This window comes from Streptomyces sp. NPDC006743 (genome assembly GCF_040703815.1).
GTDB lineage: Bacteria > Actinomycetota > Actinomycetes > Streptomycetales > Streptomycetaceae > Streptomyces.
In genome coordinates, this window is the sequence record NZ_JBEYJA010000012.1 from 1 (window position 1) to 115,343 (window position 115,343).

General features: G+C 71.6%; 93 protein-coding genes, 2 tRNA genes and 4 pseudogenes (1 of these 99 running past the window's edge). 56 read left to right on the forward strand and 43 right to left on the reverse strand.

Going from position 1 to position 115,343, the window contains the following annotated elements:
* Together ABZ719_RS12990 and gltX are read left to right on the forward strand one after the other, a co-directional pair.
* Positions 1 to 250, forward strand: a pseudogene (locus tag ABZ719_RS12990) (hypothetical protein); the annotation flags it as partial.
* A 107-nt stretch (positions 251 to 357) separates the two neighbouring features.
* Positions 358 to 1,731: a glutamate--tRNA ligase gene (gene gltX / locus ABZ719_RS12995; RefSeq protein ID WP_366725372.1), complete on the forward strand. Its 1,374-nt coding sequence runs from the start codon at positions 358 to 360 to the stop codon at positions 1,729 to 1,731.
* A 7-nt stretch (positions 1,732 to 1,738) separates the two neighbouring features.
* On the opposite strand, the gene ABZ719_RS13000 is transcribed toward gltX, so the two are convergent.
* The 9 genes from ABZ719_RS13000 to ABZ719_RS13040 are packed head-to-tail and all read right to left on the reverse strand — an operon-like array spanning position 1,739 to position 10,990.
* The gene (locus ABZ719_RS13000) at positions 1,739 to 2,725 is read right to left on the reverse strand and encodes a glycosyltransferase (RefSeq protein WP_366725258.1); all 987 of its coding nucleotides are present in this window, start codon (positions 2,723 to 2,725) and stop codon (positions 1,739 to 1,741) included.
* Positions 2,722 to 3,336, reverse strand: coding sequence for an HD domain-containing protein (locus ABZ719_RS13005; RefSeq protein ID WP_366725259.1), 615 nt, complete (start codon positions 3,334 to 3,336; stop codon positions 2,722 to 2,724). Before ABZ719_RS13005 ends, ABZ719_RS13000 begins: the two co-directional genes overlap by 4 nt.
* A 5-nt stretch (positions 3,337 to 3,341) precedes the next feature.
* Positions 3,342 to 5,057, reverse strand: coding sequence for a carbamoyltransferase C-terminal domain-containing protein (locus ABZ719_RS13010; RefSeq protein WP_366725260.1), 1,716 nt, complete (start codon positions 5,055 to 5,057; stop codon positions 3,342 to 3,344).
* Positions 5,058 to 5,074: 17 nt separating this feature from the next.
* Complete coding sequence (locus ABZ719_RS13015) at positions 5,075 to 5,866, reverse strand: radical SAM protein (protein WP_366725261.1); 792 nt, start codon at positions 5,864 to 5,866, stop codon at positions 5,075 to 5,077.
* Positions 5,867 to 5,883: 17 nt separating this feature from the next.
* Positions 5,884 to 7,002: a hypothetical protein gene (locus tag ABZ719_RS13020; protein WP_366725262.1), complete on the reverse strand. Its 1,119-nt coding sequence runs from the start codon at positions 7,000 to 7,002 to the stop codon at positions 5,884 to 5,886.
* Complete coding sequence (locus ABZ719_RS13025; protein ID WP_366725263.1) at positions 7,002 to 8,111, reverse strand: radical SAM protein; 1,110 nt, start codon at positions 8,109 to 8,111, stop codon at positions 7,002 to 7,004. The genes ABZ719_RS13020 and ABZ719_RS13025 overlap by 1 nt, the downstream gene beginning before the upstream one ends.
* A gap of 3 nt (positions 8,112 to 8,114) precedes the next feature.
* Positions 8,115 to 9,113 carry a D-2-hydroxyacid dehydrogenase gene (locus ABZ719_RS13030; protein ID WP_366725264.1) on the reverse strand — a complete coding sequence of 333 codons (999 nt, stop codon included), beginning with the start codon at positions 9,111 to 9,113 and terminating at the stop codon, positions 8,115 to 8,117.
* Positions 9,110 to 10,420 (reverse strand): glycosyltransferase family 4 protein, encoded by a 1,311-nt coding sequence (locus ABZ719_RS13035; RefSeq protein WP_366725265.1) that lies wholly within the window; start codon positions 10,418 to 10,420, stop codon positions 9,110 to 9,112. The genes ABZ719_RS13030 and ABZ719_RS13035 overlap by 4 nt, the downstream gene beginning before the upstream one ends.
* A 45-nt stretch (positions 10,421 to 10,465) precedes the next feature.
* The gene (locus ABZ719_RS13040) at positions 10,466 to 10,990 is read right to left on the reverse strand and encodes an ATP-binding protein (RefSeq protein WP_366725266.1); all 525 of its coding nucleotides are present in this window, start codon (positions 10,988 to 10,990) and stop codon (positions 10,466 to 10,468) included.
* Positions 10,991 to 11,193: 203 nt separating this feature from the next.
* Between ABZ719_RS13040 and ABZ719_RS13045 the strand changes: the two genes are divergently transcribed.
* On the forward strand, positions 11,194 to 12,639 hold the full coding sequence (locus ABZ719_RS13045) for a carph-isopro domain-containing protein (protein ID WP_366725267.1): 1,446 nt from the start codon (positions 11,194 to 11,196) through the stop codon (positions 12,637 to 12,639).
* A gap of 10 nt (positions 12,640 to 12,649) precedes the next feature.
* Positions 12,650 to 13,603 carry an FAD-dependent oxidoreductase gene (locus ABZ719_RS13050; RefSeq protein WP_366725268.1) on the forward strand — a complete coding sequence of 318 codons (954 nt, stop codon included), beginning with the start codon at positions 12,650 to 12,652 and terminating at the stop codon, positions 13,601 to 13,603.
* 48 nt (positions 13,604 to 13,651) lie between these two features.
* Here ABZ719_RS13050 and ABZ719_RS13055 read toward each other — a convergent pair whose 3' ends face one another.
* Complete coding sequence (locus tag ABZ719_RS13055; protein WP_366725269.1) at positions 13,652 to 14,356, reverse strand: nucleotidyltransferase domain-containing protein; 705 nt, start codon at positions 14,354 to 14,356, stop codon at positions 13,652 to 13,654.
* A gap of 167 nt (positions 14,357 to 14,523) precedes the next feature.
* Here ABZ719_RS13055 and ABZ719_RS13060 point away from each other — a divergent pair, with 167 nt between their 5' ends.
* The 4 genes from ABZ719_RS13060 to ABZ719_RS13075 all read left to right on the forward strand — a co-directional run bounded on the left by ABZ719_RS13060 (position 14,524) and on the right by ABZ719_RS13075 (position 21,544).
* Positions 14,524 to 19,104, forward strand: a complete 4,581-nt coding sequence (locus ABZ719_RS13060; RefSeq protein ID WP_366725270.1) for an NACHT and WD repeat domain-containing protein — start codon at positions 14,524 to 14,526, stop codon at positions 19,102 to 19,104.
* Entirely contained in the window at positions 19,101 to 19,967 is an 867-nt protein-coding gene (locus ABZ719_RS13065; protein WP_366725271.1) for a serine peptidase, read from the forward strand. The genes ABZ719_RS13060 and ABZ719_RS13065 overlap by 4 nt, the downstream gene beginning before the upstream one ends.
* Positions 19,968 to 20,199: 232 nt before the next feature.
* The gene (locus ABZ719_RS13070) at positions 20,200 to 20,550 is read left to right on the forward strand and encodes a DUF317 domain-containing protein (protein ID WP_366725272.1); all 351 of its coding nucleotides are present in this window, start codon (positions 20,200 to 20,202) and stop codon (positions 20,548 to 20,550) included.
* Between the two features lie 172 nt (positions 20,551 to 20,722).
* Positions 20,723 to 21,544 (forward strand): DUF317 domain-containing protein, encoded by an 822-nt coding sequence (locus ABZ719_RS13075; protein ID WP_366725373.1) that lies wholly within the window; start codon positions 20,723 to 20,725, stop codon positions 21,542 to 21,544.
* A gap of 226 nt (positions 21,545 to 21,770) precedes the next feature.
* Here ABZ719_RS13075 and ABZ719_RS13080 read toward each other — a convergent pair whose 3' ends face one another.
* The 6 genes from ABZ719_RS13080 to ABZ719_RS13105 all read right to left on the reverse strand — a co-directional run bounded on the left by ABZ719_RS13080 (position 21,771) and on the right by ABZ719_RS13105 (position 27,812).
* Positions 21,771 to 22,151, reverse strand: a complete 381-nt coding sequence (locus ABZ719_RS13080; protein WP_366725273.1) for a hypothetical protein — start codon at positions 22,149 to 22,151, stop codon at positions 21,771 to 21,773.
* Positions 22,152 to 22,255: 104 nt separating this feature from the next.
* On the reverse strand, positions 22,256 to 23,992 hold the full coding sequence (locus ABZ719_RS13085) for a relaxase/mobilization nuclease domain-containing protein (protein WP_366725274.1): 1,737 nt from the start codon (positions 23,990 to 23,992) through the stop codon (positions 22,256 to 22,258).
* Positions 23,989 to 24,480 (reverse strand): plasmid mobilization relaxosome protein MobC, encoded by a 492-nt coding sequence (gene mobC / locus ABZ719_RS13090; RefSeq protein ID WP_030606431.1) that lies wholly within the window; start codon positions 24,478 to 24,480, stop codon positions 23,989 to 23,991. The genes ABZ719_RS13085 and mobC overlap by 4 nt, the downstream gene beginning before the upstream one ends.
* A 183-nt stretch (positions 24,481 to 24,663) precedes the next feature.
* Positions 24,664 to 25,950 carry a hypothetical protein gene (locus tag ABZ719_RS13095; protein WP_366725275.1) on the reverse strand — a complete coding sequence of 429 codons (1,287 nt, stop codon included), beginning with the start codon at positions 25,948 to 25,950 and terminating at the stop codon, positions 24,664 to 24,666.
* Positions 25,951 to 26,181: 231 nt separating this feature from the next.
* Positions 26,182 to 26,883 carry an ATP-binding protein gene (locus ABZ719_RS13100; RefSeq protein ID WP_366725374.1) on the reverse strand — a complete coding sequence of 234 codons (702 nt, stop codon included), beginning with the start codon at positions 26,881 to 26,883 and terminating at the stop codon, positions 26,182 to 26,184.
* Complete coding sequence (locus ABZ719_RS13105; RefSeq protein WP_366725276.1) at positions 26,880 to 27,812, reverse strand: hypothetical protein; 933 nt, start codon at positions 27,810 to 27,812, stop codon at positions 26,880 to 26,882. The genes ABZ719_RS13100 and ABZ719_RS13105 overlap by 4 nt, the downstream gene beginning before the upstream one ends.
* Before the next feature lie 518 nt (positions 27,813 to 28,330).
* Between ABZ719_RS13105 and ABZ719_RS13110 the strand changes: the two genes are divergently transcribed.
* The 5 genes and pseudogenes from ABZ719_RS13110 (at position 28,331) to ABZ719_RS13130 (ending at position 32,143) form a co-directional block, all read left to right on the forward strand.
* The gene (locus ABZ719_RS13110; RefSeq protein WP_366725277.1) at positions 28,331 to 28,570 is read left to right on the forward strand and encodes a helix-turn-helix transcriptional regulator; all 240 of its coding nucleotides are present in this window, start codon (positions 28,331 to 28,333) and stop codon (positions 28,568 to 28,570) included.
* Between the two features lie 64 nt (positions 28,571 to 28,634).
* On the forward strand, positions 28,635 to 29,015 hold the full coding sequence (locus tag ABZ719_RS13115) for a helix-turn-helix domain-containing protein (protein ID WP_366725278.1): 381 nt from the start codon (positions 28,635 to 28,637) through the stop codon (positions 29,013 to 29,015).
* Positions 29,016 to 29,066: 51 nt separating this feature from the next.
* Positions 29,067 to 30,584 carry a LacI family DNA-binding transcriptional regulator gene (locus ABZ719_RS13120; protein ID WP_366725279.1) on the forward strand — a complete coding sequence of 506 codons (1,518 nt, stop codon included), beginning with the start codon at positions 29,067 to 29,069 and terminating at the stop codon, positions 30,582 to 30,584.
* A 638-nt stretch (positions 30,585 to 31,222) separates the two neighbouring features.
* Positions 31,223 to 31,471, forward strand: a pseudogene (locus ABZ719_RS13125) (helix-turn-helix domain-containing protein); the annotation flags it as partial.
* Positions 31,472 to 31,813: 342 nt separating this feature from the next.
* Entirely contained in the window at positions 31,814 to 32,143 is a 330-nt protein-coding gene (locus tag ABZ719_RS13130; protein ID WP_366725381.1) for a hypothetical protein, read from the forward strand.
* 135 nt (positions 32,144 to 32,278) lie between these two features.
* On the opposite strand, the gene ABZ719_RS13135 is transcribed toward ABZ719_RS13130, so the two are convergent.
* The 3 genes from ABZ719_RS13135 to ABZ719_RS13145 all read right to left on the reverse strand — a co-directional run bounded on the left by ABZ719_RS13135 (position 32,279) and on the right by ABZ719_RS13145 (position 34,744).
* Positions 32,279 to 32,352 (reverse strand) — tRNA-Pro (locus ABZ719_RS13135).
* Between the two features lie 33 nt (positions 32,353 to 32,385).
* Positions 32,386 to 33,198 carry a Pr6Pr family membrane protein gene (locus tag ABZ719_RS13140; RefSeq protein ID WP_366725280.1) on the reverse strand — a complete coding sequence of 271 codons (813 nt, stop codon included), beginning with the start codon at positions 33,196 to 33,198 and terminating at the stop codon, positions 32,386 to 32,388.
* A gap of 619 nt (positions 33,199 to 33,817) precedes the next feature.
* Positions 33,818 to 34,744 carry a metallophosphoesterase gene (locus tag ABZ719_RS13145; RefSeq protein ID WP_366725281.1) on the reverse strand — a complete coding sequence of 309 codons (927 nt, stop codon included), beginning with the start codon at positions 34,742 to 34,744 and terminating at the stop codon, positions 33,818 to 33,820.
* A 275-nt stretch (positions 34,745 to 35,019) separates the two neighbouring features.
* Between ABZ719_RS13145 and ABZ719_RS13150 the strand changes: the two genes are divergently transcribed.
* The gene (locus tag ABZ719_RS13150) at positions 35,020 to 35,484 is read left to right on the forward strand and encodes a GatB/YqeY domain-containing protein (protein ID WP_366725282.1); all 465 of its coding nucleotides are present in this window, start codon (positions 35,020 to 35,022) and stop codon (positions 35,482 to 35,484) included.
* A gap of 160 nt (positions 35,485 to 35,644) precedes the next feature.
* On the opposite strand, the gene ABZ719_RS13155 is transcribed toward ABZ719_RS13150, so the two are convergent.
* Positions 35,645 to 37,927 (reverse strand): transglycosylase domain-containing protein, encoded by a 2,283-nt coding sequence (locus ABZ719_RS13155; protein ID WP_366725283.1) that lies wholly within the window; start codon positions 37,925 to 37,927, stop codon positions 35,645 to 35,647.
* Positions 37,928 to 38,463: 536 nt separating this feature from the next.
* Here ABZ719_RS13155 and wblA point away from each other — a divergent pair.
* Positions 38,464 to 38,802, forward strand: coding sequence for a transcriptional regulator WblA (gene wblA / locus ABZ719_RS13160; RefSeq protein WP_366725284.1), 339 nt, complete (start codon positions 38,464 to 38,466; stop codon positions 38,800 to 38,802).
* Between the two features lie 109 nt (positions 38,803 to 38,911).
* On the opposite strand, the gene ABZ719_RS13165 is transcribed toward wblA, so the two are convergent.
* Together ABZ719_RS13165 and ABZ719_RS13170 are read right to left on the reverse strand one after the other, a co-directional pair.
* Positions 38,912 to 40,357, reverse strand: a complete 1,446-nt coding sequence (locus ABZ719_RS13165; RefSeq protein ID WP_366725285.1) for an ArsA family ATPase — start codon at positions 40,355 to 40,357, stop codon at positions 38,912 to 38,914.
* The gene (locus ABZ719_RS13170; RefSeq protein ID WP_366725286.1) at positions 40,354 to 41,340 is read right to left on the reverse strand and encodes an ArsA-related P-loop ATPase; all 987 of its coding nucleotides are present in this window, start codon (positions 41,338 to 41,340) and stop codon (positions 40,354 to 40,356) included. The genes ABZ719_RS13165 and ABZ719_RS13170 overlap by 4 nt, the downstream gene beginning before the upstream one ends.
* A gap of 266 nt (positions 41,341 to 41,606) precedes the next feature.
* Between ABZ719_RS13170 and ABZ719_RS13175 the strand changes: the two genes are divergently transcribed.
* The 4 genes from ABZ719_RS13175 (at position 41,607) to ABZ719_RS13190 (ending at position 44,179) form a co-directional block, all read left to right on the forward strand.
* A complete protein-coding gene (locus ABZ719_RS13175) occupies positions 41,607 to 41,765 on the forward strand; it encodes a DUF4177 domain-containing protein (RefSeq protein WP_086024262.1) in 159 nt (52 codons plus the stop codon).
* On the forward strand, positions 41,762 to 42,226 hold the full coding sequence (locus ABZ719_RS13180; RefSeq protein WP_366725287.1) for a RidA family protein: 465 nt from the start codon (positions 41,762 to 41,764) through the stop codon (positions 42,224 to 42,226). Before ABZ719_RS13175 ends, ABZ719_RS13180 begins: the two co-directional genes overlap by 4 nt.
* Positions 42,227 to 42,315: 89 nt before the next feature.
* Positions 42,316 to 43,188: an NUDIX hydrolase gene (locus ABZ719_RS13185; protein WP_366725288.1), complete on the forward strand. Its 873-nt coding sequence runs from the start codon at positions 42,316 to 42,318 to the stop codon at positions 43,186 to 43,188.
* A 160-nt stretch (positions 43,189 to 43,348) separates the two neighbouring features.
* Complete coding sequence (locus tag ABZ719_RS13190) at positions 43,349 to 44,179, forward strand: MBL fold metallo-hydrolase (protein WP_366725289.1); 831 nt, start codon at positions 43,349 to 43,351, stop codon at positions 44,177 to 44,179.
* Between the two features lie 185 nt (positions 44,180 to 44,364).
* On the opposite strand, the gene ABZ719_RS13195 is transcribed toward ABZ719_RS13190, so the two are convergent.
* Both ABZ719_RS13195 and ABZ719_RS13200 read right to left on the reverse strand, forming a co-directional pair.
* Positions 44,365 to 45,114, reverse strand: a complete 750-nt coding sequence (locus ABZ719_RS13195; protein ID WP_366725290.1) for a nucleotidyltransferase domain-containing protein — start codon at positions 45,112 to 45,114, stop codon at positions 44,365 to 44,367.
* An 80-nt stretch (positions 45,115 to 45,194) separates the two neighbouring features.
* A complete protein-coding gene (locus ABZ719_RS13200; protein WP_009189818.1) occupies positions 45,195 to 45,869 on the reverse strand; it encodes a Crp/Fnr family transcriptional regulator in 675 nt (224 codons plus the stop codon).
* 328 nt (positions 45,870 to 46,197) lie between these two features.
* On the opposite strand from ABZ719_RS13200, the gene nth reads away from it, so the two are divergent.
* From nth to ABZ719_RS13215, 3 genes are all read left to right on the forward strand, one after another.
* Complete coding sequence (gene nth / locus ABZ719_RS13205) at positions 46,198 to 47,259, forward strand: endonuclease III (protein ID WP_366725375.1); 1,062 nt, start codon at positions 46,198 to 46,200, stop codon at positions 47,257 to 47,259.
* A 158-nt stretch (positions 47,260 to 47,417) separates the two neighbouring features.
* A complete protein-coding gene (locus ABZ719_RS13210; RefSeq protein ID WP_366725291.1) occupies positions 47,418 to 48,140 on the forward strand; it encodes a CoA pyrophosphatase in 723 nt (240 codons plus the stop codon).
* Positions 48,141 to 48,277: 137 nt separating this feature from the next.
* Positions 48,278 to 49,477: a MarP family serine protease gene (locus tag ABZ719_RS13215; RefSeq protein WP_366725292.1), complete on the forward strand. Its 1,200-nt coding sequence runs from the start codon at positions 48,278 to 48,280 to the stop codon at positions 49,475 to 49,477.
* Positions 49,478 to 49,563: 86 nt separating this feature from the next.
* Here ABZ719_RS13215 and ABZ719_RS13220 read toward each other — a convergent pair whose 3' ends face one another.
* The 6 genes from ABZ719_RS13220 to ABZ719_RS13245 all read right to left on the reverse strand — a co-directional run bounded on the left by ABZ719_RS13220 (position 49,564) and on the right by ABZ719_RS13245 (position 57,675).
* Positions 49,564 to 49,743 (reverse strand): hypothetical protein, encoded by a 180-nt coding sequence (locus tag ABZ719_RS13220; protein ID WP_366725293.1) that lies wholly within the window; start codon positions 49,741 to 49,743, stop codon positions 49,564 to 49,566.
* A 158-nt stretch (positions 49,744 to 49,901) separates the two neighbouring features.
* Entirely contained in the window at positions 49,902 to 50,852 is a 951-nt protein-coding gene (locus ABZ719_RS13225; protein ID WP_366725294.1) for an alpha/beta hydrolase, read from the reverse strand.
* Positions 50,849 to 51,343, reverse strand: coding sequence for a phage holin family protein (locus ABZ719_RS13230; protein ID WP_366725295.1), 495 nt, complete (start codon positions 51,341 to 51,343; stop codon positions 50,849 to 50,851). The genes ABZ719_RS13225 and ABZ719_RS13230 overlap by 4 nt, the downstream gene beginning before the upstream one ends.
* A 68-nt stretch (positions 51,344 to 51,411) precedes the next feature.
* Complete coding sequence (gene nhaA / locus ABZ719_RS13235) at positions 51,412 to 52,851, reverse strand: Na+/H+ antiporter NhaA (RefSeq protein ID WP_366725296.1); 1,440 nt, start codon at positions 52,849 to 52,851, stop codon at positions 51,412 to 51,414.
* A gap of 261 nt (positions 52,852 to 53,112) precedes the next feature.
* Positions 53,113 to 55,068 (reverse strand): acetate--CoA ligase, encoded by a 1,956-nt coding sequence (acs, locus tag ABZ719_RS13240; protein WP_366725297.1) that lies wholly within the window; start codon positions 55,066 to 55,068, stop codon positions 53,113 to 53,115.
* Between the two features lie 216 nt (positions 55,069 to 55,284).
* Positions 55,285 to 57,675: a SulP family inorganic anion transporter gene (locus ABZ719_RS13245; protein ID WP_366725298.1), complete on the reverse strand. Its 2,391-nt coding sequence runs from the start codon at positions 57,673 to 57,675 to the stop codon at positions 55,285 to 55,287.
* A gap of 260 nt (positions 57,676 to 57,935) precedes the next feature.
* On the opposite strand from ABZ719_RS13245, the gene ABZ719_RS13250 reads away from it, so the two are divergent.
* Complete coding sequence (locus tag ABZ719_RS13250; protein WP_366725299.1) at positions 57,936 to 59,204, forward strand: hypothetical protein; 1,269 nt, start codon at positions 57,936 to 57,938, stop codon at positions 59,202 to 59,204.
* A gap of 6 nt (positions 59,205 to 59,210) precedes the next feature.
* Here ABZ719_RS13250 and ABZ719_RS13255 read toward each other — a convergent pair whose 3' ends face one another.
* Entirely contained in the window at positions 59,211 to 60,191 is a 981-nt protein-coding gene (locus tag ABZ719_RS13255) for an ATP-binding protein (protein WP_366725300.1), read from the reverse strand.
* A 100-nt stretch (positions 60,192 to 60,291) separates the two neighbouring features.
* On the opposite strand from ABZ719_RS13255, the gene ABZ719_RS13260 reads away from it, so the two are divergent.
* The gene (locus tag ABZ719_RS13260) at positions 60,292 to 61,155 is read left to right on the forward strand and encodes an oxidoreductase (protein WP_366725301.1); all 864 of its coding nucleotides are present in this window, start codon (positions 60,292 to 60,294) and stop codon (positions 61,153 to 61,155) included.
* A 483-nt stretch (positions 61,156 to 61,638) separates the two neighbouring features.
* Here ABZ719_RS13260 and ABZ719_RS13265 read toward each other — a convergent pair whose 3' ends face one another.
* The gene (locus ABZ719_RS13265; protein WP_037850574.1) at positions 61,639 to 62,472 is read right to left on the reverse strand and encodes an HAD family phosphatase; all 834 of its coding nucleotides are present in this window, start codon (positions 62,470 to 62,472) and stop codon (positions 61,639 to 61,641) included.
* 591 nt (positions 62,473 to 63,063) lie between these two features.
* Here ABZ719_RS13265 and ssd point away from each other — a divergent pair.
* The 7 genes and pseudogenes from ssd to ABZ719_RS13300 all read left to right on the forward strand — a co-directional run.
* A complete protein-coding gene (ssd, locus tag ABZ719_RS13270; RefSeq protein WP_366725302.1) occupies positions 63,064 to 64,167 on the forward strand; it encodes a septum site-determining protein Ssd in 1,104 nt (367 codons plus the stop codon).
* Positions 64,164 to 65,429 (forward strand): TadA family conjugal transfer-associated ATPase, encoded by a 1,266-nt coding sequence (locus ABZ719_RS13275; protein WP_366725303.1) that lies wholly within the window; start codon positions 64,164 to 64,166, stop codon positions 65,427 to 65,429. Before ssd ends, ABZ719_RS13275 begins: the two co-directional genes overlap by 4 nt.
* Before the next feature lie 5 nt (positions 65,430 to 65,434).
* Entirely contained in the window at positions 65,435 to 66,328 is an 894-nt protein-coding gene (locus ABZ719_RS13280; RefSeq protein WP_366725304.1) for a type II secretion system F family protein, read from the forward strand.
* The gene (locus ABZ719_RS13285) at positions 66,325 to 67,200 is read left to right on the forward strand and encodes a type II secretion system F family protein (RefSeq protein ID WP_366725305.1); all 876 of its coding nucleotides are present in this window, start codon (positions 66,325 to 66,327) and stop codon (positions 67,198 to 67,200) included. The genes ABZ719_RS13280 and ABZ719_RS13285 overlap by 4 nt, the downstream gene beginning before the upstream one ends.
* Positions 67,201 to 67,374: 174 nt before the next feature.
* Positions 67,375 to 67,575, forward strand: a complete 201-nt coding sequence (locus ABZ719_RS13290; RefSeq protein WP_037850569.1) for a DUF4244 domain-containing protein — start codon at positions 67,375 to 67,377, stop codon at positions 67,573 to 67,575.
* Positions 67,562 to 68,002 carry a TadE family type IV pilus minor pilin gene (locus tag ABZ719_RS13295; protein WP_366725306.1) on the forward strand — a complete coding sequence of 147 codons (441 nt, stop codon included), beginning with the start codon at positions 67,562 to 67,564 and terminating at the stop codon, positions 68,000 to 68,002. The genes ABZ719_RS13290 and ABZ719_RS13295 overlap by 14 nt, the downstream gene beginning before the upstream one ends.
* Positions 67,999 to 68,343: pseudogene (locus ABZ719_RS13300) on the forward strand (Rv3654c family TadE-like protein); the annotation flags it as partial. The gene ABZ719_RS13295 and the pseudogene ABZ719_RS13300, both read left to right, overlap by 4 nt.
* Positions 68,344 to 68,367: 24 nt before the next feature.
* Here ABZ719_RS13300 and ABZ719_RS13305 read toward each other — a convergent pair.
* A complete protein-coding gene (locus ABZ719_RS13305) occupies positions 68,368 to 70,854 on the reverse strand; it encodes a DEAD/DEAH box helicase (protein WP_366725307.1) in 2,487 nt (828 codons plus the stop codon).
* Positions 70,855 to 70,935: 81 nt separating this feature from the next.
* On the opposite strand from ABZ719_RS13305, the gene bldG reads away from it, so the two are divergent.
* The 11 genes from bldG to ABZ719_RS13360 all read left to right on the forward strand — a co-directional run bounded on the left by bldG (position 70,936) and on the right by ABZ719_RS13360 (position 88,819).
* On the forward strand, positions 70,936 to 71,277 hold the full coding sequence (bldG, locus tag ABZ719_RS13310) for an anti-sigma factor antagonist BldG (RefSeq protein WP_009189842.1): 342 nt from the start codon (positions 70,936 to 70,938) through the stop codon (positions 71,275 to 71,277).
* A gap of 106 nt (positions 71,278 to 71,383) precedes the next feature.
* Positions 71,384 to 71,809 (forward strand): ATP-binding protein, encoded by a 426-nt coding sequence (locus tag ABZ719_RS13315; RefSeq protein WP_366725308.1) that lies wholly within the window; start codon positions 71,384 to 71,386, stop codon positions 71,807 to 71,809.
* 792 nt (positions 71,810 to 72,601) lie between these two features.
* Positions 72,602 to 75,007, forward strand: a complete 2,406-nt coding sequence (locus ABZ719_RS13320) for a sodium-translocating pyrophosphatase (protein ID WP_366725309.1) — start codon at positions 72,602 to 72,604, stop codon at positions 75,005 to 75,007.
* Positions 75,008 to 75,389: 382 nt separating this feature from the next.
* Entirely contained in the window at positions 75,390 to 76,004 is a 615-nt protein-coding gene (locus ABZ719_RS13325; RefSeq protein WP_366725310.1) for a small secreted protein, read from the forward strand.
* A gap of 169 nt (positions 76,005 to 76,173) precedes the next feature.
* A complete protein-coding gene (locus ABZ719_RS13330; RefSeq protein WP_366725311.1) occupies positions 76,174 to 77,718 on the forward strand; it encodes a class I SAM-dependent methyltransferase in 1,545 nt (514 codons plus the stop codon).
* A gap of 310 nt (positions 77,719 to 78,028) precedes the next feature.
* Positions 78,029 to 78,226: a hypothetical protein gene (locus ABZ719_RS13335; RefSeq protein ID WP_366725312.1), complete on the forward strand. Its 198-nt coding sequence runs from the start codon at positions 78,029 to 78,031 to the stop codon at positions 78,224 to 78,226.
* Between the two features lie 267 nt (positions 78,227 to 78,493).
* Complete coding sequence (gene topA, locus ABZ719_RS13340) at positions 78,494 to 81,331, forward strand: type I DNA topoisomerase (protein WP_366725313.1); 2,838 nt, start codon at positions 78,494 to 78,496, stop codon at positions 81,329 to 81,331.
* A 181-nt stretch (positions 81,332 to 81,512) separates the two neighbouring features.
* Positions 81,513 to 84,920 (forward strand): dTMP kinase, encoded by a 3,408-nt coding sequence (gene tmk / locus ABZ719_RS13345; RefSeq protein WP_366725314.1) that lies wholly within the window; start codon positions 81,513 to 81,515, stop codon positions 84,918 to 84,920.
* A 499-nt stretch (positions 84,921 to 85,419) separates the two neighbouring features.
* Complete coding sequence (locus ABZ719_RS13350) at positions 85,420 to 86,625, forward strand: DNA polymerase III subunit delta' (RefSeq protein WP_366725315.1); 1,206 nt, start codon at positions 85,420 to 85,422, stop codon at positions 86,623 to 86,625.
* A 327-nt stretch (positions 86,626 to 86,952) separates the two neighbouring features.
* Entirely contained in the window at positions 86,953 to 88,638 is a 1,686-nt protein-coding gene (locus ABZ719_RS13355) for an alpha/beta hydrolase (RefSeq protein WP_366725316.1), read from the forward strand.
* Positions 88,639 to 88,745: 107 nt separating this feature from the next.
* Positions 88,746 to 88,819, forward strand: a tRNA-Thr gene (locus ABZ719_RS13360).
* Between the two features lie 119 nt (positions 88,820 to 88,938).
* Here the strand turns inward: ABZ719_RS13360 and ABZ719_RS13365 are convergent.
* The gene (locus tag ABZ719_RS13365) at positions 88,939 to 89,898 is read right to left on the reverse strand and encodes a D-2-hydroxyacid dehydrogenase family protein (protein WP_366725317.1); all 960 of its coding nucleotides are present in this window, start codon (positions 89,896 to 89,898) and stop codon (positions 88,939 to 88,941) included.
* 315 nt (positions 89,899 to 90,213) lie between these two features.
* Between ABZ719_RS13365 and ABZ719_RS13370 the strand changes: the two genes are divergently transcribed.
* Positions 90,214 to 91,113 (forward strand): glycosyltransferase, encoded by a 900-nt coding sequence (locus ABZ719_RS13370; protein WP_366725376.1) that lies wholly within the window; start codon positions 90,214 to 90,216, stop codon positions 91,111 to 91,113.
* A 122-nt stretch (positions 91,114 to 91,235) separates the two neighbouring features.
* Here the strand turns inward: ABZ719_RS13370 and ABZ719_RS13375 are convergent, their stop codons facing one another.
* The gene (locus tag ABZ719_RS13375; RefSeq protein WP_366725318.1) at positions 91,236 to 92,930 is read right to left on the reverse strand and encodes a bifunctional 3'-5' exonuclease/DNA polymerase; all 1,695 of its coding nucleotides are present in this window, start codon (positions 92,928 to 92,930) and stop codon (positions 91,236 to 91,238) included.
* Between the two features lie 55 nt (positions 92,931 to 92,985).
* Positions 92,986 to 93,759: a Clp protease N-terminal domain-containing protein gene (locus ABZ719_RS13380; protein WP_366725319.1), complete on the reverse strand. Its 774-nt coding sequence runs from the start codon at positions 93,757 to 93,759 to the stop codon at positions 92,986 to 92,988.
* Positions 93,760 to 93,914: 155 nt separating this feature from the next.
* Here ABZ719_RS13380 and ABZ719_RS13385 point away from each other — a divergent pair, with 155 nt between their 5' ends.
* Complete coding sequence (locus tag ABZ719_RS13385; protein ID WP_366725320.1) at positions 93,915 to 95,135, forward strand: DUF2786 domain-containing protein; 1,221 nt, start codon at positions 93,915 to 93,917, stop codon at positions 95,133 to 95,135.
* Positions 95,136 to 95,389: 254 nt separating this feature from the next.
* Here the strand turns inward: ABZ719_RS13385 and ABZ719_RS13390 are convergent, their stop codons facing one another.
* The 3 genes from ABZ719_RS13390 to ABZ719_RS13400 form a co-directional block, all read right to left on the reverse strand.
* Complete coding sequence (locus ABZ719_RS13390; protein ID WP_366725321.1) at positions 95,390 to 95,923, reverse strand: DUF4232 domain-containing protein; 534 nt, start codon at positions 95,921 to 95,923, stop codon at positions 95,390 to 95,392.
* Positions 95,924 to 96,025: 102 nt separating this feature from the next.
* The gene (locus ABZ719_RS13395) at positions 96,026 to 96,538 is read right to left on the reverse strand and encodes a hypothetical protein (RefSeq protein ID WP_366725322.1); all 513 of its coding nucleotides are present in this window, start codon (positions 96,536 to 96,538) and stop codon (positions 96,026 to 96,028) included.
* 139 nt (positions 96,539 to 96,677) lie between these two features.
* Positions 96,678 to 96,830, reverse strand: coding sequence for a hypothetical protein (locus ABZ719_RS13400; RefSeq protein ID WP_366725323.1), 153 nt, complete (start codon positions 96,828 to 96,830; stop codon positions 96,678 to 96,680).
* 80 nt (positions 96,831 to 96,910) lie between these two features.
* Here ABZ719_RS13400 and ABZ719_RS13405 point away from each other — a divergent pair, with 80 nt between their 5' ends.
* Positions 96,911 to 97,180: a DUF397 domain-containing protein gene (locus ABZ719_RS13405; RefSeq protein ID WP_037850527.1), complete on the forward strand. Its 270-nt coding sequence runs from the start codon at positions 96,911 to 96,913 to the stop codon at positions 97,178 to 97,180.
* Between the two features lie 251 nt (positions 97,181 to 97,431).
* Here the strand turns inward: ABZ719_RS13405 and ABZ719_RS13410 are convergent, their stop codons facing one another.
* Entirely contained in the window at positions 97,432 to 97,932 is a 501-nt protein-coding gene (locus tag ABZ719_RS13410) for an ATP-binding protein (RefSeq protein ID WP_366725324.1), read from the reverse strand.
* A 350-nt stretch (positions 97,933 to 98,282) separates the two neighbouring features.
* On the opposite strand from ABZ719_RS13410, the gene ABZ719_RS13415 reads away from it, so the two are divergent.
* From ABZ719_RS13415 to ABZ719_RS13425, 3 genes are all read left to right on the forward strand, one after another.
* Positions 98,283 to 99,107, forward strand: a complete 825-nt coding sequence (locus tag ABZ719_RS13415; protein WP_366725377.1) for a helix-turn-helix transcriptional regulator — start codon at positions 98,283 to 98,285, stop codon at positions 99,105 to 99,107.
* A gap of 153 nt (positions 99,108 to 99,260) precedes the next feature.
* Positions 99,261 to 100,721 carry an aldehyde dehydrogenase family protein gene (locus ABZ719_RS13420; protein ID WP_366725325.1) on the forward strand — a complete coding sequence of 487 codons (1,461 nt, stop codon included), beginning with the start codon at positions 99,261 to 99,263 and terminating at the stop codon, positions 100,719 to 100,721.
* 97 nt (positions 100,722 to 100,818) lie between these two features.
* Positions 100,819 to 101,460: a PadR family transcriptional regulator gene (locus ABZ719_RS13425; protein ID WP_366725326.1), complete on the forward strand. Its 642-nt coding sequence runs from the start codon at positions 100,819 to 100,821 to the stop codon at positions 101,458 to 101,460.
* A 96-nt stretch (positions 101,461 to 101,556) separates the two neighbouring features.
* Here ABZ719_RS13425 and ABZ719_RS13430 read toward each other — a convergent pair.
* A pseudogene (locus ABZ719_RS13430) lies at positions 101,557 to 102,838 on the reverse strand (ion channel protein).
* 131 nt (positions 102,839 to 102,969) lie between these two features.
* On the opposite strand from ABZ719_RS13430, the gene ABZ719_RS13435 reads away from it, so the two are divergent.
* The gene (locus ABZ719_RS13435; RefSeq protein WP_366725327.1) at positions 102,970 to 103,770 is read left to right on the forward strand and encodes a MerR family transcriptional regulator; all 801 of its coding nucleotides are present in this window, start codon (positions 102,970 to 102,972) and stop codon (positions 103,768 to 103,770) included.
* A 246-nt stretch (positions 103,771 to 104,016) separates the two neighbouring features.
* Positions 104,017 to 105,129 (forward strand): VTT domain-containing protein, encoded by a 1,113-nt coding sequence (locus ABZ719_RS13440; protein WP_366725328.1) that lies wholly within the window; start codon positions 104,017 to 104,019, stop codon positions 105,127 to 105,129.
* A 22-nt stretch (positions 105,130 to 105,151) separates the two neighbouring features.
* Here the strand turns inward: ABZ719_RS13440 and ABZ719_RS13445 are convergent, their stop codons facing one another.
* Together ABZ719_RS13445 and ABZ719_RS13450 are read right to left on the reverse strand one after the other, a co-directional pair.
* Entirely contained in the window at positions 105,152 to 106,948 is a 1,797-nt protein-coding gene (locus ABZ719_RS13445) for a threonine/serine exporter family protein (protein ID WP_366725329.1), read from the reverse strand.
* A 120-nt stretch (positions 106,949 to 107,068) separates the two neighbouring features.
* Complete coding sequence (locus tag ABZ719_RS13450; protein WP_018568890.1) at positions 107,069 to 107,560, reverse strand: inorganic diphosphatase; 492 nt, start codon at positions 107,558 to 107,560, stop codon at positions 107,069 to 107,071.
* 79 nt (positions 107,561 to 107,639) lie between these two features.
* Here ABZ719_RS13450 and dacB point away from each other — a divergent pair, with 79 nt between their 5' ends.
* The 6 genes from dacB to folE all read left to right on the forward strand — a co-directional run.
* Positions 107,640 to 109,265, forward strand: coding sequence for a D-alanyl-D-alanine carboxypeptidase/D-alanyl-D-alanine-endopeptidase (gene dacB, locus ABZ719_RS13455; protein WP_366725330.1), 1,626 nt, complete (start codon positions 107,640 to 107,642; stop codon positions 109,263 to 109,265).
* Positions 109,266 to 109,447: 182 nt separating this feature from the next.
* On the forward strand, positions 109,448 to 110,581 hold the full coding sequence (locus ABZ719_RS13460; protein WP_366725331.1) for a zinc-dependent metalloprotease: 1,134 nt from the start codon (positions 109,448 to 109,450) through the stop codon (positions 110,579 to 110,581).
* A gap of 193 nt (positions 110,582 to 110,774) precedes the next feature.
* A complete protein-coding gene (tilS, locus tag ABZ719_RS13465; protein ID WP_366725332.1) occupies positions 110,775 to 111,980 on the forward strand; it encodes a tRNA lysidine(34) synthetase TilS in 1,206 nt (401 codons plus the stop codon).
* Positions 111,981 to 112,100: 120 nt separating this feature from the next.
* A complete protein-coding gene (hpt, locus tag ABZ719_RS13470) occupies positions 112,101 to 112,661 on the forward strand; it encodes a hypoxanthine phosphoribosyltransferase (protein ID WP_360971411.1) in 561 nt (186 codons plus the stop codon).
* A gap of 196 nt (positions 112,662 to 112,857) precedes the next feature.
* Entirely contained in the window at positions 112,858 to 114,897 is a 2,040-nt protein-coding gene (gene ftsH / locus ABZ719_RS13475) for an ATP-dependent zinc metalloprotease FtsH (RefSeq protein ID WP_366725333.1), read from the forward strand.
* Between the two features lie 107 nt (positions 114,898 to 115,004).
* Positions 115,005 to 115,343, forward strand: the 5' portion of a protein-coding gene (folE, locus tag ABZ719_RS13480; protein WP_360971038.1) for a GTP cyclohydrolase I FolE. It continues 267 nt past the right edge of the window; the window shows 339 of its 606 coding nt (coding positions 1–339); it begins with the start codon at positions 115,005 to 115,007; its stop codon lies beyond the right edge, outside the window.

Sequence of the window (115,343 nt, forward strand, 5' to 3'; positions counted from 1 at the left end):
AGCCGGTGGCCGTTCGTCTATGCGGGCTTCATCTCGATGCCGGAGCAAACCCCCGGATCAGGTCGAACCCGTACACCACTTCCCTGGACGCAACCTCGATCTATTCGTGTACTTGGCATTGCCGATGGCCTGTGTGATCGCGTTCTGGAGTTCCCGAAGCGTCCATCCTTTGCTCCTGATCGTCTCCATCGTGCAGACGCTTGCCCTATTCGTGCTGGCCTGGCAGTTCCTGCACTACGCGGAGCGCTAAGCGCCGTACCGAACCAAAGTGGTCCGGGAAAGGTATTCGGCGTCGGTACCCTGGAGCGCATGTCTACTGCCCCGGTTCGCGTTCGTTTCGCCCCGTCCCCGACCGGCATGTTCCATGTCGGTGGTGCACGGTCCGCTCTCTACAACTGGGCGGTGGCGCGACAGTCCGGCGGCAGGTTCGTCCTGCGGATCGAGGACACCGACGCGGCCCGGAACAAGCCGGAGTGGACCGAAGGCATCATCAGCGCGCTGGCGGCGATCGGCATCCATGGTGAGGACCCAGCCTTCGAGGGGCCGTACTTCCAGTCGCACAACGCCGATCGGCACCGGGAAGCGGCTCAGCAGGTCTTCGCGGCCGGCCGGGCGTACTACTGCGACTGCACCCGGGAGCAGCTGAAGGAGCGCACGGGGTCGGAGCACCTCGGGTACGACGGGTTCTGCCGGGACCGGGGGCTGGCCTTCGAGGAGGGGCGGGCGCTGCGGTTCCGGACGCCGGACGAGGGTGAGACCGTCGTGGTCGACCTGGTCCGCGGGGAGCCGGCGTTCCCGAACAGCGCGATCGAGGACTTCGTGATCGCCCGCGGCGACGGGTCCCCGGTCTTTCTGATCGCCAACGTCGTGGACGACCTGGATGAGGGAATCACGCAGGTCATCCGTGGTGAGGAGCACCTGTCGAACACGCCGAAGCAGCAGCTGCTGTGGGAGGCGCTCGGTGCCAAGCCGCCTGTGTGGGCTCATCTGCCGGTGATCGTGAACGAGAAGCGACAGAAGCTGTCGAAGCGCCGGGACAAGGTGGCGCTGGAGGACTACCTCGCCGAGGGCTTCCTGCCCGAGGCGATGGTGAACTACCTCATGCTCCTCGGCTGGGGGCCGGGCGACGACCAGGAGATCCGGCCGTACGAGGAGCTGGAGCAGCTCTTCCGGATCGAGGACGTGAACACCGCGCCGGCCTTCTTCGACGTGAAGAAGCTGACGGCGTTCAACGGCGAGTACATCCGCGCCCTGTCGCCGGAGCAGTTCGCCGCCGCCTGCGCGCCGTGGCTCGTCGCCCCGTACGCGCCGTGGCGGCCGGAGGCGTTCGACAAGGACGTCTTCGAGGCGGCGGCTTCCCTGGCCCAGACCCGGCTGGCGCTGCTTTCCGAGATCACCAGCTATGTGGACTTCCTGTTCCTCGACGAGCCGGTCGAGGACGAGGCGTCGTGGAACAAGGCGATGAAGGCGGGCGCCGACGACATCCTGTCGGACGCCCGCGCCGAGCTGGCCGACGTCGCGGACTGGAAGGCGGACGACCTGAAGGCCGTCCTGCTCGCCGTCGGCGAGAAGCACGGGCTGAAGCTGGGCAAGGCCCAGGCACCCATCCGGGTCGCGGTCACCGGCCGGACGATCGGACTCCCGCTGTTCGAGTCCATGGAGCTGCTCGGCCGGGACCGCGTGCTGGCCCGTCTGGACGCCGCCAGCAAGAAGCTGGCCGCGCAGGCTTAGCCGCTGGTCAGGCGACCCCCGCCAGGAGGTGGCCCCAGGCGTCGCCGAAATAGGTCAGGTCGAACCGGGCCAGGGCCTCGTACGCCGCCTTGGCCTCGGTGTGGCGTGTCGCCGCGCGCTCCCGGACCTGTGCCGGGAGGCGGCGGAGGTCCGGGGTCGGCTGGCGAGCCAGCGCGGCGAGGTCGCCCAGGCCGGCCACCGGGCGGATGAGGCAGGGCAGGCCGAGAAGTAATGCCTCGGCGGCGCAGCGGCTCCAGCCCTCCCGCATCCGCGGGAGGAAGACACCGACGTCACAGGCGCGCAGCAGACGCAGGTACCGCTCCCGCTCGACGTCGTAGTGCGCGCTGTCGAGGCCGATGGTGTTGCTGCCGCTGGTGATCACCCGCAGTCCGGGAACGCCGGCCAGGGCTGCCGAGACCTCCTCGGTTCCCTTCCAGTGCACGGCCTTGCCCGCGTAGACGCCGATCACGTCGGGCGGCAGGCCGAACTCGGCGCGGCACTCGGCCCGGTCGTAACCGCGTGCCTGCTCTACTTCGGCCATGTCGAAGGCGTTGTAGATCACCCGTACGTTGCGGACGCCGCGGGCGCGGAGCTGGTCGGCCCAGTACGGGGCGACGCACACCACGGCGGCGCACTGCGGCAGAACGCGGAACAGCCTCTCCCAGAGCATGGCCTCGATGGGGGCGGAGTCGTGTTGGAGCGGTTCGTAGTGGTGCAGGAGGAACACCGTGCGGGCGCGCATCTCGGGTGTGAACAGCAGCAGGCTCAGGTCGTCCCACACGAAGGTGCCGGTGGTGCCGTGCAGCGCCCCTATGGAAGGGGCCAGGCGGGCGAGGTGGCGGAGCTTGCGCCAGCGGCGGACCCGGTAGGTCCGCTTGTGGTCCGGGACGGTGCGCCATTCCACGTCGTCGGCCGTCACCTCGTGGAGCATCCGTAGGTAGACCCGGCCGCCGGTCCGGCCGACCGGCTCCATCGAGTAGACGACCCGTTTCACGGACGTACCTCCTGTATGTGGTGGACGTACTCGGCGTGCAGTCGCGCGTGCATCGTCTCCAGATGGGGGCCGAGGTCGCGGGCGGCGTCGGCGAGGGGGAGGTGGAAATCGCCCAGGGTCTGGAGGAACCGTCGGCGTCGGTTGAGGTTCGGGGACGCGGCGAGGTCGCGCAGGTTGTGCAGGCGGTCGGCGAGCCGGACGAGAAGATCCTCGGGCGGGAGCGCGGCCTGCTTCGCGCGCCAGCGGGTCTCGTCGCCGACGGACTTCTTCCGCTGTTCGAGGCGGTGGTCGGCCGTCATGGCACGCAGGCGGGCGGTGAACGAGCCGCCGAGGTGGTGGACGAGCAGTGCCTCCGACTCAGGGGACACCTCCAAAGCGTCATGGAGAAGGGCGAGGAGCAGTGTCTCGGGGCGGCGGACGCCGATCTCCGTTCGCAGGAGCCTGACGACGGCCAGCGGGTGCTCCAGGTATGGCGTGCCCTGGTCGCGGGTGTGGCCGTCGTACACCGTGAGCGCGAGGCCGGCGGCCACGCGGGCGCGGGGCTGCTCGTCCGGGCTCCACGCGGCGGCACCGAGCACGGTCAGGACGTGGTCGAGGTCGATGGGGTCCATCCGCCTCACCTCGTACGAAGGGACGCGGCACGGGGATCGGGGACGTGATCGGCGAGCAGCAGGGTGTCCCCGACGGCGAGGGCGTCAAGGCGTAGGTCCACCGCCGCAGCCACGGCTTGCTCAGCGGTCCGCAGGATCGGGGCGCCTTTGCGGTTGAAGGATGTGTTCAGCAGCAGCGGCAGTCCGGTGAGGTCGCGGAAATGCTCAAGGAGATCGCGCAGGCCCTGGTGGTCGGCGGCGACGGACTGGACGCGGGCGGTGCCGTCGTGGTGGGTGACCGCTGCGACTCGGTCGGCTCGGCACCGTCGGACTGTGGCGACGCGGTTCATGAAGGGGTCGCCCGCCGACATAAACCATTCCGTGGCGTGCTCGGCGAGGACGGCCGGCGCGAACGGGCGGTACGCGGCTCGCTTTTTGATCGCGTTGAGTCGGTCCCTCGTGGCGGCGTGACCGGGGTGAGCGAGGACCGAGCGATGGCCGAGGGCACGCGGCCCGAATTCGAGCTGTCCCTGCACCCAGCCGACGATGCGGTGCTCGGCGAGCAGTGCCGCCACTGTGGGTGCCAGTTCGGGCCCGAGGTGGGGAAAGGCGTGATAGGCGGGCGGCACTGTTGTCATTGGCAGCGCGCCTGGGTTGGGTCCCCACGCCGCGTCGGTGGGAACCGGCAGGCGTTCCTGCCCGAGCTGGTAGTGCCAGCCGTAGAGCGCGGCGCCCACGGCTGTGCCGGCGTCGTGCGGGGCCGGTGCGACGAAGAGGGTGTCAAAGCCGCTGTCGGCGGCCAGCTGGCCGTTGAGGTGGGAGTTCAGGGCGCATCCGCCCGAGAACACCAACGCTGAGGCCCGAGTGAGTCGTTGCAGGTGGCGGGCGATGTGGACGACCGATTCGGCGAAGACCTCCTGGACGGCGGCGGCCAGGTCGGCACGCTTGTGTTCCGGCTGTTCCGCGACGTTGTCGGCGGTCCACGCCCGTCCATCCAGGAGCAGCGGTGTGCTGCTGTCCGCGGAACCCCACGGGTGGTCGATGCGGACCTCGCCCTCGTCGCCGAGCCGGACCAGTTCGCGGATGTGTGTTCCGTAGCGCTGGGGATCGCCGAAGGCCGCGAGCGCCATCATGCTGCCTTCGGGCTCGTCGCCGGGTGGGATCACCCGCCGGGCGAGGTTCCGGTAAAAGTGCCCGAGGGAGGAGTGGACCCGCCGGGGCCCGACCGGGCCCGGCACGATGGCGGGCATGCCCTGGTGGAGGCGGTCGATGCGATCGGGCCACAGGTCGTACCCGGTGATGCGCTCCCGGCCGGGGCCGAAGTCGGAGCCCAGGGAGGAGCCGCCGGCGTCGATGACGAGACCTGCGGCGTGCTCGTGCCCGGAGAGCAGGTAGCCGGAGAGCACGTGGGCCGTGTGGTGTGAGAGGAGGCGGAGGTGTTCGCCGAGCGGCGCGGGCAGGAGGGCGGCGAGTTCCTCCCGCTCCTCGGCCAGCCACCAGCCGGCCGCGGGGTTGGGACGCATGGAGGCGGCCCAGACGGCGTCCACGTCCTCCGGTTCGAGGCCGGCGGCCTCCAGGCACCACTGGAGCGCGCGGGTCGGGGCGGTGAGCGTGCCCTTGCGGGTGGGGTGGTTGTGCTTGACGCCGCTCCAACGCTCCTCCTCGGCGGCGTAGATGCGGCCGTCTACGACTAACGCGGCGGCCGTGTCGTGGTGAAAGTTCAGTCCGAGGACTGCGGGCATGGTGGTGTACCTCCCGGTCAGACGGTGAGGGCGGGGACGAGTGCGGCGCCGGAGTCGGTGTACTCGTGGCAGCGCAGGCAGAACCGGAAGTGGTGCGCGCGCGGCGCGAACACCTTGGCCGCGAAGTCCTCGTCCCAGATGCTGAACTCGCTGTCGTCCTTCGCCATGGCGTTGAAGCAGCGGTAGCAGGACCCGTCCATCTCGATCATCAGGTGCTGGTCGAGGTAGCGGTCGCAGAGGCCGCGCAGCTCGTTCGCCGGCTGGCCCACGTCGACGTGGTGCACGTGGTTGGTGACATGAATGGCGCCGTACTTCTCACACAGCACCCCGAGCTGCGTGAGCCGGGTGGAACTGATGCCTTCCAGGACGCTGTTGACGACCACGGTCTTGCCGGCTTCGCGGAGGCGGGGCACGACGGCGTGCACCTCGTCGTAGTTCCCGTGTTCGTCGTCGCAGCCGATGAGTATCTGGTCGTAGGAGCGGAGGGTCGCGTCCATGATCGGCTGGTTGCGGGCCAGGGTGATGGCGTTCGTGCCCAGGACCATGACCTTGTCCGGCAGCCGCGTGCGGGCGGCGTCGCTGAGCGCCGGGAAGTCCCGGTGCACGGTGGGTTCGCCGCCGTTGATGTGCAGCTGCTGGAAAGGGATGGTCTCCAGCCGGGTCAGGATGGTGGAGAACAGTTCCAGGGGCATGTTCTCGCCCTGGGCGCCGTCGGCGAAGATGCAGAAGTCGCAGTGCCGGTTGCACTTCGTGGTGATCTTGACCTTGGCCGTTTTGAGGGTGCGGGGCACCGGCGCACGCGCGGTCATTGGCGAGACTCCTTGGGTTAGAGGTGGACGTCGTCGGGCGTGAGGCTGAGGAAGTCCTGGAGGGTGGTCTTCTGCTGGTGCCAGCGCGCGAGCGTTGTGCGCAGGGTGTCGGCGGTGGTCGGTCCGGTGGGGATCAACGCCGCCATCCGGGCGGCCAGCCGCTGGGCGGCAGTCGCCTCGTCTGCCGCGAGCGCGGTCAGCGTTTGTGCGGCGGAGCGGAGTTCTTTCGCCTCCCGCCGGATCAGGTACTCGGTCGCCACGCCGGGCGGCGGATCGAGGTAGTACACCCAGCGAGCGACGCGTACGCGGAGCATCCCCGCGGTCATCACCCAGTCGTTACGAGCGTGCTCCTGCCCCTGGCCGTCGGGGCGGTCCCCATCAGGAACGCGGCGCATGGCCGCCTCCAGGGCTACATGGGCCGCGCGGAGCAGGTGGCGCGGGCTCCGCGGTCGGACATCGGAGCGGTTCTCTGAGTGCCGGAGGAACAGCTCGGCGTATCCGTCCAGTCCCTCCGGCCGCCACTGGGTGAGGGCCGCCGTCTTTCCGGGGCAGCGCGTCCGTGTCGCGAGTGCGGCGGCAGCGAACCAGCACGGGGCGAGGTAGTGCCACGCCACGCAGTGGCGCCGGTACGCGGCGATGTCCTCAACCACGTTGTCCGTGCTGTCCGCAGCCAGCTGGTATCGACCGCCCATCCGGGCCTGGAGGATTCCCCGGTAGAACCGCTCATCGACCTCGCACCAGGGCGCCATCTGGGCCCGGGACTTCCAGCGCTGGAAGTCCCGCGCGCTGCCGCTGATCAGTGACCAGGTCGCGAGTTCGGGCGCACAGACGAGTCGCCCGTCCGCTTCAGTCACGGTGAACGCGAAGCCGGGCGGGTGCTCCACGAGACGCCGATGGAAGACTTCCCGGTCGACTGCGGCGGCGTGTGCAGCGGCCAGGCGGTGGTTCCACTCTTCCCAGTCGGCGGGGGCCTGGGGAAGGAGGACGCGTACGTCGATGTCGGAGTGCGGTGCCAGGAGGTCGGCCGGCTGCCACTTGTGAGTGAGCATCACGGCCCCGACGCCGTGAGCATTCAGCTCGCGTTCGTACAGAGCGCCGAGTTCCTGGTAGAGAGGCGGCGCGTCGACCACAACCATCACCGCTCCCCGGTGGAGGCGCGGGCGCAGGCGGGGCCAGCCGCTCCCGTGGGGAGGACGGGGAGCAGGGGCAGGACCGGAGTGCCTTCGGGGCGCTCCATCCGGTCCCAGCGCAGGTCGTAGTCGACGTAGTGGAAGCCCTGCCAGGCGTCGTTGGTGTTGCGGTCGAGCATGGCCTGGAAGAGGTGGGCGAAGGCGTTGCCGAGTGTGCCGTCGGCGAGGTGGGGCTTCAGGGGGATGTCGCGGTTGTGCAGGATGCAGGGTCGCGCCACTCCGGTGGGCGTGATCTTGACTCGGTTGGCGTCGGAGCATGTGGCGCAGCTGGAGTTGGAGATGAAGCCGATCGACCCTGCCCAGCCGTCGGGACGAAGGTACTGCCCGGGGCTGCGGACGCCCAGCTGGTCCCGGGGGACTTCGCCGGCGTTGGCGAACCACTCGTGGAGGCGGTCGCGGATCTCTGCCTCGGTGATGAACTCGGTGTCGAACAGCGCCTGGGCGGGACCGATGTTCTGGAGTTCGATCAGGCGGACGGCGACGGGCAGGTCGCGGGCGAGTTCGGCCACGGCGAAGGCGTCGTCCAGGTAGGTGCGCTGAAGAACGCAGTTGATCTTCACTCGCAGGCCGAGGGAGAGTGCGGCGTCGAGGGTGCTCCGGGTGGTGCGCGGGTCGCCGCCGCCCATGATCGCGGCGGACCGCGCCGGGTCGAGGCTGTGGAGGCTGAGGTTGAGGTAGGTCAGGCCGGCGTGGTGGAGCTGTTCGACGCTCAGCCCACGGCGCAAGTTGCCGTGGCTGGTCATGCCGATCGCGGCGTCAGGCCCGAGGCCGTCGGCGAGGCCCGTGATGACGTCGAGGATGTCGGCTCGGAGGGTCGGTTCACCGCCGGAGCAGTGTGCCTTCCTGATCTTCCAGGTCCCGGCCTCGGTGGCGATGGCCGCGTAGTCGGAGGCAGTCAGGGGCCGGTCCTTGTGCCCGTAGTCCGGCATGCACCGGGGCTTGCAGAACACGCAGTCCAGGTTGCACAGCGAGTTCAGGGTGAAGGCTAGGTAGGGGTGGTTGCGGCCCGCGGCGGCGAAGGCGGCGGCCAGGTCGTCGTGGTCTGCGGTGGGCATTGGTCAGCCTCCTACGAGCGGAGAGCGGGTGGCGGGCGCCTCGGCCAGGCCGTTGAGGGGCTGGCCCGAGAGGTAGCGGTGCAGGTTGTCGGCGAAGAACGCCACCGCCTCGTCCATGTACGCGCGGCAGAACACCGAGCTTTTCGGGGTGAGTACGACCCGGGGGTGAAGCCGTAGCGGATGGCGTGCAGGCAGCGGTTTCGGATCGAACACGTCCAGGGCCGCACCGCGCAGGTGGCCGGTGTCGAGGGAGGCCAGGAGGGCCGACTGGTCGACGGTTGCCGCGCGGCCGAGGTTGAGGAAGAGAGAGCGGGGCTTGCACGCCGAGAAGAGGTCGTGGTCGAAGTAGCGGTGCGTGGCAGGGGTCGCGGGCAGCAGATTGACCACGACGTCGGCGACGGACACTGCCTGTTGCACCGCCGTCGTGTGCACCCACGTGATCTCGCCCTCGGAAGCCGCAGGTGGTGTCCGGCGCACTCCGATGACGTTCATGCCGAAGGCCCATGCGGCCTGGGCGAGGTGGCGCCCGACGCTGCCGCAGCCGACGATGGTCATCGTCGCCCCCGCCAGGTCGAAGAACTCCTCGGCCAGGTCGTCCTTCCACCAGGCGCGGTTCCGCTGGACGCGCTGGCTGATGAAAAGCCCGCGGGAGAAGCCCAGGACCAGGCCCATTGCGTGCTCGGCCATGGGCCTGCCGTGGAAGCCGTACGAGCGGGTCAGGGCTACCCCTACGGAGTGCGCCTCGGCGACGGGCAGATGGTCGGTGCCGGCGGCCGGGGAAGCGATCCACTTCAGATGTGGCGCGGCGAACAGCCACGAGGGCGCGAATCGCCACCCGAAGTAGATGTGTGCGTCGGCCAGCTGGTGCGGCACGGCCTCCTCGGTCGCCCTGCGGAACTCGATGCCGGGGAAGGAGGCGGACAGCACACGCTCATGCTCGGAGGACAGCCGCCAGAAGGAGTGCGGGGACTCCAGGCTGATCAGCACCACCGGCTGGTTCATCGCGCGCGGCCCTCCGCGGTGGCTGACCGCGCCAGCGCCCAAGGGGCGATGCGGTCCATGACGGAACCGACGCTGGCCTCGTAGTCGTGGCGGGAGCGCACCAGGGCCGCCCCGGCGCTCCGGAGCCGATCGCGTTCTCGAGGTAGGACGGTCAGGGCCCGGTGCAGGGCGGATGCCAGGGACCTGGGGTCCTGCGGTGCGGCCGTGAAGCCGGTCTCGCCGTCGATGACGGTCTGGGCCAGGCCGCCGGCCGTGGTCGCGACCACCGGGCCCGCACCGGCTGCGAACGCCTCCAGCGGTATCCGGCCGAAGGGCTCCTCGCGAGAGGGAACGATGACCGCGCGCAGGGCCGGGCTGTGCAGCCAGGCACGGATCGCGGGGGTGAAGCGAGTGATCAGAGTCGCGTCCAGATCGTGCGCGCGGATGTGTGCCGCCAGGTCCTGCTGGTACGAGGAGGGGTGCTTGTGTTCCTCCGAGGTCACGGCAGCCAGCAGCAGGTGAGGAACGGGGACACCGCGTTCCTTCAGCAGGCGCAACGCCTCCAGGAGATCTTCGAAGCCTTTCGTCGGGACTGCGCGGCCCATGGCGAGAAGGAATCCGGCGCGGGCCTTGAAAGGCAGCGGCAGAGCCGTGGTCGGCCTGACCATCTCCTCACGGATCAGTCCGTTTGGGATGCTCACGATGCTCGACCGAGGGACGGCGTAGTTGACGACGAGGTGGCCTCGCATGTGGGAGGAGATGGCCCCGACGCGCGCACCTCGGAGTGTCGCCGCCCGCAGGGCGTCCCGCTCCCAGCGGACGCGGGAGACGTCCTTGGGCCGCGTCAGCGCGGTCGTGGAGCGGGGCACGAGCAGCAGGTCCGTGGTCGGCGACGTGTAGGGCGCGAGCCCGAGGAACGGGATGTCGAGGCCGACGAGGAGGCACCGGCTCGCCCGCGCGGCGATGCGCATGGCCGCCTCGCCCGCCAGGTCGCACAGCTGAACCGAGCCGCGGACCGAGTCCGGCGGCGCGTTGACCTTCGGGATCGTGAAGACCTCGGCTGCGGCCTGTCGCAGCATCTGCCGCACCTCGCCGGCCCACCGCTGATCGTGCGCTCCCGCGGCCTCGGGCACGTGCGGGGTGATCACTGAGAGGCGGCCTGCCGGCAGGAGCCGGGCCAGTGCCGTGAGGAAGGCGCGGTTGCTGAAGCCGGTGCCCGACTCCGCGCCGTAGAAGCCCTCGTGGAGAGCGACGACGACCCTGGGCTGGCGAGCGGCCTCCGGCACAGCCGTGAGTGAGGGTGGGGAAGTCGCATGGTCGATGCGCACTGTGTGGTGCCTCCTTTGGAGGACGGGTTTGGGCAGGCGTGGACATCAGGCGCCGGCGGACGAAGAGCCCGGCCTGTGGGTGAGTCGGCACCAGGCACGAGAGCCGCTGGTGCCAGTCGTCAGCGACCAGGCATCGGCCAAGGCATCGACGAGGACCAGTCCCCGTCCTGATTCGGCCTGCTCGTCAGGAGCGGTAGGAGAAGCAGGCGCGGGTCGGGAACAGCCGCCGTCGGTGACGGTGATCTCGGCCTCCAGGCCGCCACTGGCCAGAGTCCTGCGGTCGACGCACAGAACCAACGGCGGACTGCCTGAGACGAAGGCGTTCGTCGCGAGCTCCGATCCGATCAGGCGGGCATCGGCAAGTACGTCCGTCTCCGTGCCGCGCAGCGCCAGCGTCACGGCGTCCCGGGCGACCTCGGCCGCTTCCGGTCCGTACGGCAGATCCGTGATCAGGGTGGTCGTGCCGTCGCCAGCGACAAGCCCGTGTCCGGGGGCGGAGGTTGGTCGTCCGGCGTCACGGGCCAGCACACCGCCCGGTCGGCCTGGGGAGGTGCTCGTGTGCTGTCTCAAGGCCCACCTCTTTCTCCGTCGGCTCGGAAGACGGGCGCCTCCGCCGGGATCCAAGAACACAGGAGAGGGACGGTCAGACAGGACCCGATCAGTGGGTCAACTCGGTCAACTTCCATGCGACGGTGGTGAATCGTCCGTCCAGGGGCATCACCATGGGGCCCGCGAAGTGATGGACGAACCACTGGAGCGAAGGGTGGTTGCACGTGGCACCGCAGACAGGCGAGCTCAATGTCGTACTGGCGGGGTGCCTCGACGAACTCGGGTGGAGCCCGAAGGCGCTCGCTCGCAAGCTCAACCGAGTGTTCGGCGCGGGGACGGTGGCCGAGTCGGCGCCGTACCACTGGCGGGACGCCGGCTCCCTGCCGCGCTCGCCGTTGCCGATGATGGCCGCCTACGTGCTCTCCCAGGAGCTGGGTAGGAATGTCTCGGTGGCCGAACTGTGGCAGGGCCGTGTGGGCGACTCGTCAGCGCTGGTCCCCGCGGACACGGATCTCGCGCGACCTTGGACCGCGCAGGGCATGGAGGCGATCGTGGAGGACTGGGTGATGGGAGGGCTTGTCGACCGTCGCCGGTTCCTCGCGATCTCGGGCGCGGGACTCCTCGCGATCGTCGCCCAGTACCTCGACGGCACCGCGGGACGCGGTCAGTACACGCCTCGAATGACGTCATCGCTCGGCACCGATCCGCTCGTGGACCAGGTCGAGCAGCACCTTCCCATGCTCCAGTTGCTCGACGACGAGCACGGAGGGGCACGTCATCTGCCCTACGTCGGAGCACAGTTCCGGGCTGTTGGGCTGCTGATTCGCGAAGGCGGCCACTCTCCGGCTGTCGCGAGCCGTCTGATCCGCGCGCTCGCGGAGATCGGCCAGCTGGCCGGCTGGATGGCCTTCGACGCGGCCGACCACGGACTGGCGCAGCGCTACTTCGTCACGGCGCTCCGGGCCGCGCATCAGGTAAACGATCTCCCCCTGTGCGCCCACATCCTGGGCGACCTCTCCTTCCAGGCGGCGAGTCGAGGACACCCCGCGGACGCCATCGCCCTCGGAGAGGCCGCCCGCCGTGCGAGTGACGCCGCCCCGCTGGCCGTCCGGGCGTCCGTCCTGTCCCGGCTCGCCTACGCGTACGCCGCCGCCGGTCGTGACAACGACTTCGCCCACACTCGTGGCGCTGCCCGCGAACTGATCGCAAGCCGGGACGGGTGCCAAGAAGAGCCCCGCTGGATGTACTTCCTCACCGACAACCACCTGGACTGTCAGGCCGGTTACGGCCTCATCCAGATGGGTCGTGCACAGCAGAAGGCGGAGAGCGGGAAGAAGAGCCGCCGCTTCCTCGCCCAGGGGACCGAGATGCTCAGGTCCGGGGCGTACGACGTCCCGCGCGGCGACCCAAGCCAGCGCCGAGCCATGTTCGAGGGAGCCTGGCTGGCCCTGGGCCACAGCGCGCACGGCGACCTGGAGGCAGCCTGCGAGATCGGCCGAATCGCCGCCGACCGCCTCGATGCCGTCCGCTCGCCTCGCAGCGCGGCGCTGCTCCACCAACTTGCCGCCGACCTGCGCCGCCGACAGCGCAACCCTCACGTGCGCGGCTTCCTGCCAGCCCTGGAGAACGCCCTCGCCCAACACGCCCCATCGACGCAACCCGGCCGTTAGGGTCAGGTTCATGACCGCAGGGGAGCGCGTTGTCGTTGTCGGGGCTGGGGTGGCTGGGCTCACCACGGCCGTCGTTCTCGCCGAGGCCGGGGCTTCGGTGCACGTGATCGCCGAGCAGGTGCCGGGGGGCACGTCGCTGGCGGCCGGGGCGATGTGGGGGCCTTACCTGGTCGAACCGAAGGACAAGGTCGACCAGTGGGGACAACGGTCCCTGGAGATCTTCCGGGAACTGGCCCAGGACCCGGCGACGGGCGTCCGGCTCACCAGTGGCATCGAAGCGTCCCGCACGGCCGAGGCCGCGCCGGACTGGGCCACCACTTTGCCTGGCTTCCGACCGTGCGAGCGGGCCGAACTACCGGCCGGGTTCACGGCGGGCTACCGGTTCACCGTGCCACTGATCGACATGCCCACCTACCTCGACTACCTCCTGCGCCGGCTCCGCGACGCCGGGGGTGTGGTCGAGCGGCGACGGCTGACCTCGTTCTCGGAGGCCGGTCCGGCTTCGGCGATCATCAACTGCGCGGGCCTTGGCGCACGCGACCTGGTTCCGGACCCTGACCTCCGGCCCATCCGCGGCCAGCATGTCGTCGTCACCAACCCCGGGCTGACCGAGTTCTTCTCCGAGGACACCGGCCTCTCCCCGGACCTCCTGTGCTTCTACCCCCACGGCGACACCGTCGTCCTGGGCGGCACAGCGATCGACGGCGAGGGCGATCTGGCCCCCGACGACAAGGCGGCTGCCGGCATCCTCGCCCGCTGTTCCGAGGTCGAGCCCCGCCTCGCCGAGGCCCGTGTCCTGGAGCACCGGGTCGGCGCTCGACCGACCCGCGCCACGGTCCGTGTGGAGGAAGAGGTGGGGGAGGACGGCACCGTGGTTGTGCACAACTATGGGCACGGAGGTGCTGGAGTCACGCTGTCGTGGGGGTGCGCCAAGGAGGCTCGGGCGTTGCTCTCCGTCAAGTGATCTGCACGTGGAAGGACAGACGTTGCGACGTCCGCAGCGCGGGATCGCTTAGGGAGTCCCGGCACGCTTGTAGCCGTCCCGCAACCGGCCGCCGGCCTGCCCGAGCACCTCGTCCACGACGGCCACGAGAGGCTCGACTCTCCCGCTCAGTACTTCCTGTAGGCCGTGGTGGAGGCGTGTGTTGAGTCCTGGCGCGGTCGTCTCAAGACGGCGTGCCAGCCACTTCCCACCGCCACCCCACGAACCGCCAACGGCCAGTGCCAGCTCACCGGTGCGTCGGACCAGTTCGGTCGCGATGAAGAGAAGCTCGCTCTGGTCGTGGCTTCTCGCGAGGTCGTCCAGGAGGTCGCTGATCGCGTAGCGGCGGTCGTCGATCTCTTCCGACGACACCGGGGGTGGTCCGGCGGCAGTCAGCTTCCGGGCCTGTGCGGCGAGGCGGGCTCCGAGTCCATCGGTGTCGAAGAGCAGCAGCCCGTCGGCACACATCCACAGCAGCGGTGACCGGCGCTTGCGCAGCTCCCGTTCGACATAGGCGTGCCACGTCGCCTCGGTGTGCACGAACATCTCCACTGGCCAGCCGGCGTACTGGAGGCTCGCCCGGTAGGGGGCTGGGGCTCCGTGGAGCAGGACCACGACGTCGAGGTCCGACGTGGCCGTTCGGCGGCCCGTCACGACGCTGCCGCCCAGGAACGCGGCGCGCGCATCGGGGTGCTGTTCGTCTACGACGGCGCGTGCGGCCTCGATCGCATCCATGCGGCAACTATCACCACTGCCCCCACCGGCCGCACGCCGTTTTCCATGGCTGGACCGCGAGGTCTTGCGCTCTGCGCCTCAGTTCGTGTCCTTCGTCATCCAATCGAGGCGTTTGACAGCAGACGCAGTCGTCTGGGCTTTCCTGACAGCCAATCTAGTCGTGAGGGGTGACCAGCCTCGATCCCGATAGCCTGGAGACCGAAGCGTATGGTCACGGGGGGATGATGGTTCGAGCACTTCTGCTCGGGGTTGGGACCTTTGAGAGCGTGATCGACGGCGAGTGGAGCCCCATGTCGGAGGGGTTGCGCCCGCTGCCATCGGTTGAACCGCAGGTGCGCGAACTCGCTGTGGTGCTTTCACGCTTCGACGGACTGAACGTCGGTGAACCGGTGATCGACGGGGACCGGGTCAGCATTGAGGAGAGCTGGCGGCAACTGCGGCACGATTCGGCGGGCGAGCCCCGTATCGTTCACTTTGCCGGTCACGGGGCCCTTCGTAGCCGCGTCTTGTACCTGCCCGTGCACGACAGCCGTCCGACCGACCTCCCGGAGTCGGCGATCGATGTAGGTCGATGGCTGAACGAGGTCGAACACAGCTCCAACCAGTCTCCCGTCCTGTTCCTGCTTGATGTTTGCGGTGCAGGGGCCGCGACGGACTACCAGCTGTTCCAGGACGTTCCCGAAGGCGATCGTAGGACCTGGGTAATTGCGGCCTGCACAGCGGACGAGAGCGCCTTTGACGCACGGTTCACCAAGGCAACGGCCCAAGCGCTGGATCGGCTCCGCTTGGGGCACTGGGACATTTCTCCGACTCTGTCCCACGTGCCGGTGGAGGCTGTCGCTGACGAGATCGCGCGGGAGCTGGTCCGCCTCGGCGAGGGGTATCCACAGACCGTGGTGCACTCGCCGCGCCGAGCCGCCTCGTTGCCGGTACCGGAGTTCTTCGCCAACCCGGCGTATAGCACTGACGGCTGGCAGCGGCTTCGGAGCCGACTGCGATTTGCAGTCCGGGAACTCGCGGCGGAGTTTGACCCCGGTCTGGACCCAGTCCACTTCCTCACCCGGGCGTCCGGCCGCCTGGACGACGCCGCTGCGATCACGGCCTGCCTCTTTACTGGGCGAACCCGTGAGCTGAGCCAGATTCGCTCCTGGTTGGCGAGCGACGACACCCTGTTGCTGGTCACCGGAAGCCCGGGGGCTGGAAAGTCGGCGCTTCTGGGGGTAACGGTCTTCCTGTCGCACAACCAGCTCGCCGAGCTGAGTGCCGGGCTGGTTGGCCGCATTCCTGCTCAGTACCGCCCGGAGCGTAGGTACCCGACTCTTGTCGCGGTCCATGCCCGGCACCGGAGTACGGACGAGGTGATCGCTTCGATCACGGCGCAACTTACTCCCGAGGACACGGCGCCGGCCGCCGCTAGCAGTGAGCCAGCTCTCGACCAGCTGAAACGCATCGCCCAGGACCTGTCAGAACCGGTAATACTCATCCTCGATGCCATTGACGAAGCCCTGGAGAGCGACCGCATCCTCCGCGATCTGCTACCCCAGCTCCTGCGCACGCTCCGCTCCGACGGCCGCCCCGCCTTCCGAGCGCTCGTTGGAATGCGCCCGCCGCAGACTGACGGCCACCGGTTCTGGGAAGCGCCCGGTGCCCGCCGGGTGGTGCTTGACCTGGACAGCTCTTCCAATGTCGAGGACCTTGCGAACGACCTCACGACCTACATCGCCGACATCCTGTACAGCGCACCCGGTTACAGCGACCAGGCCCTCCGCGAGTCCGTAGCCCATGCGGTTGCCACCGCGATCGCTCATAGCCGCAATCGCAGCACCTTCCTCGTCGCAGCACTCTTCGCCGACTTCCTGCGGGCCGGCGTGCCCCTGAAACCTGCCGAGGCGGTCGCCCGGCTACCGCAGAGTCTGCCGCACCTACTCGAACTGCATTTGCGGACCACAATGGACGGCGACCCGTGGATGCGGCACGTGATGGTGGGGCTGGCACAAGCGCGGGGCCAGGGTATGCCACTGGAGCTTGTGGCGGCAGCGGCCAGCGCTGCCGCCATGGCCGCAGGGCAGGGGCTTCGCCCGCTGACCCCGGGCGAAGCCCGCGAAAAGTTGGCCACCGCCCGCTTCTATCTACGGACGAACATCGACTCGGACGGACGTCAGCTCTACCGGTTCTTCCACGAGACGATCACCGAACACTTCCGGGACGCCGGGGCCGAACTCGACGGACTCACCGACAAGCTCTTCCACGAGCTATTGTCTGCCGTCCCCGGCCGGTGGGCCGCTGAGGGGCCTCGGTGGGACCTCGCTGCACCGTATCTGCTACGACACCTCATGGAGCATGCCGTCGCTGTGCCGGGCGGATCCGCAGTCGACCAGTTGTTCCTAGACCCGGAGTACCTAGTCCGCGCCGACCGCAACAGCATCTGGGAAGCCGTTCACAGGACGAAAACCCCCACGGCGCGGCGAGCCGGAGCCGCGTACCAGAAAGCATTCGGTCGTGGCAGCCGCTTCGGACAGGACGGATTGCTGGAGACACGGCGTGCGAGGCTTCATCAGAGCCTTGTGACCTACCGGGCGGCCGGACTGGCGCGCCATCTCGAAGACGAACATTCGGTGTTCCGCACACGCTGGAGTACGGGCTTGCCTGAGGAGGCTCTGCTTCACGTCATCACCAAGGACGAGTTGGGCACCACAGTGTCAGCCCTTGCCCTGGGAGCTGTCGATCGACGGCTCCTCGCTGTGTTCGGCGGCACCGACGGCTCCCTCCAAGCGTGGGACATCACACCGAGCCGAACCGGCGCAGTCCTCCGGTACTCCTCGACACTCCGGACAGACAGAGATGCCATCACTCACATGGTGATCGTGGATCTGGAGGAGCGGGTGGTCATTGCCTTGGTGACTGACCAGAACGTTCTGCGGCTGCACGATCTCGCCACTGGCGCGATCATTGCCGACGCGCACCTCGACGGCGCGGGGGTCTCGGCCCTGGCGGTCGCCGACACTGGGAATGAGGCCGTCCTTGTAGTTGGTCGGGGCAATGGTGACATCAGCCGGATCGGCCTGCTGGATGAGTCGTTCGGCACAACCCTCGACACCGTCAACGCCGGGGACATCACCATCTGCTCGCTACTCGCAGTGGAGTCTGCGGACGGTTCCCTCGCGATCCACTATGTTTGCGCCGAACCTCATGATGACGGACCGAGGGTGCTGCGCAAACTGGACGGGCGGCCCGTCTGCCTCACATCGGCCGGCGGGCTCCAAGCAGTGCGGATCCAGCGCACCGACGCGCTGGCCCCTCTGTTCTCCCTCGTCGCCTACACCCCCGGCATGTACGCGGTCCGGGCGAACGGTGACACCGTCCAGGTCGTCACACGCGCAGAGGACAGAAGGCTGGCGCTAGGAGATATCCGCCGCGTCGACCACTTTCAGCTCGCGCTGACCGCCCATCGCGACGGCAATGTGCGGGTGTGGGACCTCGACGTTTGCCCACGCTTCGGGCACGGCCAAAACCACTGGCACCCCGCCACAATGCTCGGCACCATCCGGCTGGGCGGCTCGGATCTCGCACTCAGCGCCGAACTCGTGTCCGGCACGATCAAGGCTTGGGACCTGAACACCGGCGCCGAGGATCGCGAATTGGCCGACCTGGGCAGGCTCAGCCATGCCACCACCGTAACGGCCAGCGACGCGTCCTACATCGTCACGGTGACCACGGAGAATGAGCTCGACACCTGGAATGTCCGTGAGGATGCCCTGGAGTCGACGGTCCGCCTCCCCTCCCCGGCCACCGCATTGGCCGCTGTGCCACACGGCGATTCGGTGTGGGCCGTGGTCGGCGGTGCCGACGGCGGTATCCATGTCTGGGACACGATCAAGGAGTCGCCTTCCCATCTCCTCGCCAGCGCGGAGGGGCCGGTCACAGAGCTGGTCGCAGGCGCCGTCGGCGGCGAGTCGCTCCTGATCAGCGTGCACAACGAGCACAGGGTCTGTCTCTGGTCCCTGGCTGACAGCACCCTGCGGCAAGCGCTCACGCTGGACCGGATCGGAGCGATCGCGATGCAGGGCGAGCGCCTGTTCGCTGCCGAGCAATCGTCGGACGACGATCAGGTGCGGATCTGGGACCTTGTGACGGCATCGCTCGTGGGTTCCGTCCCCGTGGCCGGCCCTCGGGTGATGACTGTCAGCCAAGTGAACGGCAGGCCAGTACTCGTGGCCGCTGCAAGCGAGACAGAGATCCAGGCATGGGATGCCGAATCCGGCGATCCACTCGGACCGCCGGCCCCAGTACCGGATCGAGTACACACGATCGCCCCCTACGAAAACGGCGTGCTGGTGGGCAGCAAGGCCGGCCATGTCACGGCGCTCAGGTGGGCCTGCTCCGAAACGGCGCCGGCGCTCCATCCGACGCGGCCGACCGTCCACGTCACCCACGTCCTAGCTTGGTTGCCGGGCGAACTGCTATGTGGCGATGCCCGCGCAGACGGGTGGGAGTTGTACACCGTCGACGAATGGGAGGGTGGACTGCCGCCTTCCTTCGGCCTGGTCTATGCCCGCCCCATCACTGCGACGACTGCCCAACTCCACGATGCTCTCGTCGACGTACTGACGCCCGAGGGATTTGAGGTCGTGCGGCTGGAGGCACACGTGTACGAGATCAGCAAGGTCGACGGCGTGACCACCGGCGGCCCGTGGCGGTTCCCGGCGTACTCCGTTCATTGTCACTTGGAGGAGGGACCAGAGCAGTGACGATCGTCGCAGTGCACGGCATCGGCAACCACCTGAGCGGCCGCTCGCCGGAACAGGCGGCCACCGAACTAGCAGGGCAGTGGCGGCTCAAACTTCAGCGTGGCTTCACGGCCGCCGGTCTGGGCGCCCACCGACTCCCTGCCCTACACGTCGCGTACTACGCTCACCACACCCACGCCGGGGAGCGGCAGGCCGTCGTGCCGGATGTACTTGCCATCGACGAACGAGAACAGTCCGTGGTCATCGCCTGGGCGCTGGCCCTGGGTTCACCCACCCTTCAGGAGCGGCAGGGACTGATTACTGCACCGCTGCGGCAGGTCTTGTCCTGGGTTTCCCGACGCCGCAACATCCCCATCGGGACGGTCATCCGGCTCGCCGTCCAGCTGGCGGGCGAGGTCCGCCGCTACCTCCATGTTCCGCAGGTACGGGCTGCCGCCCGATCCGCCGTGGCCGAGTCGATTCGGCGGGTGCGCCCCCGCGTGGTGCTGGCGCACTCCCTCGGCTCCGTCGTCGCGTACGAGGCCCTCCACGCTCACCCGGAACTGACCGTGGACTGCTTCGTGACGCTGGGCTCTCCCCTTGGCCTGCCGGGCGGGATTTTTGATCACCTGGTGCCCGCACCCATCGCCGATCGGGGTGCCCGACCTGCCGGGGTCCACTACTGGGTGAACCTCGCCGACACAGGTGACCTTGTAGCGATTCCCCGTCGGCTCGGCGATCGATTCCCCGTTGACCAGCACGCCGACACCCCGATTGGCCGTATCGACTTCCACACCCTCGGAGCGTATTTGTCCTCCCCGCTCACCGCTGCAGCGATTACTCCCTTCGTCCTCAACCCGACAAACCCGGACCAGATCGCCTGAGACTCTCGCCGGTCTGCGTCTTCAACGATCTAGCGTCGCAGGTAACGCCCCTGCATGCAGGAGCGTGCTCACCGTGCACGACTAGGTTCGCTGTCAAACGACCGGATTGATGTCAGAGGACGGTTCGCGGGGGGCAGACAGCAAAGATCCACGAATGACTGGCCAACGCGGCAGTGGCATGTGAACCTGGACGACCTTCTTGCAAAGCACCAGGTCAAAGAGGTGATTGCCCGTGACAGCGGCGTCCTCGGGTCCCGGATTCTCTACCACCGTCGAGGCTCTGCGGCTGCGTGAGTGGCTGCTCGGGCCGGGTCAGGCCACGGTCGTGATGGATCAGTTCTCCGCCGACGACTTCCGCCTAGTCGTCGACGACCGCGCGGACGTACACGTCAACTCGAAGGATGGATCCTTCTATCTCGGTTGGTTTCCGTCTGGCCGCCCTGGTACCGACGGCGAGGGGTGGAAGATCGCCGTCACCGGTACGGCCAAGGTGCGCGGCTACCAGACCTCCTTCGACACCGAGACGCCGGCGGACGTCGTCGCCGCAGTCGCTCGTGTGCTGGAGACGTCCCAGCGGGTGTGACAGTCAAAGGCTCGAGTCAGCGCTCTTGGGGGAGCCCGTCGTCTGATCTGTCTGTTGAGGGAGAGACGGGTGGCCCGGTTGTCTGCCACCCGTGGCCGCCGCGAAGCCGGCCCGGCACCTCCATCCAGTCGCACGCACCGCTGGCGGCATCAAGCCCCCGGCCCACAACCTCTTGGAGGCGTACCTGCATTCCGATTTCCCGATCGATCCACCTGCTTTGGCTGGTGTCACGTCCGCGTACTGGGTCGGTCCCCGGCACCTGGCCGGTGACGACGGCCGCCTGTACGACGCCGTCGCTGACACGCTCGCCGGCCTGGGTTGGACGAGCCTGACGATCGTCCGCGGGCGCCAGGAGCCGGACGAGGCGCCGGAGGACCGCCAGGTCCTGCGCAGCACCGTCCTGCACATCAGTCCCGACTCCCTGCGGTGGGCGCAGTGGGTCATGCCGGACGAGCCGTTCCACCTGGGGAACCTGCCGATCGCCTGGCAAGTGGCCGCTCGTACGGACCCGAGCAGCCCGCTCGCCCAGTGGTCGGCCTACTTCACCCCCGAGGTCCCGGGGGAGATCCTCGCCGGCTTCCTTGTCGCGCTCGACGCCCGCGATCAGCCCGCCCTGCCGTGCGGTGGGCCTGAGCTGGTCCTCGACGCTGTTACAGCGCACGGGTGGCTGCGCGGCGTCGACCAACCCGGCACAGGCGCGGTGGATCCAACGTTCGCCTCCCACGTCCGCCTCGGTGAGGTGCCGCCCCTCATCCAGGACGGCAACCTCCTGGCGCTGGTGGCTGAGGCGGACGAGGCGGCCTTGGCCGGGTGGCAGGCGTGGGCCGAGCCGGTGCTCGGCGCGGGCTACCTGTGGGCCGCGTCGTTCAGCAGCAGCGTGCCGCACGACCTCGTCGCCGCCTTCGCTGACTCCCTCAGCTCCAGCGCACCGGTCCTGCGCCGGGTGCTGCCGGAGAGCACACGCGACCGGCTCCTGCGCGCTCCAGCCAGCTGAGGGCCATCCAACGCATGGAAGCCGGGCCTCCCCTCGGGGAGGCCCGGCTTCGTGCTGCTGTGCCTTGGCCGGAGTCTGCGTGGCGTTACGGTCCGCGGTTACAGGGAGCGGTCCATGCTTCAGTCGCGGCGGCGCGCCGTACCGCTACCGCCTGAATGCCCATGGCTCTGTGTGTCAGAGGCTGGCTACGGGGAGCGCACTACCATGCTGGTCATGGGGGCCCCGGTCAGAAGGTGTACGGGGCGAAGGGACGGACTGGATCGACGATGAGCCCGAGGAGGCGATCGAGCTCGGCTCGCTCGTCCTCGTTCATGAGCTCGACGGCGTTGCCGAGCTTCTTCTCGGCGAGCCGCTCCATGAACGGGGCCAGGAACTGCTCCAGGGCATCCGGAGCTTCGTCCACCGTGCGCCGGTAGTCCCGGTATCGCTTGAGCTGAGACGCTATCTCTTCGAACTCGACGCGAGTGGCCCTGCGAACGAGGCCCTGCTCGTCCTTGCTGAACGGGCGTCCATCGAGGTGGTGCCACGTGTTGGTCTCACGCCGGCGCTTGAAGTCCGCGTCGCAGAGCAGGACGACGATCTCCGGTCGGGCTTGGGTCTTGGGCATGCGGGTGCTCCTCATGGGAGTGGGGTGGGTGGAGACATCAATGGTCCGGAGGATCGCCGTTTTGCCCAACCGGCGATCGTCGGCTATGTTGCATCGCTTTCCGGTCAGCGGCGGCGGCTGGAATGGTTCACGGTGCCCTGCGGCAGCGGCGTGCTGGGCGCCGAGAGCCCTTGGCGCCGACTGCCTGGGGCGGGCGTCTCGCGGGAGCTCTCGGGCAGGGCGGGCAGGTGGGCGCTGCGGCGCAGGCGCCAGACGAGGACGTCGCTGATGAAGGTGGCGGTGTCGAGCTCGCGCCGCCGGGCGGCTTCGGTCAGCAGGGCGCCCGGGTCATGGCCGGCTTTCCGCGCGTCGTCGAGGGTGGCGGCCAGGGCGGTCCAGCCGGGCTCGACCTGGACCCTTGCGGCCAGGTCTGGCAGCACCTCGCGCAGGAGGTCGGCTTGCCGCTGCCGAGCACGCAGGGCCAGACGTTGGCCTCGCTGGCGGAGGACGGCCATGGACTCGGCCGCAGCGGCTTGGTAGGCGGCGCGCAGGTGTTCGGCCGCCTGCTGGGCCGCTGCGGCCTGCTGGCTGTGATGCTTCTTCGCGTGCCAGTTCGCCGCGGCGATCGCGAGGAAGAAGGCCATGTCGATGAGCATGGCGGTGGTGGCGCCGTCTTCCCCGCGGCCCAGGGCGGGTCCGCTGTGGACGAGGTCGCGGGCGGCCTGACGCAGGGCGCGGTCGTGCCCGCGTACAGCCTTCACGTGGGAGCGGCTGGCACGCTCGAACACGAACGCCGCCTCGCGCAGCTCAGCGCGGGTGTGGGCGGCGGAGGTCTTGGCCAGCGCGTCCAGGACCTCACCCGCCGCGGCGATCTGGGCCGCTGCTGCACCGTCGTCACCGTTATCGATGATCAGCAGCGCCTGCCAGGTAGCGGCGGTGGCCCGATGCCGCGCGAACGCGGGACCTGTCACGTCCGGCAGGACCGGCTGCTCCGGCCGCGAACCGTCCGCCGAGGCTGCGGCCTCCCCGGGCAGGGTCCAGCGTTCGCGGATGCGGGGCAGGGACAGATCGGCTGCGAGCGTGGAACCCGCGTAGAACACCGGCTCCTTCTCACCGTTGCGGTCATCGGGCAGCGCGACCTTGTAGCCGAGCAGATCACCTGAGGGCGCGACGCGCTTGCGGATCAGCAGACCGGCGGCGGCCAGGCGGTCGAAGAACTCCTCCTCGCTGCTCGCGCCGGCCACCGCGCGCCGTACGGTCTCCCGCAGCTCCTCGCGTGCAGGGCGCTCCCTGCCCTGTCGTTCGGCCTTGTGCCGTTCCGCGCTGGTGGCCCGCTTGGCGGCGGTGCTGTCCCCGGGCGCGACTTGGTGCAGGCCGAGTTCCTTTTCGATCAGGCGGCACTCGGCCTGGGCGCGTTTGCCGGAGCGGTGGTGGTCGGGGCGGCGGCCGTCCTCGCGGACGAGGGTAGCGATGATGTGGATGTGGTCGTCGGCGTGACGGACGGCTGCCCAGCGGCAGCCGGCGCCGTCGCCGGGGTCGATGCCGGTGGCGGCGACCATACGGCGGGCGATGTCGCCCCACTGCTCGTCGGACAGGATCGGATCGTCAGGCGCGGCGCGCACCGAGCAGTGCCAGACGTACTTGTCGGGACGCCGGTCCGCGTCGAGCAGGGACAGCGTTTGGTCGAGGAGGTGCTGGAGGTCCTTCTTCGTGACCGAGGGGTCGCGGCCGGGGTCGGGGGCCATGCCGTCGAAGGAAGCGACAAGGTGCGGATCGATGTGCTCCTCGTGGGTGCCCTTGCCGTACAGGTAGTGCAGGAGCCCGAGGGCGTTGCTGCCCTGCTGGTGGATCCGAGGGATCAAGCCGCCTCGCCCTCCTGCCCGTTGGCAACCCTGTCGGCTGCCCGCTGGACGGCCTGTGCGGCACGCTGCAGATCGTCGAGGGCAGCGGCGAAGTGCGGTGCGTCGGCACCGGAGTTGAGGGCCTTGGCGATCTGGTTGACGTTGCCACCCGCCCAGCCGAGCTGACGGCGCACACCGAACAGGGCAGTCAGGATGTCCCGCTCGGTGGCGATGGCCGCTGCGGTGCGGGACTGGTCGCGGGCAGCGGCCAGCGCGGAGTGGGCCATGAACCCGGCCACGCTCATGCCGACGTGGTCGGCGCCGGACTGGATGATGGCGAGTTCTAGCTCGTTGAGGCGGACGCTGTGAGCGGGGCGCTGCTTCTTGTCACGCGGACGCGACTTCCCCCTCCTGGCCTTGCCCTTGCGGCTGGCCTTGCCTGGCTGCGGTCCGCCCCCGGTCGCAGCCTTCCCGTCCGGCGCCCCCTGGCGCCGGACGGGCCCCGCCACCCCCGGGGCGGGGTCAGGCTCGGGCGCTCCCCCTGCGGGGGAGTGTCCGGACCTCCAACTTGCTCCGCCTGGGGCAGGGGTGATCGGCAGCGATTCACCGTGGGTGGTGGGGTCTTCGTGGTGAGGGGTGTGCATGGGGCCTTTCGGGTCGGGGTCTGGTCGGGAGTGCTGGTGCTGCGGGGATCAGCGGGACGCAGTACCGGCTACGGCTTTGAGCTGGGCCTTGAACTCGCGGACGACTCGTCCGACGCCGTCGCTGGAGACGGTGTAGCCGACGGCGCGCAGGGCGTCCTCGACCCGGTCGCGTCCGACGCTGCCGGTCTCCTCGTAGATGCGGCGAGCGTGCTTGAGGATGACCTCGTCGGAGGCACGGGCTTTGCCGACGTCACGTTTCTTCCGGGCAGCCGCCTTCCGTTCACGCCTGCCCGACCCGTTGCCCGCGCTGTTGCCCGTCGGTGCTGGGCTGTCTTCGGCTTCTGCGCGGGCGGGCAGCCCGGGAACCGGGCGGGCAGGCTGCGGGCGGGCAGCCGGAGGGAGCTCGTCGTCACCCGGATCTGACGGGTGCGGGCGGGCAGTTTCCTCTGCCCGCGGCAGTTGTGCCGTGCGGCCGGAGCGCAGGCTGCTGTGCTCGGATTCCCGGGCGGGGTTGGAGGCCGGGACTTCCCAGCGCGGCGGGAGCGCGATGGAAGCGAGGCCGAGGGCCTGCTTGCGGGTGGCGAGCTTGCGCAGCAGCAGCTTGTCCTGGAGCGGGTCGCTGTCGACGTCGGCCCGCTCCAGGGCCTCGTGCAGGCGCTCTGTCAGACGTCGGCCCCGTCGCTTGCCGCGCTGGCGGTCGGTCATCGACTCGGCGCGCAGGATCAGGGCGACGGCTTCGCTCAGCGCGCGGTCGCGGATGAGGCGGGCGGCATCGGCGTCCTGGTCGGCGATGCCGAGCCGGGCCAGGAGGCGTTCGCGAGCCTGGCGAACGAGGATGGCGGCCAGGCCGCGTGAGGCGGCGTCGGGGGTGCGGTGGCGCAGCTCGATGCCCATGGCCAGGTGCCACAGCATCGCGGCCATGACTGGGCCGACGAAGGCTCGCACGGTGCCGCCGACCGGCCCGGACTCTGCGTAGGCGGGCAGAACCTGTACGGCGGTGATGACCCACGTGAGGCTGCCGGGCAGGCCGGGAGCCTGCTTCGGGCCGTTGAGGTTCTGCCGGGCCATCAGGGCGGTGGCGAACAGGGCCAGCTCGGCGGCGGCGAACATCGCGACGCGCTCGGCGGTGCCGCCCATGCCGAGGTAGTCGGCGGCGAACCGCCAGCTGGTGTCCGCGCTGTACGCGGTGCAGCCGAGCGCGGCCACGGCCGCGACCGGCACCGCGGCGGTTCCACGCCAGCGGTTGGTGTGATGCCGTCGGAGGCGCTGCTGGCGGATCAGCCACGCGGCGAGCAGGCCGAGCACCACGGGCGGGATGAGGAGCGCCACGCTCATCACCGGGGAGGTGGCCCAGTCAGGAAGGAGCGGCGTGCCGCTGATCCGTATGGCGAGGGGGACGGGGCTGAGAGGAAGCAGGAGGGGGCTCCAAGGCGTCGAGGATTGAGGGCGAAGGGCGAATCGACGGAGCGCTGAGCAACCGCCTACGCGAGTGGCTGGCGCGGGCAGGGCTGGTGTGAGCGAGGGTGATGCGGCGGGTCGGCCAGGAGAGGGCGCTGAGGCGGCCAGTCAGGCGGCGGGCGCTGTGCGGCGTCGCCTGTCGGGGCCGTCGAGGATGACGCGCTCCGTCATCTCGGCGAGGCGGGAGGCAACGCGGTCACCGAGGGTGACGCGCAGCTGCTCCATCGGAAGGTTGGTGGTGATGAGGGTTGGGAGCATGCGCTCGTACCGGTGGTTGATGAGCCGGTAGGTCAGCTCCTCGGTCCACTCGCTGGTCTTGGCCGCGCCGAGGTCGTCCAGGAACAGCAGCGGGCAGCGCGCCAGGGTCTGTAGGTCACGTTCGGCGTCGTGGCCGGCGCGTGGGCGCAGGCGCGCGTGGAAGTCGGCGGTGGTGGTCGCTTCCCAGCGCAAACGAACCCCTCGGGCGAGCAGGGTGCGGATGGCCCCGTACGCCTGGTAGGTCTTGCCCGTGCCCGTGGGGCCGGCGATCAGCAACGACGGGCCCTCGGCGATGCCCGGCCCGCCGGGGCCGGGGCGTCCGGCGCGGGCGATCTCGTCGGCCCAGGCGGTGATCTTCGGGTGGTCGGCCAGGGCTCGGCGGTACCGGGCGGGGATCCTGGCGTCGGCGAGTTCCAGCGCGGTGACGGGTTCGGCGTGCCCTTCTTCCACGGCGGCGGTGGCGAGGTCGATGCCTCGACTGGCAAGGATGCCGTTGAGCCGGTCGGCGAGCGGGCCGACCCGGTGGGGCTCGCGGGTGAGGGTGGCGGTCAGAGGTCACCTCCGTAGGCGGCTTCGACATCGGCGGGGTTTGTCCACGCCCTGTGGACAACCGGCGCGGTGGGGGCCGCGTTCATGGCCTCGTGCACGAGGCTCGGCAGAGTGCTGGGGTGCAGGCCCTTGGCGCGGTGCCGTTCCAGGCCGGCCCGGATGTGGGCGGGGGCGATGCCCTCGCCGAGCAGCTTGCGCACCTCGCGAGCGAGATGGCCCAGGACGTCCTTGGGCGGACGGTGTGCGCAAGCGGCGGCGTACTCGGCGATGAGCTCGTTGGCCGAGACGGCGTGGGGTGCGGGGGCGCTCGCGCCCCCCGAAGGGGTATTTCCTAGATCCATGGTCCTAGGTCCTAGATCCGGACGCTGAGGCGTCACCGCTCCCTCACTGAGCCCTCCCCGCCGTCTCGCGGAGGACTCACAGAAGTCGCTCTGACCTGCTGTTTCGTCATCGGTGACCGGATTCACCGCAGGCTCGCGTATTCGCCCGGAGTCCTCACGGAGGGCTCCGTGAGGCTGCGGTGCGGGCTCCATGACGCCCACTCCCGCAGCCGACGCATCGACGCCGGGCGCGGTGCGAGCCTGCGTGTCGTGGTGCGGGCAGGCTGGAAGACGGCTCGCGCTGGGACGATTGATCTTCTGATGCTGCCGCCAGGTGACGATGTGCAGGTAGCGCTTGTCGCCCGGGCCCTTGTAGCGGCATATCAGTCCGGCGTCGGCGAGCTGGGCGAGGTCCTGCTCGACAGCGCCAGGCGTGTGTTCCGGGCGCAGGACCCACAGCTGCCCGGCGGTGATCGCGGCGTGGTCGCGGTGGCGCCCCTGGTCGTCAGCCTGGGTGAGCAGGCCGAAGAAGGTGCGCTCGGCGGTCAGGGAGACGGCGGCCAGGGACTCGGAGACGAAGGCTTCCGGTTTGATGGTGCGGATTCGTGCCAAGAGGGGCGGTCCTCACTCGGTGGCCGGTGGGCTGGGTGCCCACGGTTCACCGTTGGTCGGGGCGGGTCGGGGCGGGTCGGGCGTGAAGGGCGGGGATGTCTGGCCGTTGACGCGGGAGCGTTGATGGCCGCTCGCGCTTTCCGGGGTGTCGTCAACATAGCCACACCCAGGTCGCGCAAGTCCAGCCCTATCCGGCGCAATCTCTCACGGCAGAAATGCCGCTGGAAATCGAGTCGGCGAGGGCGGTGCGAAAAAGGTAGGGCACGATCGGCGGTTGACCAAATAGTTGCCCCGCATCCCGAGCCAGAAGGATCACATCGGCAATCCGTTGACGTCCCGCGAGCGACGAAGCTACAACACAACACCCCACGTCAGAGAGGCTCTCTGGTGTTGGGGCCCGTTCGGGGATCCGGCTCTGCACAGCACCCCGATCGCCTCGCTCACCGATTGAGCGCGGCGCAACATAGCCGACGATCGCCGGTTAACCAAACCGGCGAATGCACGCTACAACTGGAGCCATGGCAGCACGATCTCTGGAAATAGGGCCCGCAGGAATGCTGGCTGCTCGCACCATCGAAATCCTTCGCACGGAACGCAACCTTGGGCAGCGCCAACTCGCCGCGCGGTGTACCGCTTTGGGCCGTCCTATGTCCAACACGATGCTGTCCCGCATCGAACTCGCCAAGCGGCGATGCGATATCGACGACCTCGTCGCCATCGCCGCAGCCCTGCAGGTGTCACCCGCCGCCCTCCTCTAGGGGCCGGGCGCCGCCTGAGCCGCCCACGCAGCCCTCCCCGACTTCCCGACCAGGAGCCGCCCCCTTGCGCCGATCCACGCCCGCGCTCGTCCCCCACGGGCCGTCCGACGCCCCTCCGCCCCGCCTCTACTGCCCCGAGGAGATCGCCGACACCCTCGGATGCTCGGCCTGGTGGGTCAAGGACCGCGCGCGACGTCGCCTGATACCGCACACCCGGGTCGGCCGTGCCTACCGCTTCACCGCCGAGCACCTCGCCGAGATCATCCGCCTCTACGAGCAGCGGCCGGCCCAGCCTGCGCAGGCAGTCGCACGGGTGACCGAGCCGCTCTCCGAGCCCGGTGCGCAGACCGGCTCCGGGCAACCTCGCCGCCCTGTCGTTGCGCCGGCGACCCGTCTGCGGGGCCGCCCGCCGCGTCGACAGCAGCAGTACGGCACTGTCGCGTGACCCGATCGCATCTGCCGTAGCCGAGGACAAGGAAGAGGGGGAGAGCGGGACTTGGGTTTCGCGGAGAAGCGCGGAAATTACTGGCGCGGCCGGTACAAGGTCGCGCCCGGCAAGCACAACACGGTCGTCGACGAGAACGGCAAGGCGATCAGGTTCGCCACCAAGGGCGAGGCCCAACGGGCAGCGGCCGAGGCCGAGAACAAGTACCGTCGCGGCGACTGGCGCGACCCGGCCCTCGGCCAGGAGACCTTCGGCGAGTACGCGAACCGCTGGTACGAGGCCCAGGACCTGGCCGCCTCGACCATGCAGAACTACAAGCGCCACATCGAGGAGCACCTCCTCCCCGAGTTCGAGGACAAGGCGCTCGCCGGCATCCTGCGCACGGACGTCGACCTGTGGGAGAAGAAGGAGAAGGCCCTCTACGCGGCGTCCAGCGTCAAGACCTGGCGCTCGACGCTCCACCTGATCTTCGAGGACGCGATCGACGAGGGCCTGATCACGTCCAACCCGGCCGCAAGGCGGCGCGGACGGGGCAAACGCGCCGGCCGCTCCCGAGACCGTGGTCCGGAGAAGGTGGTCACCGACGCGCTCGGCATTCTGCTGACCGCCGAGCGAGCTGCCCTGCTCTCCGGCCGCGACGACGAGTTCGTCGCCGTGGTCCTCAAGGGGTACACCGGCATGCGCTGGGGCGAGATCGTCGGCCTGGAGACCGCGTTCGTCCGCCCTGGAGCCGTCCGGGTCGAGTGGCAGCTGTACGAGCTCGACACGGGCGAGCTGGTGCGCTGCCCGCCGAAGGACGACAGCTACCGCACCATCGACTCGATGGACTGGCTGTCCGCGCTGGTCGCCAACCACATCGCCCGCACGAAGCCCAAGCCATGCCCCTGCCACGGCAAGACCTACGTCTTCCGAGGACAGGGCGCGGCCCGTGCCGGTGGCCACCAGGGCGCGAAGCTCGTCGACGTCGCCCGCCGTGCCGGCGTCTCGACCGGCACGGTGTCCAACGTCCTCAACCACTCGGAACGCGTCACCGAGGCCACGCGAGAGAAGGTCGAGCAGGCCATCGCGGACCTCCGGTTCGTCCGGGGCGGCGTCGTGCCGGAGCATGCCGCCCACTGGCGCAGGAACGGTTTCGCGACCTGGTTGTTCACGCCGGCGGTCTCCGGCTGGTACCCGAAGAAGGCGCCGCAGGAGCCACGGCCGGTGCCCTTGCTCGGCGAACCGTGGCCCGGCGTCCCGGTCCGGGGACGGGGTGCCAGCGATCGGGCTGACGCCTGCTGGCTCCCGATAGCCAAGGGGCTCACGCCCCATGGCCTTCGCCACACCCACCGGACGATGATGGAGGACTTGGGAACCGAGAAGGTGCTCATGGACGAACGCATGGGCCACATCGACGGCTCCGTCTCCGCGCGGTACGCCCACGTCACCCCAGGCATGCGGAAACGCCTCATGCTTGGCTTGACCGAGCAGTGGGAGGCGGCGCTCGACGCCCGACTGGTGATGTATCCGACGTCACCAGTGCGCGTGCTAAACGATCTACTGCGCTCGCGCGCGCTCGTCGCCCGATAACCCCATGAGGCCCTGCAGCGGTGCTGCAGGGCCTCGCCGTCATTACCAGGATCACGCGGTCCGTTCATTGAATTGAGCCGCAGCTTGTCCACCCAAGCCCATTGCGGGCGCATGGAAGCCGTCCGGTGTTCGGCGTCCGTGTCGAAAGCTGAGCCTCGCGGGCAAGGAAGCCGGCAGCGCAGAAGTCTCTGGACGGAATCGGATCAAAAAGCCTTGAGAGGCGGGCTGACCAGGAAGCGGGCAAGTCGGCCTAGTCAGTGGGGTGCAGACGTCGGCAGTGTGCCCCCGCCTGGGAAGTAGCCCCGGAGCGAGTGAGCCTGAGACGATCGAGGCATCGACGCGGGCGGACGTAGCCCAAGTTCCTGCGTGGGCAGCGCAGTTGAACTGTCGAACCTCCGAACTCACTTCTGGAGCGGCAGTATGTCCAGTTCACCTTCGAGCGACAGTGACTTCGCCACAGTCATCTTCTGTTTCACGGGTCACCGCCAAGAACGGTGGACTGCGCCGCCGGTGCTGGTCGTGATCGTCGTACTCGTGTGGGCGCTGGCTGCTCATGCTGGTCCTGACCGAGTGGTTCCGGGCACCGTCGCAGTACTAGCCGCAGCCCTGGCCGACTTGCTGGTCGGTCGTCGTTCTGCATGTGCCTGGGCGCAACAGGGCAGGTAATCGTGGGCCGGCGCGCCAAGGGCCCCGACGTGGGTGCGGGGCCCCGACTGCTTGAGCTGGTGAAGTACCTGCGTGAGCTCAAGGCCACCAGCCGCCTCACTTACCGCGAGATGGCGGGGCGTACGGGGCCAAAGCCGTATTACTGCGGTGCTTCGACGCTCAGCCAAGCAGTAACCGGTGCTCGACTTCCCCGGCTTCAGGTTGTGGAAGCCTACGCTCGCGCAGCTGGTAGCCGCGCCGACCAGGAGGCGCGTCAGCGCCGTGTGGGACGAGCGCGTCAACTGTGGAAAGCTGCGGCCATTGAGCAGGCGCGTCCCCTCCGGGCAGGCCGTGGGCGCCGGCTCCGACAGATCCGTACGTCAGAGGCACTCGGCCAGGGCCTAGCGAGGCTCCGCGCGCGTGCAGGCCAGCCGTCACTGCGTGAGATCGAACGGGAGACCGCTGCTAGTGGCCACCGCGTCCCGCGATCGACGTGCCAGTTGATCTTGGCTGGCCGCGTCCTGCCCACCTCGGAGCAGCTGGCTGCCCTCCTGAACGCCTTCGCTGTCACCGAAGCTGCTTCCTTGGGCTGGCGTATCGCGCTTAATCGCATTGTGACGGGCATGTACCCAGTGCCGACCTGGCCTGCTGGGTGTGTGTGCCCGGACGGGGACCCCTCCGTAATTGGGTTCCTGGAACGTCGTGATCGCGACGAGAGGATCAAACGAAAGACTGGGCAACTCCGCCAGGACGAGGACTACGACGAATGGCTGGAGGCGCGTGCGGCCAGGGCGTTCCACCGGCGCCGATGGGACTATCTGGACGAGGATGAGCTGGATCACTTTGAGCGGGTGGATGGCCCACCTTGCTCGACGGGTCTGATGGCATTGCGGAAGGCCGCCAGCAAGCAGTGATCGAGTAGGGTAGCCACGGACGCTGGGGAGCCAGTTCCGGAAGTCGGCTCCCAAACGGCTCCCAAAACGACCCCCGGAACCACTCAGGGGCCCGACCCGCTAAGCGGATCAGGCCCCTGACCTGGTACTACGGCGTCGGGGTGGCGGGATTTGAACCCACGACCTCTTCGTCCCGAACGAAGCGCGCTGCCAAGCTGCGCTACACCCCGATGTCACTGCTTGTCGCGGCGACGACGTTTACTTTAGCCCACCGGGGGCCTGAGACGAAATCCGGTTTTCGTGCGGCGGCGGACCGGGTTCGGGCGGGCGTGGTCGAGGGCCACCAGGAGGAGGGCGAGGGCGTAGAAGGAGAGGCCCAGGAGGAGGGCGTTTGCCAGGACGTGTTTGTAGCCGTGCCGTCCGACGTCCAGGAAGGCGTACAGGTACCGGTGCGCGGAGCGCGCCGGGAGCAGTTCGCCGCGGGCCAGGGAGAAGGCCAGGTAGGCCAGGGGGTAGAGCAGCCAGGGCGCGGCTTGTCGCAGGTGGAGGCGGGCCGGGGTGGTCAGTACGAGCCAGTCCAGGAGGACGGCGACGGGGATCACTGTGTGGAGGAGCCGGCCGGCCACCGACTGCCAGAGCGGGTGGGTGCCGGGGGAGTCCGTGATCGCGAACGGCGGGGACGCCTCGGTCAGCAGCAGGTGGTAGACCAGTGCCGCCATGCTGACGTAGAGCACGGCCGCGCCGGTCAGGGCTGCCGGTGCGGGGCGGCGGGCGGTCCAGGCCCTGCGGGCCGAGAGGGCGAGGGCCAGGACGAGCACGAGGGTGCTCTGGATCGCGAAGTGGCTCAGGACGTGCAGCGGTGGGCCGACGATCATCTCGGCGGTCACCGCTGCCGCAGCCACCGCAGCGACCAGGAGGCGGTAGACCGCTGCCCATGGGTGGCGCACGGGCGTCACGACAGCGGTCGCGGGGACGACGTAGGGCGCCAGTGCCGTGATGCCCGGGATCGCGGGGAGATCCGGGATGTCTCGGGGGATCGAGGGCGTCGCGGGCGCCGCGGGTATGGCCTGGGCCACGGGAGTGGCAGGTGTGGCCGGCGCTGCTGCCGGTGTGGCGGGGGCCGAGTCCGGCGGGGGTGCCGGGGGTGGCGACGGTATCGGAGGTATCGGCGCGGTCATGCCCTCACCGTAGGAAGTGCGGGCGTAATGGGCGATGTGGGTGGTCTATGTGGGTTACGGGCGGATTGTCTGGTGTCCGTCGGGTGGAGTGCGTTCCGGGTGGCTCCGGTTGCCGGGGCGGGTTCCTTGGGTGGGTCCCCGGAGCGGGTCCCTTGCCGGGGAACTCCTTGGTGGGTTACTTGCGGAGAGCCCCTGAGATTCGGCGCGCCCCCTCGTTCTGGGTGCCCCTCGGGGCAGCCGCAGGCGCGTATCCGGCACCTCCGCGCGCCGCGCCCCGGGTGCCATGCAGGGCGGCCCTCCGGCGACCCTCCCCGGGCATTCCCTCCAGGGCGCCTTTCCAGGCGCCTCCGCCCCAGGCGTCCCGCTCACCACGGCCCAGGCGCCCCGCCCCCGCTGCCCTCCGCCCACAGGGCCCTGCCTCCCGGCTGCCCAGGCTGCCCCCGCCACCCGCCTGCCCAGGCTCCTCCGCCCCGGCCCTCGGCCCCCCGGCACCCGGCCCTCGGCCCGGGCGGCCTCGTCAGTCCCGGCCCACCAGTGTCAGCAGCGTCGCCTCCGGCGGACAGGCGAAGCGGACCGGGGTGTAGCGGTTGGTGCCGCAGCCGGCCGAGACGTGCAGGTAGGACGTGTGGCCCTCGGACGTGTGGGTGGACAGGCCCTTGACCCGGTCGGTGTCCAGGTCGCAGTTGGTGACCAGGGCGCCGTAGAACGGGATGCAGAGCTGGCCGCCGTGGGTGTGGCCGGCCAGGATCAGGGGGTAGGCGTCGGCCGTGAAGGCGTCCAGGACGCGCAGGTAGGGCGCGTGCACCACGCCCATGGAGAAGTCCGCGTCGCCGGACGGGCCGCCGGCCACGCGTGCGTAGCGGTCCCGCTTGATGTGCGGGTCGTCCAGGCCGGTCAGTTCCACCGAGACGCCCTCGACCTTCAGGGTGCCGCGGGTGTTCGTCAGGTTGAGCCAGCCCGCCGCGTCGAAGCCGTCGCGCAGGTCTTCCCACGGGTTGTGGACGGCGCCGACCGCGGGCGCGTTGCCGTTGAGGCCGTGGCGTCCGCTCGCCTTCTCCAGCAGGTAGCGCGCCGGATTGCGCAGCTTGGGGCCGTAGTAGTCGTTGGAGCCGAAGACGTAGGCGCCCGGGAACTCCATCAGCGGGCCGAGCGCGTCCAGGACCTCCGGCACACCCTCCGGGTCGGAGAGGTTGTCCCCCGTGTTGATCACGAAGTCCGGGCGCAGGCCGGCGAGCGAGCGCAGCCAGCGCTGTTTCTTGCGCTGGCCGCCGACCATGTGGATGTCGGAGACCTGGAGGACGCGCAGGGGGCGCATACCGGAGGGCAGGACCGGGACCGTCACCCGCCGCAGACGGAAGGAGCGGGCTTCGAATCCCGCCGAGTAGAGGAGACCGGCGGTCGCGACCGCCGTGATGCCCAGGGGTACTCCGTATCGCGCGCGCATGTGTCCATCGTCTCAAAACCCTGCCGTGCCGCGGAAATCAGCCGCGGGGACGGATTGCGGCGTACGCCGGTGACCGGTGTGGGTGTGTACGTGGTCGGAGCCGTCGTACTCCGACCCCCGCCCACCCGCCGCGGGGGACCCCCGCCCACTCCCCGCGGGGCACCCCCGCCCACCCGCCGCGCGGGATCGGCGCCCCGTCGCCGCGTGGGATCGGCGCGCGCCGGTGCGTGAAATCGGCGCGCGTCGGGCCCGGCGTACCTGCGACAATCAACTTCATGACCACGCTCAAGTCGAAGCTGCACGAAGACCTCAACGCCTCGATCAAGGAGCGCGACGAGCTGCGCTCCTCGACGCTCCGGCTGACGCTCGCCGCGATCACCAAGGAGGAGGTCGCGGGCACGGAGAAGCGTGAGCTGTCCGACGACGAGGTCCTCAAGGTGATCGCCAAGGAGGCCAAGAAGCGTCGTGAGGCGGCCGAGGCCTTCGCGCAGGGCGGTCGTACGGAGTCGGCCGAGCGGGAGCGGGCGGAGGGTGAGGTGCTCGCGGCGTACCTGCCCAAGCAGCTCTCCGACGACGAGCTGAACGCGATCGTCGCCCAGGCCGTCGAGGAGGCCAGGGCGTCCGGTGCGGAGGGGCCGCGGGCCATGGGCGCGGTCATGAAGATCGTGAACCCGAAGGTCGCGGGGCAGGCCGAGGGCGGCCGGGTCGCCGCCGTGGTCAAGAAGCTGCTGGCCGGCTGAGACCGGGAGGGGCAGGGGGCAGGGGCAGGGATTCGCCGGCCCGGAACCCCCTGGACACGCCGCTGAACGCGAAGCGGGGCGCCCGGCTGCTGCCGGGCGCCCCGCTTTCTCTTCCTTCGTCCGTCCGCCCTACGTACGCCGGCGTGCGCCGGTGGCGCCGTCAGCCGTGCCGTCCGCCGTTGCCGTTCCCGTGTGTGCCGCCGCCCTGACCCTGGATGAAGCCGCCGGGGAAGCCGGGGAGCCCGGTGCCGCCGGGGAGGCCGCCGCCGTTGTCGCCGTCACCTCCGCCTCCCCGTCGGCCTTTTCCCTTGTCCCGGCCTTTTCCCTGGTTCTGCTGCTTTCCCTTGTCCTGGTCCTGGTTCTTGCCCTTGTCGGCGTCCGGGATGTCGACGAGGTTGAAGGACGGCGCGGGCTTGCCCTGCAGGGCGCCCGTCATCGCGTCCCGCCAGATCGGACCGGGCACGTCGGCACCGTAGACCAGGCCGTGCATCACACCGCCGATGCGGATGTCGGTCATCTTGACCTTCTGGGTGGCGCTGCCGACCCACACCGCACCCGCCAGGTTCGGCGTGTAGCCGACGAACCAGGCGTTCTTGCGCTCGTCCGTCGTACCCGTCTTACCGGCGTTGTCGCGGTCGGAGAGGCCGGCCTGCTGGCCGGTACCGGAGTCGATCACGCCTTGCAGCAGCGTGTTCACGGTGTCCGCGGTCTTCTCGCTCATCGCACGCGTGCAGGTCGTCTTCGGGACGGCCAGAGGCTTCTCCTGGCCGCCGATCTTCTGGGTGATCGACTCGATGGCGACCGGGGTGCAGTAGGTGCCGCGCGAGGCGAACGTGGCGTAGGCGCCGGCCATCGTCAGCGGCGAGATGCCGACCGCGCCGAGCGCGATGGAGGGGGCCTGCGGCAGCTTCTTGCCGTCACCCTGCACCACGTGCAGCTTGTCGGTCATCGTGGTCACCGGGCAGAGGCCGATCTCGGAGATCATCTGCACGAAGTAGGTGTTGACCGACTTCGCCATGGCCTCCTTCATGGCGTACGGGCCGTGCTCGGAGGTGCTCTCGTTCTCCACGTTGTCGTGGTACGTGTTCACCCAGCGCTTGCCGTCGCACGCCTGGACCGGGCTCGGGTACGGCATCTTGTACGGCGACGAGTACTCCTGCGTGGGCGGCTTGCCGCCCTCGATCGCCGCCGCCGCCACGAACGGCTTGAACGTCGAACCGGTCGGGAAGCCGTAGTTCGAGCCGCCCGCGTCGCTGCCGACCGAGTAGTTGATCTCGGTCTCGTTCTTACCGTAGCCGTACGGCTTGGACTGGCCCATCGCGATGATCTTGCCGGTGCCCGGCTGGACCAGCACCGCCGCCGACGCGACGGGGTCCGACTGGTAGATGTGCTGCTTGAGCGAGGCCTGCACCGACGCCTGGGCCTGCGGGTCCAGGGTGGTGCGGATGGTCAGGCCGCCCTGGTTCCAGATCTTGGCCCGCTCGGCGCGGGTCTTGCCGAAGACCGGCTCGTTCAGGAACACCTTCTCGACGTACTTGCAGAAGAAGGCCGAGTCCTTGACCGCCGTGATGCAGCCGTTGCGCGGACGGGTGACCTTCAGCTCCAGCGGCGCCTTCTTGGCCTTGTCGGCCTCGGCCCGCGAGATGTCCCCGACCTCGGCCATGCGCTGCAGCACGGTGTTGCGCCGCTTGGTGGCCTCGGCCTCGTCGTTGACCGGGTCGTAGCGGCTCGGCGACTGGACGACGCCGGCCAGCAGCGCCGCCTCGGGGAGGGTGAGGTCCTTGGCGTGCTTGGAGAAGTAGCGCTGGGAGGCGGCCTCGATGCCGTAGGCCTGCTCACCGAAGAAGGTGATGTTCAGGTAGTTCTCGAGGATGCGCTGCTTGCCGAGGTCCTGCTCGACCTGGATCGCGTACTTCAGTTCCTTGATCTTGCGACCGAGGGTCTGCTGGGTGGCCTGCGCGACCTTCGTCGGGTCGTCGCCGGCCTCCTCCACGAAGACGTTCTTCACGTACTGCTGGGTGAGCGTGGAGGCGCCCTGGGCGACCCCGCCGCTCGTCGCGTTCTTGTTGAGCGCGCGCAGGACGCCCTTCAGGTCGATCGCGCCGTGCTGGTAGAAGCGCGAGTCCTCGATCGCGACGATCGCCTTCTGCATGTACGGCGAGATGTCCTTCAGCTCCACCACCGTGCGGTCACGGGAGTAGACCTGGGCGAGCTGGTTGCCCTCGGCGTCGAGGATCGTGGTGCGCTGACTGAGCGGCGGACGCTTGAGGTTGGCCGGGATGTCGTCGAACCCCTGGACCGACCCCTTGGCCGCGAGGCCCAGTGCGCCGGCCGCGGGCAACGCGATACCGGCCAGCACCGCTCCGGCGAGCACACTGACACCGAGGAACTTGGCGGCCTGCTGCGTTGGCGACTGGCCACCGCCCGAGCGCTTCTTTGGCATGGGGGCAGCCTACGTTCTCATTCGCCGGACACGCGTATATGCCTTGGCCTAAGCTGCTCTCGGCTGTCACAGCGGTACGTCCATGTATCCATACGTCCGGCGATCCCGAAACGTTCCGGACCCGTGCGGTTTTCTCCACGGGTTTCGCCATCAGGCCGGTTTCCGAGGCTTGTCGGTGCCTGCCGGGCAGTGGGGGGCGGGGGTGCCGGGGCGTACCGGGTGGTGCCGGCGGGTGCGGCCGTGCCGGCGGGCGAGGAAAGGGCCGGGGAAAGCGTGCCCGGAATCGCCTTGTGTGTGGCGTGACGTCCGGTGTGCCGCAAGGAAAATGCCCTGTTGTGCCAGGGAATGTCACGGATGTCGCCACCTCACTCCCCCGGGTGATCTGCCGTTAACCCATAGTCCGTTCGGACCATTCAAGATTGGGCCCGCTGGGGGTGTTGCCCTGTGCCCACCTTCCGTAACGTCCTCAACTGGCGGCGGTGAATATGCCGCTGCCGCCGTGGGGGAGCCTCGATTCGGGAGAGGACGGCGCCGGTATGGGCTGGGTAACCGACTGGAGTGCGCAGGCGGCCTGCCGCACTACCGATCCGGATGAACTGTTCGTTCAGGGAGCAGCGCAGAACAGGGCCAAGGCGGTGTGCACGGGGTGCCCGGTGCGCACCGAGTGCCTCGCCGACGCGCTCGACAACCGCGTCGAGTTCGGCGTCTGGGGAGGCATGACGGAGCGGGAACGCCGTGCGCTGCTGCGCAGGCGGCCGACCGTCACCTCCTGGCGGCGGCTGCTGGAGACCGCTCGCTCGGAGTACGAGCGCGGCATGGGGATCGTCTCCCTCGACGACGACGCGGTGTACGAGAGCTACGCGGCGGTGAGCTGAGGGCGTCCCGGGTACGCACGCGCCCTGTCGCGCCGCTCTCCCTGCCGCCGGCCTCCACGGCCTCGGGTCCCGGGTCCCCTCGCTCCCTCAGCCACCGTCCCCGGTGTTCTCAGGCGCCCGGCTCGGGCAGTTCGCGGCGGTTGTCCGCGAGCCGTTCTCCGATGTCCCGCAGCCCCGTGAGGTCGTGCACGTCACCGGGCAGCGCGGCCACCTCCGCGACCGCCACCTCGGGGTGCCGGGCGGCGAAGCGGTCCCGCGTGCGCTGCTCGCGCGCGAGCAACTGCATGCGCTCGGCGTGCAGGCGCAGCAGACCTGCCGTGACCTGGGCCACGGGATCGGCCGGCTCGGCGGACGCGGATGAATCCGCCTGCTCGGCGTGTTCGGCGGTCTCGGCGGAAGCACCGGGCGCAGGACCGGAAGAGGCGGAGCCTGAAGAAGCGGGACCTGAAGAGGCAGAGCCGGAAGAGGCAGGACCGGGGGAGTCTGGACTTCCGTGCGTTTCGGGAGAGTTACGAAGTCCAGCTTTCCCGTCGTCCTGATCCACAATGCGGGGCTCTTCAAGATTTTCCGCCGCCGCGAGCGCCCGCTCGGCCGACAACTGGCCGGCGCCGCTGCCGTGCACGCGGTTGAGCACCAGCCCCGCCAGCGGCATCTTCTCCGCGGCCAGCCGCTCCACGAAGTACGCCGCCTCGCGCAGCGCGTCCCGCTCCGGGGCGGCGACCACCAGGAACGCCGTCCCCGGCGCCTGGAGCAGCTTGTACGTGGCGTCCGCGCGCGTCCTGAACCCGCCGAAGGTGGTGTCCATCGCCGCCACGAACGTCTGCATGTCCTTGAGCAGCTGACCGCCGAGCAGCTTGCCGAGCGTGCCGGTCATCATCGACATGCCGACGTTCAGGAACTTCATGCCCGCGCGTCCGCCCAGCTTCGCCGGGGCGGTCAGCAGCCGGATCAGCCGGCCGTCGAGGAAGGAACCGAGCCGCTTGGGCGCGTCCAGGAAGTCCAGCGCCGAGCGGGAGGGCGGCGTGTCGACGACGATCAGGTCCCACTCGTCGCGCGCCCGCAGCTGGCCCAGCTTCTCCATCGCCATGTACTCCTGCGTGCCCGCGAAACCCGCCGAGAGCGACTGGTAGAAGGGGTTGGCCAGGATCGCGGCGGCCCGGTCGGGGTCGGCGTGCGCCTCGACGACCTCGTCGAAGGTGCGCTTCATGTCGAGCATCATGGCGTGCAGCTCGCCGTCGCCCTCGGTGCCCTTCACCCGGCGCGGGACGTTGTCGAGGGAGTCGATGCCCATGGACTGGGCGAGCCGGCGGGCCGGGTCGATCGTCAGGACGACCACCTTGCGGCCCCGCTCGGCGGCCCGCAGTCCCAGGGCCGCCGCCGTCGTCGTCTTGCCGACCCCGCCCGAACCGCAGCACACCACGATCCGGGTCTGCGGGTCGTCGATCAGCGGGTCGACGTCCAGCACGCGCGTGTGGGCGAGGCGGCGCGCGCCGTCCTGGTGAGGGTGGCCGGAGGAACGTTCGGTCTCCCGCGCGCGGGCCGGGTCCGGGCTCATGACATCCCCTGCATTCCCTGCTTCCGCAGCTCGGTCGCCAGTTCGTACAGGCCCGCCAGGTCCATGCCCTCGGCGAGCAGCGGCAGTTCGTGCAGCGGCAGGTCCAGCTCCGTCAGGACCGACCGCTGCTCCTGCTCCAGTGCGTACCGCTCGGCGTACTCGTCGGCCTGGCCGAGCAGCGGGTCCACCAGCCGCTCGGCGTTGCCGCCGCGCCGGGCACCGCCGAGGCCCGCGGCGGACAGCGAGCGGGCGAGGGCGGCGCGCGGCACGGTCCGTACGAGTTCCAGGTCGGCCGCGTCGAGCACCCGCGGCCGCACCATGTTCACGACGATACGGCCCACCGGGAGCCGGGCGGCGCGCAGTTCCGCGATGCCGTCCACGGTCTCCTGGACCGGCATCTCCTCCAGCAGCGCCACCAGGTGCACGGCCGTCTCGGCCGACTTCAGCACCCTCATCACCGCTTGCGCCTGATTGTGTATCGGGCCGATCCTGGCCAGCCCGGCCACCTCGTCGTTGACGTTGAGGAAGCGGGTGATGCGGCCGGTCGGGGGCGCGTCCATCACGACGTAGTCGTAGGCGAACCGCCCGCTCCGGTCCTTGCGCCGCACCGCCTCGCACGCCTTGCCGGTCAGCAGGACGTCCCGGACGCCGGGCGCGATGGTGGTCGCGAAGTCGATGGCGCCGAGTTTCTTCAGGGCCCGCCCCGCGCTGCCCAGCTTGTAGAACATCTGGAGGTAGTCCAGCAGTGCCAGTTCGGGGTCTATGGCGAGTGCGTACACCTCCCCGCCCCCGGGGGCGACGGCGATCTTGCGTTCCTCATAGGGCAGCGCCTCCGTTTCGAAGAGCTGTGCGATGCCCTGGCGGCCCTCGACCTCGACGAGGAGCGTGCGCTTCCCCTTCGTGGCCAGGGCCAGCGCGAGGGCTGCGGCGACCGTGGTCTTTCCGGTCCCGCCCTTGCCGCTGACGACCTGGAGCCTGCTCACGCCTTCGAGCCTAACCAGTCCGCGCTCGGGTCACGCGGGAGGCTGTGGACAACCGCATCCGCTGTGGCGTCTCCGAGCCCGTCACCCGGGCGTCGCGGTGGCCGGCACCTGGGAGTCGCCGGGGCCGTGGTGCCCGCCCCTGGAGCCCGTGGCGTGGTCGTGGGCGGCCGCCTCCGCGGCGGGCGGCAAAGGGCGCACGGCGGGAGGGCGGGCGGCCCGGGCGGCGCGGTCGCGGCACCGGTGACGGCAGCGGCTACAGTCGGCCCATGACCAAGTGGGAATACGCAACCGTGCCGCTGCTCGTCCACGCCACGAAGCAGATTCTGGACAACTGGGGCGAGGACGGCTGGGAGCTGGTCCAGGTGGTGCCCGGGCCCAATCCGGAGCAGCTGGTGGCCTACCTGAAGCGGGAGAAGCAGGCATGAGCGCGGTCGAGGCGAAGCTGGCCGAACTGGGCCTGACGCTGCCGGAGGTCGTGCCGCCGCTGGCCGCCTACCAGCCGGCCGTGCAGTCCGGCCCGTACGTCTACACCGCCGGCCAGCTGCCGATGGTGGACGGCAAGCTCCCGGTCACCGGCAAGGTCGGCTCGGAGGTCACCCCGGAGGAGGCCAAGGACCTGGCCCGCACCTGCGCGCTGAACGCGCTCGCGGCCGTCAAGTCCGTCGCGGGCGACCTGGACCGCATCGCGCGCGTGGTGAAGGTCGTGGGCTTCGTCGCCTCGGCGACGGACTTCACCGGCCAGCCCGGCGTCGTCAACGGCGCCAGCGAGCTGCTGGGCGAGGTCCTGGGCGACAAGGGCGTGCACGCGCGCAGCGCGGTCGGTGTGGCGGTGCTGCCGCTGGACGCGCCCGTCGAGGTCGAGATCCAGGTCGAACTGGCTCCCTGAGCCGGTACCGGCCGGCCGGCGGCCTCCTGGCCTCGGGCATCTCTCCGGCACCTCTCGAACATTCGCGCGCCACGGGATAGCCTCCGGCCATGGCGAATGGGCAGTGGTTCCCCCCGGACTGGCCGGACCGCGTCCGCGCGCTCGCGGACGGCACCCTCACCCCGGTCGCGCCCAGACGTGCGGCCACCGTCATGCTCCTGCGGGACACCGGTACCGGCCCCGCCGTGCACATGCTGCGCAGACGCGCCTCCATGGCCTTCGCCGGAGGCGCGTACGCGTACCCGGGCGGTGGTGTCGACCCGCGCGACGACGACCAGCAGGTGCGCTGGGCGGGTCCCACGCGCGCGTGGTGGGCCGACCGGCTCGGCGTGGACGACGCGGCGGCCCAGGCGATCGTCTGCGCGGCCGTCCGCGAGACGTACGAGGAGGCGGGCGTCCTGCTCGCCGGGCCGGGCCCCGACTCGGTCGTCGGCGACACCACGGGCGCGGACTGGGAGACCGACCGCGCCGCCCTGGTCGCGCGGGAACTCTCCTTCGCGGAGTTCCTCGACCGCCGCGGCCTGACCCTGCGCTCGGACCTGCTGGGCGCCTGGACGCGGTGGATCACGCCCGAGTTCGAACCCCGCCGCTACGACACCTGGTTCTTCGTGGCCGCCCTCCCCGGGGGGCAGCGGACCCGGAACGCCTCCACGGAGGCCGACCGCACGGTGTGGATCCGTCCCGCGGACGCGCTCTGCGGGTACGACGAGGGCCGGCTGCTGATGATGCCGCCGACCGTCGCCACCCTGCGCCAGCTCCTTCCCTTCGGCAGCCCCGCGCAGGTGCTGAGGGCGGCGGGGGAACGGGACCTGACCCCCGTGCTCGCGCGGGCCCGCCCGGTGGACGGCGAGGTCGTCCTGTCCTGGCCCGGCCACGACGAGTTCACCCTGCGCATCCCGGCCGGCGGGACGGCGTCCGCATGACCGCGGCCAGGCCCCGGCCCCCGTACCGGCCCGCGTCCCGCCTCCCGCTCCGGCGACCGCCCTGCCCGCGGCCCCGGCTCGCGTCCTGCCCGTGCCTGCGGCCGGGCCCCGGGCCCCGCCTCCGGCTCCGTACGGCCGATGCCCAGGAAGGTCCCCTCGCATGACGGACGCAGCAGCGCTCCCCGGCCAGCCCCGCGGCGGGGTCCTGTCCGGCCCCGCCACCGCGCGGGCGGTCAACGTCCTCGCGCCCAACGCCTCCGCCATGACCCTGGACGGCACCAACACCTGGATCCTGTCCGAGCCCGACTCGGAACTGGCGGTGGTGATCGACCCGGGCCCGCTCGACGAGGGCCACCTGCGCACCGTCGTCGGCACCGCCGAGGAGGCGGGCAAGCGCATCGCCCTGACCCTGCTGACCCACGGGCACCCCGACCACGCGGAGGGCGCCGCCCGCTTCGCCGAGCTGACCGGCACGCGCGTGCGCGCGCTGGATCCGGCCCTGCGGCTGGGCGACGAGGGTCTCGGGGCAGGGGACGTGATCCGGGTCGGCGGCCTGGAACTGAGGGTCGTACCGACGCCCGGCCACACCGCGGACTCCCTGTGCTTCCACCTCCCGGCCGACCGGGCGGTGCTCACCGGTGACACCGTCCTGGGCCGCGGTACGACGGTCGTGGCCCACCCCGACGGCCGGCTCGGCGACTACCTGGACTCGCTGCGGCGTCTGCGGTCCCTCACGGTCGACGACGGGGTGCACACGGTCCTGCCGGGCCACGGCCCGGTCCTGGAGGACGCCCAGGGCGCGGTCGAGTACTACCTGGCGCACCGCGCCCACCGGCTGGCCCAGGTCGAGACGGCCGTCGAGGACGGCCACCGCCGCCCGGCCGACGTCGTCGCGCACGTGTACGCCGACGTGGACCGCTCCCTGTGGCCGGCGGCCGAGCTGTCGGTACGGGCCCAGCTCGACTACCTCGAGGAGCACGGGCTCATCTAGGGCGCGTTTCGAAAGTCCCGCCTGCCCCGCGGCGGGGCCCGCCCTTCGGGCGGACGGCGCCACCTTCGAAACACGCCCTGGCCAGGACCTCATGGACGCGGCTCTCCCCGCCACTGTCCCGGCCGGCGCGGCTCATCCGGCGCCGGCTCCTGCGCAGCGGGCCGGGCCCTGGCTCGGTGGCCGGCTCAGGGGCGGGGTGCCTTGACGCCGTGCACGCGCGCGTACTCCCCGGCGAGCCAGGGGCCGAGGTCGTCGACGTAGGTGCGCAGCGGGGCGAGGTCACCGACGGGCTCGTACCCGCGCACGGCCGCCGCGGTCATCTGCGCGGCCCGCGCCGGGTAGTACGTCCCGAAGGCGGCGGCCATCTCGTGCAGGTCGCTGGTCCAGCCCTGCCAGCGGCCCATCACCAGCGTGAAGCCGGTCCGGACGAGGTGGCGGGACATGAACCGGACCAGGGGCCTGCGGGCCTCCTCGGTGTCACCGGCCGCGGCGATCCGTTCCCGCCACACGGGCAGGAGCAGGGCCAGGTCCCCGTTGGTCTCGCGGGCGAGCAGCGGGTCGTCGGGCCGGTAGCGGGGCAGGCGGGCGGCGAGATCGTCCCCGAGCAGCGGCGTGCACAGGCAGGCGACGAACCAGCCCAGGTCGTGGCGCTCCAGGTCGCTCAGCAGCCGCTCCCGGCCGTGGAGGAGCATGCCGACGCCGTCGATCTGCAAGAACTCCTGATCGAGGGCCGCACCGAGGGCCCGCGCCGCCTGCCGGTCGGTGTCGCTCGGCTCGTCGTGCAGCGCGACCAGCAGGTCCAGGTCGCTGCGGCCCGCGCGCGCGGTGCCGCGGGGGATCGACCCGTAGAGGTACGCGCTGTGCAACCGCGGCCCGTAGAGGCGGGGCAGCCGGTGGCGGGCCGCCTCGACGACGGGGCGGAACACGGCGGGCACGCGCGCGAGGGATCCTTCGCGCGCGATGTGCCCCTGCGGGGTGAGGCCCTTGCCCGCGGCGGCTCGCGGCCCCGGTGCGGTCAGCGCGACCTCTTGGCCAGCCGCTCCACGTCGAGCAGGATGACCGCGCGCGCCTCCAGGCGGAGCCAGCCGCGCTGGGCGAAGTCGGCCAGGGCCTTGTTGACCGTCTCGCGGGACGCGCCGACCAGCTGGGCCAGCTCCTCCTGCGTCAGGTCGTGCACCACGTGGATGCCCTCCTCGGACTGCACCCCGAAGCGGCGGGAGAGGTCCAGCAGGGCGCGGGCGACACGGCCCGGCACGTCGGAGAAGACCAGGTCGGACATCTGGTCGTTGGTCTTGCGCAGGCGGCGGGCGACGGCGCGCAGCAGGGCGCCGGCCACCTCCGGCCGCACGTTCAGCCAGGGCTGGAGGTCGCCGTGGCCCAGGGCGAGCAGCTTGACCTCGGTCAGCGCCGTCGCGGTGGCGGTGCGCGGGCCCGGGTCGAAGAGCGACAGCTCACCGATCAGCTCACCGGGGCCCACGACGGCCAGCATGTTCTCGCGGCCGTCGGGGGACGTGCGGTGCAGCTTGACCTTGCCCTCGGTGACCACGTAGAGGCGGTCGCCCGGGTCGCCCTCGTGGAACAACGAGTCGCCACGGGCGAGGGTCACCTCCGTCATGGAGGCGCGAAGCTCCGCGGCCTGCTCGTCGTCGAGCGCCGCGAAGAGCGGATTGCGCCGCAGAACGTCGTCCACGAGTTCTCTCCTTGTCGACCTGCTCAGGGGATCTTGCTCCCCCGTCGCCAGGGGACCGTGTTCCCCATTTTGCCGGACGGTCCAAACAGTGTGATCTGTCACAAGGATGCCGTACAGGTGTCCCGGGGGACGCGGCAGGGGTCCAATCGGGCGCCGGTCTTCGGGGTCCGGGGCGGATGTCGGTGCCGGGCCGTAGGCTGGCCGGGTGTCCGAATCGCCGGTGAGAGCACAGGCCTAGGGGGCTGGGCGGGTGGTTGTACGTAAGGATTCCGCTGTGGGCGAACAAGTGCCCGGCGGCGGTGGGAGTGCGGCGGAAGCGGCGGAGAAGGTGCCGTCGAAACCGGCGAGGAGGGCGGCCGGAGCCGTCGGCGCGAAGCGGTCCGCCGCCGACGCGGCCGGCGCGAAGAAGACCGCCGGGAAGTCCGGCTCCGGTGCCGCCGGCGCGAAGAAGGCCGTCGCGAAGACCGCCGGCGGCACGAAGGCCACCCCCGCCGGGAAGCCCGCCGCCGTGCGCAAGGCCGCGCCCCCCAAGAAGGTGACCGCCGCCCCGGAGAAGGCGACCGCGGCCGTGCGCAAGGCGTCCTCCGTGAAGACCGTCGCCCCCGAGCCGCCGAAGGGCGAGTCACGCACCGCCCTGGTGCGCCGGGCCCGCCGCATCAACCGCGAACTGGCCGAGGTGTACCCGTACGCGCACCCCGAACTGGACTTCGAGAACCCCTTCCAGCTCCTGGTCGCCACGGTCCTGTCCGCCCAGACCACCGACCTCCGGGTCAACCAGACGACCCCCGGCCTGTTCGCCAAGTACCCCACCCCCGAGGACCTGGCGGCCGCCGTCCCGGAGGAGGTCGAGGAGATCCTGCGCCCCACCGGGTTCTTCCGGGCCAAGACCAAGTCCGTCATGGGCCTGTCCAAGGCGCTGGTGGAGGAGTTCGGCGGCGAGGTCCCGGGCCGGCTGGAGGACCTGGTGAAGCTGCCCGGCGTCGGCCGCAAGACCGCCTTCGTCGTGCTCGGCAACGCCTTCGGCCGGCCGGGCATCACCGTCGACACCCATTTCCAGCGGCTGGTGCGGCGCTGGCGGTGGACCGAGGAGACCGACCCGGACAAGATCGAGGCGGCCGTCGGCGCGCTCTTCCCCCGCGGCGAGTGGACCATGCTCTCGCACCACGTCATCTTCCACGGCCGCCGTATCTGCCACGCCCGCAAGCCCGCCTGCGGCGCCTGCCCTATCGCCCCGCTCTGCCCCGCGTACGGGGAGGGGGAGACCGATCCGGAGAAGGCGGGGAAGCTGCTGAAGTACGAGAAGGGCGGCTTCCCGGGCCAGCGACTCAAGCCGCCGCAGGCGTACCTGGACGCGGGCGGCAAGCCCGCACCGCCCCTGGCGGGGCGATGACCGGCGGAACGATCCCGGTGCCCTCGGGCGTTGGACACGGCAGGACGACGGCGAGGAAGGGCACGCGCACGGACGGCGACACGGGCACGGAGGCAGGTACGGACGCGCGCACAGGTGCGCGTACGGCCACGGGTGCGGGCCGAGGGACGGGGGCGGCGATGACGAGGGCGAGCGAGACGGCGCACGGAATCCGGGCGGCCCGGCCGCAGGGCGGTCCGGTGGCACTGAGCACGGAGGGACTGCCCCCCTGGCTGGAACCGGTCGTGCGGGTCGTCGAGACGGTCCAGCCCGTCCAGCTGAGCCGGTTCCTGCCCCCCGAGGACGGCGCGGGACGCCAGTCCGCCGTCCTCGTCCTCTTCGGGGAGGGCGAGCGCGGACCCGAACTGCTGCTCATGGAACGGGCGAGTTCGCTGCGCTCGCACGCCGGGCAGCCGTCCTTCCCCGGCGGCGCGCTCGACCCCGAGGACGGCGACCCGCACGGCGAGGGCCCGCTGCGGGCCGCGCTGCGCGAGGCCGAGGAGGAGACCGGACTCGACCCGGACGGCGTCCAGTTGTTCGGCGTGCTGCCCCGCCTCTACATCCCCGTGAGCGGCTTCGTCGTGACGCCCGTGCTCGGCTGGTGGCGCGAACCCAGCCCGGTGGGCGTCGTCGACCCGGCGGAGACCGCCCGCGTCTTCACGGTCCCCGTGGCGGATCTCACCCATCCCGCCAACCGGGCCACGACCGTGCACCCCAGCGGCCACCGGGGACCGGCATTCCTGGTCGAATCGGCCCTCGTGTGGGGTTTCACGGCCGGAATCATCGACCGTCTGCTCCACTACGCGGGCTGGGAGACGCCGTGGGACCGCGACAAGCAGGTCCCGCTCGACTGGCGGTCATGACAGGGTGGGCGGGTGCCGTTCGGGCCGGGACCTCCAGGACGCCGTGTCCTGGGGCCGCCGCGCGGCCGGCCGGACCCCGGCCGACCTGTGACCTGTGACCGTGGTGACCGGAAGACGATGAGGCGAGGCTCGACGCGGTGAACGTGCTGGACATCCTGCTGCTGGTCGCCGCCGTGTGGTTCGCGGTCGTCGGGTACCGCCAGGGATTCGTCGTCGGCATCCTGTCGGTGATCGGTTTCCTGGGCGGCGGCGTGGTCGCCGTGTACACGCTCCCGGTCGTCTGGGACGCCCTGACGGACAACTCGCCCATCAGCACCACCACGGCCGTCGTCGCGGTCATCGTCGTCATCCTCTGCGCCTCGGTCGGCCAGGCCCTGACCACCCACCTCGGCAACAGACTGCGGGTGCACATCACGTGGTCCCCGGCCCGCGCGCTGGACGCGACCGGCGGCGCCCTGGTCAACGTCCTCGCGATGCTGCTCGTCGCCTGGCTGATCGGCTCGGCCCTGGGCGGCACGACGATACCGACGCTCGGCAAGGAGGTCCGCAACTCCCGGGTGCTGCTCGGGGTCTCCCAGGTGATGCCCCAGCAGGCGGACACCTGGTTCACGGACTTCACCTCCGTCCTCGCGCAGAACGGCTTCCCGCAGGTCTTCAGCCCGTTCGCCGATGAGCCCATCACCGACGTACGGCCCCCGGACCCGGCCCTGCGGCACAGCGCGGTCGCCCACAGCGCCAAGCGCTCCGTCGTCAAGGTCGTCGGCACCGCGACCAGCTGCGGCAAGATACTGGAGGGCAGCGGCTTCGTCTTCGCCGACCGCCGCGTCATGACCAACGCGCACGTCGTCGGCGGCGTCGACGAACCCACCGTGCAGATAGGCGGCGAGGGCCGCAAGTACGACGCGAAGGTGGTGCTCTACGACTGGCACCGCGACATCGCCGTCCTCGACGTACCGGACCTGAAGGCGCCCGCGCTGCACTTCTCCGACACGGTCGCGCACAACCAGGACAGCGCGATCGTCGCAGGCTTCCCGGAGAACGGGTCGTACGACGTCCGCGCCGCGCGGGTGCGCGGGCGCATCACCGCCAACGGCCCGGACATCTACCACCGCGGCACCGTCCGCCGGGACGTCTACTCGCTCTACGCGACGGTCCGCCAGGGCAACTCCGGCGGCCCGCTGCTCACCACCGACGGCAAGGTCTACGGGGTGGTGTTCGCGAAGTCCCTCGACGACGCCGACACGGGTTACGCGCTCACGGCGCACGAGATCCAGCAGGACATCGCCCAGGGGCGCACGGCGAACCAGCAGGTGGACAGCGACCGCTGCGCGATGTGAGGCCGGCCCCGGTGGCCGGGCGGAGCCCGGTGGCAGGTCCCGCGGAGGTGCCCGAAGACGGACTCGAAGACGGACCCGGTGAGGGGTCAGCCGCGGGGATGCCGCAGGCGCACCGAGACCCAGCGGGCCCGGCGGCGCAGGATGCGCGGAATGCCGACCCGGGGGTCGGTGTCCGTCAGTTGCGGGGCGTCCCCGTGGAGGGAGCCCGGAACGCTCGCCGAACGGCGGGTGCGTGCTACGTCACTGTAGTCGTGCGTCCAGCCCATACCCCGACGTTTGCCCCGTCCGAAGGTCGATAACCGCCCACGCGGGCCTCAATTGGCCTATGCGCCGGGCAATTGGCCGTTCGTTGGACAGGTGTTCACGTTCGGATACCGGGCGCACCGGAACCGTCACGGACCGGTCACGCAGCGAACGGGACCGGTCACCGGTCGGGCTCGGGATCCTTCAGCCAGTTGATCAGCTCGGTCGAGAAGGCCACCGGGTCCTCCTCGTGCGGGAAGTGCCCGAGGCCGTCGAACAGCCGCCAGCGGTACGGCGCCTCCACGTACTCGCCGGAACCGGCCGCGCTGCGGGTGCGCTGCACCGGGTCGAGGGAGCCGTGCAGGTGCAGCGTGGGGACGAGCACCGGGCGCTTCATCCGGCGGTAGAACTGGATGCCGTCCGGGCGGGCCAGGGAACGCACCAGCCAGCGGTACGGCTCGACGGAGCAGTGGGCCGTCGACGGGATGCACATGGCCCTGCGGTAGGTGTCCACCACGTCGTCGTCCGGCAGCCGCGGCCCCGACCAGTCCCGTACGAGGCGGGCCACCAGCGCGCCATCGTCGGCCGTGAGCTGCCGCTCGGGGATCCACGGCCGCTGGAAGCCCCAGATGTAGGAACTCGCCGCGGTCTGCCGGGCGTCGGACAGCATCGCCGAACGCCAGCGCCGCGGATGGGGCATCGAGGCGACGGCGAGGCGCCGGACGAGCTTGGGGCGCATCGCCGCCGCCGTCCAGGCCAGGTAGCCGCCCAGGTCGTGGCCGACCAGCGCCGCGTCGGGCTCGCCGAGGGAGCGGATCACCCCGGTGATGTCCAGGGCGAGGTTGGCGGGGTCGTAGCCGCGCGGTGTGCGGTCGCTGCCGCCCACGCCGCGCAGGTCCATCGCGACGGCTCTGAAGCCCGCGTCGGCGAGCGCGGTGAGCTGGTGCCGCCAGGCCCACCAGAACTGCGGGAAGCCGTGCAGCAGGAGCACCAGCGGTCCGTCACCCGCTTCGGCGATGTGGAAACGCGCGCCGTTGGCGGCGACGTCCCGGTGCGTCACCTCGCGGTCGCCGGGGATGCCGATCCGTACGACCGAGGTCGATTGCGCCGAAGGGGTGGCGGGGTCCGTCATGAGGACGAGCGTGCCACAGCCTCGATGGCCGGCGGGGTCCGGTCCTCCAGAGCGGGGGTCTCCGGGCGCGGGTGGGGCTTGGCGTTCTGGAGCACACCGGCGGTCTGCTTCATGGAGGCGGCCACCTTCTGCGGGCCCTTGCTCTTCTTGGCCTTCTTGGCGAAGACGACGCCGATCAGGCCGAGGAACCCGGCGACCAGGACGTTGGCGGCGAAGGAGAGCACGAAGCAGATCGCGAGGTTCCAGTGGCTCCAGGTCCGGATGCCGTACGCGAGCGCGAAGTTGAGCATCGGCAGCGAGAAGAGCAGGACCGCGCCGGCCACCGAGAACGCGCCGCCGCTCACCGCGCCGCGCTTGACGTCCTGCTTCAGCTGCGCCTTCGCCAACGCGATCTCGTCATGCACCAGCGCCGACATCTCCGCCGTCGCCGAGGCGAACAGCTGGCCGATGCTGCGTTCGGCGCCGACCGGGCTGCCGTCGGGTGCGCTCATCGCGGTCTCCCTCTTCTGCCTGACTCTGCGTATCGGAACGGTCCGGGGTTTTGTACCGTCCCGTCAGATCATGCCGGACTGTCGTTCTGCTCGCCTGCCCCGCCCTCCACTTCCGCAAGCCGCCCTGCCCGTTCGGCCTCTTTGCGGGCGGCGCTCCGGCGGTGTTCGACGGCCTTGCGTTCGAGGATGGCCGCCATGCGCAGGTGGTAGGCCGGGTCGTCCTCCTCGTAGACGTCCGGGATGCCGTCGAGGTCGTCGTCGCGCTCCTCGGCCTCGCACATCCTGCGGTACCGGGCGTTGCGGACCTTGAGCAGCACGGTCGCGAGGGTCGCCGCGACGACCGAGCCGGTGAGGACGGCGGCCTTGACCTCGTCGGTCAGCGCCGCGTCGCCGGTGAACGCCAGTTCGCCGATGAGCAGGGAGACGGTGAAGCCGATCCCGGCGAGGGTGGCGAGGGCGAAGACGTCGGCCCAGGCCAGGTCGTCGCTGAGCGAGGCCTTGGTGAACCGGGAGGTGAGCCACGTCCCGCCGAAGATGCCGAGCGTCTTGCCGACGACCAGACCGAGCACGACACCGAGCGTCTCGGGTCGGGTGAACACGTCGGCCAGTGCCCCGCCGGAGACGGACACGCCCGCGCTGAACAGCGCGAACAGCGGGACGGCCAGCCCGGCCGAGAGCGGCCGCACCAGGTGCTCGATGTGCTCGCCGGGCGAGCGCTCCTCGCCCTCGCGGGTCGTGCAGCGCAGCATCAGGCCCATCGCGACGCCCGCGATGGTGGCGTGCACGCCGCTGTTGTACATCAGCCCCCAGATGACGAGCGCGAGCGGCACGTACACGTACCAGCCGCGCACGCCCTTGCGCAGCAGCAGCCAGAACACGGCCAGGCCCACGACGGCTCCGGCCAGCGCGGCGAAGTTCAGGTGGTCGGTGAAGAAGACCGCGATGATCAGGATGGCGAACAGGTCGTCGACGACGGCGAGGGTGAGCAGGAAGGCGCGCAGCGCGCTGGGCAGGTTGGTGCCGATGACCGCGAGCACGGCCAGCGCGAAGGCGATGTCCGTGGCGGTCGGCACCGCCCAGCCGCCGAGTGAACCGGCGCCGGTGAGGTTGGTGAGGGCGTACACCGCCGCGGGGGCCGCCATGCCGCACAGCGCGGCGACGACCGGCAGGGCGGCGGCTCTGGGGTCTCTCAGGTCGCCCGCGACCAGTTCTCGCTTGAGTTCGATGCCCGCGACGAAGAAGAAGACCGCGAGGAGCCCGTCGGCGGCCCAGTGCTCGACGGAGAGGTCGAGGCCGAGGGCGGAGGGGCCGAAGCGGAAGTGGCTGAGGCTCTCGTAGCCGGCGCGCAGGGCGGGGATGTTCGCCCAGACGATCGCGGCGATCGCGGCGAGCAGCAGCAGGACGCCGCCCACGGTCTCGGTGCGCAGGGCGTCCGCGACGAAGTTCCGCTCCGGCAGGGACAGGCGCCCGAGGGCCTTGCGAGCGGCGCGGGAGCGGGGGGTGGCCACGGGAACCTCCGGTCGGTGGGCAGAGCTGAGCACATGCCGACCAGACTTCCCGGCGCACCTGATGATCTTGCTGCGTAACTGTCGCTTTGCTTAGTTTACCTAACGTGCGGCGGGAAGGGGGACGAGGTGTACGCCCGGGGACTTCCTCGGGCGCTTCCGCGGCTGACGTGGAACGCGCGAGAGGGTGCCCGGCGTCGCTTGCGCCGGGTGCCCTCTCGCGCTCTTCCCAGTCCTGGAACCGGCCCGGAGCCGGTCCTCGCGTCAGTCCTCGCTGGGCGCCGCCGGGAGCTTGGTCTGGATGAGGTCCATGACCGTGGAGTCCGTCAGCGTCGTGACGTCTCCGAGCTGGCGGTTCTCCGCCACGTCGCGCAGCAGGCGGCGCATGATCTTGCCGGAGCGGGTCTTCGGCAGCTCGGCCACCGGCAGGATCCGCTTCGGCTTCGCGATCGGGCCGAGCGTGCTGCCCACGTGGTTGCGCAGCTCGCTGACCAGGTCGTCGCTCTCGGCGGCCGTCCCGCGCAGGATGACGAAGGCCACGATCGCCTGCCCGGTCGTCTCGTCCGCCGCGCCGACGACCGCCGCCTCGGCGACCGAGGGGTGGGAGACGAGCGCGGACTCGACCTCGGTGGTCGAGATGTTGTGGCCTGACACCAGCATCACGTCGTCCACGCGGCCGAGCAGCCAGATGTCGCCGTCGTCGTCCTTCTTGGCACCGTCACCGGCGAAGTATCGGCCCTCGAAGCGGGACCAGTAGGTGTCGATGAAGCGCTGGTCGTCGCCCCAGATCGTGCGCAGCATCGACGGCCACGGCTCGGTGAGCACCAGGTAGCCACCGCCGCCGTGGGGCACCTCGTTCGCCTCGTCGTCGACGACCGTCGCGCTGATGCCGGGCAGCGGGCGCTGCGCGGAGCCGGGCTTGGCGTCGGTCACGCCCGGCAGCGGGGAGATCATGATGCCGCCGGTCTCCGTCTGCCACCAGGTGTCGACGACCGGGGTGCGGTCGCCGCCGATGTTCTTGCGGTACCAGATCCAGGCCTCGGGGTTGATCGGCTCGCCGACCGAGCCGAGCACCCGCAGGGAGGACAGGTCGAACTTCGCGGGGATGTCGTCGCCCCACTTCATGAACGTACGGATCGCGGTCGGCGCCGTGTACAGGATGGTGACCCCGTACTTCTGCACGATCTCCCAGAACCGGCCCTGGTGCGGCGTGTCGGGCGTGCCCTCGTACATGACCTGCGTACCGCCGTTGGCCAGCGGTCCGTAGACGATGTAGGAGTGGCCGGTGACCCAGCCGACGTCGGCGGTGCACCAGTACACGTCCGTCTCCGGCTTCAGGTCGAAGACGGCCCAGTGCGTGTACGCGACCTGCGTGAGGTAACCGCCGGACGTGTGCAGGATGCCCTTCGGCTTCCCGGTGGTGCCCGAGGTGTAGAGGATGAACAGCGGGTGCTCGGCCTCGAACGCCTCCGGGGTGTGCTCGGCGGACTGCCGGCCGACCGTCTCGTGCCACCACAGGTCGCGGCTGTCGTCCCAGGCGACCTCCTGGCCGGTGCGGCGGACCACGAGCACGTTGCGGACGTTGGCCACGCGCCCGACCGCCTCGTCGACGGCCGGCTTGAGCGCGGACGGCTTGCCGCGGCGGTAGCCGCCGTCGGCCGTGATCACGACCTTGGCGTCGGCGTCCTGGATCCGGGTGGCGAGCGCGTCCGAGGAGAAACCGCCGAAGACGACGGAGTGCGCCGCACCGATGCGGGCGCAGGCCAGCATCGCGACGGCGGTCTCCGGGATCATCGGCATGTAGATCGCGACCCGGTCGCCCTTGCGGACCCCCAGTTCGAGCAGCGCGTTCGCCGCCCTGGACACCTCGTCCTTGAGTTCGGCGTAGGTGATGGCGCGGCTGTCGCCGGGCTCGCCCTCGAAGTGGATCGCGACGCGGTCGCCGTGTCCGGCCTCGACGTGCCGGTCCACGCAGTTGTACGCCACGTTGAGCGTGCCGTCCTTGAACCACTTGGCGAACGGCGGGTTCGACCAGTCCAGGGTCTCGGTCGGCTCCTTGGCCCAGGTCAGCCGGCGGGCCTGCTCGGCCCAGAAGCCGAGCCTGTCAGCCTTGGCCTGTTCGTACGCCTCTGCCGTGACGTTGGCGTTCGCGGCCAGGTCAGCGGGCGGCGCGAAGCGTCGCTCCTCCTTAAGAAGGTTGGCCAGGCTTTCGTTGCTCACGACATCTCCCTTTCCCAGGGTGTCCGTTGTGTCCCAGGCCACAGCTCATCAGACCCGGGGGCCGGATGACAAGGGCCGACGGGTAATTGGTTTAGACCTGTTGCGGAGTGCTTGCGCAGCTCCGGCGTCGGACGGCGGGTTGCCGCCCGTGTTCAGCATGGCCCCCGGAAGCGGAGGGGGCCATGCCGGGGGTCATGCGTGTCGTCGGCCGCTCGGTCACCCCGGGCTGGACAGGCCCTTCGCCGACGCTGCCCCTTCTGCTCCTCTTGTGTCCTCTGTCTGTCTTGCTTCGTTGATCTCTTCTGTCGCTGTGGCCGGCTGCGACGTCGCTGCCCCTACGGGGCGGAACACCTCGCCGCCGGTCCCGTCCCCGGCGGTGACGGTGAGCAGATACGTCTGCGTCCCGGCCGCGTGGACGTACAGGCCGTGCAGTTCCAGCGTGCCGTCGCGCAGGGCCCGGGCCACCGCGTCGTGGGCGCGCAGGTGCTCCAGTTGCTGGACGATGTTGGCGAGGCACAGCTGTTCGACCGGGTCCGCGGGTCTGCGGCCGTCCAGCGAAGGGCCGCCGGTGCCGGCCTCGCCGGCCATCCGCTCCAGGCTGGGGGCCCCGTGCCGCAGCCACCGTCCGAGGGGCGTGCTGCCGTCCCCGAAGCCGGAGCGAGCACGGGCGCCGGTGCCGGAGCCCGAGCCGGGGTCGGGGCCGGCGTCCTGGGCGGACCGGTGGCCCGGGCCGGGGCCGGATTCGGCGTCCGGGCCGGACCGGGGCGCCGCGCCGGAGCCGAGGAGGGCCTGCATGGCCCCGCATCCCGAGTGGCCGCACACCGTGATGGAACGGACCCCGAGCACGTCCACCGCGTACTCGATCCCGGCGGCCACCGAGTCGTCCCCGCGCTCCTGCCCGGGGAGCGGGACGAGGTTGCCCACGTTCCGCACGACGAAGAGGTCGCCGGGGCCACCCGCGGCCGGCACGGACGAGGAGGGACGGGAGTCGGCGCAGGTGATCAGGAGCCGGGCGGCCTGCTCACCGCTCGGGCCGGGCGCAGGCGCCGGACCGGCCGGCCGGCCGCCGCGGACCGCGCTGCGGCGGCCGGTGAGCCGGACGGAGCCGCCCTGTGCGGTGTGCGTGCGCCGCCAGTCCCGCAGCGACTCGTAGGCGGCGTGGTCCATGAAGGAGCCGTCCCACTCGACGGTGACGTCCGCTCCGTGGGGGACCAGATGCAGGGTCCGGCTGAGCCGGGGCACCGCGAGGAACGTCAACTGCCCTCGTACGCGTACGTGATGGACTCCCTTCTGCTCGGCGTGGGTGATACGGGTGCGGGTGAGGCGGTGCAGGGCGAGGGCGACGGCGACGGCGACTCCGAGCGCCACCCCCTGCAGGACGCCGAGAGCCACTACGCCGAGGGTGGTGACGGCGTACACCGGCACCTCCCGGTGGCGGGTCACCGTACGGATGTGGTGCACGGAGACCATCTGGACGCCGACGGCCATCACCAGGGCGGCGAGTGAGGCGAGCGGGATGAACTCCAGGACCGGGACCATCAGGAGCGCGGCGATCACTACGAGAACGCCGTGCAGCATCGTGGAGTTCCGGCTCACGGCGCCCGCCCGGACATTCGCCGAACTCCGCACGGCCACCCCCGCCACCGGAAGGCCGCCGAGCGCCCCGGAGACGACGTTGGCGGCGCCCTGGCCCAGCAGTTCGCGGTCGAGGTCGCAGCGGGCGGGGCGGCCGGCGGGGCCCGGGCGGCCCGTCACCAGCTTGTCCACGGCGACGGCGCCGAGCAGCGACTGAACGCTGCACACCAGCGTCGTGCTGAGGACCGCGGCGGCGAGCCCGAGGGCCGGGCCCTCGGGCAGCCCGGCCAGGGCGTGGCTGCGCCAGGACGGCAGGTCGACCCGGGGCAGGGTCAGGCCCGTGAGGCACACGGTCGCGGTGGCCCCGGCGACGGCGACCAGCGCGGCGGGCACCGTGCGCAGCAGGCGGCCCGCCCGGCCCGGGAGCCGGGGCCAGCACAGCAGCAGGGCGAGGGTCAGCGCGCCGGCGGCGAGAGCGGCGGGGTCCGGTGCGGACAACTGGGAGGGCAGCGCGAGCAAATTCGCGAGCACGGAACTCTGGGGGCTGCCGCCCAGGACGATGTGCAGCTGGGCCACGGCGATGGTGATGCCGATGCCGGCGAGCATGCCGTGCACGACGGCGGGGCTGACGGCGAGGGCACCGCGCGCCACCCGCAGGCAGCCGAGGGCGAGTTGGGCGAGCCCGGCGAGGACGGTGATGGCGCACGTCGTCCGCCAGCCGTAGCGGTGGATGAGGTCGGCGGTGACGACGGTGAGTCCGGCGGCGGGCCCGCTGACCTGCAGCGGGGAGCCGCCCAGACGTCCGGCGACCAGCCCGCCCACGGCCGCGGCGACGAGCCCGGCCTGGAGCGGGGCGCCGGTGGCGAGGGCGATCCCGAGAGAGAGCGGCAGCGCGATCAGGAAGACCGCGACGGCGGCGGAGAGATCGGCACCCGCGATGAGGGGGCGGCGCCCGGGCGGTGGCGGGCTGTGGGGTGGGTGGGAGCGCTCGGTGCGCGCGGAGTCGGGGTGGGTGGGCACGCAGGCTGACATGTCTCTGCTCCTTGTGACGGGAAGCGCGAAATACAACGCTGGGTAAAGCAAAGGTAATGCAACGTAAAGTTCAAGCATGGATATTCTGCGCAAATGGGTCACTGATTCACCTTGACGGGTGAAGTGGTCTTTTCATCGGCTTGTCGTACTAATTCCTTCTCGCTTTCGTGCGACCTTGACGGCGCTGTCGGCACGGCCGGCACAGCACCAGCACACGCCGTCTCGGCGTTGGACGAGAGAAGGAAGAAGGTGGGCGGAACATGGCCGCCAACCAGAGGATCGCCGCGAGCGTCGTCGCCGCCGTGGCCTGTGCCTCGTCGCTCGCCGGTTGTGCGAGCGGCACCGACGCACCCGAACACGGTGCGCACGGCGCACCCGGTGCGCCGAAGGCCGCGCAGGCGCCCGGCAGCGTCGTCCGTCTGATCGGCGACGGGTCGACCTCGTACACCGGAGCCCAGCCCCACCTGCCCAGGCCCCAGCGGCTGAAGGCGGGTGAGAAGCCCCCGCAGTTCGTCGTGTTCTCCTGGGACGGCGCGGGCGAGGACAGCCAGAAGCTCTTCTCGCACTTCCGCAAGGTGGCCAAGGAGAACGACGCGCACATGACGTTCTTCCTCAGCGGTGTGTACATGCTGCCGAAGGAGAAGCGGGACCTGTACCGGCCGCCGCAGCACGCACAGGGCAGTTCGGACATCGGCTTCAACGACGAGCAGGGCATCGCCGACACCGCGCGGCAGGTACGCCTGGCGTGGCTGGAGGGCAACGAGATCGGCACCCACTTCAACGGCCACTTCTGCGGCCCCGACGGCGGGGTCGGCCAGTGGTCGGTCGACGAGTGGAAGAGCGAGATCGACCAGGCCAAGCAGTTCGTGAAGAGCTGGAAGACCACCAGCGGCCTGAAGAACTCCGCCGCACTGCCCTTCGACTACGACAAGGAGCTGATCGGTGCCCGCACGCCCTGCCTGGAGGGCCAGAAAAACTTCATGAAGGCGGCGAGCCAGATGGGCTTCCGCTACGACAGCAGCGGCGTCAACAACCAGGTGTGGCCGAAGAAGCGCAGCGGTCTGTGGGACCTGTCGATGCAGCTGGTGCCGTTCCCCGGACACACCTTCGAGCAGCTGACCATGGACTACAACTTCATGGTCAACCAGTCGGGCACCCAGACCCAGGGCGACCCCGACAAGTTCGGCTACTGGGGCGACCAGATGCGCGACGGCCTGCTCAAGGGCTTCTACCGGGCCTACGACGGCAACCGCGCGCCGCTGGTCATCGGCAACCACTTCGAGTCGTGGAACGGCGGCACGTACATGCGTGCCGTCGAGGAGGTCGTGAAGGAGGTGTGCAACAAGCCGGAGGTGCGCTGCGTCTCCTTCCACGAGCTGGCCGACTGGCTGGACGCCCAGGACCCGCAGACCCTCGCCAAGCTGCGAGGACTGGAGGTCGGCGAAGCCCCCAAGCAGGGCTGGGCGTCCTTCCTGTCCGGCCGCCCGGCCCCGGCGCCCAAGGGAGTGCCCGGGGCGCCCAAGCCGTAGCGTTCGTCAGGCAGAGGCCGTGACGCCCTCGCCCAGCACGAAGCCGGGGTCGACCTGTGCCGCCAGGTCGGCCCCGGTGCGCTCGTTGCCCCAGGAGGCGGCGTTCTTCAGGTGGAAGTGCGCCATCTGCTGGGTGTAGCGCTCCCAGTCGCGCAGTTCGTACGTGGCGTCGGCGGCCACCTGGAGGGTGCGCAGGGCGCGGCGGTTGGCGTCCTCCAGGAGGTCGAACCGGGGCGGCCGGCCCTTCTCCATGGCACGCACCCAGTCGGAGTGCCCGACGGTCACGATCAGGTCGTCCCCGACCTCGGCGCGCAGGAAGTCGAGGTCGTCCGGCCCCTGCACCTTGTTGCCGACGACCCGCAGGACGACGCCGTAGTCGCGGGCGTACTCCTTGTACTGGCGGTATACGGAGACCCCCTTGCGGGTCGGCTCGGCGACGAGGAACGTGATGTCGAAGCGGGTGAACATGCCGGAGGCGAAGGAGTCCGAACCCGCCGTCATGTCCACCACCACGTACTCGTCGCGGCCGTCCACCAGGTGATTCAGGTACAGCTCCACCGCACCCGTCTTGGAGTGGTAGCAGGCCACCCCCAGGTCGGCGTCCGTGAAGGGGCCGGTGACCATCAGGCGGACGCCGCCGCCGTCGAGTTCCACCGGACGCGCACAGGCGTCGTAGACCGGGTTGTTCTCGGCCACCCGCAGCAGCCGCGACCCCTCGCCGGGCGGCGTCGTCTTGATCATCGTCTCAGCGGAGGCGATGCGGGGGTTGCTGCCGCGCAGGTAGTCCTTGATCAGGGGCAGCCGGTCGCCCATCGCCGGCAGCTCTGCCGCGCGGGCCTCCTCCATGCCGAGGGCGGCCCCCAGGTGCTGGTTGATGTCGGCGTCGACCGCGACGACGGGCGCCCCGGTCGCCGCGAGATGGCGGATGAAGAGGGACGACAGCGTGGTCTTGCCGCTGCCGCCCTTCCCGACGAAAGCAATTTTCATGTTCACGAAGCGTAGTGCGGTGATAGCTGTACGTGGCAGCCTCCGTGAAGAAGACCACTCCTTCGGGGAAGCGGCCGCTGGGGTGCGTAGGGTCGTACTCATGAGTACGTCAGGCGCGACAGCCGATCCTTCCCCGGGTTCCCGGGCGGGCTCGAGGCGGGAGGACCCCCTCGCCGCCCTCGCGGTGCTGCCCGGTGTGGCCGAGTCCGTGGAGTCCGTGCGCAAGGCCGTGGACCGGGTCTACGGGCACCGGATCATGCGACGGCGCAGCAATGCGATCACCTCCGAGGCGGCGCTGCGCGGCGCGCGCGGCTCGGCGGCGCTGTCCGGGGCCGACTGGGCCCTGGAGGAGGTGCGCCGGCGGACCGACTTCAGCGGTGACGACGAGGCGCGCGTGCTCGGCGCGGCGCTGCGGCTGTCGGCCGAGGCCGGCCAGTTGCTCTCCATCTGGCGGCAGTCTCCGCTGCGGGTCCTGGCCAGGCTGCACCTGGTGGCCGCGGCCGGCCAGGAGGACACCGTCGGCAGACCGCGCCAGGAGGGGGAGCGGGTCGACGAGCCGCTCGTCGAGCTGCCGCTGCCGGGCGCGGCCGAGGTGTCCGGGCGCCTGGAGGGGCTGTCGGAGCTGATCATCGCGGGCGGTTCCGCGCCTGCCCTGGTGACGGCGGCGGTGGTGCACGGCGAACTCCTCGCCCTGCGCCCCTTCGTCTCGCACAACGGTCTGATCGCGCGGACCGCCGAACGCATCGTCCTGGTGGGCAGCGGACTGGATCCCAAGTCGGTCTGCCCCGCGGAGGTGGGGTACGCCGAACTCGGCAGGGCGGCCTACCTGGCGGCCCTCGACGGGTACGTCTCCGGCACCCCGGAAGGCATGGCGGCCTGGATCCGCCACTGCGCGGAGGCGGTCGGGCTGGGGGCGCGGGAGTCCACGGCGGTGTGCGAGGCGCTGCAGCGCGGGGCGGCCTGAGAAGGGCGGGCGGGACCGGGCAGGGCGGCCTGGGAGGGGCCGGCCGGAGAAGGGCGGCGCCTGGCAAGGGCGGGCCTCGGAGGGCGGCCGCAGAGGGGTGCGGCGGTCCGGTACCGGCCCGGCACAGAAATGCGGCGGTACGAGTTCTCGTACCGCCGCTGGCATGAGCACCGAGTTACCAGGCGTCCTCGATATGTCGCCCATCAGGTCGGGGTCTTTGCCCGTCACCTGGTGCGGCTGGCCCGTAATCGACGGGTCGACGTCGCGTGGGTGCCCGGTGTTCATGCTCGGTCCGTGGGGCCGAATGCGTTGTAAAGGTGATCCTTGCGGATGTCCTCTGGTCTCGCGGGCCGTTGAGTCCTTTGTACTGCACAGGGGTGACAAGCGGAACCCCCGCCCGCACTTCTTTACTTTCAGGTTCAAACAGGGGCCAACCGGACGGCGGCACCGCCCGAAAGACATGGCCGGTCGGCCCGCGACGGCTCAGGAGAGCGTGCCCCGCCGCCTGCTTGCGTACCAGACGAGTCCCGCGGTGGCCGCCGCCGCTCCCACGGCCGCCGCCGCGACCAGGGCCGGGCGGGGCGGCACGGAGAACGCGGGCAGCCGCTGCTTGAGCCGCACCGGCCGGTGGAAGTCCAGGACGGGCCACCCGCGCGCGAGTGCCTCGCGGCGCAGCGCCCGGTCGGGGTTGACGGCGTGCGGATTGCCGACCGACTCCAGCATCGGCACATCGGTGGCCGAGTCGCTGTACGCGTAGCACCGCGCGAGGTCGTACCCCTCGGACCGGGCCAGCTCGCGGACCGCCTCCGCCTTCGTCGGCCCGTAGGCGTAGTACTCCACCTCGCCGGTGAAGCAGCCGTCCTCGCCCACCACCATCCGGGTGGCCACGACCCGGTCCGCACCCAGCAGCTCGCCGATCGGCTCGACCACCTCGGCGCCCGACGTGGAGACGATGACGACGTCGCGCCCGGCCCGGTGGTGCTCCTCGATCAGGGACGCGGCCTCGTCGTAGATGATCGGGTCGATCAGGTCGTGCAGCGTCTCCGCGACGATCTCCTTGACCTGCCGCACGTTCCAGCCGCGGCACAGCGCGGACAGGTACTCGCGCATGCGCTCCATCTGGTCGTGGTCGGCGCCGCCGGCGAGGAAGACGAACTGCGCGTACGCGGTCCGCAAGACCGCCCTGCGGTTGATCAGCCCGCCTTGGTAGAAGGACTTGCTGAAGGTGAGCGTGCTCGACTTCGCAATGACCGTCTTGTCCAGATCAAAGAAGGCCGCTGTGCGGGGCAAGGAGTGGTTTTCCACGACGTCGAGCATAGGGGCAGCCCATTCGGCGTAAGCTCGGCGCGTGGGTTTGCCTGAGAGGGCTCTCGGGTACACCATGGAAGTCACGGATCGTTCGCGACCGTGCTAACCCGGCCCGACTCCTCCCCCCCCGAGTCGGCCGTGGAGACGACCCCCGCTCTCCCCCCCGGCGGGGGTCGTCGCATGTCCGGATGGGTTTTCCCTCCCTCTGCGCCCCTTGGGCCGGCTCCCGCGCCCAGGACACCAGCTCCTCCTGGCTGCCCGAGCCGCCCCTCGATCCGTGACTCTGTGTAGTTGTAGCGCTTCGCTGCGGAAGTCGCACGGGATCCAGTACAGGGGTCACCGGTTTGGGTGACGGCCATTTTCACAAGGGCCGAGTTGTCCACAGATTTCGACCAAGATCCACATCATTTTCCGGTTCGCTGCACCGTGATTCCTGCGCGCACCGCTCGCGGCCGAGTTCATGGCCGGTTCCGTTTGTCGGACGCGTATGGCCGGTTCCTATCGGCCGCCCATATGGGGCCGCTCGTCGGTCCTTCACATGTACGGGATTCGCGGGCCCGCGGGGGCCGCGCGGAAGATGCAGCGAAGGGGGAACGGCCCATGGCCGGAACTGTCACCCATGATCCGCCGTCCGGCACCGCAGGACGGCAGGGCGGGCCGCTGATCGTCACCGAGGACGCCGATCTCCTCGACGACCTGCTGCGGTTGTGTGCGGCGGCGGGCGCCACACCGGAGGTGCACCACGGCGTGCCCGAGCGGCGGGGCAGCTGGGAGGCGGCACCGCTGGTGCTGGTCGGCGACGACGCCGCGCAGCGGGTGCGCGGAGCGCTGCGCCGACGGGGCGTCGTCCTCGTCGGCCGCGACCAGGACGACTCCGGGGTCTGGCGGCGCGCCGTCGAGATCGGCGCCGACCACGTGCTGGTGCTGCCCGACGGCGAGCAGTGGCTGGTCGACCGGATCGCCGATGTCGCCGAAGGCGTCGGACGGCCCGCGCTCACCGTGGGCGTCATCGGCGGCCGCGGCGGCGCGGGAGCGTCCACGCTGGCCTGCGCGCTCGCCGTGACCGCCGCGCGGGAGGGCCTGCGCACCCTGCTCGTGGACGCCGACCCGCTCGGCGGCGGACTCGACGTGCTGCTCGGCGGGGAGGCGGCCGAGGGGCTGCGCTGGCCCGCCTTCGCCACCTCGCGCGGGAGGGTGGGCGGTGGCGCGCTGGAGGAGTCACTGCCCGAACTGCACGCGCTGCGCGTGCTCAGCTGGGACCGCGGCGACTGCGTCGCCGTCCCGCCGCAGGCCGTCCGCGCGGTGCTCGCCGCCGCCCGGCGCGGTGGCGGGGCCGTGGTGGTCGACCTGCCCCGCCGGGTGGACGAAGGAGCGGCCGAGGCGCTGGCACAGATCGACGTCGGACTGCTCGTGGTCCCCGCCGAACTGCGCGCCGTGGCAGCCGCCGCACGGGTCGCCTCGGCGGCCGGCATGGTCCTGCGAGATCTGCGGGTGGCGGTACGCGGACCGTACGCGCCCGGCCTCGACGACCGGGAGGTGGCCCGGCTGCTCGGACTGCCGCTGGTGGGAGAGGTGCCCGTGGAGTCCGCGCTGCGGCGCCCCGGAGAGGGCAGGACACCGCCCGGCGCCGCGGCCCGCGGACCACTGGCCCGTTTCTGCACGGCCTTCTGGGAGCGGGCGCTGATCGAAGCGGGTGCCGCATGAGGGCGCGGACCGAGCAGCGGTGGCCGGCGGCGGAGCGGGTGACCGAGGCGGGCGGCCCGCGCGTGCAGGGCGCCCCCGGCCGGCCGGTCGTACCGGCGCAGTTGCTCGACGGCGTACGCCAGTGGCTGGCGGAGAGCGGCGCCGAGCCGACACCCGCGCGCGTGGCGCAGGCGCTGCGGGAGCAGGGCCGGGTGCTCGGTGACGCGGAGGTGCTCGGAGCGGCCGAGCGGCTGCGCTCCGAGCTGATCGGCAGCGGCCCGCTGGAGCCGCTGCTCTCCGATCCGTCGGTGACCGACGTCCTCGTGTCGGCCCCCGACCAGGTCTGGGTGGACCGCGGAGGCGGCCTGGAGCGGGCCGCGGTCACCTTCCCCGACGCGGCGGCCGTGCGGCGTCTCGCGCAGCGTCTGGCCGCGGTGGCCGGACGGCGCCTGGACGACGCCCGGCCCTGGGCCGACGCCCGCCTGCCCGACGGCACCCGGCTGCACGCGGTACTGCCACCGGTCGCCGTCGGCTGCACGTGCCTGTCCCTGCGTGTCGTACGGCCGCGCGCGTTCACACTCGGCGAACTCGTCGCCGCGGGCACCGTTCCGCCGGGCGGAGAACACGTCCTGCGGGCGCTCGTCCAGGCGCGGTTGTCCTTCCTCGTCAGCGGCGGCACCGGCAGCGGGAAGACCACGCTGCTCAGTGCTCTGCTGGGGCTCGTCGGACCGGGCGAGCGCATCGTGCTCGCCGAGGACTCGGCGGAGCTGCGCCCCGACCATCCGCACGTCGTCCGTCTGGAGACCCGGTCCGCCAACCAGGAGGGAGCGGGCCTGGTCACCCTCGAGGACCTGGTACGGCAGGCGCTGCGGATGCGTCCGGACCGGCTGGTGGTGGGCGAGGTCCGCGGCGCGGAGGTGGTCCACCTGCTCGCCGCGCTGAACACGGGTCACGAAGGCGGGTGCGGCACCGTCCACGCCAACGCGGCGGCGGACGTGCCCGCCCGGCTGGAGGCTCTGGGCACCACCGCCGGACTGGACCGGGCGGCGCTGCACAGCCAGTTGGCCGCCGCGCTGTCGGTGGTGGTGCACCTGGTCCGCGACCGCGCGGGGCAGCGGCGCATCGCCGAGGTGCGGGTGCTGGAGCGGGACGCGAGCGGGTGGGTGCGCACGGTCCCGGCGCTGCGCTGGGGCGCGCAGGCGTTCGTGGAGGAACGGGGCTGGGAGAGGCTGCGGGAGCTGCTTCGCCCGGCGGACACGGAGAGCGGGGCGAGGACGCGGTGAACGGGATGGACGAATGGGCCCTCGGACCGGCGGCGTTCACCCAGCCGGTGTTCGCCGCGGCGGCCCTGGCGTGCGCACTGGCCGCTGCCCGGCTGCCGGGCGGGTGGCACTCCGGTGCGCGCCGGGCACGCCTGCTCCTCGCGGGCGGCGGCGCGGTGGACACCGGACCTCCGACGGGAGCGCGGATCCTCGGTCAACTGGCCCGGTTGCGCGCGCGGGTGCCGGCCGAGTGGTGGGCGCTGGCCGCCGGGCTGCTGCTGGCGGTCCTGGGCACCTCGGTGCTGCCGGTCGTCGCGGGGGCGGCCGGGGTACCGGTCCTGCGCCGCACCAGGCAGGCCCGGGCCGCGCGCCGGGCCCGGGAGGGGCGGGTGGACGCGGTGATCGCCCTGTGCGGGGCGCTCGCCGGTGAGGTGCGCGCCGGGCGGCAGCCGGGCCAGGCGCTGCTGTGTGCCGCGCGTGACTCGGGTGGCTTCGGGGACGCCCAGGCGGCGGTGCTGGCGGCGGCGCGGTTCGGCGGGGACGTCCCGGGCGCGCTCGCCGCCGCGGCCCGGGAACCGGGAGCCGAGGGCCTGCGGGGGCTCGCCGCCTGCTGGCGGGTGGCCGTGGACCAGGGCGCGGGCCTCGCGGCCGGGCTCGACCGGCTGGAAGGAGCACTGCGCGCGGACCGGGACCAGCGCGCCGATCTGCGGGCCCAGTTGGCGGGCGCGCGGGCCACGGCGTTGATGCTCGCCGCGCTGCCCGCCCTCGGACTCCTCCTCGGCACGGCCATGGGCGCCGGCCCGCTGCACGTGCTGCTGCACACCGGAGCGGGCATGGGGTGCCTGGCCGTGGGCGGCGCGCTGGAAGGCGTGGGGCTGTGGTGGGCCCTGGGCATCGTGCGGCGGGCGGAGGCGGCGTGAGCGCGGACGTCGTCCACAGGCTGGGGATGCTCCTGGGAGTGGCCGTACTGCTCGCGCTGGTGGCGCGACGGCTGCGGGCTGTACGCCGGGAGCGGCGTCTACGGCGGCGTACGGCCGCCCTGCTGGCGAGGGAGGCCGTGCCCGGCGCGGAGTCCGCCGGTGTCCGGCATCTCCCGTCGCAGGCGCGGATGCGGGCCGGGCCGCAGGCACAAGGGCAAGGGCACCCCCGGGCCCTGGGGCGGTCGCGGGTGCCGGTGCCGGATGCCGTACGGCGGTGGCTTCCCGCGGTGGGGCTCGCGGGCGCCGGGTGGGTGCTGCTCGGCGGGTTCGCGGGCGTCGTGGCCGGACTGGTGTGCGCGGCCGGGGTGTTGCGGTGGCGGGAACGGGCCGTGAAGCGGTCCGGAACCGAGGACGACACGGTCGAAGCCGCCCGGCAACTGCCGCTCGCCGCCGATCTGCTGGCCGCCTGCCTGGCGGCCGGCGCGGGCCCGGTGATCGCGGCTCAGGCGGTGGGGGAGGCCCTGGGCGGGCCGGTCGGGACAGCGCTGGCCCGGGGAGCGGCGGAGGTACGGCTGGGTGGCGCGCCTGCCGACGCCTGGCTCGGTCTGGCCTCGGTCCCGGGCGCTCAGGCCCTGGCGCGGCTGCTGGAACGGGCGGGTGAGACCGGGCTTCCCGCCGCCGGGCCGGCCGCGCGACTGGCCGCCGACGTCCGCGCCGACCGCGGGCGCGCGGCCACCGCCCGGGCACGACGGGCGGCGGTGCTCGTCACCGCACCGGTGGGGCTGTGCTTCCTGCCCGCCTTCGTCGCGGTCGGCGTGCTGCCCGTGGTGATCGGCCTGGCGGGCGGGATGTGGAGAGGCGGTGGTGGCTGACGGCATGTGGAGCGCGCACGTCACGGACGGGCGACGAGCGCTCGGTCGACCGAGGGAACGTCATCGGCCGACCGGCAGGACGGGCTTCGGCCGACCGGCGGCACGGCCTCGGGCGGCCGGCGCGACGACATCGGACGACAACTGACAACGGAACGAGACCTCACGGGGGTTGAGATGAACACGAAGGTGCGGGCACGGCTGCGTGCCCTGGCGGACCGCATGCGCAAGGACGCCGGAATGGTCACTTCCGAGTACGCCATGGGCATCATCGCGGCAGTGGCGTTCGCCGTGCTGCTCTACGAGGTGGTCACGAGCGGGCAGGTCAAGACGGAACTGCAGAACATCGTGAAACGAGCCCTCAGTGCGCGGATGTGAGCGGCGCGCCGGACGCGGCGGCGACCGGGGGTTCGTGACGGCGGAGGCCGCCATGGTCCTGCCCGTACTGGTGCTGGTGGTGACGGCGCTGGTGTGGGGGCTGCTCGTCATGGTCGCCCAGATCCAGTGCGTGGACGCCGCCCGGGTGGGTGCCCGGGCGGCCGCCCGCCAGGACCCGGAGGGAGCGGTCGTCCGGGCGGCGCGTGAGACGGCACCGCACGGAGCGAAGGTCACCGTGTCCCGGCAGGGGGAACGGGTCCATGTGGTCGTCACCGCCGCGCCACCGGGGCTGGGCCTGCTGCCCTTCACCCTGCGGGAGGAGGCCGTGGCCGAGGCGGAGGAGACGGCGGGACCGGGACCTGGGCCCGAACCCGGGCTTGCGGCGGCGGGGCCGGGGACGGCGCCGAGAGGGGAGGTGGGGCCGTGAAGCGCCGCTTGTGCGGGTGCGACCGCGGTTCGGCCACCGTCTGGAGCGTCGGGGCCGTCGCCCTGCTGTGTGTGGTGTTCGGCGTCGGGCTCGCGCTGGGGCAGGCCGTGGTCGTCCGGCACCGTGCGGCGGGGGCGGCCGACCTCGCGGCGCTGGCCGCCGCGGGCCACTGGGCACAGGGCGGTGCCGCGGCCTGCGCCCGCGCGGACCGGGTGGCACGGGCCCAGCACTCCCGCCTCGTCCGGTGCGTCGTCACCGGTGCCGTCTCGGACGTCACGGCCGCCGCGGGAGGCGGGCCGTTCGCGGCCCGGGCCCGGGCGAGGGCGGGGCCACCGGGGCCCGCGGACACCGGCTCCGGCGCCCGCTCACCGGCGCGGGCCGGCCTCTTCCCGCTCGGCGGGCTTGCCCGGCGCCCCCTTCAGCAGCACGGTCAGCAGCCGTACGGCGCCTCTCTTGTGGAGCGGGTCGTTGCCGTTGCCGCACTTGGGGGACTGGATGCAGGACGGGCACCCGGCGTCGCACTCGCAGGAGGCGATGGCCTCGCGGGTGGCGGTGAGCCAGTCACGGGCGGTGTGGAAGGCACGTTCGGCGAAGCCCGCGCCGCCGGGATGGCCGTCGTAGACGAAGACGGTCGGCAGGAGGGTGTCGGGGTGCAGCGGGATGGAGACACCCCCGATGTCCCAGCGGTCGCACGTGGCGAAGAGCGGCAGCATGCCGATCGAGGCGTGCTCGGCCGCGTGCAGGGCGCCGCCGAGGATCTCCGGGTTGATCCGGGCATCGTCGAGCTGGTCCTCGGTGACCGTCCACCACACCGCGCGGGTGCGCAGCGTACGAGGAGGGAGGTCGAGTTTCGTCTCACCGAGCACTTCACCCGTGATGACCCGGCGACGCAGGAAGGACACCACCTGGTTGGTGACCTCGACGGAGCCGTAGCAGAGCCGGCCGCTGCCCCAGGGCACCTCGACGTCCGTGTCCAGGACGGAGATCGCCGTCGTATCGCGGGCGACCGTGGTGTACGGCGGGTTCGCCTCCTCGACCAGGGCGACCGAGTCGTCGAGGTCGAGCGAGCGCACCAGATACGTACGGCCCTGGTGCAGGTGGACCGCGCCCTCGTGCACGCTCGTGTGCGCGGCGGCCTCGTCGACCGTGCCGAGCAGCCGTCCGGTGCCGGCCTCGACGATCTGCACCGGCCTTCCGCCCTCGCCGCGGATGTCGGTCAGGTCCGCGGCACGCTCCCGGCGCGTCCAGTGCCAGGCCGTGGCCCGCCGGCGCAGCAGCTTCGCGGCCTCCAGCTGCGGCAGCAGCTCCGGACACGCCGGGCCGAACAGTTCGACGTCCTCCTGCGTGAGCGGAAGCTCGGCCGCGGCGGCGCACAGGTGCGGTGCCAGGACATACGGGTTGTCCGGGTCGAGGACGGTGGATTCCACCGGCTGGTCGAACAGCGCCTCCGGATGGTGGACGAGGAAGGTGTCCAGCGGGTCGTCGCGGGCGACCAGCACGGCGAGGGCGCCCTGCCCGGCGCGGCCCGCGCGGCCCGCCTGCTGCCACAGGGACGCACGGGTGCCCGGGTAACCGGCGATCACCACGGCGTCCAGGCCGGACACGTCCACGCCGAGCTCCAGGGCGGTGGTGGCGGCCAGCCCCAGCAGGTCGCCCGAGTGCAGGGCCCGTTCCAGAGCGCGGCGCTCCTCGGGGAGGTAGCCACCCCGGTAGGCCGCGACACGCCGGGCCAGCGGCCGGTCGATCTCCGCCAGCCGCTCCTGGGCGATCACCGAGATCAGCTCGGCGCCACGCCGGGAGCGTACGAAGGCGACCGAACGCACACCCTGGAGGGTCAGGTCGGTCAGCAGGTCGGCGGTCTCGGCGGTGGCGGTGCGGCGGACCGGTGCGCCCTTCTCACCGTGCAGTTCGGTGAGCGGCGGCTCCCAGAGGGCGAACACCAGTTCACCTCGGGGGGAGGCGTCGTCGGCCACCTCGACCACGGGCAGGCCGGTGAGGCGGCGGGCGGCCACCGAGGGCTCGGCCGCGGTCGCCGAGGCCAGCAGGAAGACGGGCGAGGCGCCGTAGCGCGCGCACAGCCGGCGCAGGCGGCGCAGGACCTGGGCGACGTGGGAACCGAAGACGCCGCGGTAGGTGTGGCACTCGTCGACGACGACGTACTTCAGGGCGCGCAGGAAGGAGGACCAGCGCGGGTGGGAGGGCAGGATCCCGCGGTGCAGCATGTCGGGGTTGGTCAGGACGTAGTTGCCGTACTGGCGGATCCACTCGCGTTCCTCCACCGGCGTGTCGCCGTCGTACACGGCGGGGCGCACCCCGGTGCCGAGCGGCCGGGCCAGTTCCCGCACCGCGCGGCACTGGTCGGCGGCCAGGGCCTTGGTGGGGGCCAGGTAGAGGGCGGTGGCACCCCGGCCGTTGGGAGCCTGCGAACCCTCCAGCAGTGCCGACAGCACCGGGACCAGATACGCGAGTGACTTGCCGGACGCGGTGCCCGTGGCGACCACCACGGACTCGCCGTCGAGGGCGTGCTCGGCGGCGCGCGCCTGGTGGGCCCAGGGGTGCTCGATGCCGCACGCCTGGACGGCCGCGACGACCTCCGGCCGAATCCGGTCGGGCCAGACGGCATGGCGACCCGCCCGCGGGGGCAAGTGCTCCGTATGAGTGATGCGCGCAGCCCGGCTCGGCCCGGAGGTGAGCCGGTCCAGAACCGCGCCCGGCGACAGGCGGGTTGCGTGGTCCGTCGGGGTTCGATCGGATCGGTGATTCTTGGCCATTGGCACCGAGTGTGTCACCGGCGTGACGGACAATGGAGCCAAGGCGTCGTGCACGCCTGCCGGTAAGTGATTGAATGCCATCGCGGCTGGCGAACCGTCCTGGGGGCTTCAAGCCGAGGTGCCCGAGGGGCGACCGCTCGATAGCAAGGTGCTGGAGGATCCGTGGACCTGTCCCTGTCGACCCGTACCGTCGGCGATCGTACGGTCGTCGAGGTCGGTGGCGAAATCGACGTATATACCGCGCCCAAGCTGCGCGAGCAGCTGGTCGAGCTGGTGAACGACGGGAATTTCCACCTCGTCGTCGACATGGAGGGCGTGGACTTCCTCGACTCCACCGGTCTCGGCGTGCTGGTGGGCGGCCTGAAGCGTGTGCGTGCCCATGAGGGCTCGCTGCGCCTGGTCTGCAACCAGGAGCGCATTCTCAAGATCTTCCGCATCACCGGTCTGACCAAGGTGTTCCCCATCCACACCTCGGTCGACGAAGCGGTGGCGGCCACCGACTGACCGCCGGCCCCGGGCCGGTGTCCGGGGCGGAAGAAGTTCATGCGGGGGGCCCGGCTCTCGGCGGCCCGGCCCCCTGACAGCACGCCCGTAGCTCCTAGGGGGATGCATGGCCACCGTCGAACTCCGCTTCAGCGCGCTGCCCGAGCACGTCAGGACCGCCCGTCTGGTGGCGGCAGCGGTGGCGCGCAGGGCCGGGGTCGACGAGGCCGTCCTCGACGAGGTCCGGCTCGCCGTGGGCGAGGCCTGTTCCCGGGCCGTCGGGCTGCATCAGAGCGGTGGCATCGCCGCGCCGGTGACCGTCGTGCTGACCGAGGAGGAGAAACAGTTCTCCATCGAGGTCGGCGACGAGGCGCGGCACGCTCCGCGCCACCCCGGGGACGTCCCTGCGGACGACGCCGAGGCTGAGGAGGACGAGATGGGCCTCGCGGTCATCAGCGGTCTCGTCGACGACGTCGAGGTCTCGACCGGGGAGGACGGCGGTCAGATCAAGATGACCTGGCCGACCGCGCCGCCGAACGTCGTTCTTTCCTGAGCCCCGCCGAGCCGACGGCCCGCCTCGACCCGATCGGATCCGAGGCCGTCCGACCCGATCCGCCCCCGTCCGACCCGATACGAGGCCGCGCAGGCTCCCGCGTGCCCCTCGCGCCGGTCCGTGCGTGCCCCTTCGTGAGCTGCGCGCCTCTGTGAGGGGTCCCGCCTGCGTGCCACGCACGGCCGTGAAGCGTGCGTGCACGTGTGTGAGCCGCGCGCCTCTGCGACGGTTGCCGTCCGTCAGCCGGCGCGGCTGCACCCGTGCCCGTCCGTGGACCGCAATCGCTTCCGTGCGTATGCCGGTTCACGGGCCGCGCGCTTTCCTGACTCATGTCGGTTCATGGGCCGCGCGCGTCCGTGCGTATGTCGGCGCGCTTCCCTGCGCCATGCCGGTTCGTGGGCCGCGCGCGTCCGTGCGGCCTGGCGCTCCCGCGCGTCGCGCGCGGCCGTGAGCTGCGTACCTCTCGCCGCGCGTCCGGTGAGTACCGTCCGAAGGGCCCCGCACCCGCGGGGCCCTTCGACGTGTCCAGGGTGGGCGGACACGCCCGCCGGGGGCGCCCCGGCCGCAGACCCGCCATGATTTCGTGAATTCATTCACGATCGATAGCCGGATAATGGATCAAGGGTCAATGCTTTTGAGGCGTTACCGCTTTCGGGTTCCCTGACGAGTGCGCGATCATTTGCTGAGGAGCCTGTGCAGGCTGATTCCATTTACCGCACACTGTTTAGATCGGGTTCGGCTACCTACAATCCGTCCACATCTTGAGCTCAGCCCAAGCGTCAAGGAGGACGAATGGCGGGGCTTTCTACCCCTCATCAGTTGGGTCAACCCACGACTTTCGCAGCCGCGGTGCTGACCAACGACAATCGGATCATCGTGGCGGTGATCGCCGCCGTCGCGCTGGCCGCGCTCGTGGTCGCGGGCGTCCTGGTGCGCCAGGTGCTCGCCGCGGGCGAGGGCACCGACAGCATGAAGAAGATCGCGGAAGCGGTCCAGGAAGGCGCCAAGGCCTATCTCGGCCGCCAACTGCGCACCCTCGGCGTATTCGCCGTCGTGGTGTTCTTCCTGCTCCTGCTGCTGCCCGCCGACGACTGGAATCAGCGTGCCGGCCGGTCGGTGTTCTTCCTGATCGGCGCAGGCTTCTCGGCCGCCACGGGTTATATCGGCATGTGGCTCGCCGTGCGCAGCAATGTGCGCGTCGCCGCCGCGGCCCGGGAAGCGACTCCCGCCCAGGGCGAACCGGAAAAGGATCTCACCACCGTCTCGCACAGAGCGATGAAGATCGCTTTCCGTACGGGCGGCGTCGTCGGCATGTTCACGGTGGGGCTCGGCCTGCTGGGCGCCTCCTGTGTGGTGCTGGTCTACGCGGCGGACGCGCCGAAGGTGCTGGAGGGCTTCGGCCTCGGCGCCGCGCTGATCGCCATGTTCATGCGTGTCGGGGGCGGCATCTTCACCAAGGCCGCCGACGTGGGCGCCGACCTGGTCGGCAAGGTCGAGCAGGGCATTCCGGAGGACGATCCGCGCAATGCCGCGACCATCGCCGACAACGTGGGCGACAACGTCGGCGACTGCGCGGGCATGGCGGCCGACCTCTTCGAGTCGTACGCCGTCACGCTGGTCGCCGCGCTCATCCTGGGCAAGGCGGCCTTCGGCGACGACGGACTCGCCTTCCCCCTGCTCGTGCCCGCGATCGGCGTGATCACCGCCATGATCGGCATCTTCGCGGTGGCGCCGCGCCGCGCCGACCGCAGCGGCATGAGCGCGATCAACCGTGGCTTCTTCATCTCCGCGGTGATCTCGCTCGCCCTGGTCGCGGCGGCCGTCTACACCTATCTGCCGTCGTCCTACGCGGGTCTGACCGGCGTCACCGACGCGGCGATCCGCGGCAAGGACGGTGATCCGCGGATCCTCGCCCTGGTCGCGGTGGCCATCGGCATCCTGCTGGCGGCTGTGATCCAGCAGCTGACCGGCTACTTCACCGAGACCACCAGGCGGCCGGTCCGCGACATCGGCAAGACGTCGCTCACCGGCCCGGCCACCGTCGTCCTCGCCGGCATCTCCGTCGGCCTGGAGTCGGCCGTCTACACCGCGCTGCTGATCGGGCTCGGCGTGTACGGGGCGTTCCTGCTCGGCGGCACGTCGATCATGCTGGCGCTCTTCGCGGTGGCGCTGGCCGGCACCGGCCTGCTCACCACGGTCGGCGTGATCGTCGCCATGGACACCTTCGGTCCGGTCTCCGACAACGCCCAGGGCATCGCCGAGATGTCCGGTGACGTCGAGGGGGCGGGCGCCCAGGTGCTCACCAATCTGGACGCGGTCGGCAACACCACCAAGGCGATCACCAAGGGCATCGCCATCGCCACCGCGGTCCTGGCGGCGTCGGCGCTCTTCGGTTCCTACCGGGACGCCATCACCACCGGAGCGCAGGACGTCGGGGCGAAGCTCTCGGGTGCCGGTACGCCGATGACCCTGATCATGGACATCTCACAGCCCAACAACCTGGTCGGGCTCATCGCCGGTGCCGCGGTCGTCTTCCTGTTCTCGGGGCTGGCGATCAACGCGGTGTCGCGGTCGGCGGGCTCGGTGGTCTTCGAGGTGCGGCGGCAGTTCCGTGAGAAGCCCGGGATCATGGACTTCAGCGAGAAGCCGGAGTACGGCAAGGTCGTCGACATCTGCACCAAGGACGCCCTGCGGGAACTCGCCACGCCCGGACTGCTCGCCGTGATGGCGCCCATCTTCATCGGGTTCACGCTCGGGGTCGGCGCGCTCGGTGCGTACCTGGCGGGCGCCATCGGCGCGGGCACCCTCATGGCGGTGTTCCTCGCCAACTCCGGCGGTGCCTGGGACAACGCCAAGAAGCTGGTCGAGGACGGCCACCACGGCGGCAAGGGCAGTGAGGCCCACGCCGCCACGGTGATCGGCGACACGGTCGGCGACCCGTTCAAGGACACCGCGGGACCTGCGATCAACCCGCTGCTGAAGGTGATGAACCTCGTGTCGCTGCTCATCGCGCCCGCGGTCATCAAGTTCTCCTACGGGCACGACAAGAGCATCGGTGTACGGGTCCTGATCGCGATCCTGGCGCTGCTCGTGATCGTCGGCTCGGTCTACGTCTCCAAGCGGCGCGGGATCGCCGTCGGCGACGAGGAGAGCGCCGAACGGGTGTCCAAGCCGGCCGACCCCGCGGTGGTCTCGTAGGGGCAGGGCGGTACGGCAGGCCGGGCTCGGGAGCGGGTGGGCGGCGCGTGCGACGCGCCGCCCGCCCGTTGCGTGTCCGGTGGACCTGGGGCCGTGAGCCGTAGGCCGCGTGCCGTGAGCCATGAGCCATGAGCCGTGCGCTCCGTGCTCCGAGCCCCGATCCGTGACCGATGTGCCGTGTGCCGTGCGCTCCGGCCCCCCCGTGTGCCCCGATCCCCGAATTTCCGAGCCCCGATCCGTGACCGTCAGTCGTGTGCGTGCGCTGTGGCCCGTGCGTCGTGAGCCTTCTCTCGCTTGGTGCAAATGGCTGCAAGACGGCATGTAAGGGGTGATCGGACCCTGGCCGCGTTCCCGCGGCGTGTATGTTCCGGGGCCGAGAGCCATGGAAGGGACCGATCCGGTGAACAAGAAGCTCGCGGCCGCACTGTCCGGCGGTGCGGTACTGGCACTGGCACTGACGGGATGCTCCGGCAGCAGCGACGACGGCAAGAACGACGCACTGAACACCTGGGCCAAGCAGGTGTGCGACGGCGTCCAGCCGCAGGCGAAGAAGATCCAGGCCGCCAGCGCCGCGATCCAGAAGCAGACCTCGGACAACACCCCGACGAAGACGGTCCAGGAGACCGACGCGCAGGCCTTCCAGGACATGTCCGACGCCTACAAGGCGATCGGCGCCGCCGTGAACAAGGCCGGCGCGCCCGAGGTCGACGGCGGCCAGAAGAAGCAGCAGGACGCGGTCAAGGAACTGAACGACCTCGGTGCCTCGTACGCCTCGCTCAAGGAGCAGGTGGACAAACTCGACACCAAGGACCAGGCCAAGTTCGCGGACGGGCTCAAGGACATCGCCACTCAGCTGGACAAGCTGAGCAAGACCGGGAACGACGCGCTCAAGAACCTCGAGGAGGGCGACGTCGGCAAGGCGATGGCCACCCAGCCGAGCTGCAAGTCCGCCCCGACCGGCGCCTCCTCCGCGACCGCGTCACCGGCGAACGGCTGACGCGCCGTCTCCGAGGCCGGTCCCGGCTGACCCCGGCGGGGCCGCACCTGACGAGACACGGCCGGCACGCGCGCGTGCCGGCCGTTCGCGCGCGTCCAGCCGTACGCGTGTGCGGGGGCCGGGGCGTGCGCGCGTGTGCGATGTCGGTGGGAGCCGACACAATGGGTGCGTGAGTGACTCCAGCCTGCCCGCCCCGACCGCCCTGCCCGCCGCCGACCGTCCGGAGGTCGCCGCCCGGCTCCGGGACGCCCTGCTCGGCGCGTCGTTCACCGCCGACGGACTGCTCGAACTGCTCGGTGCGCCCGCCTACGCCGCGCTCGCCCGCAGCGAGACCGTGCCCGCGCTGCGGGCCACGCGCGGGGACACGCCGATCGAAGTGCTCGTCCGGCTCTTCCTGCTGCAGCAGCCCGTGCCGCACGCGCGCGTGGCGGACGTCCTGCCCGTCGAGGCCTGCCTGGAGACCGGCTGGCTGACCCGGGTCGGCGGTGACGAGGTGGCCGCGACCGTGGACGTACGGCCGTACGGCGGACTCGACGGCGAGGACTGGTTCATCGTCTCCGACCTGGGGTGCGCGGTCGGCGGCGCGGGCGGCATCGGCAGCCGTGAGGAGGGTGTCGTCCTCGGTGTGGGCGGTGCCTCCACGACCCTGGCCGGTCTCACGGTCCGTACGCCCGTCGGCTCCGCGCTCGACCTCGGCACCGGTTCCGGGATCCAGGCGCTGCACGCGAGCCGGCACGCCACGCGGGTGACCGCGACCGACCTCAACCCGCGCGCGCTGCACATCACCGCCCTCACCCTCGCCCTGTCCGGGGCCCCGGCCGCCGATCTGCGGCAGGGCTCCCTGTTCGAACCGGTCCGCGAGGACGAGACGTTCGACCTGATCGTGTCCAATCCGCCCTTCGTCATCTCGCCGGGCGCCCGGCTCACCTACCGGGACGGCGGGATGAGCGGGGACGATCTGTGCCGCACGCTCGTTCAGCAGTCGGGGGAGCGGCTGAGCGAGGGCGGCTTCGCGCAGTTCCTCGCCAACTGGCAGCACGTCGAGGGGGAGGACTGGCAGGACAGACTCAGGTCGTGGGTGCCCCGTGGCTGCGACGCGTGGATCGTGCAGCGCGAGGTGCAGGACGTCACGCAGTACGCGGAGCTGTGGCTGAGGGACGCCGGTGACCACCGCGGCGACCCGGCGGAGTACCAGGCGCGGTACGACGCCTGGCTGGAGGAGTTCGAGGCGCGCAAGGTGAAGGCCGTGGGGTTCGGCTGGATCACCCTGCGCAGGACGGGGTCCGCCGTTCCCTCGGTCACCGCCGAGGAATGGCCGCACCCGGTCGAACAGCCGCTCGGTGACACCGTGCGCGCGCACTTCGACCGCCTCGACTACCTGCGGGAGCACGACGACGCGGCGCTGCTCGACGCGCACTTCCGGCTCGTGCGGGAAGTGGTGCAGGAGCAGGTCGGGCTGCCCGGTGCCGAGGACCCGGAGCACGTCGTGCTGCGGCAGCACCGCGGCATGCGCCGGGCCACCACGGTGGACACGGTCGGTGCCGGTTTCGCGGGGGTGTGCGACGGCACGCTGAGCGCCGGCCGCATCCTGGACGCCATCGCCCAGCTGGTCGGCGAGGACCCGGTCCTGCTGCGCGACCGCACCCCGGCGCAGATCCGGCTGCTGGTGGAGCAGGGCTTCCTGGAGCCGGCGGACTGGAACCCGGCGGGCTGAGACCACCCGCTCGCTACGGCCGGCCCCCGCCCGGCGCGCTCCGGGCGGGCCGGACCGAGGCAGGGCCGGCCTCCCAGGCGGTCCCCTCCGCGTGACCGACCCGCCCCGGAACGGAACCGCCGCCGTCCCGCGGCCGGTCCCTTCGACCATTTTTCGGTCATCCGTCCAGCGAGCGCCGGTGGCCGGCGGGCGGTCGTCGGCGAGCCGCGCGTCCGCGGGTCCGCCCGGCGTTCACGCGGGGTTGGCCGGCCCGTCGTCCAGGGGTGCCAGCCTCCCCGACCGGGGGCATCCGGGGCGGGAGGGTACGTACGTGGAAAGCGGTCCGGCGATCTTCACGGGGACGGTGTTCGCCCTGTTCGGAGCGGTCCTGCTGGGGTGGACGGTGCTCCGCGCACGGCGCCGGGAGCCGGTGGCCCTCGGGGTGCACCAGGCCGTGTCGGTGACCCTCGCGTCCGTGATCGCCGTGGGCTGTCTCGCGCTCGGGACGTGGGGTCTGACGGGCGTGTGAGAACCGTCGCGGCGCCCGGCTCCGCGTATCCGGTGGATCACCTTCCGCATCTGCCCGGACCGGCCCGTCGGCACTCCGGGCGGCAGGAAGGGCGGTAGTCGGGTTACCGTTCGAGTGGCCGTTGCGGGCTTTTCCCGTTTGACACGGGGGCGGGATGTACCGTCACACTCCGCAGCGTCAGCACTGCCCGGCCCCGGGAATCCACACATCCGGGGAGATCCAGCGAGACACAGCGAGACCAAGCGTCGACCGGAGAGAAGAGCGAAGTTGTCCCCGACCAGCGAGACCGCACAGGGCGGCCGCCGACTCGTCATCGTCGAGTCGCCTGCCAAGGCGAAGACGATCAAGGGCTATCTCGGCCCCGGCTACGTCGTCGAAGCGAGCGTCGGGCACATCCGGGACCTTCCCAACGGGGCCGCGGAGGTTCCCGAGAAGTACACCGGCGAGGTCCGCCGCCTCGGTGTGGACGTAGAACATGACTTCCAGCCGATCTATGTGGTCAACGCCGACAAGAAGGCCCAGGTCAAGAAGCTCAAGGACCTGCTGAAGGACTCCGACGAACTCTTCCTCGCCACCGATGAGGACCGCGAGGGCGAGGCCATCGCGTGGCACCTCCAGGAAGTGCTGAAGCCGAAGATCCCGGTCAAGCGGATGGTCTTCCACGAGATCACCAAGGACGCGATCCGGGCGGCCGTCGCCAATCCGCGCCAGCTCAACCAGAAGCTCGTCGACGCCCAGGAGACCCGCCGCATCCTCGACCGCCTCTACGGCTACGAGGTCTCGCCGGTCCTGTGGAAGAAGGTCATGCCGCGGCTGTCGGCAGGCCGCGTCCAGTCCGTCGCGACCCGGCTCGTGGTCGAACGGGAACGCGAGCGCATCGCCTTCCGCTCGGCCGAGTACTGGGACCTGACGGGCACCTTCACGACCGGCCGCGCGGGCGACCCGTCGGACCCGTCCTCCCTGGTCGCGCGGCTCCAGACGGTCGACGGCCGGCGTGTCGCGCAGGGCCGTGACTTCGACTCGCTGGGGCAGCTGAAGAGCGCGAACACCCTCCACCTCGACGAGGCGAACGCGCGTGCGCTCGCCGCCGCGCTGGAGCAGACGTCCTTCTCCGTCCGCTCCGTCGAGTCCAAGCCCTACCGCCGCTCGCCGTACGCCCCGTTCCGTACGACGACGTTGCAGCAGGAGGCCAGCCGCAAGCTCGGCTTCGGCGCCAAGGCCACCATGCAGATCGCGCAGAAGCTGTACGAGAACGGCTACATCACGTACATGCGTACGGACTCCACCACCCTGAGCGACACGGCGATCAGCGCCGCCCGCGCCCAGGTCACGCAGCTGTACGGCGCCGACTACCTGCCGCCGCAGCCGCGCACGTACGCGGGGAAGGTCAAGAACGCGCAGGAGGCGCACGAGGCGATCCGTCCCTCGGGCGACCGCTTCCGCACGCCCGCCGAGACCGGTCTGACCGGCGACCAGTTCAAGCTCTACGAGCTGATCTGGAAGCGGACCGTCGCCTCCCAGATGAAGGACGCGACCGGCAACTCGGTCACCGTGAAGATCGGTGGCCGGGCGGTCGACGGCCGGGACGTGGAGTTCAGCGCGTCCGGCAAGACGATCACCTTCCACGGCTTCCTGAAGGCCTACGTCGAGGGCGCCGACGACCCGAACGCCGAGCTGGACGACCGCGAGCGCCGCCTGCCGCAGGTCACCGAGGGCGACGCGCTCGGCGCCGAGGAGATCACGGTCGACGGGCACGCCACCAAGCCCCCGGCCCGCTACACCGAGGCCAGCCTGGTCAAGGAGCTGGAGGAGCGCGAGATCGGCCGCCCGTCGACGTACGCGTCGATCATCGGCACGATCCTCGACCGCGGCTACGTGTTCAAGAAGGGCACGGCGCTCGTGCCGTCCTTCCTCTCCTTCGCCGTGGTGAACCTGCTGGAGAAGCACTTCGGCCGGCTCGTCGACTACGACTTCACCGCCCGCATGGAGGACGACCTCGACCGCATCGCGCGCGGCGAGGCGCGGGCCGTGCCGTGGCTGAAGCGGTTCTACTTCGGTGAAGGCACGGGCGAGGGCGGTGCCGCGGACGCCGGCAACGGCGACGGGGACCACCTCGGCGGCCTCAAGGAACTGGTGACCGACCTGGGCGCGATCGACGCGCGCGAGGTGTCGTCGTTCCCGGTCGGCAACGGGATCGTGCTGCGCGTGGGCCGCTACGGCCCGTACATCGAGCGCGGCGAGAAGGACACCGAGCAGCACCAGCGCGCCGACATCCCGGACGACCTCGCCCCGGACGAGCTGAGCGTCGAACTCGCCGAGGAACTGCTCGCCAAGCCGAGCGGCGACTTCGAGCTGGGCGCCGATCCGGTGACCGGGCACCAGATCGTCGCCAAGGACGGCCGCTACGGCCCGTACGTCACGGAGGTCCTCCCCGAGGGCACCCCGAAGACGGGCAAGAACGCGGTCAAGCCGCGCACGGCGTCGCTCTTCAAGTCGATGTCCCTGGACACCGTGACCCTCGACGACGCGTTGAAGCTGATGTCGCTGCCGCGCGTCGTCGGCGCCGACGCCGAGGGCGTGGAGATCACCGCGCAGAACGGCCGCTACGGGCCGTACCTGAAGAAGGGCACGGACTCGCGGTCCCTGCAGTCCGAGGACCAGCTCTTCACGATCACGCTGGAAGAGGCGCTGGCGATCTACGCCCAGCCCAAGCAGCGCGGTCGCGCGGCGGCCAAGCCGCCGCTGAAGGAGCTGGGCACCGACCCGGTCAGCGAGAAGCCGGTCGTGGTCAAGGACGGACGCTTCGGCCCGTACGTCACCGACGGCGAGACCAACGCGACCCTGCGTTCCGGCGACAGCGTCGAGTCGATCACCCCGGAGCGCGGGTTCGAGCTGCTGGCGGAGAAGCGCGCCAAGGGCCCGGCCAAGAAGACCGCGAAGAAGGCCGCCGCCAAGAAGACGACGGCGAAGAAGACGGCGTCCACGGCCGCGAAGAAGACGGCGGCCAAGAAGACCACGGCGAAGAAGACCACCACGGCGAAGAAGACGGCCGCCAAGACGACCACCGCCAAGAAGACGGCGGCCAAGGCGGCGGCCGAGGACTGAGCGGTACCGCGGCCCCCTGAGTACCCCGGTACTCGGGGGACCACGGCCCCGTGCCCCGGTTCTTCACATTCGTTCACACGGCGCACGCCTCTCGCACGCCCCGGCAGCACATCCCCGCCGGGGCGCGCAGACGTTCGGGCGGTCACGGCGGGCTGTCGGCGCGTCCCGATAGGCTGAACGCATGACGCGAGCCGAGCAGCCAACGGCCCACCCACCGGCCCCCGACGACGCACTGGTCGCGGACTCCCGCGAGCGCGCCGTACGCGCGCTGCTGCGCCGACCCCAGCTGAGGCGGCTGTGGAGCGCCCAGCTGCTGGGGGGCGTGGGAGACGTTCTCGCGCTCCTCGTCCTCGTCGTACTGGTGCTCCAGGCGGCGGTCGCCCAGGGATCCTTCGGCGGCGGCTACCGGGGCGCGGCGTTCGCGGTGGCGATCGTCTTCGGCGCCCGCATCGTGGCGACCGTGCTCTTCGGAGCGGTCCTCCTGGGGCCGCTCACCGCGCTGACCGCACCCGGCGGGCCCCTGGACCGGCGCTGGACCATGGTCGGCGCCGACGGTGTGCGCGCCGCGCTGCTGATCGTCGCCCCGCTGTGGATCGACTGGACCCCCAGCAACGCGCCGGCGCTCCTCCTGGTGACCGTCTTCGTGACCGGCGTCGCCGAGCGGCTGTGGACGGTGTGCCGCGAGAGCGCGGCGCCCGCGCTGCTGCCCGCACCGCCCCCCGAGGGCGCCACCGTCCGGCCGCTGCCCGACCACCTCGACGCCCTGCGCCGGCTGTCGCTGCGGACGTCCTTCCTGGCGATCCCGCTGGCGGCCTGCGTCCTGGTCGTCGCCTCCCTGTTCAACAACCTCCTGGGCACCGGCGTCGCCTGGTTCGACCAGCACCAGGCGGCACTCGGCGCGTACGTCGCGGCGGGTCTGTTCGCCGCGTCCCTGTCCGTGCTGACCTACCTGGAACTGCCCGGCACGCACACCCCGCGCGCGCGGTCGCCGCTGGAAGGGCTGCGCCGCCCCAAGGCGGGCACCGGAGCGGACAAGGGCCGCACAGGAGCGGTGCCGCTGCTCGTACTCGCCTCCGCGGCGGTCGCCGGGGCGATCGCCGCCGCGGTCGCCGTCTGCGCGCTGCACGCCCGCGACCTGGGCGGCGGCCCGGTGCTCTACGGGCTGGCGGTGCTCGCCCTGACCGGCGGGGTCGTCGTCGGCATCCGTACGGCGCCCAAGGCGCTCGTCTCGCTGTCGCGGCGCAGGCTGCTCGCGCTGGCCGTCGCCGTCACCGGCATCGCCCTGCTCGCCGCCGGACTCGTCCCCGACGTCACCACCGTCCTGCTGCTCCTCGCCCTGGCCGGGGTGAGCGCCGGCATCGCCGCCAACGCCGGGCACACCCTGCTCGACCTGGAGACCGAGGACCAGCGCAGGCCGCGCATGACCGATCACCTGCACGCGGTGGTACGGGTCTTCGTGGCCGTCGGCGCCCTGTGCGCCCCCCTGGTCGCGGCCGGGATCGGCCCCCACCGGCTGGAGAACGGCCGGTTCGTCTTCGCGCACGGCGGCGCCGCCTTCACCCTGATGCTCGTCGGCGCGCTGCTGCTGCCGGTGGCCGCCCTGGTGCTGGCCAAGGTCGACGACCGCTCCGGCGTACCGCTGCGGCAGGACCTTTTCGACGCGCTGCGCGGCGGCGACGACCCCGTGACGGCGCCCGCCGGGTCCGGTTTCTTCATCGCCCTGGAGGGCGGCGACGGCGCGGGCAAGTCCACTCAGGCCGAGGCGCTCGCCGACTGGATCCGGGAGAAGGGTCACGAGGTCGTCCTCACCCGCGAGCCGGGCGCCACGCCCGTGGGCAAGCGGCTGCGCTCGATCCTCCTGGACGTGTCCTCGCAGGGACTGTCCCACCGCGCCGAGGCGCTGCTCTACGCCGCCGACCGCGCCGAGCACGTCGACACGGTCGTACGGCCCGCCCTGGAGCGCGGCGCCGTGGTGATCACCGACCGGTACATCGACTCCTCCGTCGCCTACCAGGGCGCGGGCCGTGACCTGTCCCCGACCGAGATCGCCCGCATCTCCCGCTGGGCGACCAACGGACTCGTACCGCACCTCACGGTCCTGCTGGACGTCTCCCCGGAGACCGCCCGCGAGCGGTTCACCGAGGCACCCGACCGCCTGGAGTCGGAGCCGGCGGAGTTCCACGCGCGCGTGCGGTCCGGTTTCCTGGCGCTGGCCGCCGCCGACCCCGGACGGTATCTGGTGGTGGACGCCGGGCAGGAGCCCGAGGCCGTCACCACCGTCGTCCGGCACCGGCTCGACCAGATGCTGCCGCTGTCCGAGGCCGAGGTGAAGGCCCAGGAGGAGGCGCGCAGGAAGGCCGAGGAGGAGGCGCGGCGCAAGGCCGAGGAAGAGGCCCGGCGCAAGGCCGAGGAGGAGCGCCTGGAGCGGGAACGCCAGGAGCAGCTCGCCCGGCTGCGCGCCGAGGAGGAGGAGCGCAAGCGGCGCGAGCTGGAGGAGGCGCAGCGGCGCGAGGCCGAACGGCAGGCCGAGGAGGCCAGGCAGCGCGCCGAGGAAGCGCGCCGCCGGGCCGAGGAGGAGCGCGCCCGGCTGCTCGCCGAGGAGCAGGCGCGCGCGGAGGCCGAGGCGCGGCGCAAGGCCGAGGAGGAACGGCTGCGCCGCCAGGCCGAGGAGGAGGCCCGGGCACGGGCCGAGGCCGAGGCGCGGCGCCTGGAGAAGCAGAAGAAGGCCGAGGAGGCGCTGCTGCGCGCCGAGGAGGCGCGTCGGGCGGCCGAGCAGGCCGCTGCCGCGGCGCAGTCGGGACCCCGTCGGCCGGAGCCTCCCGCCGCTGCCGCCCCGCCGTCGGACGCGGTGACCGTGCCCACCCCCGTGGTGAACCCGGCGCCCGCCGGGGCCGGGCCGGCCACCGACCCGGCGGAGGAGACGACGGTCCTGCCACCGGTGCGTGACACCTGGGACCAGCCGGGCGGCCAGGGCCGAAGCGGTCGGTGGGGCGAGCCGGGCGAGGCTTCCGGCTCCGGTGGTCCGGGCGGAGGCTCCGGCCGGACCACCGGGCCGGAGTCCGACGCGGAGGTCACCGCCGAGCTGCCGCAGCCGTCCGACCGGCCGGGACCGTCCGGGCCGTCGGCGCCGAAGGGACCGCAGGCGCCCACCGGGGCGGCCGACGAGACGGCGGTCCTGCCGCTGGTGCCCTCCGACGGTGGTGGCGGTGGGACCGGCACCGGGAGTGGCGGCGACGGCGGCAGGGGAGCGGGTGCCCCGGCCGGGGCGGCCGACGAGACCGCCGTCCTGCCTCCGGTGCGGGACACGGACCCCGCCGACGCGCGTGGCGGGGACATCGCGGACCGGGTTCCGCCGGGCTTCTTCCGGGACGAGCGGCCCTCGTCCGTCCGGCCCGACGGCTCCGACGACCGGACGCGCGAGCTGCCGCAGGTCGGGGCCGACGGCGGTGCCCGTCCGGCCCGGCCGCGGCCGGACTGGGCCGAGGAGACCCCGCTGGACGACCTGCCGACCCTGGCGGACGAACTGCTGGGACCGCGTCAGGACGAGGACGGGTACGACGACGGCCGGGGCCGCGGACGCCGGGGCTGAAGGCGGGTGTGGTCGGCGGGCGTTGTCGGCGCGCAGCGTCTGCGAGTGCGCCGGGGGAGGGACCGGTCGGCCCCTGCCCTCTGACCTGGCAGGCCATGCCACGGCCGCCCACCCGGGCGGCGGAGGGCCGGCGCCGACTGGACTCGGGCGGCGGAGGGCCGGCGCCGACTGGACTCGGGCGGCGGATCGCCGGTCCCGGAGTGGATTGAGTGCGGCGGGCCTCCGGGCTTCCGGACGTCGGTCCACTCCGGATCGCCGGCTCCTTGGGCCCCGGATCGCCGGGCCGCCGAACCCGCGGGCTCCTGGTCCCCCGGCTCGCAGCACCCGGGCCGCCCGAGCGCCGGGCCGCCCGAGTGCAGGACCGTCCGGAGCGCGCCGAACCGCCGGCCTCTGAGCACCGGGCGGCCCCCCGGGGGCCGGCCGGTGGTCCGCCGTTGTCAGTGGGCCCCCGCACAATGGATCCCGCACCACGAACCATGACGAAAGGGCGGCGTGACCCATGAGCGTGTGGGACGACCTCGTCGGGCAGGAGAAGGTCAGCGAGCAGTTGGCCGCCGCTGCCCGGGACGCCGATGCCCTGGTGACGGCGGCCGCCACCGGCGCCGCGCCGCCCGAGGCGTCGAAGATGACGCACGCGTGGCTGTTCACCGGCCCTCCGGGAGCGGGCATCACGCAGACGGCCCGGGCCTTCGCCGCCGCGCTGCAGTGCGTCAGCCCCGACCGTGCCCTCGGCGGCGCCCCCGGCTGCGGCTTCTGCGACGGCTGTCATACGGCACTGGTCGGCACGCACGCCGACGTCTCCACCGTCGCCGCCGTGGGCGCGCAGATCCTCGTCGACGACATGCGGGACACCGTCCGCAAGTCCTTCACCTCCCCGGCGAACGGCCGCTGGCAGGTGATCCTGGTCGAGGACGCCGAGCGGCTGAACGAGAAGTCGGCCAACGCCGTGCTGAAGGCCGTCGAGGAGCCCGCCCCCCGCACGGTGTGGCTGCTGTGCGCCCCCTCGATCGAGGACGTCCTGCCCACGATCCGCTCCCGCTGCCGCCACCTGAACCTGAGCACCCCGTCCGTGGACGCGGTGGCCGACATGCTCGTACGCCGGGACGGGGTCGAACCCGACGTCGCCGCGGCGGCCGCCCGTGCCACCCAGGGCCACATCGACCGGGCCCGCCGCCTGGCCACCGACCCGGCCGCGCGTGAGCGCCGCGCCGCCGTGCTGAGGCTTCCGCTCCGTCTCGACGAGATCGGCGGCTGTCTCAAAGCGGCCCAGGAACTGGTCGACGCGGCGGCGGACGACGCGAAGGCGCTCGCCGAGGAGACGGACGCGAAGGAGACCGAGGAACTGAAGGCGGCGCTGGGCGCGGTGCAGGGCGGCCGGCTGCCGCGCGGCACGGCGGGCGTGATGAAGGACCTGGAGGACAAGCAGAAGCGGCGCCGCACGCGTACGCAGCGCGACAGCCTCGACCTCGCCCTGACCGACCTCACCGCTCTCTACCGTGACGTCCTGGCCCTCCAGCTCGGCTCCCGTGTGGCGATCGCCAACGCGGACGTCGAGGACACCCTCGAGCGGGTCGCCCGGGGCAGTTCCCCGGAGGCCACCCTGCGCCGCATAGAAGCGATCGCCGCATGCCGCGACGCCCTCGACCGCAATGTGGCCCCGTTGCTGGCGGTGGAGGCGATGACGATGGCGCTGAGAGCCGGCTGACACCGCCCGGCTGCCCCGGGCCTGCCGCTCCCGCCCCGCCCCGCCCGCCTGCCTCCGCCGGGGCAGCCGACGAGTCCGCCGCCCCGCCGTCCCGCCTGGCAGCCGAAGGCCCGGCCTCCGCCCGCCCTCGGTGCTGCCCCGGCAGCGTGTGGGTGCTCCGGTGCTCACCCTGGCGGCACCTGGTCGTCCCGCAGCCGCCCCGGTGTCCGCCGACCGCTCCGCCCGGCCCTCACTCTCGGTGCCGGTCCCTCCGTCCCGGCATCACTCGTACGGGGCACGACGCGCGCGCAGCGTACGTCTGTGATCGCTGAGAGTTACGCTCGCTCGATGTACTTCAGGCGCGCCCCTCGTCCCAGCGACCCCTTGAACCGTCACCCGAACGACCCTCCGAACGACCCCTTGGGCGACTCCCCGGCCGCCCCGCGGGCCAGATCCAGGAGCAGGTCGGCGGCCTCCCGCCGCGGCATCGCCCTCGCCGCGCTGCTCTCCGCCGTAACCCTGCTCGTGCCGGCCTGTTCCGCCCGGGAGACCCGCCACCGGGCCGCGCCCGCGGCCGACGCGGTGCTGGCGGCGCTGCCGCGCTCCACGCCGTCCGCGCTGGCGCCGTACTACGGCCAGAAACTCACCTGGCGCGACTGCGGAGCGCCCGGCTTCCAGTGCACCACGATGAAGGCGCCGCTCGACTACGCCAGGCCGTCGGCGGGTGACGTGCGGCTGGCCGTGGCCAGGAAGAAGGCCACGGGACCGGGCAGCAGGCTGGGCTCCCTCCTGGTGAACCCGGGCGGACCCGGCGGTTCGGCCATCGGCTACCTGCAGCAGTACGCCGGGCTCGGCTACCCGGCCGAGGTCCGCGCCCGCTACGACATGGTGGCGATGGACCCGCGCGGCGTCGCCCGCAGCGAGCCCGTCGAGTGTCTCGCCGACCGCGACATGGACACGTACACGCAGACCGACGTCACCCCCGACGACCGCGCGGAGACGGACGCGCTGGTGGGCGCGTACCGGAAGTTCGCGGAGGGGTGCGGCGCCCACGCCCCCCGGCTGCTGCGGCACGTCTCCACGGTCGAGGCCGCCCGTGACATGGACATCCTCCGGGCCGTCCTCGGGGACCGCCGGCTGACCTATGTGGGGGCGTCGTACGGGACGTTCCTGGGCGCGACGTACGCCGGGCTGTTCCCGGACCGGGCGGGCCGCCTGGTGCTGGACGGCGCGCTGGACCCGTCCCTGTCGGCGGCGCGGATGAACCTGGACCAGACGGCGGGCTTCGAGACCGCGTTCCAGTCGTTCGCCAAGGACTGCGTGCGCCAGAGCGACTGTCCGCTCGGGGGCACGGACACGACGCCGCGGCAGGCCGGTGACCACCTCGCGGCCTTCTTCCGCAAGCTCGACGCACATCCGATCCCCACCGGTGACAGGAGCGGCCGCAAGCTCGGCGAGGCGCTCGCCACGACCGGGGTGATCGCGGCGATGTACGACCAGTCCGCCTGGCCGCAGCTGCGCGGGGCGCTGGCCTCGGCGATGAAGGACGGTGACGGCGCCGCCCTGCTGGCCCTGTCCGACAGCTACTACGAGCGCGACTCCGGCGGCCACTACAACAACCTGATGTACGCCAACGCCGCCGTGAACTGCCTCGACCTGCCTGCGGCGTACGACACCCCGGCCGAGGTGGAGAAGGCCCTGCCCGCGTTCGAGAAGGCGTCCCCGGTCTTCGGCAGGGGCCTGGCCTGGGCCTCCCTGAACTGCGCGTACTGGCCGGTGAAGCCCACCGGCGCAGCGCACCGCATCGAGGCGAAGGGCGCGGCGCCCATCGTGGTGGTCGGCACCCTCCGTGACCCGGCGACCCCCTACCGCTGGGCCCAGTCCCTCGCCCGCCAGCTCTCCTCGGCCCACCTCCTGACCTTCGACGGCGACGGGCACACCGCCTTCGGCCGCGGCAGCCGCTGCATCGACTCCGCGATCGACGCCTACCTGCTCCGTGGCACCCCGCCTGCCCAGGGAAAGCGCTGCTCATAGCCGCTCCTGCCCGCCCCGGGGCACCCCCTCCGGGGCGGGTACGAACCACCTCCGGAAACTGTGTAGACTTACGGACGTTGCCGACCGCACCCTGGTGCGAGCAGCACGCCGCTTTAGCTCAGATGGCCAGAGCAACGCACTCGTAATGCGTAGGTCTCGGGTTCGAATCCCGAAAGCGGCTCTCTTGAAAAGGCCAGGTCACATACCTTGTGACCTGGCCTTTTGGCTGGCCGGATCCGTCCCCTCACCGGCCCGGAGCCGGCGAGGGGACGGGGTCCCGGCGAGGGGACGGGCTCCGGATCAGCCCAGTACGCGGACCGGACGGCCCGCCAGGTACGCCTCGATGTTCTCCACCGCCTGTCCGTAGTAGCGCGCGTAGTTGGCCTGGGAGACGTAGCCGAGGTGCGGGGTGGCCAGCAGGCGCGGGGCGGTGCGCATCGGGTGGTCCAGGGGCAGCGGTTCGGTGTCGAAGACGTCGACGCCCGCCCCGGCGATCCGTCCCTCGCGCAGCGCGGCGAGCAGCGCGTCCTGGTCGACGACGGCGGCGCGGGAGGTGTTGACGAGGTAGGCCGTCGGCTTCAGGAGGGCCAGTTCACGGGGGCCGAGCAGGCCGCGGGTGCGGTCGCTCAGGGCGAGGTGGACCGAGACGAAGTCGGCGCTCGACAGCAGGTCCTCCTTGCTCGGCGCCAGGGCCACGCCCACCTCGTCCGCCCGCTCCTCGGTGAGGTTCTGGCTCCATGCCGTGACCTCCATGCCGAAGGCGAGCCCCACCCGGGCGACCCGGCCGCCGATCCTGCCGAGTCCGAGCAGGCCGAGGCGGCGGCCGTGCAGGTCGGCGCCGACGGTGGACTGCCAGGGGCCGCCGCCGCGCAGCGCGTTGTTCTCCTGGACGATCCCCCGGGCGAGGCCCAGCAGCAGGGCCCAGGTCAGTTCCACCGGCGGGGTGGCGGAGGACTCGGTGCCGCACACGGTCACCCCGTTCGCCCGGGCCGCCGCGAGGTCGATCGCCGAGTTGCGCATGCCGGAGGCGATCAGCAGCTTCAGGCACGGGAGCCGGTCCAGGAGGGCGGCCGGGAAGCGGACCCGTTCGCGCAGGGTCACGACGATGTCGGCGTCGGCGAGCGCCTTCGCCAGCGCGTCCTGCGTGGTGAAGTGCTCGGCGTACCGGACGACGTCCACCCGGTCGCTCACCGCTGACCAGTCGGCGGCGGTGAGCGCGGCGTTCTGGAAGTCGTCGAGCACGGCGCAGCGCAGTCGCATGTCTGTCGTCCCCCTGCGGGTTCGGTGTTCGGGTTGTGGCCCTCCAGGGGTACCGCAGGAGCGGCCGTGCGGTAAGAGCTGCGAACGAACGGGGAGTCCGAGCCGGGCGCCCCTTTTGTTCACAGCGTTGAATCGCGGCAGGGAGCGGAAAGAGGAGGCAAAGCGATGTCGTGTCGGGACAACCGGCGGAAATGAGGCAACATCTTGGTGAACGAGGACGGCCGGACGACGACGGACGGGCGGGGAGCGGGGTGCCGCGCGGGAAAGCGCGGGCGCCGCCGTCGCCGGACGGGATGAGCGGGAGTGGTGGAAGCGGTGGGAGCCAGGGAACCGAGGATCGCCGTCGCCGTGGTGACCATGGGCAACCGGCCCGCCGAGGTCGACGCCCTGCTGGAGTCCGTGGCCAAACAGGATCTCGCGCCCGCCCGCATCGTGATCGTCGGCAACGGCTGCCGGCTGCCCGAGTTCGCCCGCCGGCTCTCGCTGCCCGGCGAGGTCACGGCCATCGACGTCGACGACAACCTCGGCTGCCCCGGCGGCCGCAATGTCGCCCTCGCCCGGCTGCGCGAGTACGGCGACATCGACGTGGTCGTCGAACTCGACGACGACGGGCTGCTCGTCGACGCGGACGTGCTGCGCCGCGTACGGGACCTGTACGCCGCCGATCCGCACCTGGGCATCGTCGGCTTCCGCATCGCCGACGAGCACGGCGAGACCCAGCAGCGGCACGTGCCCCGGCTCGGTTCCGCCGACCCGATGCGGGGCGGGTACGTCACCGGATTCCTCGGCGGCGGCCACGCCCTGAGCATGCGGATGCTCGGACAGACCGGCGACTGGCCCCCGGAGTTCTTCTTCGCGCACGAGGAGACGGACCTGGCCTGGCGCGCCGCCGACGCCGGCTGGAAGATCCTCTACGCGCCCGAACTGCTGCTCCAGCACCCGAAGACCTCGCCGGCGCGGCACGCCATCTACTACCGCGTCACCGCCCGCAACCGGGTCTGGCTGGTCCGCCGCCGGCTGCCGCTCGTCCTCGTCCCCGTCCACCTGGGCGTCTGGACGCTCCTCACTCTCCTGCGGACGCGGTCGGCCGCCGGACTGCGGGCGTGGCTCGGCGGCTTCGCGGAGGGGCTGCGCCGGCCGGCGGGCGAACGGCGGCCCATGCGCTGGCGCACGGTGTGGCGGCTCACCCGGCTGGGCCGCCCCCCGATCATCTGACGGCCGCACCGCCGCCCTGGTGCCGCCGTGTCGCCGTCCGGTTGCCGTCCGTCGGTGTCCGGCGGATGCCCGGTCCGCGGAGCATGGTGGTCCCGGACCGAACGCGCCCTGGCCGCCGGGCGTCACTTGGCGTCCGCGTAGCACTCGACCACCGCCGTCGTGAACGGGAACCGCACCGGTGTCGGGCCGAACGTGAGGCGCCCCGCCAGGTCCGCCGCCTCCCGGATCGCGGCGACGACCGTGTCGGCCTCCTCCTTCGGGCAGTGCACGATCACCTCGTCGTGCTGGAAGAAGACCAGCTCCGCGGCCAGGTCCCGGCAGGAGCGGCGCAGCGCGGCGAGCATCAGCAGGGCCCAGTCGGCCGCGCTGCCCTGGACGACGAAGTTACGGGCGAAGCGGCCCCGGGCCCGCACGTCACCGGAGGCGTACCCCGGGGTCCAGCCCTGGCCGGCGGCCCGCTCCTCCGGCTCGTCCTGCGGGAGGCCGGCCTCCTGCGTCGCGTCGTCCTGCGCGGAGCCCGCCGCGGGCGGGCAGGTGCGCCCCAGCCACGTCCGTACGAGCCGGCCTTCCTCACCGGCCCGCGCGGCCTCGTCGACGTAGGCCACCGCGCGCGGGAAACGGCGGCGCAGCGCGGCCAGGTTCTTCAGGCCGTCCCCGGACGTCTGGCCGTAGACCGCGCCGAGCACGGCCACTTTGGCCTGGGCGCGGTCGCCGGAGAAGGCGCGGTCGGACACCGACTGGTAGAGGTCGTCCGGCCGTCCGGCCACTTCCATGAGGCCGGGGTCGCGGGAGACGGCCGCCAGCACCCGCGGCTCCATCTGGTCGGCGTCCGCCACCACCAGCCGCCAGCCCGGGTCGGCGACCACGGCCCGCCGGATCACCTTCGGGATCTGCAGCCCGCCCCCGCCGTTGGTCACCCAGCGCCCCGTGACGGTGCCGCCGGCCAGGAACTCCGGGCGGAACCGGCCCTCGCGCACCCAGTCCTGCAACCAGGCCCAGCCGTGGGCCACCCAGATCCGGTACAGCTTCTTGTACTCCAGCAGGGGCGCCACCGCCGGGTGGTCCACGGACTGCAGCTCCCACCGGCGGGTGGACCTGACCTTGATCCCGGCCCGGCCGAACGCCTTGACGACCTCGGCGGGCAGATCGGGCCGCACCCGGCGGCCGAAGGCGGCCGACACCTCGTCGGCCAGCTCGGCCAGGCGGCGCGGCTCACCGCCGCCCGCGTACCGCTCGCCGAGCAGTTCGTGCAGCACCCGGCGGTGCACGTCCGCGCTCCAGGGCAGGCCCGCGCGGTTCATCTCGGCCGCCACCAGCATCCCGGCCGACTCGGCGGTGGTCAGCAGGTGCATGCGGTCCGGGTGGGCGGTCCGCTCGTGCCGCCGCTGCTGCTCGGCGTAGACCGCGAGCAGGTCCGTCAGGGGCAGGGGTGCGTCCTGCGGTTCGAAGAGCGGGGACTGCGCGCCGGGTGCGGCCGGCCGCAGCGGCGGGTCGGGCGGTACGGGACCGCCGCGCAGCCGGGCCAGGGCGGCCGCCGCCGACCGCGGCTCGCCGTGGTGCCCCTCGTGGCCGAGCAGGAGCGTCTCGGCGTCCTCGATGTCGTAGCAGCGCTCGACCCGCACGCCCGCGGCGAGCAGGCGCGGGTAGACCTCGGCGGTGGACCGCCACACCCACCGCGTGACGTCCGGCCTGCTGCGCACCGCCCCGGCGAGGTCCGGCTCGCGGCGCACCGGTCCGGCGGGCAGCCCGTCCGGGCCGAGGGGTACGACGTCGGCGCCGCCGTCCTCGGCCGGAGCGAGAGCCCACCGGTCGGTCATGCCGTGAGTGTCGCAGGCGCCTGTGACAATCGCCCCTGACCTGCGGCCCGCAGGATCACTCGGAGGGGGCCGAGGGCGATTCCGAGGGGGTTGCCGTGGGTGCCTCGCCCTCCTCGCGGTCGGCCAGGAGCTTCTCCAGGGTGCGCGTGACGTACTCCTCGGTGCGCGCCTTGTCGAGGCCGAGTCCGCTCAGCAGGCCCTCGCCGTTCTCCAGTTCCAGCAGGGCCAGCAGGATGTGCTCGGTGCCGATGTAGTTGTGACCGAGGCGCAGGGCCTCGCGGAAGGTGAGTTCCAGGGCCTTCTTGGCGGCGGATCCGTAGGGGACGAGGTCCGGGGCGTCGGGGGACGCGGGCGGCAGCGCGGCGGTCGCGGCCTCGCGGACGGCTTCCAGGGTGACGCCCTGCTCCCGGATCGCCTGGGAGGCGAGGGCCTCGGGCTCGGTGAGCAGACCGAGGACGAGGTGCGCGGGCAGTCCCTCGGTGCTCCGGGCGGACTTCGCGGCCTCGTGGGCCGCCATGACGACCTTCCGCGCGCGGGGTGTGTAGCGGCTGAACCCCTGGCTGGGGTCGAGGTCGGCGGACTCCTTGGGCACGAACCGCTTCTGCGCGGCCTGGCGGGTGACGCCCATGCTGGCGCCGATGTCGGTCCAGGAGGCGCCGGAGCGGCGGGCCTGGTCCACGAAGTGACCGATGAGGTGGTCGGCCACCTCGCCGAGGTGCTCGCCGGCGAGCACGGCGTCCTGGAGCTGTTCGAGGGGTTCCTGGTGGACCTGCTTGATGGCCGAGATGAGGTCGTCGAGACGGACCGTCGACCGGATGGGGTTCGTCATGTGTCAACCATAGGTTGACAAGTAGGGGGTGTCAACCTTGGGTTGACATTGATCTCGGCGGCTTTCCTGGGATGCCATCGCTCACCCCGCCGTAGGTTTTCCACAGGCTGTGGACGAAGAATCCCGCTTTCTCGACCTCGTGGCACGATCGATCCGTGACCACGTCCCGCACGTCCCGCTCCTCCGGAAGCTCCCGCGCCGCCGGGAGTTCCGGCTCCTCCCGCTCCTCCCGCTCCTCCGGGCCCACCGGTGAGTCCGGCGGGCCCGGTGAGTCCGGCACCGTCGACCGCGCCTTCCGAGCCGCCCTCTACGCCGCCTCCGACGACGCCCTCGACGCCGGTGCCTCCCTGCTCGCGGCCGACCCCGCCGCGGACGCCGAACTCGACCGGCGCGGCCGGGAGTTCGTGGCGACCGCGTGGCAGCGCGGCTGGCAGCCCGCCGACGTCGTGCGGATCGCGGGGCGGGAGCTGGGCGAGGCGCACGCAGGGCTCGTGGCCGGTCTGATCCGCGCGCAGGCCCCGCACGACCTTCCGCGCGGCCGGCGCTGGACCGCCCAGCTCGACGCGCTGCCCACCGGCGCGCCGCCCCGGACCGACCGCTTCACCTACGCCACCGCCGTGCTGGAGCTGTACCGCCTGCTCCTGCGGCTGCCCGTCCTCGAACACCTGGAGCCGTCCGCCGGGCGCCCGTCCGCGGCACCGGCCGGTGAGTCCCGCGTGCTCGGCCGCATCCGGGCGCTGCTGGCCAAGGCGGAGGCCACCGGGTTCCCGGAGGAGGCGGAGGCGCTGAGCGCGAAGGCCCAGGAGCTGATGGCCCGGCACAGCGTCGACGAAGCGCTGCTCGCCGCCCGCGCCCCCGCGCCCGGCACGCCCGGAGCCTGCCGGATCGGCGTCGAACCGCCGTACGAACAGGCCAAGGCCGTCCTGCTGGACGCGGTCGCCACCGCGAACCACTGCCGGGCCGTGTGGAACGAGCCCCTGGGCTTCTCCACCGTCGTCGGCTTCGAGGCCGAGCTGGACGCGGTCGAGTTGCTGTACACCTCACTCCTCGTGCAGGCCACGACCGCGATGACGCGGGCCGAGGCGGCCCAGAGAGCCGGCGGGCGCAAACGGACGAAGACCTTCCGGCAGTCCTTCCTCGCCGCCTACGCCCACCGCATCGGCATCCGTCTGGCGGCGGCCGCCGAGACCCAGGTGACCGAGGACCTGCTGCCCGTCCTCGCCGGCCGCGACCTCGCGGTCACCGACCGGCTGGAGCGCATGTTCCCGGAGACGACCACGACCCGGCTGCGCGGCGTCAGTGACGCCGCGGGCTGGACGGAGGGCGCCCAGGCCGCCGACCGGGCCCAGATGAAGTCCCGGCGAAGACTGGGGTGACGAGGACCGGGCTGACGAGGGCTGGGGTGAGGAGCAGCACCCTGCCGCGGGCCGGGGCGGGGCTGCCGCGCCCGGCCCCGGCTCAGGCGTACGCCGCTCCCGGCGCCGGCGCGGCACACGCCCGCGCACACCCACCGGCCCTCGCGCCGCCCGCCTAGGGCGCCCGCCCCGGCTCCCGGGTCTGCTCACTCCCCGGCCTGCTCGGCCCCCGGCCCCTGGAGCGCTCACTCCGGTCCGGTCAGTTCCCGGCCCGCTCAGTCACCGGCCTGCTGGAAGGCCGTCACCGAGGCGTCCGGTTCGGCCGCGCTCTTCTTGCCCTGCACCGGGCCGTAGGACCACTTGAAGGTCCGGTCCTCGGCCGCGCCGGGCAGGGCGATCTTGAGCGAGGCCGCCCCCAGGGCCTTCGCGTCGCCCTCCTTGCCCCGCACGTAGGTGAGCGTGAAGGACGCGGTGTCGCCCTTGGCGAGGGTGAGTTCCTGCGGCCGGCCGGTCTTGTCCTCCGGGACGCGTGCGGAGGTGCTCCCGGCGGAGAGGGTGACCCCCGGGAAACCGTTCAGGGTGCACCGGTCGCCCCGGTTGGTCAGGGTGACGGGGACGTCGCCGGTGTCGCCCGCGGCGGGAGCGGCGTTGGCGGGGCCCACTTGAAGGCCGACCTCACCGATCCGGCAGGCGGCGTTGTCGGTGTTCTTGCTGCCGGTGTCGGTGCCGCTGCTGCCGTCACCGCTGTCGCAGGCGGCGAGGAGGAGGGCCGCGGCGACGGCGGTGACGGTGATCGGAAAGGCGCGCATGTACTGGTTCCTCGGGTCGTGACGATGCTCAAGGATCATCACGTACGAGCGTGCGGCGCGGTTGCCCGCCCCGCCACCGGACCGGGCGGACGTCGCGGACGTTCAGGCGCCGGGGCTCGCCGTGGGCAGCCCTGACGGTAGCGCCCCGCCCTCGGCCCGGGTGTACGTCTCCTTGCCGAGTCCACCCTCCCAGGTCACCTGGAGAGTGGTCTTGTTGACGGAGTCGACCGTGCCCGCCGAACGCTGCTTGCACGAGTTCAGACGGATCGTGCCCTTGCCCGCCTGCGCGGCCGCGGTGCCGGTGCACGTGGTGCGGTCCGTCGAGAACAGCGCCGCCTGCCGGCCGGTGATGATGAGCACGACGGCCTTGCCGCCGCTGGTGGTGAGCCAACTCCCGCTCAACGGCGAGTCCTCGGCGCCCGCCCCGCCCGTGCCGCTCCCGCCGGACACGGTCTCCCCGCCCGACGCGGCCCCCGCGCTGTTGCTCGACGAGGGGGTGGCGGCGGAGGCGCCGCTCCCGGAATCCGGGTCCCCGCCGCTGCCGCACGCGGTCAGCGTGAGGGCGCCGAGCAGCCCCGCGGCCGCGATCCGCGCTCCCGTGGTCGTCCTGGTCACTGAGATCCCCCCACCTGGAAACCGGCCGGCCCGCCGGCGGCCGGTACGACCGGAGCAGGTTACCGGGTCACCTGCACGAAGCTCATCGGCGGCGAACGGAACACCGGGGGCTCCCCGTGCGTCTTTCCTCCGTGCACGTTCACCGCGAGCACGCGGGCGGATCCTCGGAGAACGGGCCGCGCATGCCCACCTCTTCCCGGGGCAAACGCACAACAGCTCCGGTAAAGGGCTCGTCAAAGCTGTAATCGTCGAGGCACTCCGCGTGCACGTGCATCTGCTCATGCACCTGCACATGAACAAGGTTATGATCCGGTTCAGTTGACCGATGCATTCCATGGCCGTACCAGCCAGTGCACCACCGGGGAGCGACCTGTGAACCACGACGTCGAGGGCGTGTACGGGGAGTGCGACGTGCACAACGGGATGGCGGCCACACACCTGCGCGGGGTGGCCTGGCAGAAGAGCCGGCACAGCAACTCGCAGGGCTCGTGCGTGGAGTTCGCGCGGCTCCCGGGAGGCGAGGTGGCCGTCCGGAACTCCCGGTTCCCCGACGGTCCGGCGCTCGTCTACACCCGGGCGGAGATAGAGGCGATGCTCCTGGGGATCAAGGACGGCGAGTTCGACCACCTGATCGCCGGCTGACGGTACGGGCCGCCGGGGTACGGGAACCGAGCAGCGGCACCCGGAACCGTACGGACACCGGAACCGTACGGAACACGGGAGCCGGGAACCGACGGCGTACGGGACCCTGGGGCAGGGGCGGCTGCGGGGGACCGCACGGGCGGCAGGCGTCAGAACCGGCCGCAACCGGGCGCGGTGGAGTGGAGCCGGGCGAAGGAGCGCCGTTCCGGACGGGCCGTACGCCCCGCCCGTCCGTCCGGCCGAACGTTCGTTCAGTCGGTGGCGCGCAGCCGGAACAGGGCCCAGACGACCTTGCCGCCGAGCGTGCCGGCCAGCGGGTGCCAGCCCCAGCCGTCGCTGAAGGAGTCGACGAGGAACAGGCCGCGCCCCGACTCGGCCGAGAAGTCGTCGGTGTCGCGGGCGACCGGACTGTCCTGGCTGGGATCGCGCACGCCGCACACCAGCCGCTCGGTCCAGTGCATCAGGTGCAGGCGCACCGAGGGGACCTGCTCGCGGCCGCACGCCGCGGGCCCGTCCGGCAGCGCGTGCCGCAGGGCGTTGGTGACGAGTTCCGAGACCACGAGGCAGACGTCGTCGAAGCGGTCGCCCAGATTCCACTGCTCGAGCGTGGCACGGGTGAACTGGCGGGCCTCGCGGACGGCTTCGTAGCGGGCGGGCAGGGCGCAGGAGGCGGCGTCGCACACGGCCGAGGGGTCCAGCGGCGGAAGGCCCTGCCGTAACGGCTGGAGCATGGTCGATCCATTCGTCCCCATGCGAGGCACTCCCGGGAAATCGCGATCGTTGCGATGCATTGGTCGTTGCGATGCAGCGGTGGCGCGGGACCATGGTTTCGGATGCGCAGGGCAGATGCAAGGGCAGATGCACGTGCACGTGACGGAATTGGACCTACCTGTACCGCTTGTTGGTCATTTTTTCCGCCATCTTCTCGATCGTCGTCGGCCTCCTTCTTGCCTTACGCTGCACGTTTTCTGTGATCTCTTTCCGTTTCCGTAATCACCCGAGTACTGCTCGAAGTGTTTTAGTGGCAGACTTCGGCCCTTGAGGACGGCTGGGGAGGCTGGCGAAGGTGAGCGCGGGAGAGCCCGGATCGGTGGTGCGGCGCATGCTGCTCGGCTCGCAACTGAGGCGACTGCGAGAGGCACGGGGGATCACGCGGGAAGCGGCGGGGTACTCGATCCGCGCCTCGGAGTCGAAGATCAGCCGTATGGAGCTGGGCCGGGTGAGCTTCAAGACACGTGACGTGGAAGACCTGCTGACGCTGTACGGCATCACCGACGACGCGGAGCGCACCTCGCTGCTCTCGCTCGCCAGGGAGGCCAACGTCGCGGGGTGGTGGCACAGTTACTCCGACGTCCTGCCCAACTGGTTCCCCACCTACGTGGGCCTGGAGGGCGCCGCGTCACTCATCCGCGTCTACGAGGTCCAGTTCGTGCACGGGCTGCTGCAGACCGAGGCGTACGCCCGGGCGGTGGTCCGGCGCGGCATGCAGGGCGCGAGCGAGGCGGACGTGGAGCGGCGGGTGGCGCTGCGCCTGGAGCGGCAGAAGTACCTCGTCTCCGAGAACGCCCCGGAGCTGCACATCGTCCTCGACGAGGCGGCCCTGCGCCGCCCGTACGGCGACCGCGAGGTCATGCGGGGCCAGTTGCAGCACCTGATCGAGTTCTCCGAGCGGCCCAACGTGCGGCTCCAGGTCATGCCGTTCAGCTTCGGCGGTCACGCCGGCGAGTCCGGGGCGTTCACCATCCTCAGCTTCCCCGAGTCCGACCTGTCGGACGTCGTCTACGTGGAGCAGCTGACGAGCGCGCTCTACCTGGACAAGCGCGAGGACGTCACCCAGTACGAGAGGGCGCTCAAGGAGCTCCAGCACGACAGTCCCGGGCCGGACGAGAGCCGCGACGTGCTGCGGGGCCTGCTCCAGCTCTCGTAGGGTCTTTCGCCGGCTCTCCCGGGCCCTGCCGCCGGCACGGCCCAGGGCCGCCCGGGTCCGTACCGGGAAGTAGCAATACGCCCCCAACGTCCTTCGCCCGCACGTACGATGACGTTCGATCAGACAGCGAGCGCCTGGGATTCGAGGGATCACATGTCGTCCTACTTCACCGACCTGGCCCGGCAGTACATCGACGGCGAGTGGCGTCAGGGCACCGGTTCCTGGGACATCATCGACTTCGATCCGTACGACGACGAGAAGCTGGCCTCGATCACCATAGCCACGGCCGACGAGGTGGACGAGGCGTACCGGGCGGCGGCGCGCGCCCAGAAGCAGTGGGCCGCCACCAACCCCTACGCGCGCCGCGCGGTCTTCGAGAAGGCGCTGCGCCTGGTCGAGGAACGCGAGCAGGAGATCACCGAGGTGATCATCGCCGAGCTGGGCGGTACGCACCTCAAGGCCGCCTTCGAACTGCACCTCGTCAAGGAGTTCCTGCGCGAGTCGGTCCACCTGGCGCTGGCCCCGGAGGGCAGGATCCTGCCCTCGCCGTCGGACGGCAAGGAGAACCGCGTCTACCGCGTCCCGGTCGGCGTCGTCGGTGTGATCAGCCCCTTCAACTTCCCCTTCCTGCTGTCGGTCAAGTCGGTCGCCCCGGCGCTCGCGCTCGGCAACGGCGTGGTGCTCAAGCCGCACCAGAACACGCCGGTCGCGGGCGGCACGCTGGTGGCGAAGATCTTCGAGGACGCGGGCCTGCCCGGCGGCCTGCTCAACGTCGTCGTCACGGACATCGCCGAGATCGGTGACGCCTTCATCGAGCACCCGATCCCCAAGCTGATCTCCTTCACCGGCTCCGACAAGGTCGGCCGGCACGTGGCCACCGTCTGCGCCGCGCACTTCAAGCGCACGATCCTCGAACTGGGCGGCAACAGCGCGATCGTAGTCCTGGACGACGCCGACCTGGACTACGCGGTCGACGCGGCCGTCTTCAGCCGCTACGTCCACCAGGGCCAGGTGTGCATGGCCGCGAACCGGGTCCTGGTGGACCGCTCGATCGCCGACGCGTTCACCGAGAAGTTCGTCGCCAAGGTGAAGTCGCTGAAGGTCGGCGACCCGCGTGACCCGCAGACCGTCATCGGGCCGGTGATCAACTCCGCCCAGGCCAACGCCGTCTCGGGTGTCGTCGAGCAGGCCCTCGCGGAGGGCGCCACCGCGCTGGTGCGCGGCACCACCACCGACAACCTGGTCGCCCCCTCCGTCCTGACGGATGTCCCGGCCGGTTCGGCCCTGCTCCAGCAGGAGGTCTTCGGACCGGTCGCCTTCCTCATCCCCTTCGACGGCGAGGAGGAGGCGGTCCGGATCGTCAACGACACCCCCTACGGCCTCAGCGGCGCCGTCCACACGGGCGACATCGAGCGGGGCGTGGCCTTCGCCAAGCGCATCGACACCGGCATGTTCCACGTGAACGACGGCACCGTGCACGACGAGCCCCTGGTGCCCTTCGGCGGCGAGAAGCACTCCGGCATCGGCCGCCTGAACGGCGAGACGACGGTGGACGCCTTCACCACGGTCAAGTGGATCTCCGTCCAGCACGGCCGGAGCGGGTTCCCGTTCTGACCTGACCTGACCTGACCTGACCTGACCTGAGCCGGGTCCGGCCCCGGCCGGCCGCCCACGCGAGGGCCGCCGGGGCCCCGGCAATAACCTGGACCGCATGTCAGCGATCCGTCTCCTCGTGCTCGGCGCCGTCCGCCGGCACGGGCGGGCCCACGGCTACCAGGTGCGCAACGACCTGGAGTACTGGGGCGCCCATGAGTGGTCCAACGCCAAGCCGGGATCGATCTACCACGCCCTGAAGCAGATGGCCAAGCAGGGGATGCTGCACGCGCACGAGGTCGCGCCGTCCACGGCGGGCGGCCCGCCGCGCGTCGAGTACGAGATCACCGCCCAGGGCACCGAGGAGTACTTCTCGCTGCTGCGCGAGTACCTCACCGCCTACGACCAGCGCCCCGACGTGCTGACCGCCGCCCTCGGCTTCATGGTCGACCTGGAGCGGGAGGAGGCGCTCGCCCTCCTCGAGGAGCGGGTGCGCGGCATCGAGGAGTGGCGCAGGTCGGTCACCGAGTACTACACGCCCGAGGACGGCCCCGGCCCGCTCGGTCACATCGGCGAGATCATGAACTTCTGGGTGCACTCCGCCGACGCCGGCGCCGAGTGGACGCGGGGGCTGATCGACCGCGTCCGCGGCGGGGCGTACACCTTCGCCGGCGAGGGCGAGCCCTTCTCCGGCGTGCTGGAGGAAGGCCAGGAGAACCCGTACGCCACGAACCGGCCGCACCGGGGAGACGCCCGCTGATCAAGGGCGGGCAGCGGGGATTCCGCGCGCGGGGCAGGGCACCGGGCGGGTCGGTCTCGGCGCCCGGGCGAGGGCGCCCGTGCGCGGGGCGGGCGGTCAGCGGACCGCCGTACCGTCCGCCCGCAGCTGCATCTGCGGCCTGCCGGTCACCAGCAGCCAGGCCGGCAGCGAGCAGGGACAGCACGGACGGGGAGGAGACGAGGACCGCGGCCGTGAACAGACTCACCCAGCCCTGCCGGGTGACGGCCATCAGCATGCCGAGGACGGCCGCCGCCACGGCGAGCGCGGGCGGCACCGAGGGCACCAGGGCGTGGGCGGCCAGCCCGAGCGCGGCGCCGATGAAGACGGACGGGAAGATCCGGCCGCCGCGGAAGCCGCAGGACGCCGCCACGAGCAGCGCCGCCAGTTTCACCGCGGCCAGCGCGGCGAACTGCCCCGCCGACCGGTCCTCGGGGTGCCGGGCCAGTTCGGCGACCTCCGCGAGCCCCTTGAACAGGGTCAGGTGACCGCCGAGCGCCCCCAGCAGACCGAGCACCAGGCCGCCGGCCGGCAGGGCGATCATCGGATGGCCGAGCCGGGCGAAGACCCGGTGGACGTACGGGAAGGCGTACACGGCGGTGAGGCCGAGCAGCGCGCCCGCCGAGGAGATCACCAGCGCGGCGAGCACGTCACCCCCGTGCGGGCGCCCGAACGGCGGCAGCCCGAGATCGAAGGCGGGGCGGGCGAGCACGGTCGTGGTCATGGCGCCCGCGGCGCCCGCCGCCAGCGGCGCGAAGAGGTTGTCCCACAGCGCCCCCTTCATCGGCCGCCCGGCCAGCGACTCGGAGATGACCAGCGCGGCGGCCACCGCCGTCCCGAACAGGGCCCCGATGGTCGCCGCCTCCGCCAGCGCGGGCCACAGCGCGCCCGGCAGCCGGGGCAGCAGCCTGCGGCCGAACCAGAACGCCAGGGCCACGTTGACCGCGATGATCGGGTTCTCGGGGCCCAGGCTGGGCCCGCCGGCCAGCATCAGCATGGTCGCCAGCAGCAGCCCCGGCAGGACGGCCGGGGCCATCGGGGCGGCCGACAGACCGAGCGTGGCCGGGTCGGGGCCCGCGTGCCCCGGCGCCTTCCACACCACGAGCCCCACCAGGACCCCGGTCGCGGTCAGCACGGCCAGCATCCATCCCACGGAGTACCGGCCGACCCCGAGCGCGTCCGGCAGGTCGCCCCACAAAGCGCCCTGCAGCCGCTCCGCCGCCCCGCTCACCACCAGCAGGAGCAGGCTGCAGCCGGCGCCGGTGACGAGAGCGGGCAGGATCAGGGGCAGCAGCGCGCGGGCCGGGGCCGCCGGTACGGCCGGTGCGGCGGCTGCCTGCTGCTCGGGGTCCTGGGCCACCGGCACACGATAAACGGACTGATCCGGCGTACCGGTGTGAACGCGCGTGAAACGACCGGGACGGAAACCGGCTTGCACCTCACGCGACGTGAGGAAGGACCGTGGAGCGCGTACGCAGAAGGGAGCGGAAAGTGAGCTACACCGTGGGCCAGGTCGCCGGTTTCGCCGCGGTGACGGTGCGCACCCTGCACCACTACGACGACATCGGCCTGCTCGTTCCGGGCGGGCGCAGCCACGCGGGGCACCGGCGCTACGGCGACGCCGACCTCGACCGGCTGCAGCAGATCCTGTTCTACCGGGAGCTGGGCTTCCCGCTCGACGAGGTCGCGGCGCTGCTCGACGACCCGGACGCGGATCCGCGCGCGCATCTGCGCCGCCGGCACGAACTGCTGACCGCCCGGATCGAGAAGCTGCGGAAGATGGCCGCGGCCGTGGAGCAGGCCATGGAGGCACGCAGGATGGGAATCAACCTCACCCCCGAGGAGCGCTTCGAGGTGTTCGGGGACAAGGATCCGGAGCAGTACGCGGAGGAGGCCGAGCAGCGCTGGGGAGGCACCGAGGCGTACGCCGAGTCGCAGCGCCGCGCCGCCCGCTACTCCAAGGAGGACTGGAAGCGCATCCAGGCCGAGGTGGACGCGTGGGGCGAGCGGTACGCGGCCCTGGTGGCCGCGGGCGAGCCGCCGGCCGGCCGGGCGGCCATGGACCTGGCCGAGGAGCACCGCCGGCACATCGGCAGATGGTTCTTCGAATGCCCGTACGAGATGCACCGCAGCCTGGGGGAGATGTACGTCGCGGACGAGCGCTTCAAGGCCTACTACGACTCCATGGGGCCGGGTACGGCCGAGCACCTCAAGGCGGCGATCCTCGCCAACGCCGCCCGCCACGGGGAGGACGACGGCGGGGAGGACGGCGGCGGGGCCGGGGGCAGGTGACACGCGGCCAGGGGCCATACGCGCGGGACGAGGTGACGGCAGGGACGTAGTAAGGGGCGCCCACCTGGGTGGGCGCCCCTTACGCGCGGGACCGCCGGGGGGACAGCCTGGACCGAGGCGGTGCACAGCGCATCCCTCGGAACCCGGTGGAACCTGAGCCGTACACCATCCGTTGATACTTTGTGCGGCAGTACCCGGAGGCCGACCCGCCACCGACCGTCCTCACCCCATCAGGAGCCCGGAACCGTGATGACGCTTGCCCTCGGCCCGAGCTGGCTGGATCCGAACTACCTGCTGGACACCTTCGGCATCTGGGGCCTGCTCCTCGTCGTCTTCGCCGAGTCGGGCCTGCTGATCGGCTTCTTCCTGCCGGGTGACTCGCTGCTGTTCACCTGCGGCCTGCTGATCACCTCCCACCAGCTGGACTTCCCGCTGTGGGCGGCGATCGCCCTGATCTGCCTCGCGGCGGTCCTCGGCGACCAGGCGGGCTACATGTTCGGCAAGAAGGTCGGCCCGTCCCTCTTCAACCGCCCCGACTCCCGCCTGTTCAAACAGGAGAACGTGGTCAAGGCGCACGAGTTCTTCGAGAAGTACGGCCCGAAGTCCCTGGTCCTGGCCCGCTTCGTGCCCGTCGTGCGGACGTTCACGCCGATCATCGCGGGCGTCAGCGGCATGCGGTACCGCTCGTTCGTGACCTTCAACGTCATCGGCGGTGTCCTGTGGGGCGCGGGTGTGACGCTGCTCGGCTCCTGGCTCGGCAAGATCGACTTCGTCAAGAGCAACATCGAGGCGATCCTCATCCTGATCGTCCTCGTCTCGGTCGTCCCGATCGCCATCGAGTTCCTGCGCGCCCGCGCCAAGGCCAGGAACGAGCCGGAGCCCGCGCCCGCGGCCCCCGGGCCCGAGCACGCCGTCCCGGGCGGGTACCAGCAGCAGTACGCACAGCCGTACCAGCAGCCCCAGCAGTACCAGCAGCCCGTCATGGACGACGCGACCACCCAGCTGCGCCGCATCGAGCCGCCGCACCAGCAGGGCCCGCGGCCTCAGCAGCCCCAGCCCCAGCCCCAGCAGCACCCCGGCCGGCCCCAGCAGCCCCACCAGCAGCAGCCGCAGCCGCAGCAGCCGTACGGCTACGACCAGGGCCGGTACGCCGACGGCCAGTACCCGCAGCAGCCTCAGCCCCAGCAGCCCCACCAGCACCAGCACCAGCCGTATGGCAACCAGCAGCCCCAGCCGCAGCCGCAGCAGCAGCCGTACGGCAACCAGCAGGAGGGCCAGCCGTACGGCCACCAGCAGGAGGACTACGAGGGGCCCCAGCAGCAGGGCCCCTACGGCCAGGGCTACTACCGCGCCCCGTGAGACGGCACGCGCGCCGGGCGGCTCAGAAGCCCCTGGTGCGCTTCGCAGCGCGGCGCCCCGCCGCGCTGCCCGCTCCCGGCATCCGCAGGAACAGCCGGGAGATCTCGGAGCCGAGGTTCACCCCGATGGCGATGGCCATGGCGAGGGAGACCGCCTTGGCCAGGGACACGAGCCCCTTGTCGACGTGGTTCTGGGCGATCGACAGCAGACCGAAGTACGTCGCCGAGCCCGGCAGCAGCGGCCCGATCGCCGCGGTCGTGTACGGCAGCGCGGAGGCGAACCGGTAACGGGAGAGCAACTGCCCGAACAGCCCCACCAGACCCGCCGCCGCCGCAGTGGAGGCCACCGGCGAGATGTCGCCGACGGAGTGCATCGCGCCGTACACCACCCAGGCCACCCCGCCGTTGAGCGTCACCCACAGCACGGTGGACCGCTCCTGCTGGAGCAGCACGGCGAAGGTCAGCGACAGCAGCATCGAGGCGACGATCTGGAGCACCGGCCGCTGGCTGCCCACGAGCGCCGCGTCCGGGTTGAGCTGCGCGCCCAGCTTCACGCCGAAGTACAGGATCAGCAGTACACCGGTGACGATGCCGACGAAGAAGTACATGACCTCCAGCAGGCGCGCGGAGGCCGTGATGTAGAAGCCGGTCAGGCCGTCCTGCACCCCGGCCACCAGCGCCCGTCCCGGCAGCAGCGCGAACAGACCACCGGTGATGACCGCGGACGCCTTCACGTCGACGTCCGCCACGGTGAGGGCCACACCGATCGCGGCCGGCGGCATCGCCGCGACCGTGAACTGGTAGAACTCCGGCAGCCCGCGTCCGGCGCACAGCCACGCCAGCCGGTCGCCGAGCATCGCGCCGAGCGCGGCCACCACGAACACCAGCGGACCACCGCCGACGAGCACGGAGGCGGCGCCCGCGAGCAGTCCCGCGGCGCCGGTCAGGGCCCAGCCGGGGTAGGGGTGCCGGTTGCGGCGGATCTCCGCCAGCCGCCGGTAGGCCTCCTCGAGGGAGACGTGGGTCTCCGGGTCGCTGAGGTCGTCGACGAGCTGGAAGACGGCCGCGAGGCGGGTGTAGTCGGTACCGCGGCGGCGCACCACGCGGGAGGCCGTCACCGGGTCGTCCACGAGGGACGGCTGGTAGGAGATCGACAGCAGGGTGAAGGTGACGTTCGGCTCGCAGCGGTCCAGGCCGTAGGAGCGGCAGACGGCGAACATCGCGGTCTCCACGTCCTCGGCGCCCTCACCGCCGGCGAGGAGCAGCTCGCCGATCCGGAGGGTCAGGTCGAGGACGCGCGGGACGGCCGGGCCGCCCTCCTCCGCCTTCTGGACGAACTCCAGCGCCGGCCGCTCGGTCACCGACATGCGCAGCATCGTGCGCATCCGGTCCTGCCAGGGGGCGTCCTTGATCAGGCTGACCGCAGGGGTGCCGCTCGGCGGGGTGAACGCGTACGGCGCCTCGCGGGCGTTGTAGGTGCTCGGCGGGCTGAACGCCGATCCCCCGGACTCGGAGGCGCCCGCCTCGGGGACCTCCAGGCCGTCCGGGAGGGCGAACTCCGACGTCGTCTCGGACTCGCTGCCGGTACGGGGCACCGCGAGCCCCTGCGGGAGGGCGAACTCGGACGTGGTCGACGACTCGTTGTCGGTCCCCGAGGTCACCGGAGTCACCGGCGCCGCAGGAATCACCTGCGTCACAGACACCACGGGAATCACCTGCGTCGCCTGCGTCACCGCCGAGTCCGCGGGCGGGGTGGCGCGCGACGCGTAGTCACTCCTCGCCTCGTCCGACTGCGGTTTGCGGTCCTCCGCATCCGTCACTGGGCAACGCTCCCTGAACGACACCTTCCGTAAGCCTCAGTATGCGCGGGTACCCACCCCCGCATGCCAAAGGCCGCGTCACACCCGGTGGGGTGGACGCGGCCCGTGGACGAGGTGCGGTCAGTGACCGCCGTGCTCCTCGAAGCGCTTGCGGGAGCGCTCGATCTCGGCCTCCGCGTCGGCGCGGCCCACCCAGTTGGCGCCCTCGACCGACTTGCCCGGCTCCAGGTCCTTGTAGACCTCGAAGAAGTGCTGGATCTCCAGGCGATCGAACTCCGACACGTGGTGGATGTCACGCAGGTGCTCCACACGCGGGTCGGACGCCGGCACGCACAGCAGCTTGTCGTCGCCGCCGGCCTCGTCCGTCATCCGGAACATGCCGATGGCGCGGCACTTGATGAGACAGCCGGGGAAGGTCGGCTCGTCCAGGATGACCAGCGCGTCCAGCGGGTCGCCGTCCTCGCCGAGGGTGTCCTCGACGAAGCCGTAGTCGGCCGGGTAGCTGGTCGAAGTGAAGAGTCGACGGTCCAGGCGGATACGACCGGTCTCGTGGTCCACCTCGTACTTGTTCCGCGAACCCTTCGGGATCTCGATCGTGACGTCGAACTCCACCGGTGGCTCCTCCATGATCAGCACATAGTTCTGGTGATTAAGTGTCCCTCACGCAGGTGTGTGATCGCGAAAGGGGCTGGTGGTCATGCCGGAGCTGAGGGGCTGGCAGGCCGCGAGGAAGCGGCTGGCACGCCTGGAACGGTCCTCGCGGCCGCGTCTGGGACGGGTCGCGCGGTCCGCGCAGCCGCGTCCGACAGGGGCCGTGCGGTCCGCACGGCCGTGGGTCGCACGGCTCACGCAGGCCACCGGGCACCGGCCGGGGCGGCCGAGGACGTGGCAGTACACCGCCGGCGCCGCCACCGCCGGGCTGGCGCTGGCCGCCGGGGTGGTGACTGCCGCCGGTCCCTGGGACTCCACCGGTCAGCGTACGGCCGAGCGGGATCGGGCCGCCGCCCTGGAGCACGCGGGTGGCGCAGATCACGGCCGTGATTCCGATATGTCCGGCGGAGTCGCCGCGTCCGCTCCCCGGCCCGCGCCCAGCGCCGCCCCCGTGCTGATCGGCCTGGGCGGCACGGGCGGCACCGTCGAACCGGCCGCGGGCGCGCCGGCCCTCGCCGGCGTCCTGGACCCACTCCTGGAGAACCCGGCCCTCGGCACCCGCCGCTCCGCCGTGGTCGTCGACGTCACCACCGGCCGGCAGCTGTACGGCAAGGACGGCGGCGACGGCCTCACCCCCGCCTCCACCACCAAGATCGCCACCGCCGTCGCCGCCCTGTCCGCCCTCGGCCCCGACCACCGGTTCACCACCCGCGCCGCCCTGGAACCCGACACCGGGGAACTCGTGCTGGTCGGCGGCGGCGACCCCACGCTCACCGCCCGCGAGGACGCCCGCGGCGCGGCGAGCCTGCGCACCCTCGCCGACGCCACCGCCACCGCCCTGGCCGCGCGCGGCCTGCACCGGGTCACGCTGTCCTACGACACCACCCTGTACGCCGGTTCCGGCCTGCACCCCATCGGCGTGAACGAGAACCTGGCCCGGGTCAGCGCGCTGACGGCCGACGAGGCCCGCACCGACGGCTCGGACCACGGTCCCGCGCCGCGCGCCGACGACCCGGCCGCCGATGCCGCCCGCGCCTTCGGCCGCTTCCTGGCGGACCACGGCGTCCGCACGACCGCCCCCGGCCCCTCCAAGGCGACCGGCCGCTCGCAGACCCTCGCGACCGTGTCCTCCCCGCCGCTGTCCGACGTCGTCGAACGCATGCTCACCAACAGCGACAACGACATCGCCGAGGCCCTGGCCCGGCAGACCGCCGCGGCCGGCGGCGAACGGCCCGACTTCGCCGGCGGCGCCCGGGCGGTCGCCGCCCGGCTGGAGCGGCTCGGCCTGCCGCTGGCCGGCACCGCCTTCCACGACGGCAGCGGCCTGGACCGCACCGACCGGCTCACCGCGAACCTGCTGACCGCCCTGCTGCGCACGGCCGCCGATCCCGCCCGCCCCGGCCTCCGCCCGGTCCTCACCGGCCTGCCGGTCGCCGGTTTCACCGGCACCCTCGCCGACCGCTACGCCCAGGACGGCGCCGCGGGGATCGTCCGGGCCAAGACGGGCACGCTCACCGGTGTGAACACGCTCGCGGGAACCGCCGTCGACCGCGACGGGCGCCTGCTGGCCTTCGCCTTCCTGACCGAGGGCACGACCGACCCGCAGGCGGCCCAGTCGGCCCTGGACCACACGGCGACGGCCCTCGCGGCCTGCGGCTGCGGCTAGTGCCGCGGTCAGGAGGCGCCGCACCAGGCGGCCGGGAAGCCGGTGGGCCGGTGTCCGGCCCCTCCGGCCGGGCGCGGCGCCCTCCTTCGACCGGGGCCGCCGCGCGGTCCGGCCCGAACCCGGATCGCGGGGCCCGTGCCGCCGCCCTGCCCCGAGCGGCGGCGCTCACGTACCGTTGACACATGACGAGCATCGGTGGTGCCGCAAGTCCCGGGATGGTCGACTGGAATCTCGCGGTGGCGACCGCGACCCGGCTGGTCCGGCCGGGCCCCGAGGTGAGCCGCGAGGACGCCCGCGCCGTCGTCGCCGAACTGCGCCGGCACGCCAAGGTCTCCGAGGAGCACGTGCGGGCGTTCACCCGCCTGGGCACCGAGGACACCCACGACACCCCCGTGCTGGTCGTCGACCGCCCGGGCTGGGTCCGGGCGAACGTCGCGGGATTCCGGGAACTGCTCAAGCCCCTGCTGGACAAGATGCAGGAGCGGCGTGGCACCAGCCCCGGCAACGCGGTGCTCGGCGCCGTCGGCGGCAAGGTCACCGGCGTGGAACTCGGCATGCTGCTGTCGTTCCTCGCCTCCCGGGTCCTCGGCCAGTACGAGACCTTCGCCCCGGCCACCCGCGACCTGCCCGCGGGCGCGAACGGCGGCGGACGGCTGCTGCTCGTCGCCCCGAACATCGTCCACGTCGAACGCGAACTCGACGTACAGCCGCACGACTTCCGCCTGTGGGTGTGCCTGCACGAGGAGACCCACCGCACGCAGTTCACGGCGGTGCCCTGGCTGCGCGACCACCTCGAGGGTGAAATCCAGTCGTTCCTGTCGGAGACCGACGTCGACCCCATGGCCTTCCTGGAGCGCATCCGCGAGGCCGCGCAGTCGCTCGTCGGCGGGCGGCCCGAGGGCGAGGAGGACGACGGCGGGCGCTCCCTCGTCGAACTGGTGCAGACCCCCGCCCAGCGGGAGATCCTCGGCCGGCTCACCGCCGTGATGTCCCTCCTGGAGGGCCACGCGGACTACGTGATGGACGGAGTGGGTCCCCAGGTCGTGCCGACCGTGGCGGAGATCCGCGAGAAGTTCCAGCAGCGCCGCGCCAAGGGAGCCTCCCGGCTCGACTCGGCGCTGCGCAAGCTGCTGGGCCTGGACGCCAAGCTGCGCCAGTACCGTGACGGGGAGCGGTTCGTCCGCGCGGTCGTCGACCAGGTCGGCATGGACGGCTTCAACCGCGTGTGGACCTCCCCGAACACGCTGCCCACCAAGGCGGAGATCGCCAAACCGGCGGACTGGGTCGCGCGGGTGCACCGCAAGGCCGAATCGTGAACCCGGCGCGGACGGGGTGAACCGAATCCGGCCGACGGCAGGCGAACGCCCCTCCAATCACCCGTCCGAGGGACCGTGAGCGAGGGGTAGGCGTGCAATGCTCGGGGAACGGCCCGTTTCTGTCACCATCGACGCACTCTGAGTGACCGATCTCGGGCTCACCCCCCGAAAACTTCCGTGAAGGGAACCGGACATGGGTCCCCATCCTGCGGTCGCGGCGATACGCCTGGCGGTACGCCGCGTCCTGAACGACATCCTCGACGAGCAGACCCCGGCGCCGCCCCCCGCCGGGCTGCCCCGCCCCGAACTCCAGACCGCGCACGCCGCGCAGACGGCGTACGGCGCCCCCGAGCGGCACACCGCCCCCGGCCCGCGGCCCGCGCAGCTGCCCGGGCGCCCCCCGCTCGGCGTGCCGACCCCGAGCCGTACGCCGGCCCGCGGTCCGCGCGCCGCCGCGCACGACGCCCCGCCCGGCCCCGGACGTCCCTCGCCGCTCGTCCTCGTGGCCTGCTCCGGCGGCGCGGACTCCATGGCGCTCGCCTCCGCCCTCGCCTTCGAGGCGCCCAAGCTGGGCATCCGCGCCGGCGGCATCACCGTCGACCACGGCCTGCAGCCCGGCTCCGACCTGCGCGCCGACGAGGTCGCCCAGCGGCTGCGCGAGCTGGGCCTCGGCCCCGTCGACGCCGTCGCCGTCACCGTGGGCCGCGACGGCGGACCCGAGGCCGCCGCCCGCGACGCGCGCTACGCCGCCCTGGACGCCGCCGCCGACCGCCACGGAGCCCGCGCGGTCCTGCTCGGCCACACCCGTGACGACCAGGCCGAGACGGTGCTGCTCGGCCTCGCCCGCGGCTCCGGCATCCGCTCCCTGTCGGGCATGGCCGCGGTCTCGGGGGCCGGCGGCCGTTACCGGCGGCCCTTCCTGCACATCGACCGGCAGACCGCCCGCAAGGCCTGCATGGTCCAGTCGCTGCCCGTCTGGGACGACCCGCACAACGCCGACCCCGCCTACACCCGCTCCCGGCTGCGCCACGAGGGCCTGCCCGCCCTGGAGAAGGCACTGGGCAAGGGCGTCGTCGAGGCCCTGGCCCGCACCGCCCAGCTCTCCCGCGACGACGCCGACGCCCTGGACGCCTGGGCCGGTCAGGCCGAGGCCACCGCCCGTGACGACGCGGGCTGCCTGGAGTGCGCCAAGCTGCACGACCTGCCGCCCGCCGTACGCCGCCGGGTGCTGCGCCGCGCCGCCATCGACGCCGGGGCCCCCGCCGGTTCCCTGTTCGCCCGCCACATCGAGGAGGTCGACCGGCTGATCACCGGCTGGCGCGGTCAGGGGGCCATCAACCTCCCGGGCAAAGTCGTCGCCCGGCGCCAGGGTGGCAGACTGGTGATTCGGCAAGGCTGAAACCTTCCCCCCGGGGGAGGCGCCGGTCTCCCCGCCGGGGAGGCTTCCGGCGGCCGGACCCCCCGCCGGGAGGACCGGAGCAGCCGTGAGCCGTCAATGCGGGACGACCGACCGAAAGTGATGCGGGTGGACGCGAAAGACATGGGTGCCGACCTCCAGCAGGTGCTCATCACCAAGGAAGAGATCGACGCGAAGCTGGCCGAACTGGCCGCGAAGATCGACGCGGAGTACGCGGGCAAGGACCTGCTGATCGTCGGTGTGCTCAAGGGCGCGGTCATGGTCATGGCCGACCTGGCCCGGGCGCTGTCCACCCCCCTCACCATGGACTGGATGGCCGTGTCGTCCTACGGCGCGGGCACCCAGTCCTCCGGTGTCGTGCGGATCCTCAAGGACCTGGACACCGACATCAAGGGCAAGCACGTCCTGATCGTCGAGGACATCATCGACTCCGGCCTGACCCTCTCGTGGCTGCTGTCGAACCTGGGTTCGCGCGAGCCGGCCTCGCTGAAGGTGTGCACCCTTCTGCGCAAGCCCGACGCCGCGAAGGTCGCCATCGACGTGGAGTGGGTCGGCTTCGACATCCCCAACGAGTTCGTCGTCGGCTACGGCCTCGACTACGCCGAGAAGTACCGCAACCTCCCGTTCGTCGGTACGCTCGCCCCCCACGTCTACGGCGGCTGACCGCCCCGGCTGACCCGGAAGGGCGCAGCCCGTACCGTGATCGGGAACCCCTGCGGCCCCGGAGCCGTTGGAGCATGCAGACGGGAACGCCAGCTCTCCCGTGCGGCTTCGAGCCACAATGCTGGGGTACCGTCAGAAGAACTGTCTTATCAAACTCACTATGGCAGGAGGGACGGGGCGGCACCGCTCCGTATGGATGGACGTGAAGCGATACTTCCGTGGGCCGGTCATGTGGATCGTGCTGGCCGTCCTTGCCGTGGTCGTGTTGATGCAGGTCGTCGGCTCGTCCGGCGGCTACAAGACGGTGGACACAGGCCAGGTCGTAGCAGCGATCAATGACAACCGGGTCCAGCAGGCCAAGCTGACCACCGGCGACGAGCAGACCATCAAGGTCGAGCTCAAGGACGGCCAGAAGGTCTCCGGCAGCTCGAAGATCCAGGCGAGCTACATCGGCGACCAGGGCGCAGCCCTCGCCAACACGCTGCAGGACAAGTACCAGCACAAGCAGATCCCGGACGGCTACACGGTCTCGCCGTCCAAGCAGAACCCCTTCCTCGGGGTCCTGCTCTCCCTGCTGCCCTTCGTCCTCATCGTGGTCGTCTTCCTGTTCCTGATGAACCAGATGCAGGGCGGCGGCTCCCGGGTCATGAACTTCGGGAAGTCCAAGGCCAAGCTCATCACCAAGGACACCCCGAAGACGACGTTCTCGGACGTCGCGGGCGCCGACGAGGCCGTCGAGGAACTCCACGAGATCAAGGAGTTCCTCCAGGAGCCGGCCAAGTTCCAGGCCGTCGGGGCGAAGATCCCCAAGGGCGTGCTGCTCTACGGCCCGCCCGGCACCGGCAAGACCCTGCTCGCGCGTGCCGTCGCGGGCGAGGCCGGGGTCCCGTTCTACTCGATCTCCGGTTCCGACTTCGTCGAGATGTTCGTCGGTGTCGGTGCCTCCCGTGTCCGTGACCTGTTCGAGCAGGCCAAGGCGAACGCCCCGGCGATCGTCTTCGTCGACGAGATCGACGCGGTCGGCCGTCACCGCGGCGCCGGCCTCGGCGGCGGTCACGACGAGCGCGAGCAGACGCTGAACCAGCTGCTCGTCGAGATGGACGGCTTCGACGTCAAGGGCGGCGTGATCCTGATCGCCGCCACCAACCGGCCCGACATCCTCGACCCGGCCCTCCTGCGCCCCGGCCGCTTCGACCGGCAGATCGCCGTCGACCGCCCGGACATGCAGGGCCGTCTGGAGATCCTCAAGGTCCACCAGAAGGGCAAGCCGGTCGCGAAGGACGTCGACCTGGCCGCCGTCGCCCGCCGCACTCCCGGCTTCACCGGTGCCGATCTCTCCAACGTGCTGAACGAGGCCGCGCTGCTCACGGCCCGCAGCGACCAGAAGCTGATCGACAACAAGATGCTGGACGAGGCGATCGACCGCGTGGTCGCGGGCCCGCAGAAGCGGACACGGATCATGTCGGACAAGGAGAAGAAGATCACCGCGTACCACGAGGGCGGTCACGCCCTGGTCGCGGCGGCCTCGCCGAACTCCGACCCGGTCCACAAGATCACGATCCTGTCCCGCGGCCGGGCCCTCGGCTACACGATGGTCCTGCCGGACGAGGACAAGTACTCGACCACGCGCAACGAGATGCTGGACCAGCTGGCCTACATGCTCGGCGGCCGTGCGGCCGAGGAGCTGGTCTTCCACGACCCGACCACCGGCGCCGCGAACGACATCGAGAAGGCCACCTCCACGGCCCGCGCGATGGTCACGCAGTACGGCATGACCGAGCGTCTCGGCGCGATCAAGTTCGGCGGCGACAACACCGAGCCGTTCCTCGGCCGTGAGATGGCTCACCAGCGCGACTACTCGGAAGAGGTCGCCGCCCTGGTGGACGAGGAAGTCAAGAAGCTCATCGAGAACGCGCACAACGAGGCCTGGGAGATCCTGGTCGAGAACCGCGACGTGCTCGACAACCTCGTCCTGGCCCTGCTGGAGAAGGAGACGCTGGGCAAGGAGGAGATCGCCGAGATCTTCGCCCCCATCGTCAAGCGTCCGCCGCGGCCCGCGTGGACCGGCTCCTCGCGCCGCACCCCCTCCACCCGGCCGCCGGTGCTCTCCCCCAAGGAGCTGGCCCTCACCAACGGGGCGAACGGCGCCACGGCGGCGATCAGCACCGTGAAGTCCACGGCCACCGAGCCCGCCCCGGCGACGGAGCAGGCACCGGAGGACCGCCCGGAGAGCTGACCGGAGCCCACCGGCCCCGGAATGTATGCCGCGCCCCCCAGGTTCTAGCCTGGGGGGCGCGGCATTTCGCATGTCCGCAGCTGAGACAGACAGGAACGAGGCTTCACATGACCGACCCCGTGACGCTGGACGTCGAGGGAGCCATCGGCGAGTTCGACGAGAAGCGCGCCGAGAACGCCGTACGCGAACTCCTCATCGCGGTCGGCGAGGACCCGGACCGCGAGGGCCTGCGGGACACCCCGGCGCGGGTGGCGCGGGCGTACAAGGAGATATTCGCGGGGCTGTGGCAGAAGCCGGAGGACGTCCTGACGACGACGTTCGACCTCGGCCACGACGAGATGGTGCTGGTGAAGGACATCGAGGTGTTCTCGACCTGTGAGCACCACCTCGTGCCGTTCCGCGGGGTCGCGCACGTCGGCTACATCCCGGCCGGCAGCGGGAAGATC

Excerpts from the sequence above, each read along its gene's own strand:
- gltX (WP_366725372.1), top strand. The coding sequence starts at position 358 with ATGTTCCATGTCGGTGGTGCACGGTCCGCTCTCTACAACTGGGCGGTG.
- ABZ719_RS13005 (WP_366725259.1), bottom strand. The coding sequence starts at position 3,336 with ATGGACCCCATCGACCTCGACCACGTCCTGACCGTGCTCGGTGCCGCC.
- ABZ719_RS13010 (WP_366725260.1), bottom strand. The coding sequence starts at position 5,057 with ATGCCCGCAGTCCTCGGACTGAACTTTCACCACGACACGGCCGCCGCG.
- ABZ719_RS13015 (WP_366725261.1), bottom strand. The coding sequence starts at position 5,866 with ATGACCGCGCGTGCGCCGGTGCCCCGCACCCTCAAAACGGCCAAGGTC.
- ABZ719_RS13020 (WP_366725262.1), bottom strand. The coding sequence starts at position 7,002 with ATGGTTGTGGTCGACGCGCCGCCTCTCTACCAGGAACTCGGCGCTCTG.
- ABZ719_RS13025 (WP_366725263.1), bottom strand. The coding sequence starts at position 8,111 with ATGCCCACCGCAGACCACGACGACCTGGCCGCCGCCTTCGCCGCCGCG.
- ABZ719_RS13030 (WP_366725264.1), bottom strand. The coding sequence starts at position 9,113 with ATGAACCAGCCGGTGGTGCTGATCAGCCTGGAGTCCCCGCACTCCTTC.
- ABZ719_RS13050 (WP_366725268.1), top strand. The coding sequence starts at position 12,650 with ATGACCGCAGGGGAGCGCGTTGTCGTTGTCGGGGCTGGGGTGGCTGGG.
- ABZ719_RS13055 (WP_366725269.1), bottom strand. The coding sequence starts at position 14,356 with ATGGATGCGATCGAGGCCGCACGCGCCGTCGTAGACGAACAGCACCCC.
- ABZ719_RS13080 (WP_366725273.1), bottom strand. The coding sequence starts at position 22,151 with ATGCCCAAGACCCAAGCCCGACCGGAGATCGTCGTCCTGCTCTGCGAC.
- ABZ719_RS13095 (WP_366725275.1), bottom strand. The coding sequence starts at position 25,950 with ATGAGCGTGGCGCTCCTCATCCCGCCCGTGGTGCTCGGCCTGCTCGCC.
- ABZ719_RS13110 (WP_366725277.1), top strand. The coding sequence starts at position 28,331 with ATGGCAGCACGATCTCTGGAAATAGGGCCCGCAGGAATGCTGGCTGCT.
- ABZ719_RS13145 (WP_366725281.1), bottom strand. The coding sequence starts at position 34,744 with ATGCGCGCGCGATACGGAGTACCCCTGGGCATCACGGCGGTCGCGACC.
- ABZ719_RS13150 (WP_366725282.1), top strand. The coding sequence starts at position 35,020 with ATGACCACGCTCAAGTCGAAGCTGCACGAAGACCTCAACGCCTCGATC.
- ABZ719_RS13155 (WP_366725283.1), bottom strand. The coding sequence starts at position 37,927 with ATGCCAAAGAAGCGCTCGGGCGGTGGCCAGTCGCCAACGCAGCAGGCC.
- wblA (WP_366725284.1), top strand. The coding sequence starts at position 38,464 with ATGGGCTGGGTAACCGACTGGAGTGCGCAGGCGGCCTGCCGCACTACC.
- ABZ719_RS13165 (WP_366725285.1), bottom strand. The coding sequence starts at position 40,357 with ATGAGCCCGGACCCGGCCCGCGCGCGGGAGACCGAACGTTCCTCCGGC.
- ABZ719_RS13175 (WP_086024262.1), top strand. The coding sequence starts at position 41,607 with ATGACCAAGTGGGAATACGCAACCGTGCCGCTGCTCGTCCACGCCACG.
- ABZ719_RS13180 (WP_366725287.1), top strand. The coding sequence starts at position 41,762 with ATGAGCGCGGTCGAGGCGAAGCTGGCCGAACTGGGCCTGACGCTGCCG.
- ABZ719_RS13185 (WP_366725288.1), top strand. The coding sequence starts at position 42,316 with ATGGCGAATGGGCAGTGGTTCCCCCCGGACTGGCCGGACCGCGTCCGC.
- ABZ719_RS13190 (WP_366725289.1), top strand. The coding sequence starts at position 43,349 with ATGACGGACGCAGCAGCGCTCCCCGGCCAGCCCCGCGGCGGGGTCCTG.
- ABZ719_RS13210 (WP_366725291.1), top strand. The coding sequence starts at position 47,418 with ATGACGAGGGCGAGCGAGACGGCGCACGGAATCCGGGCGGCCCGGCCG.
- ABZ719_RS13220 (WP_366725293.1), bottom strand. The coding sequence starts at position 49,743 with ATGGGCTGGACGCACGACTACAGTGACGTAGCACGCACCCGCCGTTCG.
- ABZ719_RS13225 (WP_366725294.1), bottom strand. The coding sequence starts at position 50,852 with ATGACGGACCCCGCCACCCCTTCGGCGCAATCGACCTCGGTCGTACGG.
- ABZ719_RS13230 (WP_366725295.1), bottom strand. The coding sequence starts at position 51,343 with ATGAGCGCACCCGACGGCAGCCCGGTCGGCGCCGAACGCAGCATCGGC.
- ABZ719_RS13245 (WP_366725298.1), bottom strand. The coding sequence starts at position 57,675 with ATGTCAGCCTGCGTGCCCACCCACCCCGACTCCGCGCGCACCGAGCGC.
- ABZ719_RS13250 (WP_366725299.1), top strand. The coding sequence starts at position 57,936 with ATGGCCGCCAACCAGAGGATCGCCGCGAGCGTCGTCGCCGCCGTGGCC.
- ABZ719_RS13255 (WP_366725300.1), bottom strand. The coding sequence starts at position 60,191 with ATGAAAATTGCTTTCGTCGGGAAGGGCGGCAGCGGCAAGACCACGCTG.
- ABZ719_RS13260 (WP_366725301.1), top strand. The coding sequence starts at position 60,292 with ATGAGTACGTCAGGCGCGACAGCCGATCCTTCCCCGGGTTCCCGGGCG.
- ABZ719_RS13265 (WP_037850574.1), bottom strand. The coding sequence starts at position 62,472 with ATGCTCGACGTCGTGGAAAACCACTCCTTGCCCCGCACAGCGGCCTTC.
- ssd (WP_366725302.1), top strand. The coding sequence starts at position 63,064 with ATGGCCGGAACTGTCACCCATGATCCGCCGTCCGGCACCGCAGGACGG.
- ABZ719_RS13275 (WP_366725303.1), top strand. The coding sequence starts at position 64,164 with ATGAGGGCGCGGACCGAGCAGCGGTGGCCGGCGGCGGAGCGGGTGACC.
- ABZ719_RS13280 (WP_366725304.1), top strand. The coding sequence starts at position 65,435 with ATGGACGAATGGGCCCTCGGACCGGCGGCGTTCACCCAGCCGGTGTTC.
- ABZ719_RS13290 (WP_037850569.1), top strand. The coding sequence starts at position 67,375 with ATGAACACGAAGGTGCGGGCACGGCTGCGTGCCCTGGCGGACCGCATG.
- ABZ719_RS13305 (WP_366725307.1), bottom strand. The coding sequence starts at position 70,854 with ATGGCATTCAATCACTTACCGGCAGGCGTGCACGACGCCTTGGCTCCA.
- ABZ719_RS13315 (WP_366725308.1), top strand. The coding sequence starts at position 71,384 with ATGGCCACCGTCGAACTCCGCTTCAGCGCGCTGCCCGAGCACGTCAGG.
- ABZ719_RS13320 (WP_366725309.1), top strand. The coding sequence starts at position 72,602 with ATGGCGGGGCTTTCTACCCCTCATCAGTTGGGTCAACCCACGACTTTC.
- ABZ719_RS13325 (WP_366725310.1), top strand. The coding sequence starts at position 75,390 with ATGGAAGGGACCGATCCGGTGAACAAGAAGCTCGCGGCCGCACTGTCC.
- tmk (WP_366725314.1), top strand. The coding sequence starts at position 81,513 with ATGACGCGAGCCGAGCAGCCAACGGCCCACCCACCGGCCCCCGACGAC.
- ABZ719_RS13350 (WP_366725315.1), top strand. The coding sequence starts at position 85,420 with ATGAGCGTGTGGGACGACCTCGTCGGGCAGGAGAAGGTCAGCGAGCAG.
- ABZ719_RS13355 (WP_366725316.1), top strand. The coding sequence starts at position 86,953 with ATGTACTTCAGGCGCGCCCCTCGTCCCAGCGACCCCTTGAACCGTCAC.
- ABZ719_RS13365 (WP_366725317.1), bottom strand. The coding sequence starts at position 89,898 with ATGCGACTGCGCTGCGCCGTGCTCGACGACTTCCAGAACGCCGCGCTC.
- ABZ719_RS13375 (WP_366725318.1), bottom strand. The coding sequence starts at position 92,930 with ATGACCGACCGGTGGGCTCTCGCTCCGGCCGAGGACGGCGGCGCCGAC.
- ABZ719_RS13380 (WP_366725319.1), bottom strand. The coding sequence starts at position 93,759 with ATGACGAACCCCATCCGGTCGACGGTCCGTCTCGACGACCTCATCTCG.
- ABZ719_RS13390 (WP_366725321.1), bottom strand. The coding sequence starts at position 95,923 with ATGCGCGCCTTTCCGATCACCGTCACCGCCGTCGCCGCGGCCCTCCTC.
- ABZ719_RS13410 (WP_366725324.1), bottom strand. The coding sequence starts at position 97,932 with ATGGGGACGAATGGATCGACCATGCTCCAGCCGTTACGGCAGGGCCTT.
- ABZ719_RS13415 (WP_366725377.1), top strand. The coding sequence starts at position 98,283 with ATGCTGCTCGGCTCGCAACTGAGGCGACTGCGAGAGGCACGGGGGATC.
- ABZ719_RS13420 (WP_366725325.1), top strand. The coding sequence starts at position 99,261 with ATGTCGTCCTACTTCACCGACCTGGCCCGGCAGTACATCGACGGCGAG.
- ABZ719_RS13425 (WP_366725326.1), top strand. The coding sequence starts at position 100,819 with ATGTCAGCGATCCGTCTCCTCGTGCTCGGCGCCGTCCGCCGGCACGGG.
- ABZ719_RS13460 (WP_366725331.1), top strand. The coding sequence starts at position 109,448 with ATGACGAGCATCGGTGGTGCCGCAAGTCCCGGGATGGTCGACTGGAAT.
- tilS (WP_366725332.1), top strand. The coding sequence starts at position 110,775 with ATGGGTCCCCATCCTGCGGTCGCGGCGATACGCCTGGCGGTACGCCGC.
- hpt (WP_360971411.1), top strand. The coding sequence starts at position 112,101 with ATGCGGGTGGACGCGAAAGACATGGGTGCCGACCTCCAGCAGGTGCTC.
- ftsH (WP_366725333.1), top strand. The coding sequence starts at position 112,858 with ATGGACGTGAAGCGATACTTCCGTGGGCCGGTCATGTGGATCGTGCTG.